This is a genomic window from Streptomyces sp. NPDC098101 (assembly GCF_044760185.1).
Taxonomy (GTDB): Bacteria; Actinomycetota; Actinomycetes; order Streptomycetales; family Streptomycetaceae; genus Streptomyces.
The window spans coordinates 450,500-556,560 of record NZ_JBIWAS010000005.1; the positions used below are offsets into that span (position 1 = coordinate 450,500).

General features: G+C 73.6%; 99 protein-coding genes and 3 pseudogenes (1 of these 102 cut by a window edge). 68 read left to right on the forward strand and 34 right to left on the reverse strand.

Annotated features, from left to right (window positions below; translation table 11 throughout):
• The 9 genes from ACIQVI_RS24945 to ACIQVI_RS24985 form a co-directional block, all read left to right on the forward strand.
• Positions 1 to 47: the final stretch of a 4'-phosphopantetheinyl transferase superfamily protein gene (locus ACIQVI_RS24945; RefSeq protein ID WP_403599579.1), read on the forward strand. The gene continues 700 nt to the left of window position 1, outside the view; the window shows 47 of its 747 coding nt (coding positions 701-747); its start codon lies off the left edge, out of view; its stop codon occupies positions 45 to 47.
• Between the two features lie 21 nt (positions 48 to 68).
• A complete protein-coding gene (locus ACIQVI_RS24950; protein WP_121830530.1) occupies positions 69 to 893 on the forward strand; it encodes an SAM-dependent methyltransferase in 825 nt (274 codons plus the stop codon).
• Positions 893 to 1,870, forward strand: coding sequence for a 3-oxoacyl-[acyl-carrier-protein] synthase III C-terminal domain-containing protein (locus ACIQVI_RS24955; protein ID WP_403599583.1), 978 nt, complete (start codon positions 893 to 895; stop codon positions 1,868 to 1,870). Before ACIQVI_RS24950 ends, ACIQVI_RS24955 begins: the two co-directional genes overlap by 1 nt.
• Positions 1,867 to 2,133, forward strand: coding sequence for an acyl carrier protein (locus ACIQVI_RS24960; RefSeq protein ID WP_403599586.1), 267 nt, complete (start codon positions 1,867 to 1,869; stop codon positions 2,131 to 2,133). The genes ACIQVI_RS24955 and ACIQVI_RS24960 overlap by 4 nt, the downstream gene beginning before the upstream one ends.
• Positions 2,130 to 2,954: a hypothetical protein gene (locus ACIQVI_RS24965; protein ID WP_403599589.1), complete on the forward strand. Its 825-nt coding sequence runs from the start codon at positions 2,130 to 2,132 to the stop codon at positions 2,952 to 2,954. Before ACIQVI_RS24960 ends, ACIQVI_RS24965 begins: the two co-directional genes overlap by 4 nt.
• A gap of 119 nt (positions 2,955 to 3,073) precedes the next feature.
• Positions 3,074 to 4,444, forward strand: coding sequence for a condensation domain-containing protein (locus ACIQVI_RS24970; protein WP_403599592.1), 1,371 nt, complete (start codon positions 3,074 to 3,076; stop codon positions 4,442 to 4,444).
• On the forward strand, positions 4,444 to 5,502 hold the full coding sequence (locus ACIQVI_RS24975) for a polysaccharide deacetylase family protein (RefSeq protein ID WP_403599595.1): 1,059 nt from the start codon (positions 4,444 to 4,446) through the stop codon (positions 5,500 to 5,502). The genes ACIQVI_RS24970 and ACIQVI_RS24975 overlap by 1 nt, the downstream gene beginning before the upstream one ends.
• A 47-nt stretch (positions 5,503 to 5,549) precedes the next feature.
• Positions 5,550 to 6,857, forward strand: a complete 1,308-nt coding sequence (locus ACIQVI_RS24980) for an MFS transporter (RefSeq protein ID WP_351974129.1) — start codon at positions 5,550 to 5,552, stop codon at positions 6,855 to 6,857.
• On the forward strand, positions 6,838 to 7,560 hold the full coding sequence (locus tag ACIQVI_RS24985) for a 4'-phosphopantetheinyl transferase family protein (RefSeq protein WP_403599597.1): 723 nt from the start codon (positions 6,838 to 6,840) through the stop codon (positions 7,558 to 7,560). Before ACIQVI_RS24980 ends, ACIQVI_RS24985 begins: the two co-directional genes overlap by 20 nt.
• A 130-nt stretch (positions 7,561 to 7,690) precedes the next feature.
• Here ACIQVI_RS24985 and ACIQVI_RS24990 read toward each other — a convergent pair whose 3' ends face one another.
• Positions 7,691 to 8,074 (reverse strand): DUF6479 family protein, encoded by a 384-nt coding sequence (locus ACIQVI_RS24990; RefSeq protein WP_351974213.1) that lies wholly within the window; start codon positions 8,072 to 8,074, stop codon positions 7,691 to 7,693.
• Positions 8,075 to 8,254: 180 nt separating this feature from the next.
• Between ACIQVI_RS24990 and ACIQVI_RS24995 the strand changes: the two genes are divergently transcribed.
• Complete coding sequence (locus ACIQVI_RS24995; protein ID WP_351974212.1) at positions 8,255 to 8,764, forward strand: SigE family RNA polymerase sigma factor; 510 nt, start codon at positions 8,255 to 8,257, stop codon at positions 8,762 to 8,764.
• A gap of 64 nt (positions 8,765 to 8,828) precedes the next feature.
• The gene (locus ACIQVI_RS25000; RefSeq protein ID WP_403599600.1) at positions 8,829 to 10,112 is read left to right on the forward strand and encodes a hypothetical protein; all 1,284 of its coding nucleotides are present in this window, start codon (positions 8,829 to 8,831) and stop codon (positions 10,110 to 10,112) included.
• Between the two features lie 46 nt (positions 10,113 to 10,158).
• Here the strand turns inward: ACIQVI_RS25000 and ACIQVI_RS25005 are convergent, their stop codons facing one another.
• Positions 10,159 to 11,853 (reverse strand): bifunctional 3'-5' exonuclease/DNA polymerase, encoded by a 1,695-nt coding sequence (locus tag ACIQVI_RS25005; RefSeq protein WP_403599603.1) that lies wholly within the window; start codon positions 11,851 to 11,853, stop codon positions 10,159 to 10,161.
• 88 nt (positions 11,854 to 11,941) lie between these two features.
• On the opposite strand from ACIQVI_RS25005, the gene ACIQVI_RS25010 reads away from it, so the two are divergent.
• Positions 11,942 to 12,517, forward strand: a complete 576-nt coding sequence (locus tag ACIQVI_RS25010) for a GNAT family N-acetyltransferase (protein WP_403599605.1) — start codon at positions 11,942 to 11,944, stop codon at positions 12,515 to 12,517.
• Positions 12,518 to 12,759: 242 nt separating this feature from the next.
• Here the strand turns inward: ACIQVI_RS25010 and ACIQVI_RS25015 are convergent, their stop codons facing one another.
• Positions 12,760 to 14,889 (reverse strand): ABC transporter permease, encoded by a 2,130-nt coding sequence (locus ACIQVI_RS25015; RefSeq protein ID WP_403599608.1) that lies wholly within the window; start codon positions 14,887 to 14,889, stop codon positions 12,760 to 12,762.
• Positions 14,883 to 15,737 carry an ABC transporter ATP-binding protein gene (locus ACIQVI_RS25020; protein WP_403599611.1) on the reverse strand — a complete coding sequence of 285 codons (855 nt, stop codon included), beginning with the start codon at positions 15,735 to 15,737 and terminating at the stop codon, positions 14,883 to 14,885. Before ACIQVI_RS25020 ends, ACIQVI_RS25015 begins: the two co-directional genes overlap by 7 nt.
• A 151-nt stretch (positions 15,738 to 15,888) precedes the next feature.
• Here ACIQVI_RS25020 and ACIQVI_RS25025 point away from each other — a divergent pair, with 151 nt between their 5' ends.
• The 6 genes and pseudogenes from ACIQVI_RS25025 to ACIQVI_RS25050 all read left to right on the forward strand — a co-directional run bounded on the left by ACIQVI_RS25025 (position 15,889) and on the right by ACIQVI_RS25050 (position 22,128).
• Positions 15,889 to 17,031 carry a DUF2786 domain-containing protein gene (locus ACIQVI_RS25025; RefSeq protein WP_403599614.1) on the forward strand — a complete coding sequence of 381 codons (1,143 nt, stop codon included), beginning with the start codon at positions 15,889 to 15,891 and terminating at the stop codon, positions 17,029 to 17,031.
• Between the two features lie 149 nt (positions 17,032 to 17,180).
• Positions 17,181 to 19,244 (forward strand): FUSC family protein, encoded by a 2,064-nt coding sequence (locus ACIQVI_RS25030; protein ID WP_403599616.1) that lies wholly within the window; start codon positions 17,181 to 17,183, stop codon positions 19,242 to 19,244.
• 93 nt (positions 19,245 to 19,337) lie between these two features.
• A complete protein-coding gene (locus ACIQVI_RS25035; protein ID WP_403599619.1) occupies positions 19,338 to 19,919 on the forward strand; it encodes a hypothetical protein in 582 nt (193 codons plus the stop codon).
• 91 nt (positions 19,920 to 20,010) lie between these two features.
• Positions 20,011 to 20,550: pseudogene (locus ACIQVI_RS25040) on the forward strand (SigE family RNA polymerase sigma factor); the annotation flags it as partial.
• 332 nt (positions 20,551 to 20,882) lie between these two features.
• Entirely contained in the window at positions 20,883 to 21,707 is an 825-nt protein-coding gene (locus tag ACIQVI_RS25045; RefSeq protein WP_403599622.1) for a hypothetical protein, read from the forward strand.
• A 208-nt stretch (positions 21,708 to 21,915) separates the two neighbouring features.
• A complete protein-coding gene (locus ACIQVI_RS25050) occupies positions 21,916 to 22,128 on the forward strand; it encodes a DUF397 domain-containing protein (RefSeq protein WP_351973716.1) in 213 nt (70 codons plus the stop codon).
• 61 nt (positions 22,129 to 22,189) lie between these two features.
• Here the strand turns inward: ACIQVI_RS25050 and ACIQVI_RS25055 are convergent, their stop codons facing one another.
• A complete protein-coding gene (locus ACIQVI_RS25055) occupies positions 22,190 to 22,687 on the reverse strand; it encodes an ATP-binding protein (protein ID WP_403599625.1) in 498 nt (165 codons plus the stop codon).
• 351 nt (positions 22,688 to 23,038) lie between these two features.
• Here ACIQVI_RS25055 and ACIQVI_RS25060 point away from each other — a divergent pair, with 351 nt between their 5' ends.
• The 6 genes from ACIQVI_RS25060 (at position 23,039) to ACIQVI_RS25085 (ending at position 28,641) form a co-directional block, all read left to right on the forward strand.
• Positions 23,039 to 23,911 carry a helix-turn-helix domain-containing protein gene (locus tag ACIQVI_RS25060; RefSeq protein WP_403599628.1) on the forward strand — a complete coding sequence of 291 codons (873 nt, stop codon included), beginning with the start codon at positions 23,039 to 23,041 and terminating at the stop codon, positions 23,909 to 23,911.
• Between the two features lie 86 nt (positions 23,912 to 23,997).
• On the forward strand, positions 23,998 to 25,455 hold the full coding sequence (locus ACIQVI_RS25065) for an aldehyde dehydrogenase family protein (protein WP_351971852.1): 1,458 nt from the start codon (positions 23,998 to 24,000) through the stop codon (positions 25,453 to 25,455).
• A 110-nt stretch (positions 25,456 to 25,565) separates the two neighbouring features.
• A complete protein-coding gene (locus ACIQVI_RS25070) occupies positions 25,566 to 26,114 on the forward strand; it encodes a DinB family protein (RefSeq protein WP_403599631.1) in 549 nt (182 codons plus the stop codon).
• Positions 26,115 to 26,158: 44 nt separating this feature from the next.
• Complete coding sequence (locus ACIQVI_RS25075) at positions 26,159 to 26,773, forward strand: PadR family transcriptional regulator (protein WP_121832933.1); 615 nt, start codon at positions 26,159 to 26,161, stop codon at positions 26,771 to 26,773.
• Between the two features lie 144 nt (positions 26,774 to 26,917).
• A complete protein-coding gene (locus tag ACIQVI_RS25080; RefSeq protein ID WP_383414479.1) occupies positions 26,918 to 27,880 on the forward strand; it encodes an ATP-binding cassette domain-containing protein in 963 nt (320 codons plus the stop codon).
• Positions 27,877 to 28,641 carry an ABC transporter permease gene (locus tag ACIQVI_RS25085; RefSeq protein WP_351971855.1) on the forward strand — a complete coding sequence of 255 codons (765 nt, stop codon included), beginning with the start codon at positions 27,877 to 27,879 and terminating at the stop codon, positions 28,639 to 28,641. The genes ACIQVI_RS25080 and ACIQVI_RS25085 overlap by 4 nt, the downstream gene beginning before the upstream one ends.
• An 11-nt stretch (positions 28,642 to 28,652) precedes the next feature.
• Here ACIQVI_RS25085 and ACIQVI_RS25090 read toward each other — a convergent pair whose 3' ends face one another.
• Positions 28,653 to 29,942 carry an ion channel protein gene (locus ACIQVI_RS25090; RefSeq protein WP_351971856.1) on the reverse strand — a complete coding sequence of 430 codons (1,290 nt, stop codon included), beginning with the start codon at positions 29,940 to 29,942 and terminating at the stop codon, positions 28,653 to 28,655.
• A gap of 696 nt (positions 29,943 to 30,638) precedes the next feature.
• A complete protein-coding gene (locus tag ACIQVI_RS25095; RefSeq protein ID WP_403599636.1) occupies positions 30,639 to 31,007 on the reverse strand; it encodes a YbjQ family protein in 369 nt (122 codons plus the stop codon).
• Between the two features lie 151 nt (positions 31,008 to 31,158).
• Between ACIQVI_RS25095 and ACIQVI_RS25100 the strand changes: the two genes are divergently transcribed.
• Complete coding sequence (locus tag ACIQVI_RS25100) at positions 31,159 to 31,872, forward strand: VTT domain-containing protein (protein ID WP_351971857.1); 714 nt, start codon at positions 31,159 to 31,161, stop codon at positions 31,870 to 31,872.
• A gap of 27 nt (positions 31,873 to 31,899) precedes the next feature.
• Here the strand turns inward: ACIQVI_RS25100 and ACIQVI_RS25105 are convergent, their stop codons facing one another.
• Together ACIQVI_RS25105 and ACIQVI_RS25110 are read right to left on the reverse strand one after the other, a co-directional pair.
• The gene (locus ACIQVI_RS25105; RefSeq protein ID WP_403599639.1) at positions 31,900 to 33,603 is read right to left on the reverse strand and encodes a threonine/serine exporter ThrE family protein; all 1,704 of its coding nucleotides are present in this window, start codon (positions 33,601 to 33,603) and stop codon (positions 31,900 to 31,902) included.
• A 169-nt stretch (positions 33,604 to 33,772) separates the two neighbouring features.
• Positions 33,773 to 34,264, reverse strand: a complete 492-nt coding sequence (locus tag ACIQVI_RS25110) for an inorganic diphosphatase (RefSeq protein ID WP_024758444.1) — start codon at positions 34,262 to 34,264, stop codon at positions 33,773 to 33,775.
• A gap of 102 nt (positions 34,265 to 34,366) precedes the next feature.
• Here ACIQVI_RS25110 and dacB point away from each other — a divergent pair, with 102 nt between their 5' ends.
• The 9 genes and pseudogenes from dacB to ACIQVI_RS25155 all read left to right on the forward strand — a co-directional run.
• Positions 34,367 to 35,794 (forward strand): D-alanyl-D-alanine carboxypeptidase/D-alanyl-D-alanine-endopeptidase, encoded by a 1,428-nt coding sequence (gene dacB / locus ACIQVI_RS25115; RefSeq protein WP_403599642.1) that lies wholly within the window; start codon positions 34,367 to 34,369, stop codon positions 35,792 to 35,794.
• A gap of 54 nt (positions 35,795 to 35,848) precedes the next feature.
• Positions 35,849 to 36,988 carry a zinc-dependent metalloprotease gene (locus ACIQVI_RS25120; RefSeq protein WP_351971859.1) on the forward strand — a complete coding sequence of 380 codons (1,140 nt, stop codon included), beginning with the start codon at positions 35,849 to 35,851 and terminating at the stop codon, positions 36,986 to 36,988.
• A 207-nt stretch (positions 36,989 to 37,195) separates the two neighbouring features.
• On the forward strand, positions 37,196 to 38,239 hold the full coding sequence (gene tilS / locus ACIQVI_RS25125) for a tRNA lysidine(34) synthetase TilS (protein WP_121832387.1): 1,044 nt from the start codon (positions 37,196 to 37,198) through the stop codon (positions 38,237 to 38,239).
• A gap of 41 nt (positions 38,240 to 38,280) precedes the next feature.
• Complete coding sequence (gene hpt, locus ACIQVI_RS25130; protein WP_121832400.1) at positions 38,281 to 38,820, forward strand: hypoxanthine phosphoribosyltransferase; 540 nt, start codon at positions 38,281 to 38,283, stop codon at positions 38,818 to 38,820.
• 183 nt (positions 38,821 to 39,003) lie between these two features.
• Complete coding sequence (gene ftsH / locus ACIQVI_RS25135) at positions 39,004 to 41,025, forward strand: ATP-dependent zinc metalloprotease FtsH (RefSeq protein ID WP_351971861.1); 2,022 nt, start codon at positions 39,004 to 39,006, stop codon at positions 41,023 to 41,025.
• A gap of 98 nt (positions 41,026 to 41,123) precedes the next feature.
• The gene (gene folE / locus ACIQVI_RS25140) at positions 41,124 to 41,732 is read left to right on the forward strand and encodes a GTP cyclohydrolase I FolE (protein WP_121832389.1); all 609 of its coding nucleotides are present in this window, start codon (positions 41,124 to 41,126) and stop codon (positions 41,730 to 41,732) included.
• A gap of 91 nt (positions 41,733 to 41,823) precedes the next feature.
• Entirely contained in the window at positions 41,824 to 42,792 is a 969-nt protein-coding gene (locus ACIQVI_RS25145) for a hypothetical protein (protein ID WP_403599647.1), read from the forward strand.
• A gap of 53 nt (positions 42,793 to 42,845) precedes the next feature.
• Complete coding sequence (locus ACIQVI_RS25150; protein WP_403599650.1) at positions 42,846 to 43,085, forward strand: hypothetical protein; 240 nt, start codon at positions 42,846 to 42,848, stop codon at positions 43,083 to 43,085.
• 37 nt (positions 43,086 to 43,122) lie between these two features.
• Positions 43,123 to 43,679: pseudogene (locus ACIQVI_RS25155) on the forward strand (IS5 family transposase); the annotation flags it as partial.
• Here the strand turns inward: ACIQVI_RS25155 and ACIQVI_RS25160 are convergent.
• The 6 genes from ACIQVI_RS25160 to ACIQVI_RS25185 all read right to left on the reverse strand — a co-directional run bounded on the left by ACIQVI_RS25160 (position 43,679) and on the right by ACIQVI_RS25185 (position 48,563).
• Positions 43,679 to 44,155, reverse strand: coding sequence for a DUF3180 domain-containing protein (locus tag ACIQVI_RS25160; RefSeq protein WP_351971766.1), 477 nt, complete (start codon positions 44,153 to 44,155; stop codon positions 43,679 to 43,681). The pseudogene ACIQVI_RS25155 and the gene ACIQVI_RS25160 overlap by 1 nt on opposite strands.
• A 47-nt stretch (positions 44,156 to 44,202) precedes the next feature.
• On the reverse strand, positions 44,203 to 44,802 hold the full coding sequence (gene folK / locus ACIQVI_RS25165) for a 2-amino-4-hydroxy-6-hydroxymethyldihydropteridine diphosphokinase (protein WP_386367812.1): 600 nt from the start codon (positions 44,800 to 44,802) through the stop codon (positions 44,203 to 44,205).
• Positions 44,799 to 45,158 (reverse strand): dihydroneopterin aldolase, encoded by a 360-nt coding sequence (folB, locus tag ACIQVI_RS25170; RefSeq protein WP_030219416.1) that lies wholly within the window; start codon positions 45,156 to 45,158, stop codon positions 44,799 to 44,801. Before folB ends, folK begins: the two co-directional genes overlap by 4 nt.
• A 134-nt stretch (positions 45,159 to 45,292) precedes the next feature.
• Positions 45,293 to 45,772: a nuclear transport factor 2 family protein gene (locus ACIQVI_RS25175; RefSeq protein WP_121832393.1), complete on the reverse strand. Its 480-nt coding sequence runs from the start codon at positions 45,770 to 45,772 to the stop codon at positions 45,293 to 45,295.
• Positions 45,769 to 46,629 (reverse strand): dihydropteroate synthase, encoded by an 861-nt coding sequence (folP, locus tag ACIQVI_RS25180; protein WP_403599655.1) that lies wholly within the window; start codon positions 46,627 to 46,629, stop codon positions 45,769 to 45,771. Before folP ends, ACIQVI_RS25175 begins: the two co-directional genes overlap by 4 nt.
• An 89-nt stretch (positions 46,630 to 46,718) precedes the next feature.
• A complete protein-coding gene (locus ACIQVI_RS25185) occupies positions 46,719 to 48,563 on the reverse strand; it encodes a phosphatidylglycerol lysyltransferase domain-containing protein (RefSeq protein WP_403599658.1) in 1,845 nt (614 codons plus the stop codon).
• A gap of 165 nt (positions 48,564 to 48,728) precedes the next feature.
• On the opposite strand from ACIQVI_RS25185, the gene ACIQVI_RS25190 reads away from it, so the two are divergent.
• Positions 48,729 to 49,841 (forward strand): alpha/beta hydrolase, encoded by a 1,113-nt coding sequence (locus ACIQVI_RS25190; protein WP_403599661.1) that lies wholly within the window; start codon positions 48,729 to 48,731, stop codon positions 49,839 to 49,841.
• Between the two features lie 18 nt (positions 49,842 to 49,859).
• Here ACIQVI_RS25190 and ACIQVI_RS25195 read toward each other — a convergent pair whose 3' ends face one another.
• On the reverse strand, positions 49,860 to 50,825 hold the full coding sequence (locus tag ACIQVI_RS25195) for an ABC transporter ATP-binding protein (protein WP_121832397.1): 966 nt from the start codon (positions 50,823 to 50,825) through the stop codon (positions 49,860 to 49,862).
• 143 nt (positions 50,826 to 50,968) lie between these two features.
• On the opposite strand from ACIQVI_RS25195, the gene ACIQVI_RS25200 reads away from it, so the two are divergent.
• The 5 genes from ACIQVI_RS25200 (at position 50,969) to ACIQVI_RS25220 (ending at position 55,029) form a co-directional block, all read left to right on the forward strand.
• Positions 50,969 to 51,655 (forward strand): ABC transporter permease, encoded by a 687-nt coding sequence (locus tag ACIQVI_RS25200; protein ID WP_121832398.1) that lies wholly within the window; start codon positions 50,969 to 50,971, stop codon positions 51,653 to 51,655.
• A 1-nt stretch (position 51,656) separates the two neighbouring features.
• Complete coding sequence (locus ACIQVI_RS25205) at positions 51,657 to 52,346, forward strand: ABC transporter permease (RefSeq protein ID WP_403599666.1); 690 nt, start codon at positions 51,657 to 51,659, stop codon at positions 52,344 to 52,346.
• 13 nt (positions 52,347 to 52,359) lie between these two features.
• The gene (locus ACIQVI_RS25210) at positions 52,360 to 53,358 is read left to right on the forward strand and encodes an ABC transporter substrate-binding protein (protein ID WP_403599669.1); all 999 of its coding nucleotides are present in this window, start codon (positions 52,360 to 52,362) and stop codon (positions 53,356 to 53,358) included.
• Positions 53,359 to 53,488: 130 nt separating this feature from the next.
• Positions 53,489 to 54,544 carry a hypothetical protein gene (locus tag ACIQVI_RS25215; protein WP_403599671.1) on the forward strand — a complete coding sequence of 352 codons (1,056 nt, stop codon included), beginning with the start codon at positions 53,489 to 53,491 and terminating at the stop codon, positions 54,542 to 54,544.
• Positions 54,541 to 55,029, forward strand: a complete 489-nt coding sequence (locus ACIQVI_RS25220) for a GNAT family N-acetyltransferase (protein ID WP_403599674.1) — start codon at positions 54,541 to 54,543, stop codon at positions 55,027 to 55,029. The genes ACIQVI_RS25215 and ACIQVI_RS25220 overlap by 4 nt, the downstream gene beginning before the upstream one ends.
• A gap of 49 nt (positions 55,030 to 55,078) precedes the next feature.
• Here the strand turns inward: ACIQVI_RS25220 and ACIQVI_RS25225 are convergent, their stop codons facing one another.
• Both ACIQVI_RS25225 and ACIQVI_RS25230 read right to left on the reverse strand, forming a co-directional pair.
• Positions 55,079 to 56,221 (reverse strand): NADH-quinone oxidoreductase subunit D, encoded by a 1,143-nt coding sequence (locus ACIQVI_RS25225; protein ID WP_403599677.1) that lies wholly within the window; start codon positions 56,219 to 56,221, stop codon positions 55,079 to 55,081.
• A gap of 31 nt (positions 56,222 to 56,252) precedes the next feature.
• Positions 56,253 to 57,314 carry an SAM-dependent methyltransferase gene (locus ACIQVI_RS25230; protein WP_403599680.1) on the reverse strand — a complete coding sequence of 354 codons (1,062 nt, stop codon included), beginning with the start codon at positions 57,312 to 57,314 and terminating at the stop codon, positions 56,253 to 56,255.
• Positions 57,315 to 57,410: 96 nt separating this feature from the next.
• Between ACIQVI_RS25230 and ACIQVI_RS25235 the strand changes: the two genes are divergently transcribed.
• Positions 57,411 to 58,613, forward strand: coding sequence for a sensor histidine kinase (locus ACIQVI_RS25235; RefSeq protein ID WP_351971755.1), 1,203 nt, complete (start codon positions 57,411 to 57,413; stop codon positions 58,611 to 58,613).
• A 22-nt stretch (positions 58,614 to 58,635) separates the two neighbouring features.
• Positions 58,636 to 59,313 carry a response regulator gene (locus tag ACIQVI_RS25240; protein WP_403599684.1) on the forward strand — a complete coding sequence of 226 codons (678 nt, stop codon included), beginning with the start codon at positions 58,636 to 58,638 and terminating at the stop codon, positions 59,311 to 59,313.
• Between the two features lie 125 nt (positions 59,314 to 59,438).
• On the opposite strand, the gene ACIQVI_RS25245 is transcribed toward ACIQVI_RS25240, so the two are convergent.
• Positions 59,439 to 60,521: a DUF5937 family protein gene (locus ACIQVI_RS25245; protein WP_403599822.1), complete on the reverse strand. Its 1,083-nt coding sequence runs from the start codon at positions 60,519 to 60,521 to the stop codon at positions 59,439 to 59,441.
• A gap of 153 nt (positions 60,522 to 60,674) precedes the next feature.
• On the opposite strand from ACIQVI_RS25245, the gene ACIQVI_RS25250 reads away from it, so the two are divergent.
• Positions 60,675 to 60,893 carry a hypothetical protein gene (locus ACIQVI_RS25250; protein WP_403599687.1) on the forward strand — a complete coding sequence of 73 codons (219 nt, stop codon included), beginning with the start codon at positions 60,675 to 60,677 and terminating at the stop codon, positions 60,891 to 60,893.
• Between the two features lie 99 nt (positions 60,894 to 60,992).
• Here the strand turns inward: ACIQVI_RS25250 and ACIQVI_RS25255 are convergent, their stop codons facing one another.
• A complete protein-coding gene (locus ACIQVI_RS25255) occupies positions 60,993 to 62,189 on the reverse strand; it encodes a threonine aldolase family protein (RefSeq protein WP_403599690.1) in 1,197 nt (398 codons plus the stop codon).
• 125 nt (positions 62,190 to 62,314) lie between these two features.
• Here ACIQVI_RS25255 and ACIQVI_RS25260 point away from each other — a divergent pair, with 125 nt between their 5' ends.
• From ACIQVI_RS25260 to ACIQVI_RS25305, 10 genes are all read left to right on the forward strand, one after another.
• Complete coding sequence (locus ACIQVI_RS25260) at positions 62,315 to 63,298, forward strand: Rossmann-like and DUF2520 domain-containing protein (RefSeq protein ID WP_403599693.1); 984 nt, start codon at positions 62,315 to 62,317, stop codon at positions 63,296 to 63,298.
• Positions 63,295 to 64,362 (forward strand): pantoate--beta-alanine ligase, encoded by a 1,068-nt coding sequence (gene panC / locus ACIQVI_RS25265; RefSeq protein ID WP_403599696.1) that lies wholly within the window; start codon positions 63,295 to 63,297, stop codon positions 64,360 to 64,362. The genes ACIQVI_RS25260 and panC overlap by 4 nt, the downstream gene beginning before the upstream one ends.
• On the forward strand, positions 64,359 to 66,041 hold the full coding sequence (locus tag ACIQVI_RS25270) for an L-aspartate oxidase (RefSeq protein WP_403599700.1): 1,683 nt from the start codon (positions 64,359 to 64,361) through the stop codon (positions 66,039 to 66,041). Before panC ends, ACIQVI_RS25270 begins: the two co-directional genes overlap by 4 nt.
• A 41-nt stretch (positions 66,042 to 66,082) precedes the next feature.
• A complete protein-coding gene (gene nadC, locus ACIQVI_RS25275) occupies positions 66,083 to 67,108 on the forward strand; it encodes a carboxylating nicotinate-nucleotide diphosphorylase (RefSeq protein ID WP_351973319.1) in 1,026 nt (341 codons plus the stop codon).
• Positions 67,108 to 67,914, forward strand: coding sequence for a type III pantothenate kinase (locus tag ACIQVI_RS25280; RefSeq protein ID WP_351973318.1), 807 nt, complete (start codon positions 67,108 to 67,110; stop codon positions 67,912 to 67,914). Before nadC ends, ACIQVI_RS25280 begins: the two co-directional genes overlap by 1 nt.
• 164 nt (positions 67,915 to 68,078) lie before the next feature.
• The gene (locus ACIQVI_RS25285) at positions 68,079 to 68,651 is read left to right on the forward strand and encodes a hypothetical protein (RefSeq protein WP_351973325.1); all 573 of its coding nucleotides are present in this window, start codon (positions 68,079 to 68,081) and stop codon (positions 68,649 to 68,651) included.
• A 14-nt stretch (positions 68,652 to 68,665) separates the two neighbouring features.
• Complete coding sequence (locus ACIQVI_RS25290; protein WP_121832322.1) at positions 68,666 to 68,845, forward strand: hypothetical protein; 180 nt, start codon at positions 68,666 to 68,668, stop codon at positions 68,843 to 68,845.
• A 140-nt stretch (positions 68,846 to 68,985) separates the two neighbouring features.
• A complete protein-coding gene (locus ACIQVI_RS25295; RefSeq protein WP_351973317.1) occupies positions 68,986 to 69,420 on the forward strand; it encodes a BlaI/MecI/CopY family transcriptional regulator in 435 nt (144 codons plus the stop codon).
• Positions 69,421 to 69,429: 9 nt separating this feature from the next.
• Positions 69,430 to 69,975, forward strand: coding sequence for an amino-acid N-acetyltransferase (locus ACIQVI_RS25300; protein ID WP_121832324.1), 546 nt, complete (start codon positions 69,430 to 69,432; stop codon positions 69,973 to 69,975).
• 245 nt (positions 69,976 to 70,220) lie between these two features.
• On the forward strand, positions 70,221 to 70,556 hold the full coding sequence (locus tag ACIQVI_RS25305; protein WP_121832325.1) for an Lsr2 family protein: 336 nt from the start codon (positions 70,221 to 70,223) through the stop codon (positions 70,554 to 70,556).
• Here ACIQVI_RS25305 and ACIQVI_RS25310 read toward each other — a convergent pair.
• On the reverse strand, positions 70,535 to 71,125 hold the full coding sequence (locus ACIQVI_RS25310; protein WP_403599706.1) for an SCO3374 family protein: 591 nt from the start codon (positions 71,123 to 71,125) through the stop codon (positions 70,535 to 70,537). The two genes, ACIQVI_RS25305 and ACIQVI_RS25310, sit on opposite strands and share 22 nt — an antisense overlap.
• A gap of 507 nt (positions 71,126 to 71,632) precedes the next feature.
• Between ACIQVI_RS25310 and ACIQVI_RS25315 the strand changes: the two genes are divergently transcribed.
• The gene (locus tag ACIQVI_RS25315; protein WP_053646569.1) at positions 71,633 to 74,155 is read left to right on the forward strand and encodes an ATP-dependent Clp protease ATP-binding subunit; all 2,523 of its coding nucleotides are present in this window, start codon (positions 71,633 to 71,635) and stop codon (positions 74,153 to 74,155) included.
• 76 nt (positions 74,156 to 74,231) lie between these two features.
• On the opposite strand, the gene ACIQVI_RS25320 is transcribed toward ACIQVI_RS25315, so the two are convergent.
• Positions 74,232 to 76,946, reverse strand: a complete 2,715-nt coding sequence (locus tag ACIQVI_RS25320; RefSeq protein WP_403599709.1) for an NACHT domain-containing protein — start codon at positions 76,944 to 76,946, stop codon at positions 74,232 to 74,234.
• 657 nt (positions 76,947 to 77,603) lie between these two features.
• On the opposite strand from ACIQVI_RS25320, the gene ACIQVI_RS25325 reads away from it, so the two are divergent.
• Positions 77,604 to 78,308: a M23 family metallopeptidase gene (locus tag ACIQVI_RS25325; RefSeq protein WP_403599712.1), complete on the forward strand. Its 705-nt coding sequence runs from the start codon at positions 77,604 to 77,606 to the stop codon at positions 78,306 to 78,308.
• Between the two features lie 20 nt (positions 78,309 to 78,328).
• Here the strand turns inward: ACIQVI_RS25325 and ACIQVI_RS25330 are convergent, their stop codons facing one another.
• Positions 78,329 to 78,886 carry a helix-turn-helix domain-containing protein gene (locus tag ACIQVI_RS25330; protein WP_351970445.1) on the reverse strand — a complete coding sequence of 186 codons (558 nt, stop codon included), beginning with the start codon at positions 78,884 to 78,886 and terminating at the stop codon, positions 78,329 to 78,331.
• 102 nt (positions 78,887 to 78,988) lie between these two features.
• On the opposite strand from ACIQVI_RS25330, the gene ACIQVI_RS25335 reads away from it, so the two are divergent.
• Positions 78,989 to 80,566, forward strand: a complete 1,578-nt coding sequence (locus ACIQVI_RS25335; RefSeq protein WP_351970444.1) for an MDR family MFS transporter — start codon at positions 78,989 to 78,991, stop codon at positions 80,564 to 80,566.
• A 69-nt stretch (positions 80,567 to 80,635) separates the two neighbouring features.
• Here ACIQVI_RS25335 and cseC read toward each other — a convergent pair whose 3' ends face one another.
• From cseC to ACIQVI_RS25365, 6 genes and pseudogenes are all read right to left on the reverse strand, one after another.
• The gene (cseC, locus tag ACIQVI_RS25340) at positions 80,636 to 81,955 is read right to left on the reverse strand and encodes a two-component system sensor histidine kinase CseC (RefSeq protein WP_403599715.1); all 1,320 of its coding nucleotides are present in this window, start codon (positions 81,953 to 81,955) and stop codon (positions 80,636 to 80,638) included.
• Complete coding sequence (gene cseB, locus ACIQVI_RS25345) at positions 81,952 to 82,653, reverse strand: two-component system response regulator CseB (RefSeq protein WP_351970442.1); 702 nt, start codon at positions 82,651 to 82,653, stop codon at positions 81,952 to 81,954. The genes cseC and cseB overlap by 4 nt, the downstream gene beginning before the upstream one ends.
• A gap of 67 nt (positions 82,654 to 82,720) precedes the next feature.
• On the reverse strand, positions 82,721 to 83,527 hold the full coding sequence (locus tag ACIQVI_RS25350; RefSeq protein WP_403599718.1) for a hypothetical protein: 807 nt from the start codon (positions 83,525 to 83,527) through the stop codon (positions 82,721 to 82,723).
• The gene (locus tag ACIQVI_RS25355; RefSeq protein ID WP_030219524.1) at positions 83,515 to 84,087 is read right to left on the reverse strand and encodes a SigE family RNA polymerase sigma factor; all 573 of its coding nucleotides are present in this window, start codon (positions 84,085 to 84,087) and stop codon (positions 83,515 to 83,517) included. The genes ACIQVI_RS25350 and ACIQVI_RS25355 overlap by 13 nt, the downstream gene beginning before the upstream one ends.
• Before the next feature lie 159 nt (positions 84,088 to 84,246).
• The gene (locus tag ACIQVI_RS25360; protein WP_403599721.1) at positions 84,247 to 85,173 is read right to left on the reverse strand and encodes an A/G-specific adenine glycosylase; all 927 of its coding nucleotides are present in this window, start codon (positions 85,171 to 85,173) and stop codon (positions 84,247 to 84,249) included.
• 499 nt (positions 85,174 to 85,672) lie between these two features.
• Positions 85,673 to 86,305 (reverse strand): annotated as a pseudogene (locus ACIQVI_RS25365) (phosphatase PAP2 family protein); the annotation flags it as partial.
• Positions 86,306 to 86,528: 223 nt separating this feature from the next.
• Here ACIQVI_RS25365 and ACIQVI_RS25370 point away from each other — a divergent pair.
• Positions 86,529 to 87,404, forward strand: a complete 876-nt coding sequence (locus ACIQVI_RS25370) for a hypothetical protein (RefSeq protein ID WP_403599724.1) — start codon at positions 86,529 to 86,531, stop codon at positions 87,402 to 87,404.
• Positions 87,405 to 87,422: 18 nt separating this feature from the next.
• On the opposite strand, the gene disA is transcribed toward ACIQVI_RS25370, so the two are convergent.
• Positions 87,423 to 88,547 (reverse strand): DNA integrity scanning diadenylate cyclase DisA, encoded by a 1,125-nt coding sequence (gene disA, locus ACIQVI_RS25375; protein WP_351970438.1) that lies wholly within the window; start codon positions 88,545 to 88,547, stop codon positions 87,423 to 87,425.
• 413 nt (positions 88,548 to 88,960) lie between these two features.
• Positions 88,961 to 90,364: a DNA repair protein RadA gene (gene radA / locus ACIQVI_RS25380; RefSeq protein ID WP_351970437.1), complete on the reverse strand. Its 1,404-nt coding sequence runs from the start codon at positions 90,362 to 90,364 to the stop codon at positions 88,961 to 88,963.
• Between the two features lie 185 nt (positions 90,365 to 90,549).
• Here radA and ACIQVI_RS25385 point away from each other — a divergent pair, with 185 nt between their 5' ends.
• The gene (locus ACIQVI_RS25385; protein ID WP_351970436.1) at positions 90,550 to 92,340 is read left to right on the forward strand and encodes a BACON domain-containing protein; all 1,791 of its coding nucleotides are present in this window, start codon (positions 90,550 to 90,552) and stop codon (positions 92,338 to 92,340) included.
• Between the two features lies 1 nt (position 92,341).
• On the opposite strand, the gene ACIQVI_RS25390 is transcribed toward ACIQVI_RS25385, so the two are convergent.
• Positions 92,342 to 93,202, reverse strand: a complete 861-nt coding sequence (locus ACIQVI_RS25390; protein WP_351970435.1) for a hypothetical protein — start codon at positions 93,200 to 93,202, stop codon at positions 92,342 to 92,344.
• 40 nt (positions 93,203 to 93,242) lie between these two features.
• Between ACIQVI_RS25390 and ACIQVI_RS25395 the strand changes: the two genes are divergently transcribed.
• The 4 genes from ACIQVI_RS25395 (at position 93,243) to ilvD (ending at position 97,802) form a co-directional block, all read left to right on the forward strand.
• Positions 93,243 to 94,175, forward strand: coding sequence for a Ppx/GppA phosphatase family protein (locus ACIQVI_RS25395; protein WP_351970434.1), 933 nt, complete (start codon positions 93,243 to 93,245; stop codon positions 94,173 to 94,175).
• Between the two features lie 95 nt (positions 94,176 to 94,270).
• The gene (locus ACIQVI_RS25400) at positions 94,271 to 95,107 is read left to right on the forward strand and encodes a sugar phosphate isomerase/epimerase (RefSeq protein ID WP_351970433.1); all 837 of its coding nucleotides are present in this window, start codon (positions 94,271 to 94,273) and stop codon (positions 95,105 to 95,107) included.
• A gap of 16 nt (positions 95,108 to 95,123) precedes the next feature.
• Complete coding sequence (locus tag ACIQVI_RS25405; RefSeq protein ID WP_403599731.1) at positions 95,124 to 95,855, forward strand: TetR family transcriptional regulator; 732 nt, start codon at positions 95,124 to 95,126, stop codon at positions 95,853 to 95,855.
• 93 nt (positions 95,856 to 95,948) lie between these two features.
• Positions 95,949 to 97,802, forward strand: a complete 1,854-nt coding sequence (ilvD, locus tag ACIQVI_RS25410; protein WP_403599734.1) for a dihydroxy-acid dehydratase — start codon at positions 95,949 to 95,951, stop codon at positions 97,800 to 97,802.
• Positions 97,803 to 97,875: 73 nt separating this feature from the next.
• Here ilvD and ACIQVI_RS25415 read toward each other — a convergent pair whose 3' ends face one another.
• Positions 97,876 to 100,086, reverse strand: coding sequence for a protein kinase (locus ACIQVI_RS25415; protein ID WP_403599736.1), 2,211 nt, complete (start codon positions 100,084 to 100,086; stop codon positions 97,876 to 97,878).
• Positions 100,087 to 100,242: 156 nt separating this feature from the next.
• Between ACIQVI_RS25415 and ACIQVI_RS25420 the strand changes: the two genes are divergently transcribed.
• The 5 genes from ACIQVI_RS25420 to proC all read left to right on the forward strand — a co-directional run bounded on the left by ACIQVI_RS25420 (position 100,243) and on the right by proC (position 103,838).
• Positions 100,243 to 100,623, forward strand: a complete 381-nt coding sequence (locus tag ACIQVI_RS25420; protein WP_403599739.1) for a peptidase — start codon at positions 100,243 to 100,245, stop codon at positions 100,621 to 100,623.
• Positions 100,624 to 100,753: 130 nt separating this feature from the next.
• Positions 100,754 to 101,206 carry a hypothetical protein gene (locus tag ACIQVI_RS25425; protein ID WP_403599825.1) on the forward strand — a complete coding sequence of 151 codons (453 nt, stop codon included), beginning with the start codon at positions 100,754 to 100,756 and terminating at the stop codon, positions 101,204 to 101,206.
• Positions 101,207 to 101,279: 73 nt separating this feature from the next.
• Positions 101,280 to 102,209, forward strand: a complete 930-nt coding sequence (locus tag ACIQVI_RS25430; RefSeq protein WP_403599742.1) for an ABC transporter ATP-binding protein — start codon at positions 101,280 to 101,282, stop codon at positions 102,207 to 102,209.
• On the forward strand, positions 102,206 to 102,943 hold the full coding sequence (locus ACIQVI_RS25435; protein WP_403599745.1) for an ABC transporter permease: 738 nt from the start codon (positions 102,206 to 102,208) through the stop codon (positions 102,941 to 102,943). Before ACIQVI_RS25430 ends, ACIQVI_RS25435 begins: the two co-directional genes overlap by 4 nt.
• An 85-nt stretch (positions 102,944 to 103,028) precedes the next feature.
• On the forward strand, positions 103,029 to 103,838 hold the full coding sequence (gene proC, locus ACIQVI_RS25440; protein WP_033212650.1) for a pyrroline-5-carboxylate reductase: 810 nt from the start codon (positions 103,029 to 103,031) through the stop codon (positions 103,836 to 103,838).
• A gap of 18 nt (positions 103,839 to 103,856) precedes the next feature.
• Here the strand turns inward: proC and ACIQVI_RS25445 are convergent, their stop codons facing one another.
• Positions 103,857 to 104,462, reverse strand: coding sequence for a cysteine hydrolase family protein (locus ACIQVI_RS25445; RefSeq protein ID WP_403599748.1), 606 nt, complete (start codon positions 104,460 to 104,462; stop codon positions 103,857 to 103,859).
• Positions 104,463 to 104,537: 75 nt separating this feature from the next.
• On the opposite strand from ACIQVI_RS25445, the gene ACIQVI_RS25450 reads away from it, so the two are divergent.
• Entirely contained in the window at positions 104,538 to 105,542 is a 1,005-nt protein-coding gene (locus ACIQVI_RS25450) for a GlxA family transcriptional regulator (protein ID WP_403599751.1), read from the forward strand.
• Positions 105,543 to 106,061 lie beyond the last annotated feature (519 nt).

Genomic DNA, 106,061 nt, shown 5'->3' on the forward strand with positions numbered 1-106,061 from the left:
AGGACTTCCAGACCCTCGCCACCATCGAGAAGGCGTTCTTCGCCTGATCCCGAGGAGGGGTCTTCACCATGGACGCTGTCTCGTACACCGCACAGTGGATGGCCGCGGCCCGCGCCGAGGAGTCCGAGCGCGAGGACGCGCTGTTCGTCGACCCGTTCGCCCGCGAACTGGCCGCGCCCCGGGGCTTCGAGCTGATTGAGCGCTACGCCGGCGGCGGTCTGCTGCCCTTCATCTCCATCCGCACCCGGTTCCTGGACGACGCCATCAAGGACGTCCTCGCCGAGAGCGGGATCCAGCAGGTCGTGCTGATCGCGGCCGGCATGGACACCCGCGCGTTCCGGCTCGACTGGCCGGACGGCACCGAGCTCTACGAGGTCGACCACGCCCTCCTGATCGCCGAGAAGCGCCGCCGGCTCCAGGCCCTCGGGGCCGAGCCCCGCGTCGACCGGCGCGAGGTCTCCGCCGACCTCACCCAGGAGTGGCTGCCCGCCCTGGAGGCCGCCGGCTTCGACCGCGACCGGCCCACCCTGTGGGTCGCCGAGGCGCTGACCTTCTTCCTCACCGAGGAGCAGGCCGCCGGACTGCTCCGGCTGCTCGCCTCCGCCTCGGCCCCCGGCAGCCACCTGGCCTTCGACATCCTCGGCCGCGCCCTGCTGCGCAGCCCGTTCTCCAAGCGCTTCCTGGACACCCTCGCCGCCGACGGCACGCCGTGGATCTTCGGCTCCGACGAGCCCGAGGAGTTCCTGACCGCGAACGGCTGGAAGACCACCGACCTGCGCGAGCCGGGCCAGCCCGGCGCCGGCGAGGGACGCTGGCCGTACGACGTCCAGCCGAGGGACCGCCGGGGCGCCAACCGGCTGTGGCTGATCCGCGCCGAGGTCGTGAAGTCCTGATGAGCCAGTCGACCACCGACCGCCGGATCACCCTGGAGCGGATCGAGTCGCACCTGCCCGAGCGCAGCGTGCGGATCGAGGAGCTGGGCGAGCGGCTCGGACTGCACCGGGCGCAGCTCGGCGTGTTCCGCAAGTTCTACGGCCTGGACCGGCTCCGGTACGACCCCGAGTTGCCGCTGCTCGACCTGCTGCGGCCCGCCGCGCGCGGCGCCCTGGCCGCCCTCCCCGAGGGCGGCCGGGTGGACTACCTGGCCTACGCCCACGTCACCCAGGCGGTCGCCCCCGCCGACGTGGACGTGGCCCGGCTGGTCGGCGACGACCTCGGGCTCGCCGACACCGAGGCCTTCGGCCTCAGCCACCAGGCCTGCGTCAGCAGCCTCGGCGCCATCGAAGTGCTCGGCCAGCTCCTCCGCGCGGAGGGCGCCGAGGGCGCGTACGCCCTCATGGTCACCGGCGAGCAGGCGTACTCCCCGGTCGTCCAGCACGTCCCCAACACCTCGATCATGGCCGACGCCGCCGCCTCCTGCCTGATCACCCTGGACGGCGAGGGGGACGTGGTCCGGTCCTTCGCCACCCGGACCCTGGGCGAGTACGCCCAGTGGCTGGAGCTGACCCCCGAGCAGAACACCGAGTTCGGGGAGCAGTACGGCAGCCGGATCGCCGAGGTCATCCACCGGGCGGTGGAGGAGGCCGGGCTGACGCTCGACGACATCGAGCTGGTCATCCCGCACAACGTCAACAAGCTGGCCTGGCGGCAGACCATCAAGGAGCTGGGGGTGGAGCCGGAGAAGGTCTTCCTGGACAACGTCCCCCGCTACAGCCACACCTTCGCCTCGGACGTCTTCGTCAACTACACCACCCTGCGCGACGAGGGCCGCCTGGTGGACGGCGCCCCCTACCTCCTCGTCTCCGTCGGCCTGGGCGCCACCTTCGGCGCCATGGTGATCACCCACCGGGCGGGGGGCGGTCCCCGATGAGCCGTCAGGAACTGATCCTCACCATCGAGAAGGCGCTCGGCGAGGTCCTGGAGCGGCCGGTCACCGGCCTCACGGAGGAGACCGCGCTCTTCGACGAGCTCCAGCTCACCTCCCTCGCGGTCCTGGGGCTCCTCATGACCGTCGAGGAGGCGACCGGGATCTCGGTCGACCCGGAGGCCCTCGACATCGACCACCTGCGGACCGTGGGCTCCTTCGCCGACTACGTCGAGGCCGCCCTCCGCGCAGAGGAGGGGACGTCATGAGCGGACTCGCCGTCCGGGCCGGGGCCTCGGTCCGCGCGCCCGAGGCCCGGGAGCCGGACGACCGGGCGGCCGCGCTCGGCTACTTCCGCGACCTGCTCGCCCCCTTCGGGGAGAAGCCGGACGAGGAGCTGTTCGACGGCGGCCGGCACGTCCGGCACCGGGACCTGGCGGACCTGCTCGTCGCCGACGAGGGCGTCGGCGGCAGCAGGCCCGACCTCCTGATCGTCACCCACGCCCTCCCGGACGTGGTGCCGTTCACCGCCGTCGCGCCCTACCTCACCGACCGCCTCGGCGGCCGGGCGGCCAACTTCGCGATCGCCCAGCAGGGCCTGGCCGCGCCCTTCACCGCGCTGCGGATCGCCTCGGCGTACGAGAAGGCGGGGCGGGCGACGGAGGTGGTGCTCGCGGTGCTCGAACAGACCACCCTGCCGACGCCCTTCCCGCTGGTACGGGACACCCCGCTGACCGACTCGGCCGCCGCGCTCGTCCTCGGGACCGGGGCGGACGACGGGGACGGGAACGGGGACGGCCTCCGGTTCGTCCGGGCGCACTCGGCCGGATCGCCGGCGGACGCGCTCGACCGGGAGCCCGCCGGGGACGACACGCTCCTCGTCCTCGGCCCCTGGGTCGACGGGGACGTCCCCGGGCACACCGGTCCGGTGCACCGGGTGGCCCCGGGCGGCTACTGCACCAGCGTCTGGCTGGACCTCGCCGACCACTGGCGGGAGTGGGCGCGGGACCACCGGCGGATCGTGCTGTGCGACACGGACCCGCGCTCCGGCCGTACGCACACGGCGCTCTTCGCGGGCGGCGGGGCGTAACTCCCTTACTCCGGCGGGCCGTCGCACCCCCGCCCCCACCAGGGGGCGCGACGGCCCGCCGGGCGACCGGCGCACGAGCAGATGACCCACGAGGCACCCGAAGGGAAGGCTGGAACACCATGACCACGGCTGAGGAGCGGACCATCAGGCTGGACTCCGCACGGGCCGGGAGAGGCCCGGCGACCTGGGGCCAGCGGGCCATCTGGGGCGTCGTCACCCGGCTCGGCGACGACGCCCCCCGGTACAACCTGCCGGTCCACCTCCCCGTCTCCCCGCCCCGCCCGGTGGACCGCGTGCTCGCGGACCTGACCGAGCTGCTGCTGCTCCACGACAGCCTGCACACCCGCTTCCTGCCGGACGGCGAGGACGGACTCGAACAGGTCGTGGACGGCAGCGGGGAACTCCCGGTGGAGATCCGCACGGGCCCGGCGGAACGCTCCGGGGAGGACGGCGCCGCCCTCCTCGGCGAGCTGGCCGGACGCCCCTTCGACCACACCCGGGAATGGCCCCTCCGGGTCGGCCTGATCGAGTCCGGCGGCCTGGTCCACCGGCTCGTCCTGGCCGGGGCCCACACCGGCATGGACTACTGGGGCCTCGGCCGGCTCCTGCGCGACCTGGAGTCCGTCCAGGCCGGGGAGACCGCCGCGTCGCTGCGCGCGTCGCGCCCCGCCCTCCAGCCCCTGGAGGCCGCCGACGTCCAGGCCTCGCCGCTCGGCCGCCGCCGCGACGAGGCCGCCCGCCGCTACTGGACCGATCAGCTCACCGCGGGCCCCCGGCGGATCTTCCGGGAGCCCGCGGCGCCGGAGCTCGCGGACGACCCGGACCGCCGGTTCCCCAACGCGCTGCTGCGCTCGCCCGCCCTCGCGGTCGCCGTCGGGCGGGTCGCGGCGGAGCTGGAGGTCAGCGACGCCGCCGTGCTCCTCGGGGCGGCCTCCCACCAGCTCGCCCGGATGTCCGGGAGCGCCGACGTGCTCTTCCAGGTCGTGGTGGGCAACCGCTTCCAGCCGGCCGCCGCCGCCTCGGTCAGCACGGTGGCGCAGGAGGCGCTGTTCCGCCTCACCGACGCGGACCGGGACTTCGAGGACGCGGTGCGCCGGACGCGGTCCGTCGCCTTCAGCGCCTTCCGCCACGCCGCGTACGACAAGTGGGCGCTCGACCGCGAGGTGGCGCTCCTCGTCGAGAAGGGGGAGGCGGCCGACCACTCGTACTGGTGGAACGACACCCGCGACCCCGGCGTCGGGCCCTTCGACGGGGTCGAGCGGCCGAAGGCCGCGCTGAGCGAGCTGATCGGCCGCACCGAACTGCGCTGGCCCACGGAGTTCCCCGCCCGCAGGAACGTCTCGGCGGCGGTGGACGTGCTGACCGCCCCGGGCGCCCTGGACCTGGCCATGACCGCCGACCCGGCCGTGATCGACCGCGCGGGCATGGAGGGGTTCCTGCGCGGGGTCGAGCGGCTGATCGTCGCCGAGGCGATCGCGCTGGGGGACTGATGACACCGCTGACGAAGAGGTACGCGGGGATCGCCTGGACCGACGCGGGCTACCGGGTCGAGGTCCTGGACGGCGCCGGGCGCGCCGTGACGGAGCCGCGCGACTGGGGCGCCGCCCGGGTCGCCGAACTCATCGCCTGGCTGCGGGACCTCGACGGCGGCCCGGCCCCGGCCGTGGTCCTGGACAGCACCAACGGCCTGCTCGACGGCCCGATGACGGCCGCCGGCCTGGAGGTCCACCGCGCGGACCCCTGGCTGCTCCCGCCCCGGCCGCGCTTCGGCTCCGTCACGGCCCGGCAGCTCGCGGAACAAGCCCTGGCCACGCCCGGCGAACTCGCCCGGGTGACCGCCGAGGGCGGCACCCTGACCGGCCGCGCCGAGGAGTACTTCGAGGGCGTACGGCTCGGGGAACCGGCCCAGAAGGCCCTGACGGCGGCCGGGCGCTGCTTCGAGCACGGCCGCCGGGACGTCCCGAAGGTGGCGCTCACCTTCGACGACGGCCCCGACCCGGTCTTCACCCGGCAGGTCCTGGAGATCCTGGACCGCTACGGGGCCCGGGCCACCTTCTTCTGCGTCGGCCACCACGTCGCCGCGCTGCCCGACGAGGTCCGCCGGATCGTCGCGGGCGGCCACGGCCTCGGCAACCACTCCTGGTCGCACCCCTTCCTGTTCGACCTGACGCCGGAGCAGCTGCGCGAGCAGATCGACCGCACGACGGAGGAGCTGGACCGGGTGGCGGGCGAGGCCCCGACCTGGTTCCGGCCGCCGTACGGCGCGCTGAGCCCCGGGGTCCTCGCCGCCCTGGAGGAGCACCCGGCCACCCTGACGATGTGGGACGTCGACGCCCGCGACTGGTCGAGGCCGGGGCCCGAGCAGATCGCCAAGACCGTCCTGGAGGGCGTCGGCCCCGGCTCGGTGGTGCTGATGCACGAGGGCGCCGGGGACCGCAGCCAGACCGTGGCGGCCCTCCCGGCGATCGTCGAGGGCCTGCTCGAACGCGGCCTGCAACCCGTCCCGCTGGCGGAGCTCGCCGCCCCGCCCGGCCCCGCGGGCCACTGAACCCCCGCACCGCGCACCGCGACCAACGACCGGAGGACTGAAGGGTCATGGAAGAACGCTTGGCAGAACCCGCGGAGGCGGCGCCCCCGCCCGTGAAGGACGGGTCCGGCGAAGGGCCGCCGCCGGGAGCGCGGGCGACGGGACCGTCCCCGGACGAGCCGGCGATCTGGTCCCGCAACTTCCGGTACTACTTCGTCGCCCGCAGCTCCGGCCTGCTCAGCTGGGCCATGCTGCCGGTCGCGGTCGCGGCCGGACTGCTCAGCGGCGGCTACGGCCTGGACACCGCCGGGTACTCGATGGCCTTCCTGGTCGCGCCGTTCGCCGGCCTGGTGCTCTTCGGCGGGGTGCTCGCCGACCGGTTCACCGCCCGCCGGATGATGATCATCGCGGACCTGGCCAACCTCACCGCCCACGTCCTGCTCGCCCTCCTCTTCATCCACGGCATCGACCACCTGTGGCAGCTGTACGCGCTGCTCGTGGTCGCCGGCACCGCCAACGCCCTGTTCCAGCCGGGCGCCTCCTCGACCGTCCCCCTGGTCTCCCGCGACGTCCAGGGCGCCAACGGCGTGCTGCGCACCTCCGAGGCGATCACCGGCCTCGGCGGCCCGGCCCTGGCCGGCACCCTGGTCGGCTTCGGGTCCACCGGCTGGGTCATGGTGATCTCCGCCGTCGCCTACGGCACCAGCGCGATCTGCCTGTTCGCCCTCCGGCTCGGCGTGGTGCCCGCCCCGCCGGCCGGCGAGGGCCTGTGGCGCAACCTGGCCGTCGGCTGGCACGAGTTCCGCTCCCGCAGCTGGCTGTGGGGCGTCATCCTGATCTGGATGTTCTACGCGGTGCTCTCCTGGGGGCCGCAGCTGTCGGTGGCCGCCGGCGTCATCGTGCCCGAGCACGGCGCGCGGGCCTTCGGCCTGATCAACGCCGCCCTCGGCGCCGGAACCGTGGCCGGCGGGCTCCTCGCGATCCGCTACAAGCCCCGGCGGCCGCTCGCCGCCGGTGCCGTGGCGATGATGGCGTACCCGCTCTACCCGCTCGGCATCGTGCTCGGCTGGCCGGTGTGGCTGCTCATCGCCGCCCAGATCCTGGTCGGCGCCGGGATCGGCGTCTGGGGCGTCATGTGGGCCACCAGCGTGCAGACCCAGGTGCCGGGCGAGGTCCTCAACCGGGTCCACGCCTACGAGGTCGCGGGCTCCGTCGGCATGTACCCGATCGGCAGCGCGCTCGCCGGGCCCGCCGTCGGCGCGTTCGGCACCGACACGGTCCTCGTGGTGGGCGTCGTGGTCTCCTTCCTCACCGCCTCCGCCCTCCTGGCGGCCCGCCCGATCCGCACGCTGCACCGTGTCCCGGACCGCGTCTGACCGGTCCCGTACGCCCCTGTCCGGCCGGATCCGCACGCCCGTCGACGGCGTGCACCACCTGGCCGCCCGGAACGCGGAGGTGCTCGGCACGCTGCCCGTCGCCGCCGCGGACCGGGCGGCCGCCGCCGGGCTGCCGCCGTGGCGCGCGGCGGAGCACCTGGCCTCGCGGACGCTGCTGCGGTTCCTGCTGCGGGAGACCGGCGCGGACGCCGGGGACGGGCCGGTCGGCGCGCTGCCGGGCGGCCGCCCGCACCTGCCCGGCCGGCCCGGCCTGGGGGTGAGCCTCTCGCACTCCTCGGGCTGGGTCGCGGCGGCCGTCGGCCGGGGCCGGGACGTCGGCGTCGACGTGCAGGTCCCGGCCGCCGTCGGCGACCGGCTGCTGCGGCTCTGCTGCGCGCCCGGGGACGCCGACGTCCTGGCCGCCCTGCCCGAGGCGGCGCGCAGGTCCGGCTTCGCCCGGGTCTTCGCCGTCCAGGAGGCCTGCGTGAAGGCCGTGGGGAAGGGCCTCTCCGGCCGCCCCTGGACCGTCCCCGTGCCCCTCGGCGCGCGGACGGGCACCTGGAACGGCGTCCACTGGTCCGCCCCTCACGACGACGATGACGACCGAGACGGGGACGACCGCGACGCGGTACCGGTGGCCTGCGCCTGGACCGTACCGGCGGCGCCGGTGCCGGAGCGGGTCGGAAGACGGGGAGGGTCCTGACCCGTACGGCGGCCCGGCCCGCGACGGCCGCGCGCCGCACGGGCCGGTCCGCACGCGGGCGGACGGATCCGGCGGCGGGGGCGCGTGCCCCGCCGCCGGATCCCGGTCCCGCGTGCGTCAGCTCGCCGGTTCAGTCGCCGTGGCCGGTGCCTCCGCTGCCGAAGCCGCCGCTGGAGATGCCGCCCCACTTGCGCTTCTCCTCGTCCGGCGGCTGGGGCGAGGTCTCCGTGCCGGAGTGGTTGAGCTGGTACGGCATGAGGCGGTGCTCGGCGTCCGTCCGCGGCATCTCGGCCCCCTGCCGGTACTCGGTCGCCTCGCCCGGCAGGGCACCGTCGTCCGGCCGGTGCGGCTGCTCCTCGGGCTTCGGCGGCGCCGGTTCGCGGTTGCGGACCCGGAAGCCGAACCAGAAGGCGCCGAGGAGGACGGCGACGACGACGAGCCCGCCGAGAACCTGTGCCAGACCGGACTGCCAAACTCCAGCCGCCAGGTTCTCTGCTGCGCTGAGAGTGTTCATATCTACGGATTACCCGATTCCGCTTCTTTGGATGCGCCGGGCGGAGATCTCTTCGGATTTATCTGAAACATCTGCGGGCCCCCACGGCGTCAAGAGGGTGTACGACGACCACACGACGTGACCGATACGGCGTGACCGAAACGGCGTGACCCAGGCGACGTGACCGAGACGAGGAGGGGCATGAGAAAGTCCCGCGCGAACGAGTTCCTGGAGTTCGCCTCCGCCCGCTCGGGACCCCTCTACCGTTCGGCGTGCCTGCTGACCGGCGGGGACACCCACCTCGCCGAGGACCTCACCCAGGAGACGCTGGGCCGGATGTACGCCCTGTGGGGCCGCGTGGCACGGATCGGGAACCCCGCCGCGTACGCCCAGACCGTGCTCGTCCGCACCTTCCTCAGCCACCGGCGGCGCCGCTCGGCCACCGAGCGCCCGCTCGGCGAGCTGCCGGACCGCGTCTCCGACTCCGGCGCGGACCCGGCGCTCCGGATCGCGCTCCTCGACGCCCTCGCCGGGCTCGCGCCCAAGGACCGGGCGGTCGTCGTGCTGCGCTACTGGGAGGACCGCAGCATCGAGGAGACCGCCGCGGCCCTGCACGTCAGCTCCGCCGCGGTCCGCACCCGGTCCGTACGGGCCCTCGCCAAGCTGCGGGAACGGCTCGGCGGCAGCCTCGCCGAGTTCGCCGTCCACTGACCCGGACCTCCCGCACCCCTCTCCCACGTCCCTTCCCGCCCCGAACCCGAGACGGTGATCCCGCATGTCCCGAACCGAAGGCCCCCGGCACGAGAACCCCCCGCACGACGGCTTCGAGGAGGAGCTCGGCGCGGTCCTGCGCCGCACCGGCGACGGCTTCGCCGCCGACGACCGGCGCGGGCTCGTCGAGGGCGGCCTCCGGCGCGGCCGGCGCCGCCTGATGCGCCGGAGGCTCGCGGTCACCGGCAGCGCCCTCGCGCTCGTCGCCATGGGCGTCGGCGGGGTGTACGGCGGCCTGCTCTTCGGCCCCACCGGAGCGGTGGACACCGCGTCCGTGGCGGGGGAGCCGACCTCCGCCGCCGAACCCACCGGCCCGCTGCCGGACATGGCGCGGATCCCGGTCAAGGAGGCAGCGGCCGTCCTCAAGGCCCACACCCCGGCCGGACAGTGGACGTTCGACGGCGAGAACGGGCTGGGCCAGGGCGTCCTCGGCGTGTACGACGACGGGAACGGCAAGGCCGCCGTCACCGTCTTCCTCTCCCGCTCCTTCGGCCCCGGCGAGGCGGGCGAAGGCCTGGTCGCCTGCCCCGACAAGGCCCACGACCCCGACGTCGAGTGCGCCACCGAGACGATCCCCGGCGTCGGCCGGCTCATGCGCCTCCAGGGGTACGAGTACCCCGACCGGCGCGAGGAGACCAAGAACTGGCGGGCGACCCTGCTCACCGAGGACGGCTTCATCGTCGACGTGAACGAGTACAACGCCGCCGCCGAGAAGGGCGCCCCGATCAGCCGGGAGAACCCGCCCTTCACCCTCACCCAGCTCAAGGCCCTCGTCACGGCCGACGCCTGGAAGCCGCTGCTCGCCAAGCTGCCCGATCCGGCGCGGCCGAGCACGCCGCCGAGCGTGCCCGACGAGCCCTCCGGCGAGGCCGTCCGGACCACCCTGCGCTCCCTCCTCCCCGAGGGACTGGAGGTGAAGGACGAGGGCAGGGTGGACGACTACGGCTACTTCCACCTGCTCGTCGACGACGGCAAGGGCATCGGCTTCGTCGAGATCAACGTCCAGACCGGCATGGAGGAGGTCGCCGAGCACCTGCACGCCACCGGGGCCACCACCCTGCCCGACGGCCGTCTGGTCGGGGTCACCGAGGGGGTCGCGGAGAAGGGCGGCGACGGCGTCGTCGTCCGGACCGTCGACACCCTCACGCCCGAGGGCTTCCGGGTCGTGATCACCACCCTCAACTCCGACGGGTACCGGGCTCCCGCCACGCGCGCCGAACCCGCCCTGACCGTCGAGCAGTTGAAGGCGATCGCGCTGAGCCCGAAGTGGCAGAAGCCGATCAAGTAGGCCCGTGGCGAGAGGCGTACGGGGGTGAACCCGGCCCCCGTACGCCCTACTTCGCGTCCGAGTACCGCTCCACCGTCGCCGTCGTGAACGGGAACCGCACCGGGGTGTCCCCGAAGGTGATCCTGCCCGCCTCGTCCCCGGCCGCGCGGATCGCCTCCGTGACGGCCTCCGCCTCCTCGGCCGGGCAGTGCACGATCACCTCGTCGTGCTGGAAGAAGACCAGCTCCGCCCGCATCCCGGCGAGGGAGCGCCGCAGGGCCGCCAGCATCAGGAGCGCCCAGTCGGCGGCGCTGCCCTGGACGACGAAGTTGCGGGTGAAGCGGCCCCGCGCCCGGGTGTTCCCGGAGGCGTACCCCGGGGTGAACTCGCCTTCCTCCACGACCGGTTCCTCCCCGCCCTCCTGGGGCAGGCCCGCCTCGTCGGCGTCGCGCGCGCCGACCGCGGGCGGGCTGGTCCTGCCGAGCCAGGTCCGGACGAGCCGGCCCTCCTCGCCCGCCTTCGCCGCGTCGTCGACGTACCCCACGGCGAGCGGGAAGCGGCGCCGCAGCGCCGCCAGGTTCTTCAGGCCGTCGCCGCTGGTCTGCCCGTAGATCGCGCTGAGGAGCGCGAGCTTGGCGTGCTCGCGGTCGCCGGAGAAGGCGCGGGCCGACAGCCGCGTGTACAGGTCGTCGGGGTGGCCCGCGACCTCCATCAGGCCCGGGTCGCGGGAGATCGCCGCGAGGACGCGCGGCTCCATCTGGTCGGCGTCGGCCACGACGAGCCGCCAGCCCTCGTCGGCGACCACGGCCCGCCGGATCACCTTCGGGATCTGGAGCGCCCCGCCGCCGTTGGTCGTCCAGCGCCCGCTGACCGTGCCCCCGGGCAGGTACTCCGGCCGGAAGCGGCCGTCCCGCACCCAGTCGGCCAGCCAGGACCAGCCGTGCGCCGTCCAGATCCGGTACAGCTTCTTGTACGCGATCAGCGGCTCCACCGCCGGGTGGTCGACCCGCGCCAGCTCCCAGCGGCGCGTGGAGGCCAGCTTGACGCCCGCCTGCCCGAAGGCCTTGACCACGTCGGCGGGCAGGTCGGGCCGGACGCGCCGGCCGAGGGCCGCGGACACCTCGCCCGCGAGCTCGGCCAGGCGGCGCGGCTCGCCCCCGCCCGCGTACCGCTCGCCCAGCAGTTCGTTCAGCAGCTCCCGGTGCACGTCGGCCCGCCACGGCAGCCCGGCCCGCTGCATCTCGGCGGCCACCAGCATCCCCGCCGACTCGGCGGCCACCAGCAGCCGCATCCTGCCCGGGTGCTCGACCCGGTCGTGGCGGCGGAGCTGCTCCGCGTAGACCGCGAGGAGCCCCTCGAAGGACACGGGGGCCACCCGGCGCGGCTCGAACAGCGAGTCCTGCGAGCCCGGTTCGGCGGTGCGGGGCGGCGGGTCGGGCGGCACCGGACCGTTCCGCAGGCGCGCCCAGGCCGCGGCCGCCGAGCGGGGCTCGCCGAGCCGTCCCTCGGCCCCCAGGAGCAACTGCTCGGCGTCCTCCACGTCGTAGCACCGCTCGACCCGCACCCCGGCGGCGAGCAGCCGCGGATACACCTCGGCCGTCGACCGCCACACCCACCGGGCCACCTCCGGCCGGTCCCGCACGGCCGCCACCAGGTCCGGCTCGCGCCGCACCGGCCCGGCGGGCGTCCCGTCCGGGCCGAGGGGCGCGAGCAGCGCTCCGTCCCCCTCCTCCTCGGCGGCCAGCGCCCACCTCTCGCTCATGCGGCCGAGTCTGGCAGCCACCACTGACAAACGCGGGACCCCTACGCTGTGGCGCGGTCACCGGATCGGCACGTGGAGGGGGAGGACGATGTACACGAGGTCCCTGGGGGACGACGGGGCGGAGCTGTGCCCGCTCGAACCGTGGCAGGCGGACGAGTTCCTGGCGCACATGGACCGGGGGCGGGAGTTCATCGGCGCGCGCAACGCGCTCCCGGACGTCGTCACCGACCTGGAGTCCAGCCGGGCCTTCCTGCGCCTGTACGCGGAGAGGACGGCGGCCGACACCGGCCGCATCCACGGCATCCGGCTCGACGGGACCCTGGTCGGCGCCGTCATCCTCCGGACGCTCGACACCGCGAACGGCACGGCCGAGGCGGGCTGCTGGCTGGAACCGGCCGCGACGGGCCGGGGCCTGGTCACCCGGGCGGCGCGGGCGCTCGTCGACTGGGCGATCGAGGCGCGCGGCATCCACCGGGTGGAGTGGGTCGTCTCCTCCGACAACGCCCCGAGCATCGCCGTGGCCCGCCGCCTCGGCATGACCCGGGACGCGGTCCTCCGCGAGAGCCACTCCCACCGGGGCCGCCGCCACGACGAGGAGGTCTGGTCGGTCCTGGCGGGGGAGTGGCGGTCGGCGAAGGCGGTGAGGGCGGCGAGGGCGGCGTAGCCGCCGGGGACGAGCGCCTGGGACTGGGACCGGGGCCGGACCCCGGACCGGCGGGGCGGGTACGGAGCCCGGACCGGGGCGGTGACCCGGCTCCGACCCCGGTCACCGCCCCGTCGTCCCACCATGGCCGGTCGGCGGACCGGGCGCCACGCGGGGGAGCCCTTTCAGGTCCGGCGGGCGCCAGGCAGGGAGCCCTTCAGGTTCTGGCGGAGCCCCGCGTCAGGCCCGACGCCGGGAGCCTTTCAGGTCCTGGGAGCGCCCCGTGTCAGGCGCCACGCCGGGAGGGCCGAGGCGGTGATCGCGACCGTCGCGCACACGCCCGTCGCCGTGCCGACCGCCGTCCAGGGCAGGACCAGGGCGACCGGGGCCGAGAGGGCCGCCAGGCCCGCGCCCAGGGTGCCGAGGACGGCCGCCGTCACCGCGAGGCCCAGGACCGCGCCGATCGCGACGGCGAGCGCCGCCTCGCCCGTCACCACCCGCAGGACCTGGGTCCTGGTGGCCCCGGCGAGCCGCAGCGAGGCCAGTTCCGGGCCCCGCACCGAGGTGGCCATGAGCAGGGTGTTCGCCAGGCCGATCACCGTGTAGACGAGGGCGATGCCCAGGACGAGGACCATGCCGAGCCGGGTCTGCGGGCTGCTCGCGGGCCGCTCGGCCGCCGCCCACGCGTCGGCGGTCGCGACGGTCCCGCCGCTCGCCTCCAGGGCCCGGACCGTCGCCGCCCCGCCGCCGCGCGCCTCGATCCGGTCGAGGGCGGCGCCCGGCGCGTTCGCCCGGGTGACGTACGGCCCGTTGTCGCCGGTCCCGCGCGCGAGGACGGCCGCGACCCGGAGCCGTACCGGACCGCTCCCGTCCGCCCGCCACACCTCCACCGGCTCGCCGACCCGGCGCCGCTCGAACTCCTCGTGGACGACGATCGACCGGTCGTCCAGGTCCCGCAGGTCCCCCGCGACCACCGGGAGCCGGGCGAGCTCCGCGAAGGCGGCCGGGTCGGCGACCGCCCGCGCCCCGTACTTCACGACGGCCTCCGCCCCGTCCCGTACGAAGACGGAGGTCGCCCCGCTGGCGGAGACGACGGCCCCGGCCGGGACCGCCGTCACCGGCCGCAGGTCCGTCCCGCTCGCCACGTGCGCGGCGGCCGTGTGCTCCCGCGTCTCCACCCCCTTCGCGCGCGTGACGCCCGCCGCCGCGCCGAAGAGGGACCCGGCGAGGGCCACGGTCACCAGGACGGGCGCGGCGACGGCGGCGGTGCGGCGGACGGAGGCCGCGGCGTTCTCCCGTACGAGCGTCCCCACGGCCCCCCGGAGCCGTACCGACCGGGCCACGGGCCGGACGAGGAGCGGTGCGAGGGGCGCGGTGCCGCCGATCAGGAGCAGGGGGAGGGTCGTGTACGTCTTCCGCTTGAGCAGCTCGGACGGCTCGGTCGCGCAGGTCCAGACGAGCAGCCCCAGACCGGTCAGGAGCAGCGCCGCGCCGGTCAGGGCCCGGCCGGCGGGCAGGACGTCGGCGTCGACGTCCGCGTCGCGCAGGGCGGCCTCCGGGCCGGTCCGTCCGGCCCGGAGGGAGGCGGCGAGGGCCCCGGCGAGGGCGACGGCCGGGCCGGTCCAGAAGGCGGCGTGGTACGGCCAGGAGGCCCCGCCGATCGTGAACCACGCGGGCGCGAGGCCCCCGTCGACGAGGATTCGGGCGAGCAGGGGAGCGGCCGGGGCGCCCAGGGCGCATCCGGCGGCGGAGGCGAGCGTGCCGAGCACGGCGGCCTCGGCGAGGAGGAGGCGCCGGACCTGCCCGGGGGTGGCCCCGGCGGTCCGCAGGAGCCCGAACTCGCGGCGCCGCAGCGCGACGGCGAACGCGAACGTCGACGCGACGACGAAGACGGAGACGAAGGCGGTGACGCCGCCGGAGGTGCCGAGGAGGGCGTTCAGGGAGGTCAGCGCGCGGGCGTCCCGCTCGGGGTCGGGGTCGGCGCGCACCCGCTCGGCCCCGGTGAGGACTTGGGCCCGGGCGCCGACGAGGGCCCGGACCGGGCCGGCGGGGGCGTCGACGCCGACGGCGTCGGAACCGCCCGCCGCGGTGACGGCCCACCGGGCGCGCAGCTCGCGCAGCAGCCCCGCGTCCACAGGCTGTGGACGGTCGAGCCGCCGCTCCACCGGTACGGTGCCGGGCCCGCGCCGCACGTCGAGCACCAGCCGGTCGTGCCCCATGACGACGACGGGCGAGGAGGCGAACCGTTGAGGAGAACGCTCGGGCGCGTGAGAAGTGGCGGCCAGCCCGAGCCCGGTGACGACGAGCAGCCCGACCCCGAGCGCGAGCGCGACGAACCCTCCGAGGAGGGAGGCCCAGCGGGCCCGGAGCCCGGAGAGGAGGAGGGTCAGCACGGGGCGCCTCCGGCGGAAGCGACGGCGTCCCGACCCTGCGGGGCCCGGGTCTCCGAGGCCCTCCGGGTCTGCCCGGCCCCGCACCCCTCCCGGGTCTCCCCGGCCCCCCATCCCTCCGGCGCCGCCGTCCTCGCCGCGACCGTCTCCACCGCAGGACCGTGCAGTTCGGCCGCCACGCGGCCGTCGACCAGGAAGACCACGCGGTCCGCGCGGGCCGCCGCCACCGGGTCGTGGGTGACCATGACGAGCGTCCGGCCGTCCCGGTCGACCAGGTCCCGCAGTAGGTCGAGGACCTCGCGGCCGGTCGTCGAGTCGAGCGCGCCGGTCGGCTCGTCGCAGAACAGGACGGCCGGCCGGGTGATCAGGGCCCGGGCGAGCGCGACCCGCTGCCGCTGGCCGCCGGACAGCTCGCCCGGCCGGTGCCGTTCGCGTCCGGCGAGGCCGACCCGGGCCAGGGCCTCCCGGACCTCCGCGCGGGACGGCCGGCGGCCGGCGAGCCGGAGCGGCAGGGCCGTGTTCTGCGCGGCGGTCAGGGAGGGCAGCAGGTTGAAGGACTGGAAGACGAAGCCGATCCGGTCCCGCCGCAGCAGCGTCAGGCGCCGCTCGCTCAGCCCCTCCAGGGAGGTCCCGCCGATCTCCACGGTCCCGGAGGTCGGCCGGTCGAGACCGGCGGCGCACCGGAGGAGCGTGGACTTGCCGGAGCCCGAGGGGCCCATGACGGCGGTGAAGGTCCCGGCCCGGAAGTCGAGGTCGACGCCGTCGAGGGCGCGGACGTCCCGGTGGTGGCGGGTGAGTCCCCGGAGCCGTACGGCCACGGCGGCGGGGGCGCGGGTGTCGGTTGCGGTCATGGACCCAGCGAACCGTTTCCGCCGCCCCCGATCACGACCACTGGCGGGCGTCCCGGGGGTAGGGCCAGGCCCACCCCCGGGAGGCGGGGCTGAGACCATCGGAGGGAGACGGGGACGGACGCACGGACGAGGAACGGGACGCGAGGACGGCGTGGGCACCACCATCGACAAGGCCTTCGAGGCGCTGTACGCGAGCGACGACGGGTCGCTCGACACGGCGGCCTCGCTGCTCGCCGCCGACCGGGGCGCGGACGCGGAACTGGTCCGGCGCGGCGAGGAGTTCGTGAGGACGCTGTGGGGGCGCGGCTGGCAGCCCGCCGACCTCGTCCGGGCGGCCCGCCGGGACCTCGCGGACGAGCACGTACGGCTCCTCGCGGGGCTGATCAGGACGGAGACGGCGGGGTACGGGCGGCTGCCGCGCCGCTGGGAGGCGCAGCTGGACGGGCTCCCCGACGGCCCCGGCCGCCCGGCGGACCGCTTCTCGTACGCGACGGCCGTCCTGGAGCTGTACCGGCTCCTCGTCCGGCTGCCCCGCCTGGACGCGGTCGGCCCGGCGCCGGGGGAGGCGCTGCCGCCGCCGGTGGCGGGGGAGCCCCGGATGCTGGGCCGGATCAGGGCGCTGCTCGCGAAGGCCGAGGCGACCGGCTATCCGGAGGAGGCGGAGGCGCTGACGGCCAAGGCGCAGGAGCTGATGGCCCGGCACAGCCTGGACGAGGCGACCCTCGCGGCGGGAGCGCCGTCCCCGGAGACGCCCGGCGCGCTGCGGATCGGGGTGGACCCGCCGTACGAGCAGGCGAAGGCGATCCTGCTGGACGCGGTGGCGACGGCGAACCACTGCCGGGCGGTGTGGAACGAGGCGTACGGCTTCTCGACGGTGGTCGGCTTCGAGACGGACCTGGACCCGGTGGAGCTGCTCTACACCTCGCTGCTGGTGCAGGGGACGGCGGCGATGACGCGGGCGGAGGCGGAGCAGCGGGCGGGCGGCCGCAAGCGCACCAAGGCCTTCCGGCAGTCCTTCCTCCTCGCGTACGCGAACCGGCTGGGCGCCCGGCTCTCGGCCACGTCCCGCCGGGTGGCCGCCGAGGCCCCGACCCTCCTCCCGGCCCTCGCCTCCCGCGAGGCCGCCGTCACCACCCGCACGGACGAGCTCTTCCCCGAGACCCGCACCACCCGCGTCCGCGCCGCCTGGGACGAAGCGGGCTGGACCCACGGCGCGACGGCCGCCGACCGGGCGACCCTCCACCCGGAACGCCGCCGGGTGGAGGACGCCTCCCGAAACCCGTCCGCCGGGTAGCCCCGGGGGCCCGGCTCCCCTGTGAGGTCCCGGTTCCCGGAGGCCTCCGGTCCTGGAGGGCCCGCGCTGCGGGGAGACCAGGTCCCTCCGGAGCCCCGCTCCGGAGCCGGTGACCTATTCATGGTGAATCATGGCGATACGCTTCCCGCATGAGCTGGCTCCGGGCGTTGAAGGGGACCGCCCGCTCCGGCCTCACCGTCGAGCGGCGGCGGCTGGAGCCGTGGGGGGCGGCGCGGGGCGCGCTGGGGCTCGCGCTCGTCGTCGGGTTCTCGCTCGCGCTCTTCGGGCCCACCGTCGCCGTCTCCTCCGCCTTCGGCGCCTTCCAGGCGGCCATCGCCACCTTCCAGCGCTCCTGGCGCCCCCGCCCCACCCTCGCCCTCGCCTCCGGCGCCAGCCTCGCCGTGTCGACCTTCATCGGCTACCTCACCGGCGCCCACGACGGGCTCTTCCTCGCCCTCCTGCTCCTCTGGACGTTCCTCTCCGGCCTCGCCTGGGCCGCGGGCCCGACCGCCGGCCTCATCGCCTCCTCCAACGTGGCGATGATGCTGGTCACGGTCACCCTCCCCACCTCCGTCGCCACCGCCGCCGGCCACGCCGCCGTGATCTTCGCGGGCGGCGTCGTCCAGGCCGCCCTCGTCGCCCTCCTCCCGGTCCGCCGCTGGGGCGCCCAGCGCGACGCCCTCGCGGACGCGCTCACCGCCGAGGCGGACTACGCCCGCCGCCTGCGCCACGACCCGGTCGCCCCCTTCGACCCCGTCCCGCTCATGACCGCCCGCAACGCCGCCGCCGTCACGCCCCGCCAGGCCCGCCGCCGCCCGGCCGAGCTGCACGGCTCCCGGGGCCTCGCCGAACGCATCCGCCCCGTCCTGGCCTCCCTCGCCGACCCGGCCGTCGGCGTCCCGGGGGAGGGGCCGCAGCGCGACCGGGTCCGGGAGCTGCTCGACGCCGCCGCCTCCGTCCTCGACGCCGCCGCGCTCGCCATCCGCCACGGCGACCCGGTCGTCCTGCCCGCCCCGGCCCTCGCCGCCCTCCGCACCCCCGACACCGGCTCCGTCCTCACCGGCCCGCCCCGCCGCGCCGCCGTCCGCCTCGCCGCCCTCCTCGGCGACGTCCTGGAGACCGCCGACCCGCACGCCGAGACCCCGGTCCGCACGGGCGTGGCCCGCTCCCGGCCGACCCTCACCCGCCTCGCCCCCCTCGTCCTCGCCCGGGTCCGCGCCGAGCTGCGCCACGAGTCCCCGGTCCTGCGCCACGCGATCCGCGTCTCGGTGGTCACCGCCGCCGGCTACCTCCTCGGCACGGTCCTCCCCTTCGGCCACGGCTACTGGGCCCCGATGGCCTCGGTCATGGTGATGCGCCCGGACTTCTCGCAGACGTACGCCCGCTCCGTGGCGCGCTTCGGCGGCACCCTGGTCGGCGTGGGCCTCGCGACGGCGGTCGTGCGCTCGGCCCACCCGGACGCGTACCTCTCCGCCGGACTCGCGGTGCTCTGCGCCTTCGGCATGTACCTGCTGATGCGGACGGGGTACGCGGCGAGCCAGGTCTGCGTCTCCGCGTACGTCGTCTTCCTGCTCGGCACGGCCGGCGAGGGCGTCGACCAGACCGTACGGGAGAGGGTGCTGCTCACCCTCCTCGGCGGGCTCCTCGCGATGCTGGCGTACGCCGTCTACCCCGCCTGGGAGACGCCCCGGCTGCGCGGCCTGCTCGCGGACTGGCTGGAGGCGATCGGGCGGTACGCGGCGGTCGTCGCCGCCGGATACGCCGAACCGGCCGGTCCGGCCGACCCCGTCGTCCGCGAGGCGCTCCTGCGGACCCGCGCCGCCCGGATCGCCTGGCAGGAGGCGCTGGACCGCGCGGCCCACGAGCCGGTACGTCACCGGGGGCTCTCGCACGCGGCGGTGGAGCAGGCCGAGCACGCGCTCGGGGAGTTCGGCCGGGTCGCGATGCTCATGGAGGCGCACCTGCCCGACCGCGACGCCGCGCCCCTCCCGTACGCCGCCGCCCTCGCCGGATCCCTGCGCCGGTCGACCGAGCGGGGCGCGAAGGAGCTGCGGGAGCGCGCGGAACCGCGCTGGGACGACCTGCGGGAGACCGTCGACGCCTGGTCCGACGACCCGCCGGACCACTTCCTGCTCCACAAGGGCGCCGTCCTGCTCCTGGAGAGCCTGGACGAGCTCGCGACCGCCCTCGCGGAGACCGCGCCGGGCCGCTGATTCCGGCGGCACGTCATCCGTCGGCGGGGCGGGCGGAGTTGAGAGGGGTGAGGGGCGCGGACGGCTGCGCCCCCGGACCCCGGGAGCACTCGGATGAGGAAGTACCTGTCGGCCGCGGCCGGCGTCACGGCCGTCGCGGCCGCCCTGGCCCTGGCGGCCCCGTCGGCCGTGGGCGCGTCCGCCCGGCCCGCCGCCGCCCCGGCCCCGGCCCCGGTCACCGCGCAGGCGAAGGCCGCCCCCGCCGCCACCCCCGCCCCCACCCCGATCCGCACGGTCCGCCCCGGCGAGCGCGTCGACGCCGGACGGGGCTACACCGTCTGGCTGACGAAGAAGGGCAAGCACTGGTCGGATCCGGACGGCTTCGAGAACTTCCGCAGCGTCGTCGACGGCAACATCGACCGCTCCGAGCCCGGCGTCAGCCACCAGAGCGAGGGGACCGCCGCCGGCGTCTTCCACTCGGGCCTCTACTACGGCACCACCAAGGCCGGACGCGTCGAACTGACCGACTCCCGGGGCCGCAAGACCGTCGCCACGCTCCTCTCCCTGCCCGGCCGTTCCGACTGGGGCGTCTGGTACGCCCACACCCGGCCGGCCGCCGGCGGGGACGGCGTCGGCGTCGCGCTGTACGACCGCCGGGGCGCGCTCCTGGCCGACCTGCCGGCCGGACCCTTCTGATCCGCCCGCCCCTGACGCGCGGCGGGGCCCGGCACGGGGCGGGCCCCGCCGCGTACCCTTCCCGTCTCCACCGATCGCGAGGTCCGTCACCGTGCCGCACGAGTCCGCCACCGCGACCCCAGGGCCGGACGGGTCCGCCGACGACGACGGCTTCGCCGCGTTCGCCGTCGCCGCCTGGCCCCGCCTCGTCCGCACGGCCCAGCTCTTGACCGGCGACTTCCACGAGGCCGAGGACCTGGTGCAGACGACGCTCGCCAAGGTCTACGGCCGGTGGCGGCGGGTCCCCCGGGACGAGGTCGACCTCTACGTCCGCCGCGCCCTGATCAACAACAACCTCAGCCGGATCCGCCGGAAGCGGGTCGTCCACTTACTCACCCCGGTCCTGCCGGACTCCCTCCGCCACACCTCCGGGGGCCACGCCGAGGCGGTCGAGCAGCGCACCGCGCTCTTCGCCGCCCTCGCGGACCTCACGGCCCGTCAGCGCGCCGTGATGGTGCTCCGGTACTGGGAGGACCTGACGGAGTCGGAGACGGCAAGCGTCCTCAACTGCTCGATCGGCACGGTCAAGTCCCACGCCCGGCGCGGCCTGACGGCCCTGCGGTCCCACCCCCGACTCGCCACCACCCCGGAACCCGACGGCGCCCGCGCCTCCGGCTCGGGCCGCGCCTTCGACTCGGTCCGCGACTTCGGTCCCGGCCCCGGATCCGGCCGCGCCTCCGCCTCCGGCCGTGCCGTCGACCCCGCCTCCGCCTCAGGCCGCGACTTCGGCCCCGGCCGCGACTCCGCCCGCGCCTCCGGCCCGGGCCGTGCCTTCGACTCGGGCCGCGACTTCGGCCCCGCCCGCACCCCCGGCCCCGCATCCACCCCCGGTCGCGCCCCCGGCCCCGACTCCGCGCCCGGCCCCGACTCCGCCCGCCAACCCGCTCCCTTCCCGCCCTCCCCCGCTCCCTCCGGAGTCCGCCGATGACCCCCGATCCCGCTCCCGACCCGGCTTCCGACCCCGCACCCGACCCCGTCCCTTCCCCGCCGGGTTTCTCCCCCGACGGCGGTGACGAGGACCGCGTCCGGGGGCTCCTCGCGCGGGCCGCCCTCGGCGTCGCCCCCGGGCCCGTCCCCCTGGCGGCCGTCCGGCGGGCGGGTCTGGCGCGGCGGCGGCGCCGGGCGGCGGGCCTGTCGGCGCTCTCGGTGCTGGGGACCGCCGCGACCGTCGCGGCGGTCGTGGTCCTGACCCCCGTACGCCCGGCGCCGTCCGTCCCCGGCCCGGGGCCCGGCCCCGACCGCATCGCCGCGCCGCCGAGCACGTTCCCGCCCCCGGCCCCCGACCCGGCCCCGTCCTCGTCGTCGCCCCGGCCCCCGGACCCGGACCCGCCCCTGCCCCCGGACCCGACGCCGGTCCGGGTGGTGGCCCCCGGCGAGCGCGTCGACGCCGGACGGGGGTACACCGTCTGGCTGACGGAGGAGGGCAAGCACTGGTCGGATCCGGACGGCTTCGAGAACTTCCGCAGCGTCGTCGACGGCAACATCGACCTCTCCGACGCCGGCGTCAGCCACCAGAGCGAGGGGAGCGCCGCGGGCGCCTTCCACTCGGGGCTCTACCACGGGACCCGTACGGTGGGGCGGGTCGAGCTGACCGACGCCGGGGGCCGTACGATCCTCGCGACCCTCCTCGAACTGCCCGGCCGGCCCGGCTGGGGCGTCTGGTACGCGCACACCGGAGCGGGCGCCGGGGAGGTCTCCGTGGAGCTGTACGACCGGGCGGGAGACCGGCTCGGCGACGGCCCGGTCTGAGACCCGGTCCGGGACCCCGGTCCGAGGGCCCCGGAACGGCATACCGGCAGGTGGCACGCTCTGTCGCGTAGCCGCTACGCCACCCCCCGTGCACGTGCATCTGCTCATGCAGTGGCATATGAACACAGCTATGATCCGAGGAAGTTGACACCTGCACCAAGCAACTCGGGAGCTACCAGTGCATCCTGCGCATCACGCGTACAACGGCATGGCGGCCACGGAGCTGCTGGATGTCGTGTGGCAGAAGAGCAGGCACAGCAACTCCCAGGGCTCGTGCGTGGAGTTCGCGAAACTTCCCGGGGGAAACGTTGCCGTCCGCAATTCCCGTCATCCCGACGGGCCCGCGCTCGTCTACACGCCCGCCGAAATAGAGGCGCTCCTGCTCGGCGTGAAGGACGGGGAGTTCGACCACCTGGTGTGAGCGGTACGCGACGCGCGTGAGGGCCCCGGCGGTGACCGCCGGGGCCCTCACGCACGCTTCCCTACTCCGGGCCGACCCGGAACAGCGCCCAGACGACCTTGCCCCGGAGCGTCCCCGCCAGCGGGTGCCAGCCCCAGCTGTCGCTGAACGAGTCCACCAGGAACAGGCCGCGCCCCGACTCGGCGGCGAAGTCCTCCTCGCCGCCGCGCGCCTCCGGGCTCTCCACGCTGGGGTCGCGCACGGCGCACACCAGGCGCGAGGCCCAGCGCATCAGGTGCAGGCGGACCGGCGGGTTCAGGCCGTCCTCCGGACACGCGTCCGAGGGCACCGCGTGGCGCAGCGCGTTGGTGACGAGTTCCGAGACGACCAGGGCGACGTCGTCGAAGCGCTCCGAGAGGTCCCAGCGGTCGAGCGTCGTGCTGGTGAACTTCCGGGCCCCGCGCACGGCTTCGTACCGCGCGGGAAGGGCGCAGGACGCGGAGGTGGAGACGGCGCCGGGATCGATCGGCGGAAGGCCCTGCCGTAACGGCTCGAGCACGGTCGATCCATTCGTCCCCATGCGAGGCACTCCCGGGAATCGCGACTGTGGTGCGACAACACGACAACACGAACGAGTACGCGGCTGCGCGGGCCCCATGGTTCCGAATGCGCCTCCCGGATGCAAGGGCAGATGCACGTGCACGCGCCGGACCTGTCCTTTCCTGTGCCTAATCTGTGCATAAGTCGTCCGCCCGGAGTCGCTTACCGGAAGGAAACTTCCCCCGATCCGTACGTCCCGTGTCCACGGATGCCCGGAACTCGCCGCCTTTCCGTAATCGAATGTGTACGCGCTGAAGCGTTTGGTGGCAGAATCCGGGGCTCGACGGGGGAATCGACGGGGGGTCGACACCGTAAAGGGGAGGCTGGGGCCGTGACCGCAGGCGAATCGGTCGGAGCGAGCGGGAGCGTGGTGCGGCGCATCCTGCTGGGCTCCCAGTTGAGGCGGCTGCGCGAGTCGCGCGGAATCACCCGCGAAGCGGCCGGCTACTCGATCCGCGCGTCCGAATCCAAGATCAGCCGTATGGAGTTGGGACGGGTGAGCTTCAAGGCCAGGGACGTCGAGGACCTGCTCACGCTCTACGGCGTCGGCGACGAGGCCGAGCGCGGCGCCCTCCTCGGGCTCGCCCGCGAGGCCAACGTCGCGGGCTGGTGGCACAGCTTCGGCGACGTCCTGCCGGGCTGGTTCCAGACGTACATCGGGCTCGAAGGCGCCGCCTCCCACATCCGCGTCTACGAAGTGCAGTTCGTCCACGGCCTGTTGCAGACCGAGGAGTACGCCCAGGCCGTCGTCACCCGGGGGATGCCCGACGCCCCGCGCGCCGAGATCGACCGCCGGGTCGCCCTCCGGCTCGAACGCCAGAAGGTCCTCGTCTCCGAGCGTGCCCCGAAGCTCCACGCCGTCCTCGACGAGGCCGCGCTGCGCCGCCCGTACGGCGACCGGGCCGTCATGCGCGGCCAGTTGAAGCACCTCATCGAGGTCTCCGAGCACCCCGGCGTCACGCTCCAGGTCATGCCCTTCAGCTACGGCGGCCACGCCGGCGAGAGCGGCGCCTTCACCATGCTGAGCTTCCCCGAGTCCGACCTCTCCGACGTCGTCTACCTGGAGCAGCTCACCAGCGCCCTCTACCTCGACAAGCGCGAGGAGGTCGCCCAGTACCGGCGGGTCATGGAGAAGCTCCAGCAGGACGGGCCGGATCCGGCCGAAAGCCGGGACATCCTCCGGGGCCTCCTCCAACTCTCCTGACACATCAGTACGATGACGCCACATCAGGCGTACGGGATTCGTACATCAGTCGCATCGCGCGGGTAGCGGGTAGAGGGGTCTCCACCATGTCGCACTTCACCGACCTGGCCCACCAGTACATCGACGGCGAGTGGAAGCCGGGCAGTGGCTCGTGGGACATCATCGACTTCAACCCGTACACCGGGGAGAAGCTCGCCTCGATCACCGTCGCCACCGTCGACGAGGTCGACCGCGCCTACCGGGCCGCCGAGCGCGCCCAGACCGCGTGGGCCGAGACCAACCCGTACACCCGCCGGCTCGTCTTCGAGCGCGCGCTGCGGATCGTCGAGGACCGCGAGGAGGAGATAGCGGAGACGATCGTCGCCGAGCTGGGCGGCACCCGCCTCAAGGCGGCGTTCGAGCTGCACCTCGCCAAGGAGTTCCTGCGCGAGGCGATCCAGCTGGCGCTGCGCCCCGAGGGCCGCATCCTGCCCTCCCCGGTCGACGGCAAGGAGAACCGGGTCTACCGCGTCCCGGTCGGCGTCGTCGGCGTCATCTCCCCCTTCAACTTCCCCTTCCTCCTCTCGCTCAAGTCGGTCGCGCCCGCCCTCGCGCTCGGCAACGCGGTCGTCCTCAAGCCGCACCAGAACACCCCGATCTGCGGCGGCACCCTCGTCGCCAAGGTCCTGGAGGAGGCCGGCCTCCCGGCCGGGCTGCTGAACGTCGTCGTCACCGACATCGCCGAGATCGGCGACGCCCTCCTGACCCACCCGGTCCCGAAGGTCATCTCCTTCACCGGCTCCGACAAGGTCGGCCGGCACGTCGCCACGGTCTGCGCCCAGCACTTCAAGCACGCCGTCCTCGAACTCGGCGGCAACAGCGCCCTGATCGTCCTGGACGACGCCGACGTGGACTACGCGGTCGACGCGGCCGTCTTCAGCCGCTTCGTGCACCAGGGCCAGGTCTGCATGGCCGCCAACCGCATCCTGGTGGACCGCACCCTGGAGGCGGAGTTCACCGAGAAGTTCGTGGCCAAGGTGAAGACCCTGCGCGTCGGCGACCCGGCCGACCCCGCGACCCACATCGGCCCGCTCATCAACTCCCAGCAGGCCGAGTCCGTCTCGTCCCTGGTCGACCAGACGGTCGCCGCCGGCGCCACCGCCCTGCTGCACGGCACGGTCGACGGCAACCTCGTCTCCCCGTCCGTCCTCACCGGCCTCGCCGCCGACTCCCCGGTCCTGGGCCAGGAGATCTTCGGCCCGGTCGCCCTGATCGTGCCCTTCGACGGCGAGGAGGAGGCCGTGCGGATCGCCAACGACACCCCGTACGGGCTCAGCGGCGCCGTCCACACCGGGGACGTCGAGCGGGGCGTGCGGATCGCCAAGCGCATCCACACCGGCATGATCCACATCAACGACGGCACCGTGCACGACGAGCCGATCGTCCCCTTCGGCGGCGAGAAGCACTCGGGCGTCGGGCGGCTCAACGGCGACTCGATGGTGGACTCCTTCACCACCCAGAAGTGGATCTCGATCCAGCACGGCCGCAGCCGCTTCCCCTTCTGAGGTTCCGCCGCCGCCCGGAATCCATTGAGGACCGTAGCTGTCCGCAAGCCTCCGTAGCGTGGTCTGTGTCGGAAGAACCCGGCACAGGCCACATCCGGAAGGCGGACGTCATGGTTGCTTTTGTTCCCGTAGGGACCCCCGGCGACGAGCGCGGCACGCTCCTCGACTTCGTGGAGGCCCAGCGCGCCGCGCTCCGCCGCACCGTCCTCGGCCTCACCGAGGAGCAGGCGGCGAGCCGCCCCGCCGCCAGCGAGCTGAGCCTGTCCGGGCTGCTCAAGCACGTCGCCGAGGTCGAGCTCGGCTGGCTCCGGCTCGCGCAGCAGCGGCCCAACGAGCGGGAGCGCACCGAGGAGACCTGGAGCGAGGGCTTCCGGCTCGTGGACGGCGAGACGATCCCGGAGGTCGTGGCGTTCTGGGCGGACGTCACGAAGCAGACGGAGGAGTTCGTCCGCTCGGTGCCGAGCCTGGACGACACCTTCCCGCTGCCGGAGGCCCCCTGGTTCCCGAAGGACGGGCGGGTCACGGTCCGCTGGATGCTGCTCCACCTCGTCCAGGAGACGGCGCGGCACGCCGGTCACGCCGACATCCTCCGCGAGAGCGTCGACGGCAAGGGCTCCTACGAGCTGATCGCCGCCGAGGCGGAGGCGATGGCGGGGTGATCGCCGCGCGTACCCTGGTCGGGATCGACCAGGAGGTACGTGGGATGTCGGCCATCCGTCTTCTCGTCCTGGGCGCGGTGCGGCAGCACGGCCGCGCCCACGGCTACCAGGTGCGCAACGACCTGGAGTACTGGGGCGCGCACGAGTGGTCGCACGCCAAGCCCGGCTCGATCTACCACGCGCTGAAGCAGATGGCGAAGCAGGGACTGCTGCGCGCGCACGAGGTCGCGCCGAGCACGGTCGGCGGCCCGCCCCGGGTCGAGTACGAGCTGACGGACGCGGGCACGGAGGAGTACTTCGCGCTGCTCCGCGAGGCGCTGACCACCTACGACCAGAAGGTGGACGTCCTGTCGGCGGGCATCGGCTTCATGGTGGACCTGCCCCGCGCGGAGGCCGTGGAGCTGCTGCGCCGGCGGGTGGGGGCGCTCGACGAGTGGCGGGCGGCGGTCACCGACTACTACACGCCGGAGGGCGGCCCGGGGCAGCTCGGGCACATCGGCGAGATCATGCACATGTGGATCGGCTCGGCCGACGCGGGCAAGGAGTGGACGCTCGGCCTGATCGACCGGATCGAGGGCGGGGCGTACGTGTTCGCGGGCGAGGGCGACCCGTTCGTGGGGGTGCTCGCGGAGGGCGAGGAGAACCCGTACGCGACCTGAGGGTTCGGACGGCACCCCGCCTAATCAAGTTTGACTAAGTGTGCGCGAGGGCATACCGTCCTCCGTCTGCGCCTGCTGGTCAAATTTGACTAAGCGGTTTTCGGGAGGAAGAGGATGACGGGTGGAAGGGCGGCGGGAAGAACGATGACGACGGAAGCGATCCGCGTGGAGGGCGCGCGGAAGCGGTACGGGGACAAGGACGCCCTGGACGGACTCGACCTCACCGTCGGGCGCGGCACCGTCCACGGGCTCCTCGGGCCCAACGGCGCGGGCAAGACCACGACGGTGCGGATCCTGGCGACCCTGCTCCGGCACGACGCGGGCCTGGTCCGCGTCGCCGGGCACGACGTGCGGACCGAGGCCCGCGAGGTGCGGCGCCGGATCGGGCTCCTGGGCCAGCACGCGGCCCTCGACGAGGAGCTGGGCGGCCGGCAGAACCTGGAGATGTTCGGCAGGCTCCACCACCTGGGCGCCCGGCGCGCCGGGACGCGCGCCGACGAGCTCCTGGAGCGCTTCGGCCTCACGGACACCGGACGCAAGCCCGTCCGGCAGTACAGCGGCGGCATGAGGCGGCGGCTCGACCTGGCGGCATCCCTGATCACCGAGCCCGAGGTGCTGTTCCTCGACGAGCCGACCACCGGACTCGACCCGCGCGGCCGCACCGAGGTCTGGGAGTCGGTGCGCTCCCTGGTCGGCGGCGGCACGACGGTCCTGCTCACCACCCAGTACCTGGAGGAGGCCGACCAGCTCGCCGACCGGATCTCGGTCGTGGACCGGGGGCGGGTCGTCGCCGACGGCACCGCCGACGAGCTGAAGGCCCGCGTCGGCGCGGACCGCGTCGACGTGGTCGTACGGGACGCCCGGAGGCTCGACGAGGCGGCGGCCCTCCTCCCGGCGGCGCGCGCCGAGGTGACCGTGGACGCCGACCGGCGGCTGCTCAGCGCCCCCGTGACCGACCGGATGGCCTCGCTCGCCGAGACCGTGCGGGCGCTCGGGGCGGCCGGGATCGAGGCGGAGGACATCGCCCTGCGGCGCCCCACCCTCGACGAGGTCTTCCTGCACCTGACGGCGGACGGCACGGCCCGTGAGAAGGAGGTGGCGGCATGAGCGCCGCGTACGTGGTGGGCGACTGCTGGACGATGACCCGCCGCGAGCTGGCCCACTGGGCCCGGCAGCCGGTGCAGGTCCTGGTCGGGCTCGTCTTCCCGGTGATGATGCTGCTGATGTTCGGCTATCTGGTCGGCGGCGGGCGGGCCGTCGACGGCGCCTACGTCGACTACCTGGTGCCCGGGATGCTCACCCTGACCATGGTCTTCGGCCTCGAAGCCACCATGACGGCGGTCACGCAGGACCTGAACAAGGGCGTGATCGACCGCTTCCGGGCGATGCCGATGACCGACGGCGCGGTCCTGGTCGGACGGGCGTCTGCGGACATGCTCCAGTCGGCGGTGGGCCTGCTCCTGATGACCGGCGTGGGGTACGCGATCGGCTGGCGGGCGGACGGCGGCCCCGGGGCCTTCCTGGGCGCGCTGGGGCTGCTGCTCCTGCTGCGCTTCGCGATGCTGTGGATCGGGATCTTCCTGGCGCTCGTCGCGGGGCGGGCGGAGCTGGTGCAGGCGGTCCAGATCCTGGTCTGGCCCTTCGGCTTCCTCTCCAACGCCTTCGCCTCGCCCGACTCGATGCCGGGCTGGCTCGGGACGGTCGTGGAGTGGAACCCGATGTCGGCGACCGCGACGGCGGTGCGCGAGCTGTTCGGCAACCCGGGCGGCGAGCCGGGGCACGTGACGGCGGCGGTGGTGTGGCCGCTGGTCCTCCTCGCGGTCTTCTTCCCGCTGGCGGTACGGAAGTTCGGCCGGCTCGGCGGGTAGCGCGGCCGGTCCTACGTCAACGACCGCCCGTGCTCGTCGAGTTCGAGCTGCGGGCGGCCGGTGACGATCAGCCAGGCGGGCAGCGAGGCCAGGCAGAGCAGGGCGAGCACGGCGGGGGAGGAGGCGAGGACGGCGCCGGTGAAGAGGCTGATCCAGCCCTGCCGGGTGGTGGCGAGCAGGACGCCGAGGACGGCGGAGGAGACGGCGACGGCCGGGTGGACCTCGGGAACGAGGGCCTGGGCGAGGAGGCCGAAGGCGGCGCCGATGAAGACGGCGGGGAAGATCCGGCCGCCCCGGAAGCCGCAGGAGGCGGCGACGAGGAGGGCCAGGAGCTTGACGACGGCCAGCTTCGCCAGCTCGCCGGAGGTCCAGCCGCCGATGTTCGACGTCAGCTCCTTGACCTCCTCCAGGCCCTTGAAGAGGGTCAGGTGCCCGCCGAGGGCGCCCAGGAGGCCGAGGACGAGCCCACCGAGGGGCAGCATCAGCATGGGGTGCCGCAGACGGCGGGAGGCGGCGTGGACGTGGGGGAAGAGGTAGCAGGCGGCGAGGCCGAAGAGGGCGGCGGCCGAGGCGATCACCAGGGCCGCCAGGAGGTCGCCCCAGCCGGGGTCGCTCAGCGGCGGGAGCCCCAGGGCGAAGGTGGGCTCGGCGAGCAGCTGGGTGGTCATGGCGCCGGTGCCGGCGGCGAGGAGCGGGGCGAAGAGGCGGTCCCAGAGGGAGCCGGGGCCCGGGTGCCCGGCCAGGGCCTCGGAGATGACGAGGGCGGCCGCGACCGGGGTGCCGAAGAGGGCGCCGATCGTGGCGGCCGAGGCGAGCGTCACCCAGGCGATGCCCGGGACGGCGGGCGCCGCCTTGCGGCCCAGCCAGTACGCGAGCGCGATGTTGGACGCGATGATCGGGTTCTCCGGGCCGAGGCTGACCCCGCCGGCCAGCGCGAGGGTGCCGGCGAGCAGCAGCCCCGGCACCACCCCCGGGGCGAGCGGCGCCCCGCCGAGCCCCGTGGTCGCCGGGTCGGGCCCGGCGTGCCCCGGCACCTTCCACACGACCAGGCCCACCGCGACACCGGTCGCCGTGAGCATCACGATCATCCAGAGCGAGGAGTAGCCGCCGACCCCGAGGGCGTCGGGCAGGTCCTCCCACAGCACGTGCTTGAACCCCTCCGAAAGGGCACTGACCCCCAGGAACAGCAGACTCGCCCCCGCCCCGACCACGAGCGCGGGCAGAATCTGCGGCAACAACACCCGCAACGGCGCCTCGTCGGCGGACGGGGAGGGCACGGCCGGCTCACGATCGGTGGACACGGGCCCACCATAGGTGAGCAAAACCCCCGAAACCCCTAGGACGGGCCGGACCCGACGCGAAGCCTTCGCCCTTGACCGCCGCCCCGGAAACCCGCCACCGATCGGCTACCCGTGGCCGGGGACCCGGCTCCTGCCGGCCCCTGCGGGGCGCCGAACCCCACCGGATCCGCCCGCTCCCGTACGCCGGGAACGAACCGCTGACCGGAGGCCCGACGCGAAGCCACCGTCGACCAGGGGCCGACGCCTGGGGGCCGGGCTTACCGGGTTCACCGGGCCCCGGGTGAGGCCCGGCCTGCCGGGCACCCGGCCCACCGGCTCCCGGGATCTTGGGGCCTGAGCAGACCGGCCCTTACCCGGGCCTGCCGGACCCACCCGGCACCCGGCTCCTGGACCGACCCGGCACCTGGTCCTTCGGGCTCCAGGTCGTCCGGGCCCCAGGCGAGGCCCGGCCTGCCCGGCACCCGGGCCACCGGCTCCCGGACCCTGGGGCCCCGAGCAGCCTGACCATCGGGCCTACCGGGCCCACCCGGCACCCGGCTCCTGGACCCGCCCGGCACCCGGGCCCTCGGGCCCCGGGTGGCCGGGCCTCACCCGGACCTACCGGTTTCACCAGGGCCCGGGCTCACCGGACCCACCAGGCCCCGGACCCACCCGGCCCCCGGGCGGAAGCCTCCCGCCCGTGGCCAACGCCCCACCTCACACCCGGGGCGCGATCACCACCGCTGTGCCGTACGCGCAGACCTCCGTGCCGACGTCCGCCGCCTCCGTGACGTCGAAGCGGAACGCGAGGACCGCGTTCGCGCCGCGGGCCCGGGCCTGTTCCACCAGGCGTTCCATCGCCTGGTTGCGGGTCTCCACCAGGGTCTTCGTCAGGCCCTTCAGCTCCCCGCCGATCATCGACTTCAGGCCCGCGCCGATCTGGCTGCCCAGATGCCGCGAGCGCACGGTGAGGCCGAAGACCTCCCCGATCACCTGCCGGACCTCGTATCCCGGAATGTCGTTCGTCGTCACGACCAGCACTTCGGGATGCGGCCCCTGGCCGCCCCCGTACTCCTCGATGCCCATCGGCATACACCTCCTGATTCCCCACCTTCTGCCCCGCGGGACCCTTCCGCATCCCCTGGGGAGCCGGGTGGAACCGGGGGCGCCCGGTCCACGTTGATAGCTTGGGGCAGCCCGTCCCCAAGCCCCCACCGACCGCAGGAGCCCGGAACCCGTGAACACGCTTGCCCTCGGACCGAGCTGGCTTGACCCGGACTATCTGATCCAGACCTTCGGTCTGATCGGCGTCCTGGTGATCGTCTTCGCCGAGTCCGGCCTCCTCATCGGGTTCTTCCTGCCCGGTGACTCGCTCCTCTTCACCACCGGTCTGCTCGTCACCACCGGGAAGCTCGACCAGCCGCTCTGGCTGGTCTGCACCCTGATCGTGGCCGCCGCGATCATCGGCGACCAGGTCGGCTACCTCTTCGGCCGCAAGGTCGGCCCCGCCCTCTTCAAGCGCCCCGACTCCAAGCTGTTCAAGCAGGAGAACGTCGAGAAGGCGCACGAGTTCTTCGAGAAGCACGGCCCGAAGTCCCTCATCCTGGCCCGCTTCGTCCCGATCGTCCGGACCTTCACGCCGATCATCGCGGGCGTCAGCCGGATGAACTACCGCTCGTTCATCACGTTCAACATCATCGGCGGCGTCCTCTGGGGCGCCGGCGTGACCCTCCTCGGCGCCTCCCTCGGCAAGATCGACTTCGTGCACAAGCACATCGAGATGATCCTCGTCGCGATCGTCCTGATCTCCGTGGTCCCGATCGTGATCGAGTACCTCAGGGCCCGCTCCCAGTCCAAGAAGGCCCGCGCCGCCGGAGGCGACGACCACGACGCCCCCGGCACCCCCAACCCCCAGCAGCAGTCCCCCCGGGGCCGCCACGCCAAGCGGTAGCCCGTACGCGACCCGGGAAGACCGACGCTAGAAGCCCCTGGTGCGCTTCGCGGCCCGCCGCGCCGCCGCCGCACCGGGGGCCCGCATGAAGAGGCGGGCCAGCTCGCCGCCCAGGTTCACCCCGATCGCGATCGCCAGCGCCAGCGCCGCCGCCTTCGCCAGCGACGCGAACCCCTGGTCCAGATTGTGCTGGGCGATCGCGAGCACCCCGAAGTACGTCGCCGAACCGGGCAGCAGCGGCCCGATCGCCGCCGTCACGTACGGCAGCGACGACGTGTGGTGGTACCGGGCGATCAACTGCCCGAAGAGACCCACCAGACCCGCCGCCACCGCCGTCGCCATCACCGCCGACCCCTCCGCCGTCACCGCGATCGACGCGTACACCACCCACGCCACCCCGCCGTTCAGCGTCACGAACAGCACCGTCGCCCGCGACTGCTGCAACAGGATCGCGAAGGTCGCGGACAGCGCCATCGACGCCAGGGTCTGCACCACCGGCCGCTCCACCGCCCGCAGCGCCCCCTCCGGATTCAGCTGCGCGTCGAACTGCACCGCCAGGTACAGCACCGACAGCACGCCCACCACGATCGCCACGAAGAAGTACATGACCTCGAGCAGCCGCGCCGAGGCCGTGATGTAGAAACCGGTGAGCCCGTCCTGCACGGCCGCCACGAGCGCCCGCCCCGGGATCAGCGCGAACAGCCCACCCGTGATCACCGCCGACGGCCGCAGATCCGCGTGCAGCAGCGTCAGGAGCACCCCCATCGCCGCCGGAGGCATCGCCGCCACCAGGAACTGGTAGAACTCCGGCAGCCCCCGCCCCGCGCACAGCCATGCCAGCCGGTCCCCGAGCACCGCGCCGAGCGCCGCCACCAGGAACACCGTCAGACCGCCGCCGAGCAGCACCGACGCCGCCCCCGCGAGCACCCCCGCCGCCGTCGTCAGCGCCCACCCCGGATACGGATGCCGGTTCCGCCGGATCTCCGCCAGCCGCCGGTACGCCTCCTCCGGCGTCACCTCGTGCGCCTGCTCGTCGCCCACCGGCGCGCTGATGTCCGCGATCAGCTGGTACACCGCCGCGAGCCGCGTGTAGTCCGTGCCCCGGCGCCGCACCGTCCGGTTCGCCGTCACCGGATCGTCCACCAGCGACGGCTGGTACGTGACCGACAACAGCGTGAACGTCACCGTCGGCTCGCACCGGTCGAGCCCGTACGAGCGGCAGATCGCGAACATCGCCGCCTCGACGTCCTCCGCGCCCTCCCCGCCCGCGAGCAGCAGCTCGCCGATGCGCAGCGTCAGGTCGAGGACGCGCGGCACCGAATGCCCCGACTCGTCCTCCTTGCGCGGCGCCTCCGGCACCGGCCGCTCGCCCACCGGCAGCCGCAGCATGGTCCGCATCCGGTCCTGCCACGGCGCGTCCCGCGACAGGCGCACCAGCGGCACCCCGTACGCCGGGGTGAAGGCGGGCGGCGAGTTCTTCGCCGAGTACGTGGCCGGGGGAGCGAACGCCGAACCCTCCGGCTCGGCACCGGACTCGGGCTCCGCCCGCAGCCCCGACGGCAGGGCGAACTCGGAGGTCGGATGCTCCTCCTCCGGTGGCGCGGGCCGCTCCACCCCGGCCGGCGGCACGAACGCGCTCCGCGCCTCGTCCGACTGCGGTTTCCGGTCCTCCGGAGCCTCCTCGGCCCCTTCGTACCGCACGTCCATCGAGCCGCCCGGCTCCGCCACCACTCTGCCGCCCCGCTCTCCCTGAAGGAATCGTGGCTTCCAGTATGGGCGCGCGCCCTCCGCGCGTGCGACGGGCCCGTGAAGGGGTCGCGACGGACACGCGAAGGGCGGCGCACCCCGAGGGGTGCGCCGCCCTGATCACGCGACCGGGACCGGCGGGGCCGGAACCGGCTCAGTGGCCGCCCTGCTCCTTGGCCCGCGCGTACGACTTCTCGATCTCTTCCTCGGCCTCGGCGCGACCGACCCAGTCCGCGCCCTCGACCGACTTGCCCGGCTCCAGGTCCTTGTAGACCTCGAAGAAGTGCTGGATCTCCAGGCGGTCGAACTCCGCCACGTGGTGGATGTCCCGCAGGTGCTCCATGCGCGGGTCGGTGGCCGGGACGCACAGCAGCTTGTCGTCGCCGCCCGCCTCGTCCGTCATCCGGAACATGCCGATGGCGCGGCACTTGATCAGGCAGCCCGGGAAGGTGGGCTCGTCCAGGATGACGAGCGCGTCCAGCGGGTCGCCGTCCTCGCCGAGGGTGTTCTCCACGTAGCCGTAGTCGGTCGGGTAGGCCGTCGACGTGAAGAGGCGACGGTCCAGACGGATGCGACCGGTCTCGTGGTCGACCTCGTACTTGTTCCGCGATCCCTTGGGGATCTCGATGAGAACGTCGAACTCCACGGGTGGCTCCTCCTGAATCAACACAAGTGAATGCTCGCGACGAAGCGCGGTGGTTAAGTGTCCCTCACGCACGTGTGTGATCGCGAAAGGGGCTGGTCAGCAATGCCCGAGCCGAGGATCTGGCAGCTCACGGCGGGCTCCGCCGCCCTCGGTCTGGCCCTGGCCGCCGTGGCGGTGACCCTGACCGGCCCGTGGGACTCGGGCCAGCGTACGGCCGAGCGGACCCGCGCCGCCGCCCCCGTGACGGGTGGTACGCGTCACGCCCCGCCCCCGGCCCCCGCCCCGCCCCGCCGGCCCGCGCCCGCCCCCAGCGCCCCCGGCGTCCTCACCGCCCTGAGCCCCGCCGCCCCCGCCGACTCCTCCGTCGGGTCCGCCGCCGGACGTCCGGCCGACCTCGCCGCCGTCCTCGTCCCCCTCCTCGCCGACCCCGGCCTCGGCCCCCTCCGCACCGCCTCCGTCGTCGACACCGCCACCGGCAAGCAGCTCTACGGCGAGGGCGCCACCACCCCCATGACCCCCGCCTCCACCGTCAAGATCGCCACCGCCGCGGCCGCCCTCTCCGCCCTCGGCCCCGACCACCGCATCGCCACCACCGTCACCGCCGCCCCCGACGGCAAGACCGTCACCCTCACCGGCGGCGGCGACCCCACCCTCGACGCCAACCGCCTCCGGGCCCTCGCCACCGCCACCGCCCGCGCCCTCAAGACCCGCGGCCACACCCCCGTACGCCTCGCCTACGACACGAGCCTCTACACCGGCCCCGCCGTCCACCCCATCGGCCCCAACGAGAACATCGCCCCCGTCACCGCCCTCATGACCCGCGCCGGACGCCTCGACGACAGCCCCAGCGGCCCCGCCCCCCGCGACGCCGACCCCGCCCGCGCCACCGCCACCGCCTTCGCCGCCCTCCTCACCCGCGCCGGCGTCCCCGTCACCGGCGACCCCGCCCCCGGCCCCACCCCCAAGGCCGCCCCCCTCGCCCGTACGCACTCCGCCCCCCTCGCCGACCTCGTCGAACGCACCCTCACCCACAGCGACAACGACCTCGCCGAAGCCCTCGCCCGCCAGACCGCCCTCGCCCGCAAGCTCCCCGCGAGCTTCGACGGCGCCGGAAAGGCCGTCCGCGCCGAACTCGCCCGACTCGGCCTCCCCGTCGCCGGAACCCGCTTCGCCGACGGCAGCGGCCTCGACCGCGACGACCGCGTCTCCGCCGCCCTCCTCACCGGCCTCCTCACCCGGGCGGCCGACCCCGCCCGCCCCGCCCTGCGCCCCCTCCTCACCGGCCTCCCCGTCGGCGGCTTCACCGGCACCCTCGCCGACCGCTTCGACACCGCCCCCGCCGGAGCCGGACTCGTCCGCGCCAAGACCGGCACCCTCACCGGCGTCAACACCCTCGCCGGCACCGTCGCCACCCCCGACGGACGCCTCCTCGCCTTCGCCTTCCTCGCCGGCCGCACCCCCTCCCCGTACCGGGCCCAGCCCGCCCTCGACCGCCTCTCCGCCGCCCTCGCGGGCCAGGACCTGCCGTAACCCGGTCCGTACCGAACACACACCGAACGGGCCCCGAGACCGTACGGTTGACACATGACGAGCATCGGTGGCGCAGGCACATCCGGGATGGTCGACTGGAACCTCGCGGTCGCGACCGCGACCCGCCTCGTGCGGCCCGGACCCGAAGTCGGCCGCGACGAGGCCCGCGCGGTTGTCGCCGAACTCCGCAGGCACGCCAAGGCCTCGGAAGAACACGTCCGCGCCTACACCCGGATGATCCCCGAAGGCCACGAACCCCCCGACACCCCCGTCCTCGTCGTCGACCGCGCCGGCTGGATCCGGGCCAACGTTGCCGGCTTCCGCGAACTCCTCACCCCCCTCCTCGGCAAGATGCAGGAACGCCGCTCCGCCGTCCCCGGCAGCGCCGTCCTCGGCGCCGTCGGCGGCAAGGTCACCGGCGTCGAACTCGGCATGTTGCTCTCGTTCCTCGCCTCCCGCATCCTCGGCCAGTACGAGACCTTCGCCCCCGCCACCCGCGACCTCCCCGCCGGGGCCAACGGCGGCGGACGCCTCCTCCTCGTCGCCCCCAACATCGTCCACGTCGAACGCGAACTCGACGTCTCCCCGCACGACTTCCGCCTCTGGGTCTGCCTCCACGAGGAGACCCACCGCACCCAGTTCACCGCCGTCCCCTGGCTCCGCGACCACCTCCAGGGCGAAATCCAGTCGTTCCTCGCCGCCACCGACGTCGACCCCGGCACCTTCGTCGAACGCCTCCGCGAAGCCGCCCAGACCCTCGCCGGCGGCCGCCCCGAGGGCGAGGAGGGCGAACCCGCCCCCTCCCTCGTCGAACTCGTCCAGTCCCCCGAACAGCGCGAGATCCTCGGCCGCCTCACCGCCGTCATGTCCCTCCTCGAAGGACACGCCGACTACGTCATGGACGGCGTCGGCCCCCAGGTCGTCCCCTCCGTCGCCGAGATCCGCGAGAAGTTCCAGGCCCGCCGCGCCCGCGGCGCCTCCCGCCTCGACCTCGCCCTCCGCAAGCTCCTCGGCCTCGACGCCAAGCTCCGCCAGTACCGCGACGGCGAACGCTTCGTCCGCGCCGTCGTCGACCAGGTCGGCATGGACGGCTTCAACCGCGTCTGGACCTCCCCCAACACGCTCCCCACCAAGAGCGAGATCGCCGCCCCCGCCGACTGGATCGCGAGGGTGCACCGTAAGGCAGACTCGTGAGACGCATGGGACGGACGGCACCAGAACACCGGCGGACACTCCGCCAATCACCCGTCCGAGGGACCCTGAGCACGGGGTGAGGCGTGCAATGCTCGGGTAACGGCCGGGTTTCTGTCACCATCGACGCACTCTGAGTGACCGAACCCCCCCTTCCGACCGTTAAGACTCCGACCGAGGCACCCCACCCCATCACGAAGGGCACCGGACATGGGTCCCCATCCTGCGGTCGCGGCGATACGCCTGGCGGTCCGCCGCGTACTCCACGACCTCCTCGACGAACACCGCGCCGCACACCCGACGGCCGCTCCCCCCACCGCACCCGACGCGCACACCCCCCTCGCCCCCCTCGTCCTCGTGGCCTGCTCCGGAGGCGCCGACTCCATGGCGCTCGCCTCCGCCCTCGCCTTCGAGGCCCGCAAACTCCCCGTGCGCGCCGGCGGCATCACCGTCGACCACGGCCTCCAGGACGGCTCCGACACCCGGGCCGCCGAGGTCGCCGAACGCATGACCGCGCTCGGCCTCACCCCCTCCGAGGCCGTCGCCGTCACCGTCGGCCGCGAAGGAGGACCCGAAGCCGCCGCCCGCGACGCGCGCTACGCCGCCCTCGACGCCGCCGCCGAACGCCACGGCGCCGCCGCCGTCCTCCTCGGCCACACCCGCGACGACCAGGCCGAAACCGTCCTCCTCGGCCTCGCCCGCGGCTCCGGAATCCGCTCCCTCTCCGGCATGGCCGCCGTCTCCGGCGCCACCCGCCGCTACCGGCGCCCCTTCCTCCAGCTCGACCGCCAGACCGTCCGCAAGGCCTGCGTCGCGCAGGAACTCGCCGTCTGGGACGACCCCCACAACACCGACCCCGCCTACACCCGCTCCCGACTCCGCCACGAAGGCCTCCCCGCCCTGGAGAAGGCCCTCGGCAAAGGCGTCGTCGAAGCCCTCGCCCGAACGGCCCAGCTCTCCCGCGACGACGCCGACGCCCTCGACACCTGGGCCGCCGACGCCGAGACCGCCGTACGCGACGAGGCCGGCGCCCTGGAGTGCGCCAAACTCTTCGGACTGCCCCCCGCCGTGCGCCGCCGCGTCCTGCGCCGCGCCGTCATCGCCGAGGGCGCCCCCGCCGGATCCCTCTTCGCCCGCCACATCGAGGAAGTCGACCGCCTCGTCACCGGCTGGCGCGGCCAGGGGACCATCAACCTGCCCGGCCGCGTCGAAGCCCGCCGCCAGGGTGGCAGACTGGTCATCCGGCAAGGCTGACGCACGCTGCAACGAAAGTGACCCGGGTGAACGAGAAGGACATGGGCACCGACCTCCAGTCGGTGCTCATCACCAAGGAAGAGATCGACGCCAAGCTGGCAGAGCTGGCCGCGAAGATCGACACGGAATACGCGGGCAAGGACCTGCTCATCGTCGGCGTCCTCAAGGGCGCCGTGATGGTGATGGCGGATCTGGCTCGCGCCCTGTCCACCCCCGTCACCATGGACTGGATGGCCGTCTCCTCCTACGGCGCCGGCACCCAGTCCTCCGGCGTCGTCCGCATCCTCAAGGACCTCGACACCGACATCAAGGGCAAGCACGTCCTGATCGTCGAGGACATCATCGACTCCGGCCTGACCCTCTCCTGGCTCCTGTCGAACCTCGGCTCGCGCGAACCCGCCTCCCTGGAGGTGTGCACCCTGCTGCGCAAGCCCGAGGCCGCCAAGGTCGCCATCGACGTCAAGTGGATCGGCTTCGACATCCCCAACGAGTTCGTCGTCGGCTACGGCCTCGACTACGCCGAGAAGTACCGGAACCTCCCCTTCGTCGGCACGCTCGCCCCGCACGTCTACGGCGGCTGATCCCACGGCCGTACGGGGAACCCGCACCGCCTTCCCTCCGTTGAACCACGGGAAGGCGGTCGCGGGCGACGATGCTGAGGTACCGTCCGAAGAACAGCTTTTTCACACCGCAGTACTCACAGCAGCTCTCACAGCAGCATTTTCCTACGGGCAGGAGGGACGGAGCGCTATCGCTCCGTATGGATGGACGTGAAGCGATACTTCCGTGGGCCGGTCATGTGGATCGTGCTGGCCGTCCTCGCCGTGGTCGTGCTGATGCAGGTCGTCGGCTCGTCCGAGGGCTACAAGACGGTGGACACCGGCAAGGTCGTCCAGGCGATCGACAAGAACCAGGTCAAGCAGGCAAAGATCACCACCGGTGACGAGCAGCTCATCAAGATCGAGCTCGTCGACGGCCAGAAGATCGACAAGAGCGACAAGATCCAGGCCAGCTACATCGGCAGCCAGGGCGTCGCCCTCGCCGACAAGCTCCAGGAGAAGTTCGAGGCCGGACAGATCGAGAAGGGCTACACCGTCTCCCCGACGAAGCAGTCGCCCTTCGTCTCGATCCTGCTCTCCCTCCTGCCCTTCGTCCTCATCGTGGTCGTCTTCCTCTTCCTGATGAACCAGATGCAGGGCGGCGGCTCCCGCGTCATGCAGTTCGGCAAGTCCAAGGCGAAGCTCATCACCAAGGACACCCCGAAGACCACCTTCGCCGACGTCGCGGGCTCGGACGAGGCCGTCGAGGAACTCCACGAGATCAAGGAATTCCTCCAGGAGCCCGCCAAGTTCCAGGCCGTCGGCGCCAAGATCCCCAAGGGCGTCCTGCTCTACGGCCCGCCCGGAACCGGCAAGACGCTCCTCGCGCGCGCCGTCGCCGGCGAGGCCGGGGTCCCCTTCTACTCGATCTCCGGCTCCGACTTCGTCGAGATGTTCGTCGGCGTCGGCGCCTCCCGGGTCCGCGACCTCTTCGAGCAGGCCAAGGCCAACGCGCCGGCCATCGTCTTCGTCGACGAGATCGACGCCGTCGGACGCCACCGCGGCGCCGGCCTCGGCGGCGGCCACGACGAGCGCGAGCAGACCCTCAACCAGCTCCTCGTCGAGATGGACGGCTTCGACGTGAAGGGCGGCGTCATCCTGATCGCCGCCACGAACCGCCCCGACATCCTCGACCCGGCGCTCCTCCGCCCCGGCCGCTTCGACCGGCAGATCGCCGTCGACCGCCCGGACATGCTGGGCCGCCTGGAGATCCTCAAGGTCCACCAGAAGGGCAAGCCGGTCGCCCCGGACGTCGACCTCGGCGCCGTCGCCCGACGCACCCCCGGCTTCACCGGCGCGGACCTCTCCAACGTCCTCAACGAGGCGGCGCTCCTCACCGCCCGCAGCGACCAGAAGCTGATCGACAACAAGGCGCTGGACGAGGCGATCGACCGCGTGGTCGCGGGCCCGCAGAAGCGGACCCGCATCATGTCGGACAAGGAGAAGAAGATCACCGCGTACCACGAGGGCGGCCACGCCCTGGTCGCGGCGGCCCTGCCGAACTCCGACCCGGTCCACAAGATCACCATCCTGTCCCGGGGCCGCGCCCTGGGCTACACGATGGTCCTGCCGGAAGAGGACAAGTACTCCACCACCCGCAACGAGATGCTCGACCAGCTGGCGTACATGCTGGGCGGCCGCGCGGCCGAGGAGCTCGTCTTCCACGACCCGACCACGGGCGCGGCGAACGACATCGAGAAGGCCACGACCACCGCCCGCGCGATGGTCACGCAGTACGGCATGACCGAGCGTCTCGGCGCGATCAAGTTCGGCGGCGACAACACCGAGCCCTTCCTCGGGCGCGAGATGGCGCACCAGCGCGACTACTCGGAAGAGGTCGCGGCGCTGGTCGACGAAGAGGTCAAGAAGCTCATCGAGACCGCGCACAACGAGGCCTGGGAGATCCTCGTCGAGAACCGCGACGTCCTCGACAACCTGGTCCTCGCCCTCCTGGAGAAGGAGACCCTCGGCAAGGAGGAGATCGCGGAGATCTTCGCCCCGATCGTGAAGCGCCCGGCCCGCCCGGCGTGGACCGGCTCCTCCCGCCGCACCCCCTCCACGCGCCCGCCGGTCCTCTCCCCCAAGGAGCTGGCCCTGACGAACAGCGCGAACGGCTCGTCCGCCACGGTGGACACCACCAAGGGCCTCGACATCGCCCCGGTGGACCCCCCGTCCCCGGAGGACTGACCGTCCCGGCGGACCCGGAATGGATACCGCGCCCCCACAGGTTTTAGCCTGTGGGGGCGCGGCCATTCGCGCACACAGGCATACGGAACGAGGCAAAGATGACCGACCCGGTGACCCTGGACGGCGAGGGCAGGATCGGCGACTTCGACGAGAAGCGCGCCGAGAACGCCGTACGAGAGCTCCTCATCGCGGTCGGCGAGGACCCGGACCGCGAGGGCCTGAGGGAAACGCCGGCGCGGGTGGCGCGGGCGTACAAGGAGCTTTTCGCGGGGCTGTGGCAGAAGCCCGAGGACGTGCTGACGACGACGTTCGATCTGGGGCATGACGAGATGGTCCTGGTGAAGGACATCGAGTTCGTTAGCAACTGCGAACATCATCTCTTGGCATTCCATGGGGTGGCCCATGTCGGCTACATCCCGGCCGAATCCGGAAAGATTACAGGTCTTTCCAAGCTTGCGCGCCTCGTGGACGTATTCGCGCGTCGGCCTCAGGTTCAGGAACGCCTGACGACGCAGATCGCTGATTCCCTTATGCGAATCCTTGATGCGCGGGGTGCAATCGTCGTCATCGAGGCGGAGCACATGTGCATGTCGATGCGAGGCATCCGCAAGCCGGGTGCCAAGACGACGACCTCGGCGGTACGTGGGCAACTTCGTGACGCTACTACACGTGCCGAGGCCATGTCCTTGATACTGGCCCGCTCGTAGCGGGCCGCCCGTACGGGTCCATACCGTCCCGATCAGTGGGGTTGATCGCTGATCGGGAGGGATCGGTATGAGGTACGGGCCGACCAGCAAGATGCTGGTGAACCTGGTCGACGGCTGCGTCCAGGCCAAGAACGTGACTCCGGGCAGTGCGATGTGGACGCTGGACGGCGACCGGACGGTCCGGACCACGGTCGTGGACGTGACGGCGGTGAAGGCGCGCACCGCCGTCGACGTGGTGACGGACCACATGACCTTCACCACCAGCCCGGACCTGCTGCTGTGCACGCCGGGCGGCTGGGTGCACGCGGCCGACGCGGCAGGGAAGACGGTCGCCTGGACGCCTGCGCGGAAGCTGTGCCGGGAGCGGCTGACGATCAAGCCGGGGTACGAGTTCGGGTACTTCGTCGGAGCCACCTGCGCCGACGGAACGGTCGGCAAGAACTACGTGTCGCTGATCGTGAATGACAAAACTTTCGCAGCCCGGTACGCAACCGCGCTGACGGCTTGCACCGGTCTCCCCGCCCGTCTTGAGGCAGTGACCCGGCCGTCCGGCTACCTGAAGCGGGATCTGCCGGGCTTCCGTGTGCGGGTGGTCTCCTCGTACCTCTCCGATGCATTGCGGCATTACGTGGGCGGGGACGCCCATCACATGCGACAGGGCTTTCCACGAGTAGTCCTCAGGGACGCCGATACCCTCCAGGGCTTTCTGGACGGATACATCGAGGGCGATGGCTGCAACCTCAAGCACGGTTGGGGCCGCATGATCGTCAGCGCCAATGCCCCGTTCCTGGCGGAGCTGGCACAGATCATCGGCGCCCGCTTCTCTCCTTCGAAAGGAAAGACGGCCTCACAGTTGTATGTGTCGAACCGCTGGGCCTACCGCAACACCTTCGCCCCCGAAGAGCACCCCCTCGACCCGCCCGAGTCCTCCTGGATCAAGGTCCACGAGATCCGCCCCCGCCCCGCCCTAGGCACCAAGCCCTTCACCTTCTACGGCTACCGCCTCGCCCCGTACCCCACCTTCCTCCTGAACGGGCACCTCGTGCGGGAGGCCCGGTGAGGGGGCCGGTTGTCGGGACCAGGGCGTTCCGAGGGGCGTGGGAGCATCTCGGTATGCGTCTGATCGCTGACGGCAAGACGCCGGCCCTGAGGTCGGTGCTGGTGGATGTTCTGAGGACGGACGACGGCTATGCCTTCGAGGCGGTGGCCCCGTTCTTTCTGTGGGCGGGTGAGTGCGTCGCGTTCGAGGACGACGGGCTGGTCGTCGTGCGGGTGAGTGGCGAGCGGGTCGGGTGCGCGGGCCACTGGTCGACCTGGTGCCGGCCTGAAGCAGGCCCGTCGGAAACCGCCTAGGGCGTGGCTCTTTGGTCAATTGGTCAGTCGATCGGACATGTCTGTCCGGTTGGTGATCACTGATGCGATGTGGGGCCGGATCGAGCCGCTGATGCCGGCTGATCCGGTCCGTGGGCGGTGGTGGGCCGATCACCGCCGAACCCTTGAAGCCATCGCGTGGAAGTGCCGCACCTGCTCACCCTGGCGTGACCTGCCGGACGAGCTTGGCTCATTCCAGACCGCTCACAGGTGACTCTTCAGATGGGCTGCGGACGGCACCTGGAAACGCATTCTTGCCGCGGTTCTGGCAGCGGTCGACGACGTTGACACCATCGGCTGGATCGTATCGGTGGACTTCACCGTCTGCCGAGCTCACCGGCACGCTGCCGGAGCCAGGAAAAGGAGCTCCAGACCAGGCCGAACCCGAAGACCACGCGCCAGAACGCTCCCGAGGAGGACTGAACGGCGGAGGTCCACCTTGCTGGCGACAATCATGCGCGGCCGTTGGCCGTCCGCGTCACCGCTGGCCAGGTCGGTCACCGCCTTCGTCGCGGCAGGGCCGGCGGTCGACCGCCCGCTTTCGACGCCGAGGCGTACAAGCAGCGCAACGCGGTCTAGGCCGCCGACGGCCCGTCGTCGTCGTCCTCCGGCAGCTTGCAGACGCGTTCCAGGAAGAAGGCGGAGGCGATGACGGCCAGGCCCGCCAGGACCGCGAGGGCGGCGTGGAGGGCCTGGTCGCGGCGGGCCGGGACGTCGAGGGAGCCGAGGAGGAAGACGCCCGTGCCGCCGTACATGCCGGCGACGAGGGCGGCGACCAGGGCGCTGGCCTGGCCGAAGACCACCGCGCGGGCCGCCATCAGGGGTTCGACGCCCTTGGCGCCGGGGCGGCGCTCCCGCTGGGCGCGGAGGCGGGCGCGGAGGGAGAGGGCGGTCGCGGCGAGGACGACGGCGATGACGGCGAGGACGATCGGCGCGGCGACCGGCACGCTCGGGAGGGTGCCGACCGCGTCCCAGAGGCGGGCGCCGCCCCAGGAGAGGATCCCGGCCGCCAGGAACAGTCCGGCGAGCACCTTCAGCCGCAGTTGTTTCACCGGGTGTCCTTCACGTGGTCGCGGGCGGTCTGCCACGAGCCTAACGACTACTCGGGCAGACGGAGTTCCAGGTCGGTACGGAGGGTGACGCCCTCGTCGCCGACGGAGGAGAGGAGCCCGGCGACCGGTCCGTGGCCGGGGAGCTGGGCCTCGGGGTCCACGTCGTGCCAGGGGGCGAGGACGAAGGCGCGCTGGTGGGCGCGGGGGTGGGGCAGGGTGAGGACGGGGTCGTCGGAGACCACGTCCGCGTACGCGACGATGTCGACGTCGATGGTGCGGGGCCCCCAGCGCTCCTCGCGGACGCGGTGGAAGGCCTCCTCGACGGCGTGGGCGCGCTCCAGGAGGGAGGAGGGCGGCAGGGTCGTCTTCACGAGGGCGACGGCGTTGAAGTACGAGGGCTGGCTGCCGGGGTCGACGCCCCAGGGCTCGGTCTCGTACACGGGGGAGACGGCCTTGACCCGGAGGCCGGGGGTGTCGGCGAGGGCGTCGACGGCGCCCTGGAGGGTCTCCAGGCGGTTGCCGAGGTTGGCGCCGAGGGCGAGGACGGCCCAGCGGGGGTTGGAGAGGGTGGTGTCGGCGGCGTCGACGGTCTCGACGACGGAGGCGGGTACGGGCTGGACGGTGGGGTCGCTGTGCGTCGCTTTCATCGTCGGCTCCGGGTGATCGTGACGGTGACGTCGTCGAAGGGCACGGTGATGGGCGCGTCCGGCTTGTGGACGACGACCTCCACCTCCTGTACCCCGGCGTGGCTCAGGCACTGCTGGGCGATGCGTTCGGCGAGGGTTTCGATCAGGTCGACGGGCTCGCCCTGGACGACGTCGACGACCTCCTCGGCGACGATCCCGTAGTGGACGGTCTTGGAGAGGTCGTCCCCGGCGGCGGCGGGGCGGGTGTCCAGGCCGAGGGTCAGGTCCACGATGAAGGTCTGTCCCTCCTCGCGCTCCTTGGGGAAGACGCCGTGATGGCCCCGGGCCTTGAGGCCGCGCAGCGCGACACGATCCACGCGAATCACTCCTGCTGTCGTAGTTCGGGTGGCCACGCAGCCGGGTGCGGACGGCCGGGTGTCCGTCGTCGAATCTACCCGCGAGGACCGACAGGGCGTGTCCGCGGGGGGCCGGGGGAGGGGTTCGCCGCAGGTCAGACGGGTGGTTCGAGGTCGTCGGGGGCGGTTTCCGCGTCGTCGGGGCCGTCGGTGTCGGCGAGGACGGGGGAGGCGTGGTGGGACCAGACGCGCCAGCCGTCGGGTGTGCGGCGGAACACGTTGGTGGCGACGACGAGCTGTCCGACGAGGGGTCCGAGTTCGGCGCCGTCCTCGGCGGGGCCGCCGCTGAGGATGTTCTCGGTGCAGGTGACGAGGGCGGTGTCGCCGGCCAGGGAGATCTTGAGGTCGGTGAGGAAGAACTGGATGTACTCGGTGTTCGCCATGATCAGGGCGTACGAGCGGAGGACCTCGCCGCGGCCGGTGAGGACGGGCCAGCCGGGGTGGACGCAGGTGACGGGGACGGTGTCGTCGTCGAGCCAGAGGCCGGAGACGGTGTCGAAGTCGCCGGTCTCCATGGCCTCGTAGAAGGCGGTGTTGGCGGCTTCGACGGCCGCTTCGTCGGTGGCGGGGGTCACCTGGCTCCTTCGACCGCGCGGGCGACCCGGACGGCGTCGGCGGTGGCGCGGACCTCGTGGACGCGGACGGCCCACGCGCCCGCGTGGGCGGCGAGGGCGGAGACGGCGGCGGTGGCGGCGTCGCGTTCGCGCGCGGGGGGCGGGGCGGCGCCCTCGTGGGCGAGGACGTGGCCGAGGAAGCGTTTGCGGGAGGCGGCGACGAGGAGGGGGCGGCCGAGGGCGCGCAGCTCGGGGAGGTGGGCGACGAGGGCCAGGTCGTGCGGGGCGAGCTTGGCGAAGCCGAGGCCGGGGTCGACGACGATGCGGTCGGGGTCGACGCCGCCGTCGACGACCGCCTCCAGGCGGGTGCGGAGTTCGGTGACGACTTCGGTGACGACGTCGTCGTACACGGCGAGGTCGTTCATGGTGTCGCTGAAGCCGCGCCAGTGCATGACGACGAAGGGGACTTCGGCGGCGGCGACAGCGGGGACCATGCCGGGGTCGGCGAGGCCGCCGCTGACGTCGTTGACGAGGACGGCGCCGGCGGCGACGGCGCGGGCGGCGACGGTGGCGCGCATGGTGTCGACGGAGACGGTGACGCCTTCGGCGGCGAGGCCCCGGACGACGGGGACGACGCGGCGGAGTTCCTCCTCCTCGTCGACGCGGGGGGCGCCGGGGCGGGTGGACTCGCCGCCGACGTCGATCAGGTCGGCGCCTTCGGCGGCCAGGTGGAGGCCGTGTTTGACGGCGGCCGTGGTGTCGAACCAGCGGCCGCCGTCGGAGAAGGAGTCGGGGGTCACGTTGACCACGCCCATGACCGCGCAGCGGTCCCACTCCGGCAGGCCCCGGGCCGTGCCCCGGCCGATCGTCGTACTCATGGGACCAGCGTAGGGCCTGCCCGGGGTTCGGGGCCGGGGCCGGGGGTCCGCCGGAGGGGCCCCGGGGCGGGTGGCCGGGCCGCGCGGGGTCAGGCCGCGCGGGCCTCGTGTTCGGCGGGGCGGGCCGGGGTGAGGTGGGTGCAGGGGCGGGGGGCCGGGGCGGGGCGGCGGCGGGTGAAGGGGCGGGGGAGGGAGAGGTTCACGAAGCCCTCGGCCTGCATGGCGGCGAAGCCGATGCGGGGGAGGTCGCGGCTGGTGCGGTAGACGACGAAGCGGGGTTCCCAGCGCGGCCGGAACTTGGCGTTGAACTTGTAGAGGGACTCGATCTGGAACCAGCGGGAGAGGAAGACGAGGAGTCCGCGCCAGAGGCGGAGGACGGGTCCGGCGCCGATCTTCTCGCCCCGGGCGAGGGCCGCGCGGAACATGGCGAAGTTGAGGGAGACGCGGCTGATGCCGAGGGCGGGGGAGGCCTGGAGGGCGGCGACGATGAGGAGCTCGTTCATGCCGGGGTCGGCGGAGCGGTCGCGGCGCATGAGTTCGAGGGACATGCCGTCGGGGCCCCAGGGGACGAAGTGGATGATCGCCTTGAGGTCGCCGTAGGGGGTCTCCGTGCCGTCCTCGTCCTCTTTGTGGGCGGTCGCTATCACCGCGTCGCCGTCGCCGGGGGCGCCGATGCGGCCGAGGGCCATGGAGAAGCCGCGTTCGGTGTCGGTGCCGCGCCAGTCGGCGGCGGCGCGGCGGACGCGTTCGAGTTCGGCGTCGTCGAGGTCACGGACGCGGCGGACGCGGGTGGTGTAGCCGTTGCGTTCGATGCGCTTGACCATCTGGCGGACGTTGCGCATGGCCCGGCCGGAGAGGGAGAAATCCGCGACGTCGACGACCGCCTCGTCGCCGAGTTCGAGGGCGTCGAGGCCGGTCTCGCGGGTCCAGACCTGGCCGCCGGTCTCGGAGCAGCCCATGACGGCGGGGGTCCAGGAGTGGATCTTGGCTTCGTCCATGAAGCGTTCGATGGCGCCGGGCCAGGCCTCGACGTCGCCGATGGGGTCGCCGCTGGCGAGCATGACGCCGGAGACGACGCGGTAGCAGACGGCGGCCTTGCCGCTGGGGGAGAAGATGACGCCCTTGTCGCGGCGGAGGGCGAAGTGGCCGAGGGAGTCGCGGCCGCCGTGCTGGTCGAGGAGGGCGCGCAGCCGGGTCTCGTCGTCGTCGGTGAGGCGGGCGGCGGGGTGCTCGGGGCGGAAGGCCAGGTAGATGGTGGTGAGGGCGGTGAGCATTCCGAGGGCGCCGAGGGAGTAGCCGACGGTCCAGTCGACGCCGTGGGTGTAGCCGACGGGGCCTTCGACGCCGAGGAGTCCGTACAGGACGTGTTCGAGGCGGTCGGTGAGGCTGGGGCTGCCGATGACGCGGCGCGGGTGGGCGCTGACGATGACGAGGCCGAGGCCGATGGAGCCGGCGCCCATGACGACGAAGTTGGCGAGGGCGCGCCAGCGGCTGCGGGGGTCGGGGAGGGCGGCGAATTCGCCGCGGTGGCGGATCAGGAGGGTGAGGAGGGCGAGGGAGAGGAGGGCGCCGAGGACCGAGTGGCGCCAGACGAACTGGGCGGTGGCGCCGAGGGGGAGGAGGACGACGGCGGCCCGCCAGGCGCGGCGCTTGTGGCGCTTGAGGCCGTGGGCGAGGAGCAGGAGGAGGACTCCGGCGCTCAGGGAGAGGGCGGCGGAGAGGGGTCCGAGGGTGCCGGGGAGGACTTCGGCGACGGCGTGGACGCGGCTGGCGCGGAAGCGGGGGAAGACCCCGGCGGCGATGTCGAGGAGGCCGATGAGGGTGCAGGCCGTGCCGACGAGCGAGGGGACCTTCTCGGGTCGGGGGCCGCGCAGGATCCGGCGTACCCGAACCGGAACCAATCCTCTTTTGTCCCCATCTACCGTGACAGACATGGCTTCCCGTACTTCCCGTGGTCCTGCGCAGGGTCTTTGACTCCGGTCGGGCCCTGCGGCGCGTTCGGCGGGCCGTTCCGGCTGGTGCGCCTTCTAGGACGGCGCCGTACGGGGCCGGGTTCATCGGTTCACAGGAAATTCTCGGAAAGAAGGCTCGGTCGACTCATGGGTCTCACCAGTACCAAGGTCCTCGTGCTGGCGGTCGTGGTGGCCGTGGTGCTGTTCCTGGCCACGGTTTTGCTGTGGCCGCGGCTCGCGCGCGGCGGGTGGCGGTCGGTCGCGGGCCGGGTGGGTCTGCTGTTCGTGACGCAGGTGACGCTGTTCGCGGCGGTGGGCCTGGCGGCGAACCGGTCGTTCCTCTTCTACGGCTCGTGGGCCGATCTGTTCGGCCAGGAGCAGGACATGGGCGTGGTCGTCGACCACACGGCCGGTTCGAAGGACCTGCGGGTGGTGGGGACGCAGGTGATGGACGTGCCGGGCGGCGGGCGTCCGGAGGTCGGCGGGCAGATCCAGAAGGTCGTGGTGGCGGGGGAGCGGTCGGGGATCGTCTCGCCGGCCTACGTGTACCTGCCGCCGGAGTACTTCCAGGAGCGGTACGCGAAGCGGACGTTCCCCGCGTCGGTGGTGCTCACGGGGTATCCGGGGACGGCGGAGAACCTGATCAAGGGTTTGAAGTACCCGAGGACGGCGTACGAGCAGGCGAAGCGGGGCCGGATGCAGCCGATGGTCCTGGTGATGCTGCGCCCGACGGTGGCGCCGCCGCGGGACACCGAGTGCGTGGACGTGCCGGGGGGTCCGCAGACGGAGACCTTCTTCGCGCGGGACCTGCCGAAGGCGGTCTCGGAGACGTACCGGGTGGGGACGGAGCCGCGGAACTGGGGCTTCATGGGGAACTCGACGGGGGCGTACTGCGCGCTGAAGATCGCGCTGCACCATCCGGACCGGTTCGCGGCGGGGGCGGGCTTCTCGGCGTACTACCGGGCGGCGGAGGACGTGACGACCGGTGACCTGTTCCGGGGGGACGACCGGCTGCGCAAGCGGGCGGACCTGCTGTGGAGCCTGGACCACCTGCCGCAGGGGAAGTCGTCGTTCCTGGTGACGTCGTCGCTGAAGGGCGAGGACAACCTGAAGGGGACGCGGGAGTTCGTCCGGAAGGTGAAGAGCCCGGCGGACGTCTCGTCGATCGTCCTGGAGAGCGGCGGCCACAACTTCAACACGTGGAACCGGGAGATCCCGCCGGGGCTCGTGTGGATGGGCGGGAAGCTCAGCGCGGACTGATCCCGGGGGCGCCGGCGGTCACGCGGCCGAGGCCCGGCGCAGGGCGCGGTGGACGCCGGCCGGGGTGAGGACGCCGAGGGGGCTGCCGTCGGCGCCGGTGACGGTGAGGCGTCCGGTGTCGTGCTGGAGGAGCACGGCGAGCGCCTCCTTGAGGGACGTGCCGAGGGGTACGGGGGCGGGGTCGCCGTTTCCGGGCGCTCCGGCGGGCACGGGGTCGAGGTCGGCCTCCGTGACGGGGGTGACGGCGAGCCGCTTGAGGCCGCGGTCGCTGCCGACGAAGTCCGCGACGTACGGGGTGGCGGGGGAGCCGAGGACGGTGGCGGGGGTGTCGAACTGCTCGATGCGTCCCTGTCCGTAGACGGCCATGCGGTCGCCCATGCGGACGGCCTCCTCGATGTCGTGGGTGACGAGGAGGACGGTCTTGCGGACGGTGGCCTGGAGGGCGAGGAACTCGTTCTGGAGGCGTTCGCGGACGACGGGGTCGACGGCGCCGAAGGGCTCGTCCATGAGGAGGACGGGCGGGTCGGCGGCGAGGGCGCGGGCGACGCCGACGCGCTGGCGCTGGCCGCCGGAGAGCTGGGCGGGGTAGCGGGAGCCGTATGTGGCCGGGTCGAGGCCGACGAGGTCGAGGAGTTCGGCGGCCCGCGCGCGTGCCGCCGCTTTCTTCCATCCCAGGAGGGAGGGGACGGTCGCGGTGTTGTCGAGGACGGTGCGGTGGGGGAAGAGGCCGACCTGCTGGATGACGTAGCCGATCTTGCGGCGCAGGGCGACCGGGTCGACGCCCGCGATGTCCTCGCCGTCGACGAGGACGCGGCCGGAGGTCGGTTCGACGAGCCGGTTCACCATCATCATCGTGGTCGTCTTGCCGCAGCCGGACGGGCCGACCAGGGTGACGAGTTCGCCCTCGGCGACCTCGAAGGAGAGGTCGTCCACGGCGGTGGTGCCGTCGTCGTACCGCTTGGTCACGTGCTCGAACCGGATCATGGTTCCCCATTCTGGCCCCTGGGCGGCGGGGGTGTGTGAAGGGCGTGTTGCCGCATTGTGGCGGATCTCGGGGATTGTCGGTGGCGGGGGTTAGGGTCGTCCACACATGCGTTCGGGTAGGTGGAGGCCCGGGGGGAGGGACGATGAGCGCGCCGAACTGTCTGGTCACGAACGACTGGATCTGCGGGGAGTACCTCCGCACCCGCCGCGAGGAGTTGACGGAGGCGCTGCTCCAGCATGTGGGAATCACGGTCGCCTCCGTGCTGATCGCGCTCGTCGTCGCGGTGCCGCTGGCGCTGCTCGTCCGGGCCAGGCCCCGGTTCGCGGGGCCGGTCCTCGGACTGACCACGCTGCTCTACACGGTCCCGTCGCTCGCGATGTTCTCGCTGCTGCTGCCGTTCTTCGGGCTGTCGGCGGCGCTCGTGGTGACCGGCCTCGTGCTGTACGCCCTGACGATCCTCGTGCGGAACGCGCTGGCGGGGCTCGCCGCGGTCCCGGCCGAGACGCGGGAGGCGGCCCGGGGCATGGGGTACGGCTCGCTGCGGCTGCTGTGGGCGGTCGAACTGCCGCTGGCGCTTCCGGTCCTGATGGCCGGCGTGCGGATGGCGACGGTGTCCACGATCGCGCTGACGACGATCGGTTCGGTCGTCGGGCGCGGCGGCCTCGGCAACCTCATCGAGGACGCCCTGCCGACCTTCTTCAAGGCGCAGGTGCTCGCCGCCTCGGTGCTGTGCGTGCTGCTCGCCGTCGTCGCCGACCTGCTCCTCCTGGGCCTCCAGCGGCTCCTGACGCCCTGGGCCCGCATACGGACCGCGCCGGGGGGTGGGTGAGGTGGGGGTCGTGACGGACGCCTGGGGCTGGCTCACCACCGGCGCGCACTGGGCGGGGGACGGCGGCATAGGGCAGCGGCTCGCCGAGCACGTGTACGTGAGCGGGCTCGCGCTCCTGATCGCCGCGGCGCTCGCGCTGCCGCTGGGCCTGTGGCTGGGCCACCTGGGCCGGGGCGGGACGCTCGCGGTGAACGTGTCGAACGTGGGGCGGGCGGTCCCCGTCTTCGCGGTCCTCGCCCTCTTCATGGTGTCGCCCCTGCGGAACGCCGGATACGTGCCGACCGTGGTGGCCCTGGTGCTCTTCGCCGTGCCCCCGCTCCTGACCAACGCGTACGTGGGGGTGCGGGAGGTGGACCGGGCCGCGGTGCGGGCCGCGCGGGGCATGGGGATGACGGGCGGGCAGGTCTTCCTGCGGGTGGAACTGCCGCTGGCCCGGCCGGTGGTGATGACCGGCGTCCGCTCGGCCGCGGTGCAGGTGGTCGCCACGGCCACGGTCGCGGCGATGGTCGGCCAGGGCGGTCTCGGCCGGATCATCACGGCCGGGTTCGCCACGTACGACACGGGGCAGGTGGTGGCGGGCGCGGTGCTCGTGGCCCTGCTCGCCCTCCTGGTGGAGGGCGTGCTCGCCGGTGCCGACCGGCTCCTGTCGGGGCCGGGGCACGCGCGCGTGCCGAAGAACAGAACGATCTGACGAAGCCGAGTGGATGGGTGATCTCGTGAACAGGGTCTCGCGTATCGCGGGCGCGCTGCTGGGTACGGCGGCGCTGACCGCCGCCCTCGCGGCGTGCGGCGGTGACAGCCTGGAGGACGGCAAGAAGAACGGCTCCGGGAGCTCCGGCGGTTCGGGCGGCGGGTCGAAGGGCTCGCTGGTGGTCGGCGCGGCCGCCTTCACCGAGGCCAAGGTCCTCGCCGAGCTGTACGCCCAGTCGCTGCGGGACGCCGGATACTCCGTCTCGATCACCACGGTGAAGAATCGCGAGCTGTACGAGCCTTCCCTGGAGAAGGGCGAGATCGACGTCGTCCCGGAATACGCGGCGACGATCGCGGAATTCCTCAACGCGAAGGTGAACGGGCCGAAGGCGCCCGAGGAGAAGCCGGTCGCCTCGGGCGACGCGGCGGCCACCGTCGAGGCGCTGCGGAAGCTCGCCGAGCCGCGCGGTCTGAAGGTCCTCGCGGTCGGAGAGGCGGTCGACCAGAACGCCTTCGCGGTGTCGAAGGAATTCGCCGAGAAGAACAAGCTGAAGACGCTTTCCGATCTCGGCGCCTCCAAGATCAAGGTGAAGATCGCCGCCGGTGACGAATGCGCTGTGCGCCCCTTCTGCGCCCCCGGTCTGAAGAAGACGTACGGGATCGACGTGGCCGGGATCGACCCCAAGGGCGTCGGCACCCCGCAGGCCAAGCAGGCCGTCAAGGACGGGGTGGACCAGCTGGTCCTGACGACCACCACGGACGCCACGATCGAGAACTACGGGCTCGTCTTCCTCGCCGACGACAAGAAGCTCCAGAACGCCGACAACGTGCTGCCCGTGGTCAACGCCGAGGACGCCGGTTCTCCCGAGATCGCCGCCGCCCTCGACAAGATCACCAAGGTGCTCACCACAGCGGATCTCGCCGAACTCAACCGCAAGGTGGATGCCGAGCGGGCGAAGCCGGAGGACGTCGCCAAGGACTATCTGACGACGAAGGGGCTGCTCAAGAAGTAGGCGCGGGGCGGGGGGAGTCGGCCCGAAACGGAACCGGAACGGTCGATATCCACTTCCGGTGACGAGAAGTGGCCAAGAGATTGCCGGGCCGACCCCCCACATGGCGCCTACGCACGGTAAATTTCAGGCCATGCCACGTGGACGCCACCGCCATTCCCCGCCTCTGCACAAGCTGCTGCCGCCCTCCGCGGTCGCCGGCGCCGCGGTCGTGTGCGCCGCGGCCGCCTGGCTGCCCGGAGACCTGGTGGTCGTACGGCTGCTGACCGCCGCCGCGGCGGCCGCGGCCGTCACCGGCGCCGTCCTCATGCGCAGTTGGGACCGGAGCGCCGGACTGCGCGTCGCCGAGACCGAGCGGGCGCGCGCCGCCGACCAGTGGAAGGCCGAGGAACGCCTCGCCGAACTGGAGTCCGACCTCGACGAGTCCCGCGCGCTGCGCGCCCGGCTCGACGCCAAGCTCCGCGCCAAGCGCGTGGAGCTCGCCGGACTGCGCGGCGAGCACGCCGACCTGCTCCGCCGCTACGCCACCGCCGAGACCGAGCGGGCCAGCGCCCTGGAGGGCCGCCGCGTCCTCGCCCTGGAGAGCGCGGGCCACGGCGACGCCAAGGCCCTCCCGGCCGCCGGCTCCACGCCCACCCCCGAGGCCTTCCGCCGCGCCGCCCGGGCTCTGCGCGACCTCCCGCGCAACGCCGCCGCCCAGCAGGCCCGCCGCACCGCCGAGGCCGCCCGCGCCCGCGACCTGGCCGAGCGCGCCCGGGAGACGGAGGAACCGCAGGGGAAGCACGCGGCGGTCGCCGGGACCGAGCAGCACACCCGGCCGGCCGCCCCCGCCCTCGCGCTCCCGGCCGCCCCCGCCCCCGCCCCCGTGGCGATCGCGGCCGCCATCGTCCCGTACGCCTCCCGCAGGCCCGTCCCGCGTCCCGAGGGCGGCTTCGACTTCTTCGGCACGCAGAAGACGGCCGACGCCATCGAGGCCGTGCAGAACACCGACCTCGCCGACGTCGTGGGCGAGGAGGTCCTGGCCGCCGAGACCGAGCGGACCGGCGCCCCCGCCCTCACCCCCGTCACCGGCCCCGCCCCCGGCACCCCCGTGCCGCCGCGGACGATCGGCCAGGTCATCGACCTGACCGCGCACGACGAGACGGAACAGCTCGACCTGGCGGAGCTGCGCGGGGCCGTGAACTCGTGACGCACCGCCTCGCCGACTTCCCCGCCGGTGAGGTCGCCCGCCGCCGGGACGAACTGCTCGCCCTGTGCGCCCAGGCCTTCTGCGGCGCCCCCTGGCACGAGCCGCCGCTCGGCGCCGTACGGACCGTGGAGCGGCTGCTCGGCTCGGCGGCCGGGCGGCCCGACTTCCGGGCCGTCGCCGCCTTCGGCCCCGACGACGAGCTCCTGGGCTTCGCGGCCGGCTGGACCGACACCGTCCTGACCGGCCGGGAGCCCGCCTTCGAACTCGCCGAACTCGTCGTCGCCCCCGCCCACCAGGGCCTCGGCACCGGCCGCGCCCTCCACGACGCGATCCTCGCGGCCGCCCCGGGCCCGCGGCTCCTGATGACCCTCGACGTACCGGAACTGACGAAGCGGTACGAGCACTGGGGCTGGACCGTCGCCGACCGGCGCACGCCCGGCACGTCGGGACGCGTGTACGCGGTGATGCGCCGCGAGGACGGATAACGCCGGGTCCTACCCGTCGACACGGATAGCGGCGGGTCCTACTTGTCTCCTACTTGTCGATGTCGCCGACGACGAAGAAGAGCGAGCCCAGGATCGCCACCATGTCGGCCACCAGCGTCCCCGGCAGCAACTCGGCGAGCGCCTGGATGTTGTTGAAGGAGGCCGAGCGCAGCTTCAGCCGGTACGGGGTCTTCTCGCCCTTCGACACCAGGTAGTAGCCGTTGACGCCGAGCGGGTTCTCGGTCCACGCGTACGTGTGGCCCTCCGGCGCCTTCAGGACCTTCGGCAGCCGCTGGTTGACCGGCCCCGGCGGCAGCTCCTCCATCCGGTCCAGGCAGGCGTCCGCCAGGTTCAGGGAGTTGTGCGTCTGCTCCAGGAGGCACTCGAACCGGGCCAGGCAGTCGCCCTCCTCCCGCACCGCCACCCGCAGGACGTCCGCCAGCTCCCCGTACGCGAGGTACGGCTCGTCGCGGCGCAGGTCGAAGTCGACGCCCGAGGCGCGGGCGATCGGCCCCGACACCCCGTACGCGTGGACCGCCTCCCGCGACAGGACCCCGATCCCGCGCGTACGGCCCCGGAAGATCTCGTTGCCGAGGACGAGCCGGTCGTACACGTCCATCCGCGACCGCACGTCCACGACGGCCTGCCGCGCCCGACCCGTCCATCCGGCCGGCAGGTCCTCCTTGAGGCCGCCGACCCGGTTGAACATGTAGTGCATCCGGCCGCCGGACGCCTCCTCCATCACCGCCTGGAGCTCCTCGCGCTCCCGGAAGGCGTGGAAGACCGGGGTGATCCCGCCCAGTTCGAGGGGGTACGAGCCGAGGAACATGAGGTGGTTGAGGACCCGGTTCAGCTCGGCGAGGAGCGTACGGGTCCACACCGCGCGCTCCGGGACCTCCATGCCCAGCATCCGCTCGACGGCCATCACCACGCCCAGCTCGCTGGAGAAGGCGGACAGCCAGTCGTGCCGGTTGGCCAGCATGACGATCTGCCGGTAGTCCCGCGCCTCGAAGAGCTTCTCGGCCCCCCGGTGCATGTAGCCGACCACCGGCTCGGCCGACCGGATCACCTCGCCGTCCAGGACGAGCCGGAGCCGGAGCACGCCGTGGGTCGAGGGGTGCTGCGGCCCGATGTTCAGCACCATGTCGGTGCTCTCCGCCGCGCCGCCGATTCCGACCGTCGTCTCCGTCATGCGGCCAGTATCTCCCGTACGGGGCCCGCCCCTAAGGCCCCTCTTCCGGGGGAACCCGCCGGGTCAGCCAGAGGAAGTCCCCGAGGCCGCCCCGGGCGGTCAGCTCGGCGGCCTCGCCGGCCGAGGAGAGGGCCCGGACGTATCCGGCGGGATCGGTCGAGGCGAGCGCGAGCGGCGGCCGGTCCCCGGTCACCCCGAGCCGCCGCAGCGCCTCCCGCTGCGTGACCAGCTCCGGGGCGGCCTCTGCCGGGAACGTGCCTCCGGAAGACGCCTCTCCGGGGAACGCGCCTCCGGAAGACGGCCCTCCGGAGGACCCCCCTCCCACGGCCGCCGCGCACGCGTCGAGCGCCACGTGGGACGTCAGGTCGCGGGAGCCGTCCGGGACCGGCGGGACCTCGCGGCCCGCGCGGAAGCCGGTCAGGGAGCCGAAGGGCGGCCGGGAGCCCCGTACGTGCGCGTAGTCCACGGCCACCGCGCGGCCCGCCGCCAGGGACGCCACCGCCGACGCCCAGGCCTCGTCGCGGGGCCGCCCGATCTCGGCCCGCGCCCCGGGCTCCCGCAGCGGCCACCAGCGCTCCAGCCACTCCGCGTCCGCGCCGGAAACGGGCCCGCCGAGCCGTTCCGCGCCGTCCGCGCGCACCTCCACGTACCGGACCGTGCCCGCCGCGTCCGCCTCGGCCACGTCCACCGGCACGTTGTCCAGCCACTCGTTCGCGAAGAGCAGCCCCCGCGCCCCGCGCGGCGGCCGGTCCGTCCACACCACCCGGGGGTCGAGCCCGTCCGGGCGGGCGGCGCGCTCGACCCCGTACGCCCGGACCGCGAGCCCGCTCCCGGCGGTCGCCGCCAGCACCCCCGCGAGCAGCTCCCCGCGCCCCGCGCCCACGTCCACGAAGTCGACCCCGTCCGTCCCCAGCTCCTCCGCGACCTCGCCGAGGAGCCGGGCCACGGCCCCCGCGAAGAGCGGGGAGGCGTGCACCGAGGTGCGGAAGTGCCCGGCGGGTCCCTCGGGCCGCAGGAAGAAGCCCCCCGGGCCGTACAGCGCCCGCTCCGTGGCCTCCCGCCACCCCCGCCACCGCCGCGTCTCGTCCGTCACGTGCCCCAGTCTCCACCTCGGGGAGTACGGTCTCCGACGCAAGGATCGCCCCCGCGGTTGATCCCTGAACCTTTCCCCTTCCCTACGCTGGGTGACGTGCAGCGCCTCTACGACTTCCTCCGCAGACACCCGACGGGCGTCGACACCTTCTGGGCCGTCGTCCTCTTCGGGTTGTCCCTGCTGTGGGTGGCGAGTTCCGTGACGACGTTCGGCCATCCCGTCGCGTACGCGATCGTCGCCGCGCTCTTCTCGCTGGTCGTGGCCCTTCGCCGGCGGGCCCCCGAGAAGATGCTGCTGCTCTCGGTCGCCCTCGGCGTCGCCCAGCTGGCGCTCGACCTGACGCCGTTCCTGGCCGACTTCGCCATGTTCGTGATCGTCTACACGGTCGCGGTGCACGACGGACCGCGCTGGGCGTCCCGGCTCGCCCTCGTCGGCGGACTGAGCGCCGCCACGCTCTCCCAGCTCAGATGGCCGATGGAGGAGCCCTCCTCCGGTGCCGCCCGGGTCTTCTTCACGATCTTCATGACCGTGCCGTTCGCCCTCGCCTGGGTCCTCGGGGACTCCCTGCGCACCCGCCGCGCCTACTTCGCGCAGCTGGAGGAGCGGGCCTCCCGCCTGGAGCGGGAGCGCGAGGCCCAGGCCAAGGTCGCGGTCGCCGCCGAGCGGGCCAGGATCGCCCGCGAGCTGCACGACGTCGTCGCGCACAACGTGTCGGTGATGGTGGTCCAGGCCGACGGCGCCGCCTACGTCATGGACTCCTCCCCGGAGACCGCGAAGCAGGCCCTGGAGACCATCTCCACCACCGGCCGGCAGGCGCTCGCCGAGATGCGCAGGCTCCTCGGCATCCTGCGCACCGGGGAGCATCAGGAGGCCGGGGAGTACGTGCCGCAGCCCGACGTGGGCCAGATCGAGGACCTCGTCGAGCAGGTCAGGGTCGCCGGCCTCACCGTCGACTTCGCGATCGAGGGGAGCCCCCGCCCGCTGCCCAGCGGCGTCGAGCTCACCGCGTACCGGATCGTGCAGGAGGCCCTCACCAACACCCGCAAGCACGGCGGGCCGGACGCGGGCGCCAGCGTCCGGCTGGTCTACTTCGACGACGGCCTCGGGCTGCTCGTCGAGGACGACGGCCGGGGCGCGCCGCAGGAGATGTACGAGGACGGGGGAGCCGACGGGCGGGGGCACGGCCTGATCGGCATGAGGGAGCGGGTCGGCATGGTCGGCGGCACCCTGGACGCGGGCCCGCGTCCGGGGGGAGGCTTCCGGATCAGCGCCCTGCTCCCGCTCAAACCCGCCCACTGACGACCCGTAAGGAATCCCCCTGATGTCCATCCGCGTGATGCTCGTCGACGACCAGGTGCTGCTGCGCACCGGTTTCCGCATGGTGCTGGCCGCCCAGCCGGACATGGAGGTCGTGGCCGAGGCGGGCGACGGCGCCGAGGCCCTGGAGGTGCTGCGGTCCACGGAGGTCGACGTCGTCCTGATGGACGTGCGGATGCCGCGCCTCGACGGGGTGGAGGCGACCCGGCGGATCTGCGCGCAGCCGAATCCGCCGAAGGTCCTGATCCTGACCACCTTCGACCTCGACGAGTACGCGTTCTCCGGCCTGAAGGCGGGGGCGAGCGGCTTCATGCTGAAGGACGTGCCGCCGGGGGAGCTGCTCGGCGCGATCCGCTCGGTGCACAGCGGGGACGCCGTGGTGGCGCCCTCGACCACCCGCCGTCTCCTCGACCGCTTCTCGCCGCTGCTGCCGTCCACCGGCAAGGAGCCCGAGCGCAAGGAGCTGGGGCGCCTGACGGACCGGGAGCGGGAGGTGATGATGCTGGTCGCGCAGGGCCTGTCGAACGGCGAGATCGCCGCCCGGCTCGTCCTCTCCGAGGCGACGGTCAAGACGCACGTGGGCCGCATCCTGACCAAGCTGGGGCTGCGCGACCGGGTCCAGGTCGTGGTCCTCGCGTACGAGTCGGGTCTGGTGCGGGCCGGGGGCGGCGGGGCGGCGTAGTTAGGGCTGCGGCTTCCCTTACGGGGGCGGGGTGCTGCTTTTTTTGGATAGCGCCGCTCGCTGCCGAGGCACCGCTTTTGGGGAGCGCCGCTCACTGTCGTATCGCCGCTGGATAGCGCCGCTCGCTATCGCAGCACCGACTCCAGGAAGTCGCTTCCGAGGCGGGCGGTGACGGCCACGTCGAGCTGGTGCAGGACGTACCGGCCGCGCCGCTGGGTGGTGACCAGACCGGCCTTCTTCATGACCGCGAGGTGGCGGGAGACCTCGGGCGGGGTGATGCCGTACGCGTCGGCCAGCTCGCTCGTCGTGTACGCGCCCCGGGCCAGGCTGCGGCAGAGCCGCATCCGCATCGGGTGGGCGACCGCCTCCAGGCGCAGCTTGACCGCCTCCACGGGGGCGCCGCCGCCGAGGTCGCGAGTGGGCACGGGGTACTGGACCACCGGCTGCCAGCCGGGCGCGTGCAGTGCGAAGAGGTGCGGCCAGCCGAAGGCGGTCGGCAGGAACGTCACGCCGGTGCCCCCGGCGTCGGTACGGCCCTGGACCAGCTTGTCGACGACGATCCGGGAGCCGTGCTCGTCCTCCTCCAGGACCATCGCGGAGGAGGCGTCGGCGACGGCCTCGGCCAGGCCCCGGTGCCGCATCAGCTCGGTCTTGTGGCGGGCGTCGGCGGCGAGCTGGACCCGGACGCGGCGCCAGGTGTCGGCGAAGAACGCCTCGTCGCAGTCCTCCAGGAGCCGCCGGACCCACGCACGCGTGCCGGGCGGGTCCGCGAGCATCCGCTCCACGAAGGCGGCCTGGCGCGGGCCGCGCGCGGCGGCCAGGTCGAGGGCGCGGCGGCGCATCCGGTCGTCCACGAGCGGCGACGGGGCTCCGTGCGTGTAGTGGCTGGCGCAGGAGATCTCCAGGGCCGCGCCCACGTACTTCTCGTCGTCCATCCGGTCGAGGTCGTCCAGCTCCTCGGCGAGGGTCTCGCGGGGGCGGGCGGGCAGCAGGACGTCGGACCGGGTGGAGCGCCACATGAAATCGGCCTCGTGGAGCCGGTCCGCGAGCTCGGGCTTCAGCGCGGCGGCCGTGGTGGTGGTCCAGGCGTGCAGCCGGGCGTGGTGCGCGGGCTCGGCCAGGGCGTGCAGGGCGGCGCCCAGCTCGGCCAGCGGCGAGGGGCAGAAGGAGATCCGCTCGCGCGGCAGTCCGGTGATGTCGATGGTCACGCTCACCCGACCATGGTGCGGGGTGGGGCGGGGGCGGTGTCGCGCCGATTGACGGGAGCCGTCAACCGACGCCCGCGGACGGGTCCGGCCGCCGTTTGACGGGGCTCGTCAAACGGCGGGCCGGGGCGCCGGGGAGCGGCGCACGGTGGGGGCATGAACGCGCTGCACCAGTACCTCTTCGACACCTACCGCGCCGCCGCGATCGGGGAGCCGCCGCCCCCGGCGCCCGGCACCCACGACGTCGCCGTCCTGCGGGCGGTCCGCGACCGGCGCCGCTTCGAACGGGTCCTCGCGGGGCGCCCGGCCGGGGGCGGCTTCCGGAGGGCCCTGCGCCGCTGGGGACGCTCCGGGGGCCGCCGTCCGGCGTGCTGAGAGACGCCGGTCGGCCCCTGGGACCGGTCCCGGCGTGCCGAGGCTCCGGTCAGTCCCTCGGTCCCGGCCCCGGCGTGCGAGGGCTCCCGTCAGCTCCCGTCAGCCCCCGCCCCCCGGCAGCCGCGACAGGAAGTCCCGTGCCGCCTCCCGTACGTCCTCCGCCGTCCACTCCAGGCCCGGCCCCGCCACCGTCAGCTCGGTCAGGGCGACGCCCGGCGGGCCGCCCGGGCCCGGGGCGGACCAGCGGCGGAAGAGGACGGTGCCGGTGGCCTCCGTCTGGGCGAGGGCCGCGGCCGTCAGGACCTCGGGGGCGTACGGCAGCCAGACCCGGAACTGGTGGGTGTGCGGGATCTCGGGGTGGACCCGGAACCAGCCCGTGCCCGCCTCCGCGAACGCCTCCCGGAGCGCACCGGCCACCACGCGCGCGTGGGCCGTGTACGCGGGCAGCCGGGGCAGCTCGACGTCCAGGCCCCGGAGCGCGGAGAGCGCCGCCGGGTACTGCTGGAAGACCTGCCCTCCGTACCGGTGCCGCCAGACCCGGGCCTCCTCCATGACGTCCTCGGGCCCGGCGAGCGCGGCCCCCGACTGGCCGCCGAGGGACTTGTAGAACGACACGTAGACGCTGTCGGCGAGCCCCGCGATCTCCGCGAGCCCCCGGCCGAGGTGCGTCGGGCACTCCCACAGGCGCGCCCCGTCGAAGTGGACGACGGCGTCCCGCTCCCGGGCCGCCTCCACCACCTCCACCAGCTCCTCCCAGGCGGGCAGCACGAAGCCGGCGTCCCGCAGCGGCAGCTCCAGCATCAGCGTCCCGAACGGCTCCGGGTGGTCCCGCACCTCCTCGGCCGTCGGCAGCCGGGGCGCGTCGGTGGGGTGCGTGGTCCGGAGCCCGGAGACGGCCCCGAGCGCCCCGCCCTCGTGGACCTCCGGGTGGGCGAGCGGGTGGAGGGCGACGACGGGGCTGCCGGTGCGCCCGGCCCAGCAGCGCAGCGCCACCTGCTGGGCCATGGTGCCGGTCGGGAAGAAGACGGCGGCGGGCAGGCCCAGCTCCTCGGCGACCCGCCGCTCCAGGGTCTCCACCGGGCCGTCGCCGTACGCGTCGGGCACCGCCCCGCCGTATCCGGCGGCCTCCGCCCACCCGGCCAGCTCCCGCAGCCGCTCCCCGACCGTGCCGTCCGCGGCGGAGTGCCACAGCTTCCGGCGGGCACCGCCCCAGACCTCCGCCCGGTGGAGCCGGGCCGCCTCCTCGTCGGCGATGTCCCCCGGACGCGTCGTGTCAGCGGTTTCCACAGGTTCCATGGGTCGATCATCACATCACCGCCCACAGCCTGTGGACAGCCACGGAAGGGCGGTCTTCGCTGGCGTAGCATGACCAGAAATCGTCCGGTACCCGCCGAGGACTGGAACGGAAGGCCGTCCCCACCGTGAACGCACCAGCAGCGCCAGAGCCCCGCGCCGAGGACCGACCCGCCCGGCTCACCGTCGGAGTCGTCGGCGCCGGACGGGTGGGCCCCGCCCTCGCCGCCTCCCTCCGGCTCGCGGGACACCGTCCCGTCGCCGTCTCGGCGGTCTCCGACGCCTCGCGCCGCCGCGCCGCCGCGCTCCTGCCGGACGTGCCGGTCGTGGAGCCCGCGCGCGTCCTCGCCCTCGCGGACCTGGTCCTGCTCACCGTCCCGGACGACGCCCTGCCCGGCCTGGTCGAGGGCCTCGCGGACACCGGGGCCGTACGGCCGGGGCAGCTGATCGCGCACACCTCCGGGCGGTACGGGGCGCGGGTCCTCGACCCCGCCCGCCGGGCCGGTGCCCTGCCGCTCGCCCTGCACCCCGCCATGACCTTCACCGGCACCGCCGTCGACGTGCAGCGGCTCGCCGGGTGCTCCTTCGGGGTGACCGCGCCCGAGGAGCTGCGGCTCGCCGCCGAGGCGCTGGTGATCGAGATGGGCGGCGAGCCCGAGTGGATCGCCGAGGAGGCCCGCCCGCTCTACCACGCGGCCCTCGCCCTCGGCGCGAACCACCTGGTCACCCTGGTGGCCCAGTCGATGGAGCTGCTCCACAAGGCCGGGGTCGCCGCCCCCGACCGGATGCTCGGCCCCCTCCTGGGCGCCGCCCTGGACAACGCGCTGCGGTCCGGGGACGCGGCCCTGACCGGCCCGGTCGCGCGCGGGGACGCCGGAACGGTCGCCGCTCACGTGGCCGAGCTGCGCAAGCACGCGCCCGGTACCGTCACCGGTTACCTGGCGATGGCCCGGACGACCGCCGACCGGGCGCTCGCGCACGGCCTGCTCAAGCCCGAGCTGGCCGAGGACCTGCTGGGGGTGCTCGCCGAGGCCCCGTCGGCCGCGCCCGGCACGACCGGCACGACCGGCACCACCGGACCCGCCGACGGGCCGCAAGGAGACGACCGATGAGCCTGCCCGCCCGCGAGCCCGCCGCGCTGGTCCCCACCGCCCGGGACCTCCGGGACGCCGTCGCGCGGCACGGTGCGCCCGGGCGCAACGCGGTGGTCATGACCATGGGCGCGCTCCACGAGGGCCACGCCACCCTGATCCGCGCCGCACGCGCGCGCGTGGGGGCGGACGGCTTCGTCGTCGTCACCGTCTTCGTCAACCCGCTCCAGTTCGGCGCGGGCGAGGACCTCGACCGCTACCCGCGCACCCTGGACGCCGACCTGGAACTCGCCTTCGGCGCGGGTGCGAGCGTCGTCTTCGCGCCCTCCGCGGACGAGGTCTACCCGGGCGGCGAGCCGCAGGTCCGGATCACCGCGGGCCCCATGGGCGAGCGGCTCGAAGGCGCCTCCCGGCCCGGCCACTTCGACGGCATGTTGACCGTCGTCGCCAAGCTGCTCCACCTCACCGCCCCCGACCTGGCCCTCTTCGGCCAGAAGGACGCCCAGCAGCTGGCCCTGATCCGGCGCATGGTCCGGGACCTGAACTTCCCGGTCGAGGTCGTCGGCGTGGAGACCGTCCGCGAGGACGACGGCCTGGCCCTCTCCAGCCGCAACCGCTATCTGTCGGCCGGGGAGCGCCGCACCGCCCTGGCGCTGTCCCGCGCGCTGTTCGCCGGCCGGGAGCGGCTCGCCGCCCAGGAGGCGCTGCGCGCGCGTGCCGACGCCCTGCCGAACGGACGGGACCGGGCCGAGAACCGGGCCGAGGCGCTCTCCCGGCTCGGCGAGGCCCGGGCCGCCGCCGACGCCCACGCGGTCGCGCAGGCCGCCGAGTGCGGCGGCCCCGGAGCCGTACGCGCCGCCGCCCGCGCGATCCTCGACGAGGCGGCCCAGGCGGAGCCGCCGCTCACCCTGGACTACCTGGCCCTCGTGGACCCGGCCGACTTCACCGAGGTCGCCGACGACCACGACGGCGACGCGGTCCTCGCCGTCGCCGCGCGCGTGGGCACCACGCGCCTCATCGACAACATCCCCCTGAGCTTCGGGCCCCCGAGCCCCGAAACCCCGACCCTCGGAGCCACCAAGTGACCGGAATACGGCTGCACGCCCCCGCACCGGGCTGGGCCATCGACGCCGACGTCGTGGTGGTCGGCTCCGGTGTCGCCGGCCTCACCGCCGCCCTGCGCTGCACCGCCGCCGGGCTCCGTACGGTCGTGGTCACCAAGGCCCGGCTCGACGACGGCTCCACCCGCTGGGCCCAGGGCGGCATCGCCGCCGCGCTCGGCGAGGGCGACACCCCCGAGCAGCACCTCGACGACACCCTCGTCGCGGGCGCCGGGCTCTGCGACGAGCGGGCCGTGCGGACCCTCGTCACCGAGGGCCCCGACGCCGTCCGCCGGCTCATCGAGACCGGCGCCGACTTCGACAAGACCTCCGAGGGCGAGATCGCGCTGACCCGCGAGGGCGGCCACCACCGGCGCCGGATCGCCCACGCGGGCGGCGACGCGACCGGCGCCGAGATCTCCCGCGCCCTGGTCGAGGCGATACGCGACCGGGGCGTGCGCACGATCGAGCACGCCCTCGTCCTGGACCTCCTCACGGACACCGAGGGCCGTACGGCGGGCGTGACCCTGCACGTCATGGGCGAGGGCCGGCACGACGGCGTCGGCGCGGTCCACGCGCCCGCGGTCGTCCTCGCCACCGGCGGCATGGGCCAGGTCTTCTCGGCCACCACCAACCCGGCGGTCTCCACCGGCGACGGCGTGGCCCTCGCGCTGCGCGCCGGGGCCGAGGTCTCCGACCTGGAGTTCGTCCAGTTCCACCCGACCGTGCTCTTCCTCGGCGCGGGCGCCGAGGGCCAGCAGCCGCTGGTCTCCGAGGCGGTACGGGGGGAGGGCGCGCACCTGGTCGACGCGGACGGGGTCCGCTTCATGCTCGGGCAGCACGAGCTGGCCGAGCTGGCGCCCCGGGACGTCGTCGCCAAGGCGATCACGCGCCGGATGCAGGAGCACGGCACCGAGCACATGTACCTCGACGCCCGGCACTTCGGGGCGGAGATGTGGGAGCGGCGCTTCCCGACGATCCTGGCCGCCTGCCGCGCCCACGGCATCGACCCGGTGACCGAGCCGATCCCGGTGGCCCCGGCCGCCCACTACGCCTCCGGCGGCGTCCGCACCGACCTGCGGGGCCGGACCACCGTCCCCGGCCTGTACGCGTGCGGAGAGGTGGCCTGCACGGGCGTCCACGGCGCCAACCGGCTCGCCTCGAACTCGCTCCTGGAGGGCCTGGTCTTCGCCGAGCGGATCGTGGAGGACGTCGTGGCGGCCGCCCCGCGCGCGGCGGGCGCCCCGGTGCCGCACCCGGCCCCGGTGACCCTGCCGCTGCCGGGGACGGACGCCCGGACCCGCATCCAGCGGATCATGACGAACGGCGCCGGGGTGCTGCGCTCGGAGGCCAGCCTGCGGGAGGCCGCCGACGCCCTCGACGCGCTGCACGAGGAGGCCGTGGCGGGCGGCACCGACGACAGCAAGGCCGCCGAGCCGGGGGTGGACTCCTGGGAGACCACCAACCTGCTGTGCGTCGCCCGGGTCCTGGTCGCCGCCGCCCGCCGCCGCGAGGAGACCCGCGGCTGCCACTGGCGCGAGGACCGCCCGGAGCGCGACGACGCGCACTGGCGCCGGCACCTCGTCGTACGCCTGACGCCGGAGCGGACGCTCGACGTCCGCACGACCGACACGTACGACTTCCCCGCCACCGTCACCGCCTGACCCTTCCTTCCCCCACCGTCGACGCCCCCAGGGAGCCGTAAGTGAGCACGCCCGAGGAATCCCGTCCCGAGCCCGTGGACGTCCCCCTCATCCAGATCAGCGCCCCCGGTGCGGCCGCCGAGGAGGCCGGCGGCTGCGGCGACGGCTGCGGCTGCGGCGGCGGCGAGGAGTTCGAGTGCGGGCTCGACCCGGCGCTCGCCGGGCTGCTCGCCGACGCCGGCCTCGACCCGGTCCAGGTGGAGGACGTCGCCCACCTGGCGATCGCGGAGGACCTCGACGGCGGGGTCGACGTGACGACCGTGGCGACCGTCCCCGAGGAGGCCGTCGCCACCGCCGACTTCACCGCCCGCGAGGCCGGCGTGGTGGCCGGCCTGCGGGTCGCGGAGGCGGTCCTGTCGATCGTCTGCACCGACGAGTTCGAGGTCGAGCGGCACGTCGAGGACGGCGAGCGCGTCGAGGCCGGGCAGACGCTCCTGAGCGTCACCGCCCGCACCCGCGACCTGCTCACCGGCGAGCGCAGCGCGCTCAACATCCTGTGCCGCCTCTCCGGCATCGCCACCGCCACGCGCGCGTGGGCGGACGCCCTGGAGGGCACGAGGGCGAAGGTCCGCGACACCCGCAAGACGACGCCGGGCCTGCGCGCCCTGGAGAAGTACGCGGTCCGCTGCGGCGGCGGCGTCAACCACCGGATGTCGCTGTCGGACGCGGCCCTGGTGAAGGACAACCACGTGGTGGCGGCCGGCGGCGTGGCCGAGGCCTTCAAGGCCGTGCGCGAGCTGTTCCCCGAGGTGCCGATCGAGGTCGAGGTCGACACGATGCACCAGGTCCGCGAGGTCCTGGACGCGGGCGCCGACCTGATCCTGCTGGACAACTTCACCCCGGCCGAGACCGAGGAGGCCGTGGCGCTCGTCGCGGGCCGCGCCGTCCTGGAGTCCTCGGGCCGCCTCACCCTGGAGAACGCGGCGGCGTACGCGGCGACCGGCGTCGACTACCTGGCGGTCGGCGGCCTCACCCACTCCTCCCCGATCCTCGACATCGGCCTCGACCTGCGCGAGGTGCGGGCCTGATGCTGCTCACCATCGACGTCGGCAACACGCACACGGTCCTCGGCCTCTTCGACGGGGACGAGATCGTCGAGCACTGGCGGATCTCCACGGATCCGCGCAGGACCGCCGACGAGATGGCGGTCCTGCTCCAGGGCCTGATGGGTATGCACCCGCTGCTCGGCGTCGAGCTGAGCGACGGCATCGAGGGGATCGCGATCTGCGCGACGGTCCCCTCGGTCCTGCACGAGCTGCGGGAGGTCACCCGCCGGTACTACGGGGACGTGCCGGCGGTCCTGGTGGAGCCGGGCGTCAAGACGGGCGTCCCGGTCATCACCGACAACCCGAAGGAGGTCGGCGCGGACCGCGTCATCAACGCGGCCGCGGCGGTCGAGCTGTACGGCGGCCCGGCGATCGTCGTCGACTTCGGCACGGCGACGACGTACGACGCGGTCACCGCGCGCGGCGAGTACGCGGGCGGGGCGATCGCGCCGGGCATCGAGATCTCGGTGGAGGCGCTGGGCGTGCGCGGGGCGATGCTCCGCAAGATCGAGCTGGCCCGCCCGCGGAACGTGATCGGCAAGAACACGGTCGAGGCGATGCAGTCGGGCATCATCTACGGCTACGCGGGCCAGGTCGACGGCGTGGTGGCCCGGATGAAGCGCGAGCTGGTCGGCCCCAAGGGCGACCCCTCCGACGTGACCGTGATCGCGACGGGCGGCCTGGCCCCCATGGTCCTCGGCGAGTCCACCGAGATCGACGAGCACGAGCCCTGGCTGACCCTGATCGGCCTGCGCCTGGTGTACGAGCGGAACGTCTCGCGCATGTAGGACCCGTACGGCCGCCCCTCCCGGAGAGGGGCGGCCGACACGGACGGAGGGCCCGGACCGCCGAACGGCTGCCGACCGGCGCGCCGTAATGATCCCTAAGCGAAAATTGTCCGATTAGCGCGTACCGTCGGCCCATGCCCACGCCATACGGATCCCGTGGCGGCATGGCGTTCAGCGCGGACGAGCTGCGTGTGCTCCGCCGCGCCCTTGCCATCGCCCTTCACCCCGCCCCCCTCCAGGACGAGGACGTCCAGGACTGCCTGCGCCTGGCCGAATCCGTGGACGAGGCGGTGTGCGAGGCCGGCCGGCTGCGCGCCTTCCTCCTCGCCGACCTGGCCCGCTACCGCGAGGCCCTGCCGGGCTCCCTCAGCGGCTACCTGGAGCTCCTCCGGGACGCGCTGGCCGCCGGGTACGACCCCGGGGCCGACGACCTCGCCGCCCTGCGCGCGCTGCGCCGCAACCCCGCGGCCGCCGAGCTGCTCGCCCGCTGCCAGGGCCTCGCCGAACGCTCCGTACGCGCGCGCCTGGCCCGGGTCGTCCAGGCCACCGCCCCCGCGGCCGACCGCGCCCCCAGGGCCCGGCTGCTCGCCCTGCCCGGCGGCCGCACGGCGGCCGACGAGCCCAAGCCGAACCCGCCCGCCCCGACGGAGCGCCCGGTGCCCAAGCCCTCCGAGGTGTTCCCGCCGCGCCGGAGGCCCGTTCCGCCGCCCCCGCCCGAGGAGCGGGCCGCCGGATAGCTACCCTGGTCGCCATGGACTACGTATCCGCGCTCCTGCCCCCCGTCGTGATGGCCGCGTTCTTCATCGCCCTCGTCGTCACGATCGTCAAGAGCCAGGGCGGCCCGAACAAGGCCAAGGAGGACGCGGCCGTCGACGCCGCCCTCGCCCGCGCCGAGGCCACCCGCCAGCCGGGCGGTCCCGCCGCCTCCTGACCCCGTCGGGGTCCGCGTCACCGGGGACGTACGGCCTTTACGGGGCCGTGCGTCCTTTTTGTTCGCCCCCGCGCCCGGTTCTGCCCGGTTTCCTGCCGTCAATCGACGCTTCGCTGCGTTTTGCGCACTATGGTGGCGCTGTGCCCCGTCCTTTGGGAGAGCTCGAAGACGCCGTCATGACGCGCGTATGGCAATGGAACCGCCCGGTGACCGTCCGGGAAGTTCTGGAGGACCTCCAGCAGGAACGGTCCATCGCCTACACCACCGTCATGACCGTCATGGACAATCTCCACCAGAAGGGCTGGGTCCGCCGGGAGGTCGAAGGCCGCGCCTATCGGTATACGGCGGTCTCCACCCGCGCCGCCTACGCGGCCGCGCTGATGAACGAGGCGTGGAGCCGGAGCGACAATCCCGCCGCCGCCCTCGTCGCCTTCTTCGGCATGATGTCGCCGGACCAGCGCGACGCCCTCGACGACGCCGTCCGGATCGTCCAGCGCGACACCCCGCTCCCGTCCCCCGCCCCGCCCGCCCCGCGCGAAGAGGCCGGAGGGGAAACCGGGCCCGAGGAGCGATAGCGTCCCCCCATGTCGCCGTCTGTCTCCCCGGCCGCTTCCCCGGCCTCCGCCAAAGCCGTCACCGTACGCAGGGCCCGCACCGGCGATGTCGCCGCGATCCGCCGGCTCGTCGATCCTTTCGTCCGGCGCGGGATCCTCCTCGACAAGGCGACCGTGACGCTTTACGAGTCCATCCAGGAGTTCTGGGTGGCGGAACGCGACGAGGACGCCGTCGTCGTCGGCTGCGGCGCACTCCACGTGATGTGGGAAGACCTCGCCGAAGTGCGCACTCTCGCCGTCGATCCCGAGTTCAGGGGAGCCGGCGTCGGACATCAGGTGCTCGACAAGTTGTTGCACACCGCCCGATGGCTCGGGGTGCGGCGGGTATTCTGCCTGACCTTCGAAGTCGACTTCTTCACGAAGCACGGCTTCGCCGAGATCGGCGAGACCCCGGTCGACGGAGATGTCTACAGCGAGCTCCTGCGTTCCTATGACGAGGGAGTCGCGGAGTTCCTCGGTCTCGAACGAGTGAAGCCGAACACCTTGGGCAACAGCCGGATGCTTCTGCACCTCTGACCCGGAAGCGGACCGAACCGATCCCGAACCGATCCCGAAGCGGGCCCGGAACGACGCCCCGAACCCCTGCGGAACCCGCGGGGAACCCGTACGTAACCCGACCGGGAACCCCGCACGGAACCCTATGTCCGAATCGCGCACGTTTCCCGCGCCGCCGGGGTTCTGAACCTCTCCCAGGGGTTTGTGTTTTTCCGGGAAAAGCGGTTTCCTTTCCGCGTACTGCATTTTCGATGAAAGGAAATCCGGTGGCACAGAAGGTTCAGGTCCTTCTTGTCGACGACCTCGACGGCGTCGAGGCGGACGAGACCGTGACGTTCGCGCTGGACGGCAAGACCTACGAGATCGACCTCACCACCGCGAACGCGGAAAAGCTCCGCGGTCTGCTCGAGCCCTACACCAAGAGCGGCCGGCGCACCGGCGGCCGCGCCGCCGCGCCCCGCGGCAAGGGCCGGGCCGCCACGGGCGGCAGCGCCGACACCGCGAAGATCCGCGCGTGGGCCAAGGAGAACGGCCACGACGTGAACGACCGCGGCCGCGTCCCGGCGAAGGTCAAGGCCGCCTACGAGGACGCGAACCGCTGAGGCGGCAGCTGCTGAGCCGCCGGCCCGCGGGCCCGCGCACTCAGCAGCCGCACCCGATGGCACTCGGCGGCTGCGGCGGCCACGAGCCGCACCAGGCAGGGGGCGCCCCCTCCGCCCCGGGGAGCGGCCCGCAGGGCCGGGAGCGAGGCCTCGACCCCGCGCCCCGGCACGGGGGCCCGCAGCCACACCGGGGCGTCCGGTGCGCCGGAGCGGTCCCGCCCCGGGGGAAGGGGCGCGGCCATCCGGCCGTCGGCGCCGAGGACCGCGAGGTCCAGGGCGATCCCGCCCCACTCCAGCCAGTCGAGCAGCCCCGGCAGCTCCTCCGCGCTCCCCGCGGCCACGAGCAGCCGCATCCGGTGCCCCGCCAGGGCCACCGGCCCGGTCGCCGCACCGACCCGGCGCAGGACACCGCGACCGGCCGCGGCGGGCAGCTCCAGGACGTCGAAGCGCAGCCCCGTGACCAGCGCCACCGGCGGGCCCGCCAGCGTCGCCCAGCCGAGCTCGTCCTCGTACCACCGCTCCGGACCGTCGTCGAGCGGCGCGCGGGGGGACGGAACGGTGAGGGCCATGCCCGGGGAACTCCCGCGGGGGCGTCTTGGTTACGCCCCGAGAGCCGTTCCGGACCCGTTCCGGACCCGTGCCCGAGGCGCTCCGCCGTGACGCACCGTCCCCCGCCGGACGCGCAAGGTGTCCGGGATGGGGCGTACGAGTGCATTCGAGCGCGCAAGGGTGTTCGCTGGTAGCGGAGGGAACCGGGGTGCGCGGCATGGAGTGTCGGTACTTACGGGTAAGACATTCCTAGTGGAGAGGGGTGCCTCGCGGGCTTCGGCGTCTCACGTTCGCCATCGGCGTACTGAAGGCGCGGCTAACTACTTGGCCTGCGGGAACATCGTCTCGCACCATCGGGTTGGAGCATTTGTCGGCTGTTCGGCAGCAGGTCTCCCCACGGACAAGGGGGTGATCCGGACGGATGTCGGCAGTTGGAATGAGCGGTCCCCGCTTGCGGGACTAAGCTGCGGAAGGACAGGGAGGGGATCGACCCCTAACTGACTGACCGCTCTGAGGAGCGATTAACGATGTTCGAGAGGTTCACCGACCGCGCGCGGCGGGTTGTCGTCCTGGCTCAGGAAGAAGCCCGGATGCTCAACCACAACTACATCGGCACCGAGCACATCCTTCTGGGCCTTATCCACGAGGGTGAGGGTGTCGCCGCTAAGGCCCTGGAGAGCCTCGGGATTTCGCTCGAGGCGGTCCGCCAGCAGGTGGAGGAGATCATCGGCCAGGGCCAGCAGGCCCCGTCCGGGCACATCCCCTTCACCCCTCGTGCCAAGAAGGTCCTGGAGCTGTCGCTCCGGGAGGCCCTCCAGCTCGGCCACAACTACATCGGCACCGAGCACATCCTGCTCGGCCTGATCCGCGAGGGCGAGGGCGTCGCCGCCCAGGTCCTCGTGAAGCTGGGCGCCGATCTCAACCGGGTGCGGCAGCAGGTCATCCAGCTGCTCTCCGGCTACCAGGGCAAGGAAGCCGCCACGGCCGGCGGTCCTGCCGAGGGCACCCCCTCGACGTCCCTGGTCCTCGACCAGTTCGGCCGGAACCTCACCCAGGCGGCCCGCGAATCCAAGCTCGACCCGGTCATCGGGCGCGAGAAGGAGATCGAGCGGGTCATGCAGGTGCTGTCCCGCCGCACCAAGAACAACCCGGTCCTCATCGGCGAGCCCGGCGTCGGCAAGACCGCCGTCGTCGAGGGCCTGGCCCAGGCCATCGTCAAGGGCGAGGTGCCCGAGACCCTCAAGGACAAGCACCTCTACACCCTGGACCTCGGCGCCCTGGTCGCCGGCTCCCGCTACCGCGGTGACTTCGAGGAGCGCCTGAAGAAGGTCCTCAAGGAGATCCGCACCCGCGGCGACATCATCCTGTTCATCGACGAGCTCCACACCCTCGTGGGTGCGGGCGCCGCCGAGGGCGCGATCGACGCCGCCAGCATCCTCAAGCCGATGCTGGCCCGCGGTGAGCTCCAGACCATCGGCGCCACCACGCTCGACGAGTACCGGAAGTACCTGGAGAAGGACGCGGCCCTGGAGCGCCGCTTCCAGCCCATCCAGGTCGCCGAGCCGTCGCTGCCGCACACCATCGAGATCCTCAAGGGTCTGCGCGACCGGTACGAGGCCCACCACCGGGTCTCCATCACCGACGAGGCCCTCGTCCAGGCCGCGACCCTGGCCGACCGGTACATCTCGGACCGCTTCCTGCCGGACAAGGCGATCGACCTGATCGACGAGGCCGGCTCCCGGATGCGCATCCGCCGGATGACCGCGCCGCCGGACCTCCGCGAGTTCGACGAGAAGATCGCCGGCGTCCGCCGCGACAAGGAGTCCGCGATCGACTCGCAGGACTTCGAGAAGGCCGCGTCCCTGCGCGACAAGGAGAAGCAGCTCCTCGCCGCGAAGGCCAAGCGCGAGAAGGAGTGGAAGGCCGGCGACATGGACGTCGTCGCCGAGGTCGACGGCGAGCTGATCGCCGAGGTCCTCGCGACCGCCACCGGCATTCCGGTCTTCAAGCTGACCGAGGAGGAGTCCTCGCGTCTGCTGCGCATGGAGGACGAGCTCCACAAGCGCGTCATCGGCCAGAAGGACGCCGTCATCGGTCTTTCCCGGGCGATCCGCCGTACGCGGGCCGGTCTGAAGGACCCGAAGCGTCCCGGTGGCTCGTTCATCTTCGCCGGTCCGTCCGGTGTCGGTAAGACCGAGCTGTCGAAGGCCCTCGCCGAATTCCTCTTCGGCGACGAGGACGCGATGATCTCCCTCGACATGTCGGAGTTCAGCGAGAAGCACACGGTTTCCCGTCTCTTCGGTTCGCCGCCCGGATACGTCGGCTACGAAGAGGGCGGCCAGCTCACCGAGAAGGTGCGCCGCAAGCCGTTCTCCGTCGTCCTCTTCGACGAGGTCGAGAAGGCCCACCCCGATATCTTCAATTCCCTTCTCCAGATCCTGGAGGACGGTCGCCTGACCGACTCCCAGGGCCGGGTCGTGGACTTCAAGAACACGGTCATCATCATGACGACCAACCTCGGGACCAGGGACATCTCGAAGGGCTTCAACCTGGGCTTCGCCGCCCAGGGCGACACGAAGTCCAACTACGAGCGGATGAAGGCGAAGGTCAGCGACGAGCTGAAGCAGCACTTCCGCCCGGAGTTCCTCAACCGTGTGGACGACATCATCGTCTTCCCGCAGCTCACCCAGGACGACATCCTCCAGATCGTCGACCTGATGGTCGGCCGCGTGGACGAGCGCCTGAAGGACCGGGACATGGGCATCGAGCTCTCCCAGTCCGCGAAGGAGCTGCTCGCCAAGAAGGGTTACGACCCGGTGATGGGCGCCCGGCCGCTGCGCCGGACGATCCAGCGCGAGATCGAGGACACGCTCTCGGAGAAGATCCTCTTCGGCGAGCTGCGCCCCGGTCACATCGTGGTCGTGGACACGGAGGGCGAGGGCGAGGAGCGCAAGTTCACCTTCCGCGGCGAGGAGAAGTCGGCCCTGCCGGACGCCCCGCCGGTCGAGGCGGCGGGCGGCCCCGGCCCGAACCTCTCGAAGGACGCGTGACGCTGCGCGGAGCCTGTAGCGCGTAGGAAGGGGCGGCCCCGGAACCCGAACGGTTCCGGGGCCGCCCCTTTTGCGTTCACCGCCCCGGGAGGGCCCAGCTGCTCCGTGCGCGGTAGACGTTGACGGTGTGCAGTTCCCCGAAGCACTCCAGCACGGAGCGGTCGTACGCAGGGGGCAGGTCGTCTCCGAAGAGGTGGAGCGTCTGGAGCCGGGGGAAGGCGCGGGCGAGCGTTTCGAAGGGCGGTCGGTCGGACGCGACCCGTACGCTCACGTCCCTCACGTCAGGCAGGCCGAGGCCGGCGATGTGTTCGAGCACGGTCGCCCCGCTCTGGCAGAGGTCGAGGTACCGGACGTGGGGGAGCAGCGGGCGCAACAGCTCCACGCCGCGCTCCGTGACGTTGTAGCGGACGTCCAGGCGCTCGGGCCGGAGGCCGAGCGCGGCCAGGGCGCCGGCCTGCCTGTCGTTCGTCACGGTGTAGAACAGCTGGTCAGGGATCAGCTGGGAGACGACCTCCTCGGCGTACCGCTCGGTGTCGAAGCGGGACCACGCCCAGATGAGCTGCGAGCGGACGTCGAGCGACCGGTGACGCGCGAAGCGGGCGAGGTAGGGGAGCGCCGCGTCGGTCGTGACGCGGGTCGCGGTGATCACCGAGGTACGCGCCTCCCCGTCGGTCAGGTCCTCCGGCGCGCCCAGCAGTCCGAGGACCAGCGGACCGACCTCCGCCAGCTGCCGGGCCTCCTCGGGCGTGCGCGGCGGGATCACCTCCCCCGTCCTCCGCAGCACCTCCTCCCGGAGGTCCGGGGACAGCTCCGTCGCGTGGTCCAGGGCCGTCGCCGCCAGCAGGGTGAGCCGCAGGCGGATCCGGCGGTCCTCCGTCGCGTCCGCGGCCTTCAGCAGCTCTCCCAGGATCTCCGCGCACTCGCGCGGCCGGGCGTGGCCCACCGCCATGCGGATGACGTCCTCCCACTGGTCGTCGGCGGCGTGGTGGACGAGGACGCCGATGTCCCAGTGGTCCACGAGGGCCTTCGCGGCGAGATGGTCCTGGAAGGTGCGGTGGACGAACTCGACGGTGTCGGCGGTGGGCTCGCGCAGGAGGCCGCTGCGGTGGAGGAGGTGGGTGAAGACCCGGTCCGGGGGATACGCCGAGGCCTCCATGACCGCCGGGACGGCACCGGTGACGATCGACGAGGCCCGATCGCGGTCCATCTGCGTGCGCCCGTTCAGCGTCAGCCAGTACGCCAGGCGCTGGATCAGCTGGATCTGCGGGGCCTCGTCGAGGACGAGCCCGGTCGGGGCGCCCATGTCCCGCTCCCGGTCGCGCCGGGACAGGAGCATGGACAGCGCCGCCTCGTAGAGCGCCTTGCGGCCCCGGGGCAGGAAGCCGCGCCGGTCGCGGTGGAGGGCGCAGATCAGACCGCACATCAGGGGGTTGGTGGCGAGCTGGGCCACGTGCTCGGCGGTCCGCAGGGAGTCCAGGAGCGGCCGCTCGTACACGGCCGCGTCCGGCCCGGCGGCCCGGTGCCAGCGGCGTACGAAGGTGGCGACCTCCGCGCGGGCCATCGGCGCGAGGGTCAGCTCGGCGAAGCCGTCCGGGGCCAGCCAGTCGTCCCGTACGGCGGTGGGGCGCGAGGTGACGAGCCAGCGGTTGCCCTCGTACGCGCCGAGGAGGTCGCGCAGCCAGTCCCGGGCCCGGCCGCGCTCGGCCTCGGGGATCTCGTCGATGCCGTCGACCAGGACCAGCCCCCGCCCGGCCGCGAGGACCCGGTCGGTCCAGCCGTCGGGCGGGGTGAGCGGGCAGCCGGCGGCGGACAGGAAGCGGTCGGGGGAGGGCAGCCGCTCGCCGTGGCGGGTGAGGGCGCGCAGGGGCAGGACGAAGGGGACGCGGCCCCGGAGGTAGGCCATGCCCTCCGGCCGGTCCTCGGTCGCCGCCGCCGAGACCGTCAGCCACTGGACGAGTGTGGTCTTGCCGGAGCCCGCGAGGCCGCGCAGGAGGACCTTCTCGTGGCGGGCGAGGGCGAGGTCGGCGCGGACGGAGGCCTGTTCCCGCTGCCGGCCGGAGGTCTCGTGGGCGCCCTCCCCGCCCGTCGCCTCCAGGGACAGGTACGCCATGTCCAGCGGCCACTCGTCCGGTGAGTGGTGCAGGTCGACGCCGTAGATCGTCAGGCGGCCGTGCTTCTTCGCGAGGTGGGCCAGATAGCGGCGCTCGAAGGCCGCGTCCTCGCTCTCGGGCGCCGGGACGCGGGTGAGGACGGCGTCGACCCGGGCGAGGAGCTCGGCCTGGGCGCGGGTCTGCTCGACCAGGCTGCGGGCGATGAAGGTGGAGCGCCGGGTGAAGAACTCCAGGATGTGGAGGCAGGCCCACTCGGTCATGGTCTCCAGGTAGAGGGCCGAGTCGGTGGAGAGGCCGTCGGGGGCCGGGGCGGCGGCCCGCAGCCGGCGGGCGAGGTCGCGGTGGCCGAGGCGCACGGCCTGGACGTCGTCCATGTCGAGGTCGCCGAGGGCCAGCAGGTTCGCGGCGAGGGCGTCGGTGACGGCCCCGGTCTCGTCGGCGGGGAACGGCGGCTCCCCGGCTCCCTGCCAGGAGCGTTCCACCAGGGTGGCGGCCAGCTTGCGGACGTCCTTCTCGGTGAGGGTGCGCTTCTCGCCCCGGAAGGAGACCAGGCCGGAGAGCCGGACCTCGGCGTCCTTGCGGACGAGGCCCGCCCCGGGGCCCTCGCTCGCCAGGAGCTTCTTCAGGAGCGGGCCGATCGCGGCCGAGGCGAGGCGCGTGCCGATGAGTGCCGGTTCCATTGGTGACCCCCTGTGTCTCCCCGAAGCGGTCAGCGTAGTGGGGAGGGGGCCGGAAGGGGGCCGGAGGGGGATCGGGGAGGGCCCGGAAAGGCCGGGAAGGGGCCGGCGGGGCGTCCGAGGTGTGACCCGGGCCGCTTTCCCGGCCCTTTGGGTGTGACCCGGGCCGCTTTCCCGGCCTTTTCAAAAGGCCCGGAACCCCTTTCCGTGGCCCCCGTCACGTGACCCAGGTCCCATCCGGAAGGGCTTTTCGCGTGACCCAGATCCCATCCGGAACGCCCCCCTGGTGACAAGGCGCACAGGGGTTTCGAGGGGTACTAACCGGAATAGTGGTGAACATTGGTGTTTATTTCGGACGTACGGGTACGAAGTGGTGGGTCGGAGGTCCCCGAGGGTCCCGGCCCGGGCCCGGAGCGGCCTCCTGGCCGGTTCGGGACGCCGAGACGTGCGGTTAAACCGGTTTTCTTGGGTGGTTATGTCCGATTTCGCAGCCCCTGCGCCCGGTGGTCAAGACCCGAACTTCCCCGGTGATCGCTACGACGCTATGTCGTAGATGGGGTGTTTTGGGATGGCTGGGGGTCCGGGTTACCAAGGATGAGCAAGCCCGGCGCCGCACCGAAAGCGCGTCGGGTCCCGTACTCCCCGGAGGTTTTCCCCCGTATGTCGAAGCGCGTTATGAACCCCGCCACCCGTGCCGCCGCCGTCGCTCTCGCCACTGCCGGCCTGGGAGCGTCGCTGGTGGCCGGAGCAGGGTCCGCCTTCGCCGCCGAGGGCAAGGCCGTCGTCCCGACCGCCGCGACCGCGTCCGCCGCCGTCGCCGCCCAGGCCGAGACCCAGGCGCACCTCGCCGCCCAGGTGAAGGCCGCCGCCGCGAAGAACGTCACCGTCAAGGCGACCGCCGTGAAGGCGACCGCCACCAAGAAGGCCGTCACCGCCAAGAAGGCTCCGGCCTGGGTGAAGCCGGTCGCCTCCTACACCCTCAGCGCCAGCTTCAACCAGGGCGGCGCCATGTGGGCCCACAAGCACTCCGGCCAGGACTTCGCCGTCCCGGTCGGCACCCCGGTCAAGGCCGCCGGCGCCGGCACCGTCGTGAAGGCCGGCCCGTACGGCGGCGGCGACGGCCCCGCGTACGGCAACGCCATCGTGGTCAAGCACGCCAACGGCAAGTACTCGCAGTACGCCCACCTGTCGAAGATCCAGGTCAAGATCGGCCAGAAGGTCGGCGCCGGTCAGCGCATCGCCCTCTCGGGCAACACCGGCAACTCCTCCGGCCCCCACCTGCACTTCGAGATCCGCACCACCCCGAACTACGGCTCCGCCGTCAACCCGGCCGCCTTCCTGCGCGCCCACGGCGTCGGCATCTGATCCGCCGGACCGTCGTGAACCTATGAGGCCCGGTGGGCCTCGTCGATGAGATCGAGGGCGACCTCGAGGACCGCTTCGTGCTTGTCCTCGGGGTCGCCCTCGACGTTCTGCATGAAGAACGTGCCCGCGTGGAGCGTGAAGACCGCGCTGATGCAGCGGACCTTCTCCTTGACGGGGAAGTCGTCGTCGTACAGCAGACCGGTCAGCTCGATCATGCGCTCCTTGAAGGTGAGCCCGACGCTCAGCTCGCGCACGGTGGCCTGGTTCTCCTGCATGAAGCGGTAGAGCGGGGCCGCCGCGCGCAGCGCCACCTGGTAGCGGCGCACGACCTCGCGCTTGGTCTCGACCGTGCGGGGCTGCTCCCCGGCCCAGGCGATCAGCTCGTCCATGGGCCTGGTCAGGTCCTCGAAGATCCCGACCAGGATGTCCTCCTTGGTCTTGAAGTGGTAGTAGAGCGCCGCCTTGGTCACGTCGAGGCGTTCCGCGATCTCGCGCAGGGAGGTCTTCTCGTAGCCCTGCTCCGCGAAGAGTTCGAGGGCCACGTCCTGGATGCGCTGACGGGTGTTGCCTCGGGCCATGGGGTGCCCTCCACTTTCCAAAGAACTTACTTGACGACCGGCTAGTTACGGGCCTACCGTCCCCAGTGTAGTAACTAGCCGGGCGGCAAGTAAGGAAAAGGCATGGCGTCGCAACACACCGTTCAAACAGCAGAGGGAGAGGCCGCGCCGGCACGCAGCGTCCGCGTCGTCCTGCTCGCCCTCATGATCGCGATGCTCCTCGCGATGCTGGACAACATGATCATCGGCACCGCGATGCCGACGATCGTCGGCGAGCTCGGCGGCCTGGAGCACCTCTCCTGGGTCGTCACCGCCTACACCCTGGCCACCGCCGCCTCCACCCCGCTCTGGGGCAAGTTCGGCGACATGTTCGGCCGCAAGGGCGTCTTCCTCACCTCGATCGTGATCTTCCTGATCGGCTCGGCGCTCAGCGGCATGGCCCAGGACATGGGCCAGCTCATCGGCTTCCGCGCGGTCCAGGGCCTCGGCGCCGGCGGCCTCATGGTCGGCGTGATGGCGATCATCGGCGACCTCATCCCGCCCCGCGAGCGCGGCCGCTACCAGGGCATGATGGCCGGCGTGATGGCCCTCGCCATGATCGGCGGCCCCCTCGTCGGCGGCACCATCACCGACCACTGGGGCTGGCGCTGGTCCTTCTACATCAACCTGCCGCTCGGCGCCGTCGCCCTCGCCATGGTCACCACCGTCCTGCACCTGCCGAAGAAGCCGCGGAACAAGGACACCCGGATCGACTTCGCCGGCGCCGCGCTCCTGACCGTCGGCATCACCGCCATCGTCCTGGTCACCACCTGGGGCGGCACGGAGTACGCCTGGGGCTCGGCCACCATCGTCGGCCTCGCGGTCGGCGGCGTCGCCGCGCTCCTCGCCTTCCTGTGGGTGGAGACCCGGGCGAGCGACCCGATCGTCCCGCTGCACATCTTCCGCAGCCGCAACTTCACCCTGATGTCCCTGATCGGCTTCGTCGCCGGCTTCGTGATGTTCGGCGCGGTCCTCTACCTGCCGCTCTTCCAGCAGTCCGTCCAGGGCGCCTCCGCGACCAACTCCGGACTCCTCCTCCTGCCGATGCTGCTCTCGATGATGATCGTCTCGCTGGTAGCGGGCCGGATCACCACCAGCACCGGCAGGTACAAGGCCTTCCCCATCGCGGGCGGCGCCCTCATGACGGCCGGCCTCTTCCTGCTCTCCACCATGGACACCGGCACCTCCCGCCTGGTCTCCGGGGTCTGGATGGCCGTCCTCGGCGCCGGCATGGGCTTCCTCATGCAGATCACCATGCTGGTCGCCCAGAACAGCGTGGAGATGAAGGACATGGGCGTCGCCTCCTCCTCCACCACCCTCTTCCGGACGCTCGGCTCCTCCTTCGGCGTCGCGATCATGGGCGCGCTCTTCACCTCCCGCGTCCAGGACGAGATGGCCGCCCGGGGCGGGTCCGACCTGACGGCGCGGACCGCCCAGCTCGACGCGGCGAGCCTCGCCAAGCTCCCGGCCCAGCTCCGCGAGGCCTACCAGCACGCGGTCGCCTCCGGCACCCACGGCGCCTTCCTGCTCGCCGCCGGGGTCGCCGTCCTCGCCTTCGTCCTCGCCTTCTTCGTCAAGGAGGTGACGCTCCGCGGCGCCGGCCCGGCCGCCGCGGAGGAGCCCGCCGACGGCGGTGCGGCGAAGGTGTCCGAGAAGGTCTGACGCGCGGGAGCACGACGACGGGGCCGGCCCTCCACCGAGGGTCCGGCCCCGTCGCCGTACCCGACGGTCCTACTGCTCCGGCAGCCGCAGGACCGGGAAGCTGCCCGTGGTCGTCGGCGCGTGGTCCGGGAGCCACAGGACCGCGATGGCCCCGCCCACCCCGTTCGGCGCCCCCTCGGACGCCACGTTCCGGAAGGTCAGCCGGGCGCCCAGGACCCGGGCCTGGCCGGACGCGATCGTCAGGCCCAGGCCGTGGCCCTGGCCCGCGCGGTCGCTCGACCCCGTACGGAACCGGCTCGGGCCCTCCCTGAGGAGGGTCTCCGGGAAACCCGGACCGTGGTCGCGGACGCGCACCACCCGGCCCTCGACCGTCACCTCCACCGGCGGCTTCCCGTGCTTGGCCGCGTTGGCGAGCAGATTGCCCAGGACCCGTTCGAGCCGGCGCGGATCGGTGTTCACCCAGGAGTCGTGGACGACCCTGACGACCACCTCGGGGTCCAGGGCCCGCACCCGCCGCTCCACGAACTCCCCGAGCGCGATCTCCTGGAGCTCGGCCCGCTCCGACGCGCTGTCCAGCCGGGCCACCTCCAGGACGTCCTCGACCAGCGTCCGCATCGCCTGCGCCCGGTCCCGCACCAGCTCCGTCGGCCGCCCCGGCGGCAGCAGCTCGGCCGCCGTGAGCAGCCCCGTGACGGGGGTCCGCAGCTCGTGCGCGATGTCCGCGGTGACCCGCCGCTCGGCCTCGATCCGCTCGTTCAGGGCGTCGGTCAGGGCGTCCACCGCCCACGCCAGGTCGTCGGTCTCGTCCCGTACGACCCCGCCGACGGCCTCCCGCACCCGCACGTCGGTGTTGCCCTGGGCGACCCGGCCGGCCGCCACGGCCGCCTTCCGCAGCCGCCGCGAGAGCCGGCCGCCGATGAACACGCCGAGCGCGCACCCGCCGAAGACCACCGAGACCGAGCCGATGACGAGCGCCCGGTCCAGATCGCCCATGATCTTCGCGCTGCGGTCGGCGAAGGGGATGTGCAGCGAGAGCACGTCGCCGTTGGCGAGCGGCACGGCCGCCCACACGTCGGGCGGGCCGCCGTCCCGGTGCTCCTGCACGAACGTGCCGCGCCGCCGGTCCCGCATCAGCCGGTCGAGCTGGTGCGGCAGCGCCGGATCGTTGATCTTGGTGCCGAAGCGGGGCTCCTTCGGCTTCGACGTCTCGTACAGCCGCTGCGCGAAGAGCAGCCGCTCCATCTGCACGTCGCGCGCGTTGTCCAGCATCGAGATGCGGGCGGCGTTGTGCACGACCACGCTCAGGGTGACCGCGATGAGGGCGCCGACCGCCGCGATGGCGACGGCGATCTTCCAGCGGACCCCGGTGCGCAGGGGGAAGGGTCTCACCCGCCCTGGCCCCTGAGCTTGTAGCCGAAGCCGCGGACGGTCTCGATCCTGTCCTGGCCGATCTTGGCCCGCAGCCGCTGCACGTGGACGTCCACGACCCGGGTGTCGCCGCCCCAGCCGTAGTCCCAGACCCGCTCCAGGAGCTTGTCCCGGGACAGCACGGTGCCCGGCGCGGACGAGAACTCCAGGAGCAGCCGCATCTCGGTCGGGGTCAGCGCCACCGGCGCCCCGCCCCTCCTGACCTCCATGCCCTCGGTGTCGACCTCCAGGTCGCCGAAGACGAGCAGCCCGCCGTCCCCCCGCTCGTCCCCGCCCTCGCCGCCCCCGGCGTGCCCGAAGCGGCGCAGCACGGCCCGGATGCGGGCCATGAGGACCGAGCCGTCGAAGGGCTTGGTGACGTAGTCGTCCGCCCCGGCCTCCAGGCCGAGGACGACGTCGATGGAGTCGGCGCGCGCCGACAGCATGATCACCGGGACCGTCGACTCGTCGCGGATGCGGCGGCAGAGGCTGACGCCGTCCATGCCCGGCAGCATCACGTCGAGCAGGGCGATGTCCGGCCGCCGCGCCCGGAAGGAGTCCAGGCCGGAGAGGCCGTCGGGCATGGCCGTGACCCGGAAGCCGTCCCGCTCCAGGGCGAGCTGGGTGGCCTCACGGATGACGTCGTCGTCCTCGACGAACAGGACATGGGTTTCGGCCATCGTGGGATTCCTCCGGGGTCGTGCGCTGTCCGGGTCTCTTCGGGTGCGGAGTCTCTTCGGGGGCGGCTCAGCCCGCCGGGGGCTCGCTGGGCGCGGGCTCCAGGCCCTCGCCCTCGCCGACCGACCGGCTGTAGTCGTTGTGGACCCAGTCGTGCTGGGTGAACCGGCTGCCCGTCCAGCGGTAGGTGATCACGTCCTCGCCCGAGGGGTACGCGACCGGGTCGCCCTTCGCGTACACCTGCTTGGTGACGATCAGGTCGCCCCGGTCGATCGTGGCGTACACCGCCGCGTCCTCGGCCGTGAAGACGTTCTCGTAGCCGCCGCTCCGGTCGCGGTACACGTACGTGCCGATGCCGATGCCGTCGCCGCAGGTCATCACGTTGACGACGACGTCGGGGGCGGCCGCGTCGGTGAGGTTGCCGTAGGAGGCGTCCACCGGGTACGAGTCCGCGGCGCACGGCTTCAGGTCGGCCTTGAACCGCTCGCCGAGCTTCGGATCGCCCTTGAGGAGCTCGATCGGGTCCACCCGCTCCGCCGACTGGGGGCCGGTGGAGGCCGAGGGGGAGGGGGTGGGCGCGGCGGCGGCGATCCCGTCGGTACGGGCCGCGCCCTCGTCGCGCGAGCCCGTGCCGCCGGTGGAGCAGGAGGCCAGGGAGAGGCCGACGGCGACGAGCCCGGCCGTCGCCCGGACGGTACGCCGGGGGCGGCGACGCCCGGCCGCGAGCCGGTCGCCACCGCCGGAGGGGGTGCCGAAGCCGCCGGAGGAGCCGTCGAAGGGCCCGCCGGAAGGGGTGCCGTCCGGGCCGCCGCCGGAGCCGCCGCCGAAGGGTCCGTCGTGTCTTCCGCCGTCGGGCCCGTCGTCTATGCCGCGCACCGCTCCCGGCCCCCTTCGTCGCCTCGTACGGTCGTCCGCTCCCCGGTCCGCCCCAGGGCGCGGGCGTCGAGGTCGCGGCTCTCCAGCTCCTGCCGGAGCCGGGCGAGCGCGCGGTGGAGCGTGGACTTCACCGTACCGGTCGACATGCCGAGCGCCGCCGCCGTCTCCTCCGTGCTCATCTGTTCCCAGTGGCGCAGGACGACGACGCTGCGCTGCTTCGGCGCGAGCACCTTCAGGACGTCCATCAGGAGGGCCCGGTCGGCGTGCTGCTCGGTCGCGTCGGCCACGCTCGCGTCGGGCAGCTGCTCGGTCGGCACCTCCTCGAGCTTGCGGGAGCGCCACCACTCGGTCCGGGTGTTGATCATGACCCGGCGCAGATAGGCGTCGGCCAGGGACTTGTCCGCGATGCCGTCCCAGCGGCCGTACGTACGGGCCAGGGCCGTCTGGAGGAGGTCCTGGGCGTCGACGGGGTCGGCCACGAGACGGCGCGCGCTGCGCAGCAGGGCGTCCTGCCGCGTGCGTACGTACTCCTCGAAGTCGAGCACCTCACCGTGCCTCATCCGAACCGCCTCCATCCCCGTGACCTGCTTGTTCCCTCGTGTCGCGGACGACGCTACGGAGCGGTTGTCACGGGGCTGTGCGGGGCAGCCGTCGGTGGACGCACGGCTACCCATCGGTTGTGTAACAGCGGGGGAGGGAGGGGTTTCGGAGGACGGACCTCAGGAGAGCGGCAGCCGGTAGAGGCCGCCGTCCAGCGGTTCGACGAGACCGTCCGCGACCAGGCCGTCGAGCGCCCGGGCCCGCTGCACCGGCTCGTCCCAGACCGCGTCCAGGGCCTCGCGCGCCACCGGGTCCGCCGAGTCCCGCAGCACGGCGAGGAGCCGCCCCCGGACCTGCCGGTCGGTTCCGGCGTACGTCTGGCCGCGCCGCGGCGGGCCGTCGTGCGGGGGCTTCCCCGCGAGCCGCCAGGCGCACCGCCCGGAGATCGGGCAGCGCCCGCAGTCCTCGTTCTTCGCCGTGCACACCAGGGCGCCCAGCTCCATGGAGGCGGCGGCCCAGCGGGCGGCCGTCGTCTCGTCCTCCGGCAGCAGGGCGCGGGCGAGCCGCCGCTCGGCGGCCGTGGTCGCGTTCGGCGGGTACTGGATGCCGGTCGCCGCCCGCGCGAAGACCCGGCGCACGTTGGTGTCCAGGACGGCGTGCCGCTGCCCGTAGGCGAAGGAGGCCACCGCGGCGGCCGTGTACTCCCCGATGCCGGGCAGCGCGAGGAGCTGCCCGTGGTCGCCGGGCACCTCCCCGCCGTGCCGCTCCGTTATGGCCGTGGCCGCCGCGTGCAGCCGCAGCGCCCGGCGCGGGTAGCCGAGCCGGCCCCAGGCGCGGACCGCCTCGCCGGGGGCCTCGGCGGCCAGGTCGGCCGGGCGGGGCCAGCGCGCGAGCCACTGCTCGTACACCGGCAGGACCCGGACGACCGGGGTCTGCTGGAGCATGAACTCGCTCACCATGACCCCCCAGGCGCCGGCTTCGGGGCGGCGCCAGGGCAGGTCGCGGGCGTGCTGGTCGAACCAGGCGAGGACGGGCCGGTGCAGCTCGGCGGGGACGGCGGGGACCCCGGGGATCCCGGCGGCGGAGGGCGTGTCGATGGAAGTCATGGCACCTCCGATCCTGACACGACTCCGGGGCGTTTCAGCGCGCGTCGTACGGAGAGCTCCCCCGCGGCCCGGGGGGCGGGGAGGCCGGGTTCTCGTAGGAGGGGGCCGGGTTCCCGTACGAGGGGTCGGGGTTCCCGTGGGCGGGGTCGGGGGTCCCGTACGAGGGATCCGGGTTCCCGTACGAGGGGTCCGGGGTCCCGTAGGCGGGGGCCGACCCGTACGGGGAAGGGGACCCGTACGGGGAGGCGGACCCGTACGGGTCGGGGGAGCCGTAAGGGGCGGCGGGGTCGTGCGCGGGGGCGGTCCCGTACGGGCCGGAGGGGTCGTACGGGGCGGAGGCGTCGTACGGGGACGGAGGCGTGGTCCCGTACGGGCCGGCGGGGTCGTACGAAGGGGTCGACCCGTACGAGGGGGCGGGGGCCCCGTACGCGGGATCCTGGTTCCCGTGGGCGGGGGAGCCGCCCTGCGGGGAGGCGGGGTCGAACAGGGAGGGAGCGGGGGCGGCTGGAGCGGGCGCGCCGGGCCCCTCGCCCGCGCACCACAGCACCAGCGGGTTCCGGCTGGACCGGGCCGTCTCCACCAGGGACCGCACCGGCCGCTCCGCGAACCGCATCACCAGGAAGGCGACCAGACCGCCGAGGAGCAGGCCGGCGGTCACGTCGTGCGGGTAGTGGACACCCACGAAGACCCGGGAGGCGGCCATGAGCACCGCCATCGGCACCGTGAACCGGCCCATCCCGCGCCAGGACAGGGCGAGCGCGAGCGCGGCGGCGCCCGCGATGGCCGAGTGGTTGCTGGGGAAGGACCAGTCCCCGTACGGCGGGCAGGTGACGAGCGAGACGGGCGCTCCGGCGACCGCGCGGCACGGACGTTCCTCGTCGATCAGCGACTTCAGCGACTCGCTCACCACGTAGCCGAAGGCGGTGGCGAGCGGGGCGAGCAGCGCGAGCGCCATCGCCCGGCTCGAACCGTCGCGGGTGCGCCACCAGCCGGCCAGGAAGAGCACGCCGAAGAGCAGCAGTCCGGCCTCGGTCCAGACCTCGGCGAGCAGCTGGAACCAGTGCGGCGTGGCGTGGGCGAGGTCGGCGACGTCGAGATACAGACGGTCGGAGAGGTCGAGGAGGGTGTCCATGGGGAACGACGCTAACCGGAATCCGGAGCGCCTCGTCCCGGGCCGTCGGCCGGAACGGCCCCCGGCGAAAGCAGCGGGAGCCGATTCGCTCCGGTTGGCCCCGTTTTCACTCGCGGACCCGGAAAAAGTTCCCGGAAAGACGGATGTGATCATCGGCAAAACTTGAGGTCTCGGGCGGCGGGTGGGGCGGGAGTTGGGCCGGATCTCTCGTAAGGTTCGGCTCGTGGGATCTTTGCGCAATCCGGTCGGGCCGCTTCCCTCCACCATCTACTGGCGACGGAGGGCGGTGGCGCTGTGCCTGGTGGCACTCCTCGCCCTGCTCACCGTGTGGGCCGTGACGTCCGGCGGCGGGGGCGGGAAGAAGCCGAACGACTCGGCCAACGGCTCGTCGCCCACCCCGCCCTCGATCACGCCCGGACCCTCCGGGTCGGGCCCCGCGATCAGCCAACAGCCCGGCGGACGCGACGAGTCGGACGAGACGGACGAGACCCCCGGCGCCAACGGCGGCTCGGGCTCCGGAGGTTCGGGATCCGGCGGTACGGACGCGGGAGCGGACGCCGGTGCGGGCTCCGGGGGCGCGGACTCCGCGGGCCCGGCCGGAGCCGGTGACCCCGACAAGAACGGCGACGGTGACGGCGCCGGGGGCGACGGCGGCGCGGGCACCGGTGCGGGCCAGCAGCTCCCGGCCGGCTCACCGCTCCCCAACTGCCCCGCCGGATCCCTCCAGTTGACGCTGAAGTCCGTCAAGGTCACGTACGAGACGGGGGAGAAGCCCCGCTTCCAGCTCGTCGCGAAGAACACCTCGGCCACCGCCTGCAAGGCCGACTTCGGCCCCCGCAACGCGGTCCTGACGATCAGCGACGCCAAGGACGACGAGGTCTGGTCCTCCGCGCACTGCCCGCGCCCCGGCACCCCGATCCTGCTGCGCCTCCCCGCGGGGGCGACCGTCACCCACGCCGTGGAGTGGGACCGCGGGCGCAGCGCCCCGCAGTGCGCCACGGCCCCGGCGGGCAGGGCCGGCCCCGGCACCTACCTGGTGGAGGCCGCGATGCCGGGCGTGAAGATCCTCCCGGCCTCGTTCACGCTCGCCAAGGACTGAACCGGTCTCCGCACGTCCTCAGACGTACCGCTCCAGGATCGAGGACTCCGCGAGCCGGGACAGGCCCTCGCGGACGCTGCGGGCGCGGGCCTCGCCGACCCCGTCGACGGCCTGGAGGTCGTCGACGCTGGCCGCGAGGAGCTTCTGGAGCCCGCCGAAGTGCTCCACGAGCCGCTCGATGATCGCGCCGGGCAGCCGCGGCACCTTCGCGAGGAGCCGGTAGCCGCGCGGCGAGACGGCCGAGTCGAGGGTCTCGGGCGAGCCGCTGTAGCCGAGCGCCCTTGCCACGACGGGGAGTTCGAGCAGCTCGGTGTGGGTGAGCGCGTCCAGCTCGGTGAGCGCCTCCGCGACCGTCCGCGAGCGCTTCGCCGTCGGCTCCGGCACGTAGTCCCGGACGACCAGCTCGCGCTCCGGCTCCACGCCCGCGATCAACTCGTCGAGCTGGAGCGAGAGCAGCCGCCCGTCGGTGCCGAGCTCGACCACGTACTCGGCGATCTCGGTGGCGATCCGGCGGACCATCTCCAGGCGCTGCGCGACGGCGGTGACGTCCCGGACGGTGACCAGGTCCTCGATCTCCAGGGCGGAGAGCGTGCCCGCCACCTCGTCGAGCCGGAGCTTGTACCGCTCCAGGGTCGCGAGCGCCTGGTTGGCGCGGGACAGGATCGCGGCCGACTCCTCCAGGACCCGGCGCTCGCCGTGCACGTACAGCGCGATCAGGCGCATCGACTGCGAGACGGAGACGACCGGGAAGTTGCACTGCTTGGAGACCCGGTCCGCGGTGCGGTGGCGGGTGCCGGTCTCCTCGGTGGGGATGGAGGCGTCCGGGACCAGCTGCACGCCCGCCCGGTGGATCTTGGTGATGTCCTTGTCGAGGACGAGCGCGCCGTCGAGCTTGCACAGCTCGCGCAGGCGGGTGGCGGTGAACTCGACGTCCAGCACGAAGCCGCCGGTGCACATCGAATCGACCGCTTTGTCCAGGCCGAGCACGATGAGCCCGCCGGTGTTTCCCCGGAGGATCCGCTCCAGGCCGTCGCGCAGGGCGGTGCCCGGCGCGACCGCGCTCAGGGCGGCGCGCATCAGCGCGTCACTGCCGGAGCCCGCGCCGGACTTCCCAGGAGCTGCTGCCCCGTCCTTGGCTGCCACTGCACTCCTCCGGCTCGTACGGATGGGCGAGACCAGGGCAAAGTCTAGCGACACCGCCCCGCCGCCCTCCGCCCCCGACCGCACGCGGGCGGTGCGAAAGGCGTCCCCACCCCGGCCCGGACCCAACCCTCCGGCCCCCCGAAACCCCCCTCACCAGGCCTCCGGAACCCACCGCCACCCTCCCGGAAGGCCCTCGTCCGCCGCCCGGAACGCCCACCACCGAGGACCCGTGAAACGCCTCCGGCACCCCACGGACCCCGGGCGCGGCTTCGGCCACCGCCACCGCCACCGGCCCTGGGGGCACGCCCTCCGGCCCAGGGGCCCGGGCGCGAGCCCCCGCGGCCCCGAGGCCCGCCGCCCCACCGGAGCCCCGAGGCCCGGAGGCCCCGCGCCCCAGGGGAGGCCCCCGCCTCCTACTTCTCCGCACCCTCCGGCGCCTTCGCGCGGCGGCTGCGGGGGAGGACCCGCAGCGCGTCGCCCATGTCCGCGACCTCCGTCACCTTCATGCCCGGCGGCACCTTGCCCGGGTCCGTCGGGACCAGGGCGTGGGTGAAGCCGAGCCGGTGGGCCTCCGCGAGGCGCCGCTGCACGCCCGTGACCCGGCGGACCTCGCCCGCGAGCCCGACCTCCCCGATCGCCACCAGGTTCTTCGGCAGCGGGGTGTCGCTCGCGGCCGAGGCGAGGGCGAGCGCGATCGCCAGGTCGGCGGCCGGCTCGGAGAGCTTCACGCCGCCCACGGTCGCGCTGTAGATGTCCCGCTTGCCCAGCGCGCTGATCCGGCCGCGCTGCTCCAGGACCGCCAGCATCATCGACACCCGGGAGGTCTCCAGACCGGAGGTCGTCCGGCGCGGCGACGGGATCTGCGAGTCCACGGTCAGCGCCTGCACCTCCGCGACCAGCGGCCGGCGGCCCTCCAGGGTGACCGTCAGACAGGTGCCCGGCACGGCCACGTCGCGCCGGGTCAGGAAGAGCCCGGACGGGTCGGCGAGACCCGTGATCCCCTCGTCGTGCAGCTCGAAGCAGCCGACCTCGTCGGTCGCCCCGTACCGGTTCTTCACGCCCCGGACCAGCCGCAGCCGCGCGTGCCGGTCGCCCTCGAAGCTCAGGACGACGTCGACCAGGTGCTCCAGGAGCCGGGGACCCGCGATGGCCCCGTCCTTGGTGACGTGGCCGACCAGGAGCGTGGACATCCCGCGCTCCTTGGAGGCCCGGATCAGCGCGCCCGCGACCTCGCGGACCTGCGCCATGCCGCCGGGCGCGCCGTCGATCTCGGGCGAGGCGACCGTCTGCACCGAGTCCAGGACCAGCAGCGACGGCTTCACCGCGTCGAGGTGCCCGAGGACCGCCGACAGATCGGTCTCGGCCGCCAGGTACAGGTGGTCGCTGAGCGCGTGGATCCGGTCGGCCCGCAGCCGGACCTGGCTCGCGGACTCCTCGCCCGTGACGTACAGCGTGCGGTGCTCGTCGCTCGCCGCCTTCGCCGCCACGTCGAGCAGCAGCGTCGACTTGCCGACGCCCGGCTCGCCCGCGAGCAGCACCACGGCGCCCGGCACGAGCCCCCCGCCGAGGACCCGGTCCAGCTCGTCGACCCCGGTCGAACGGGCCGTCGCCTGCCGGCCGTCCACCTGGCCGATGGGCAGGGCCGCGGTGGAGACCCGGCCCGCGGCGGTCGTCCGGACGGCGGGCGCGCCGTACTCCTCCACCGTCCCCCAGGCCTGGCACTCGGGACAGCGGCCGAGCCACTTGGCCGTCTGCCAGCCGCACTCGGTGCAGCGGTAGGACGGTCGCTCCTTGGCGGATTTCGTACGGGCAGCCATGCGCCCCACCGTAGCCGCCGCCACCGACAACGGGCCCCGGCCCGGCCCCCGGCGGCCCCGGACCCCGCACGCCCGTCCACGGAACACCCGGTTCCCGTCCTCTTTCGAGGGATAGCTTCACCCGTAGGGATGAGAAGTGCGCGACCGGTACGAAGAGTGCCTCCGCTCTTGCCTACGGTCGCCCAGTGACGAGCAGCAGGCTGGAAACCCCCGCACGCACCACCGGCGCACACCGGGCGCACCGCACCACGGACCAGGGACCGCGCACGCTCGGCCGCCGGCCCCCCGCCCGCTACGAGGCCGCCCTCGACGGCCTCTTCACGTACTGCCTCTCCGTGCTCTGCGACCACGACACGGCCACCGCCGTCCTCGGCGACGTCCTCGCCGTGGCCGAGCGCCACCACGGGCGCTGCCCCTCCGACGAGGACGGCCGCACCGCCTGGCTGTACGCCCTCGCCCGCTGGGCCTGTCTGCGGAGCCTCGGCGAGCAGCGCCGCAAGCGCCAGGGCGCCCACACCGGCCGCCCCGCCGTCACCCCGCCCGAGCCGCCCCGGGTCTCCGCCGAGACCGCCGAGCGGCACCGCGCCGAACTGGCCCTCCTCGCCTGGCCCGAGGCGGCCGGCACCACGCCCGAGCAGCGCGAGGCCCTGGAGCTCGCCGTCCGGCACGGCCTCAGCCACCGCCAGGTCGCCGCCGTCCTCTCCCTCGACCCGCTCGCCGCCCGCGAGCTCCTGGCCACCGCCGGCTGCGAGGTCGAGCGCACCCGCGCCGCCCTCGCCGTCGTCGAGACCGGCAGCTGCCCCACCGTCGCCCGGCTCACCGGCGACCGGCAGCTGCTCCTCTCGGCGACCCTGCGCGCCGAACTCGTCCGGCACGTGGACGACTGCCCCCGCTGCCGCCGGGCCGCCGAGCGGGTGGGCGCGGGCGGCCCCTGGCCCGGCGCCGGGTCCCTGCCCCCGGACCGGCTGCCGCTGGTCGAGGCGCCCCGGGCCGCCGCGTACATGGCGATGCTGCACGTGCCCCGCGCGCGTGCCGGCGCCCCGCGCTTCGCGCCCACCGGCTTCCCCGTGGACCCGAAGGACCACACGGCCCGCCGCGACCGGATGCGGGCCCGCGCGGTGACCACCACCGTCGTTGCGGCCGTGGTCGCCGCCCCCGTCCTCGCCCTGTGGACCTCCTACCGGGGCACCACCGAGACGACCGCGCACGACGGGGGCCGGGTCAGCGCCCGCGAGACCGACGACAAGACGGGCCCGGACGGCCGCCCGTACGACCGGTACGAGAACGCGGGCAACGCCCGCGCCACCCCCGAGCCCCGCTTCACCCGGGGCAGCCGCTCCCCCGACGTCTCCGTCGAGGTGGTCAGCCCCGGCGGCCCCACCGGCTCCGGGACGCCGTCCGGGCCCGGCGAGCCGGCCCCCGGCTGGGTCACGGTCACCGCGCGCGGCCAGGGCGACCTGACCCTCCTGACGCTCACCGCCGCCGGGGACGCGCCCGTCGCCTGGGAACTGTGGACGGACGCGCCCTGGCTGTACGTGAGCCGCGCCTCCGGCACCCTCCGCCCCGGCGAGCGGGTCACGATCGCGATCCGCGTCGACCACGCGCGCGAGCCCGCGGGCGCGTGGAGCGCCCGGATCGGGGTGAACCCCTCGGGCGCGGTGGTGCGCATCACCGGGGCCGGCCGGACCGGATCCGGGGAGGTCTTCCACCCCGCCCCGAACGTTCCGGGCGAGCCCAAGCCGACGCCGCCGCCCCCGCCGGTCACGACGGAGCCGACCACCCCGCCCACGACCCCGCCGCCGACGACCGAACCGCCGACCACCCCGCCCCCGACGACGGAGGAACCGCCCACGACCCCGCCGCCCACGACGGAGGAGCCGACCACCCCGCCGCCGACCACGGAGGAGCCCCCGCCGACCACGGACCCGGGCACGACCCCGCCGCCGTCGGCGGAGGAACCTCCGCCGTCCTCCTGAGCTACCGGATCGGCGGGTCCGCCGGATGCGGGGCCACCAGCGGCAGCTGCGAGGCGAGCCGCGCCTCGCACAGGCCGACGAGCACCCCGTACGCCTCCTCGCCCATCATCTCGGTGAGCTCGGGCCGGTACGTGACGTAGACCGGCTCGCCCGCGCCGTGCGCCGAGGTGGCCGAGGTGCACCACCAGTGCAGGTCGTGGCCGCCCGGGCCCCAGCCCCTGCGGTCGTACTCCCCGATCGACACCTGGAGCACCCGGGTGTCGTCGGGCCGGTCGATCCAGTCGTACGTCCGGCGCACCGGCAGCTGCCAGCACACGTCCGGCTTGGTCTCCAGCGGCTCCCGGCCCTCCTTCAGGGCCAGGATGTGCAGCGAGCAGCCCATGCCGCCCGCGAACCCGGGACGGTTCTGGAAGATGCAGGAGCCCTCCCAGCGGCGGGTCTGCCGGTCGCCGTCCTCGTCGAGCTGCGTCCAGCCCGTCTCCGTACCGACGTCGTGGAACTGCCACAGCTCCGGCGTGAGCCGGGCCACGTGCTCCGCGACCCGCTTCTCGTCGTCCTCGTCGGAGAAGTGCGCGCCCAGCGTGCAGCAGCCGTCGTCGGCCCGGCCCGCCTGGATGCCCTGGCAGCCGCTGCCGAAGACGCACGTCCAGCGCGAGGTCAGCCAGGTCAGGTCGCAGCGGAAGACCTGCTCCTCGTCGGCCGGATCGGGAAACTCGACCCACGCGCGCGCGAAGTCCAGGCCCTTCTCGTCCGGCTCCACGTCCTTGCCCCGCTTCCCGGCGCCCCTGACCGCCTTCGCGGCGCTCACGTCCGCCGTGCGGGCACTGTCTTTGTCCTGCTTCGCCTTTTTCGTCTTTGGCACGCTGTCAAGCGTATGCGGCGCGCGCAGTAGCGTTCCGCCCATGAGACTCGGAGTCCTCGACGTCGGTTCGAACACGGTGCACCTCCTGGTGGTGGACGCGCACCCCGGCGCCCGCCCGCTGCCCGCCCACTCCCACAAGGCGGAGCTGCGCCTCGCCGAACTCCTCGACGCGCGGGGCGCGATCGCCCCCGACGGCGTCGAGCGGCTGGTCGCGACCGTCCGGGACGCGCTCCACGCCGCCGAGGACAAGGGCTGCGAGGAGGTGCTGCCGTTCGCGACCTCCGCCGTCCGCGAGGCCGTCAACGCCGACGCCGTCCTGGCCCGGGTCAAGGACGAGACCGGCATCGACCTCCAGGTCCTCACCGGCGAGGAGGAGGCCCGGCTGACCTTCCTCGCCGCCCGCCGCTGGTTCGGCTGGTCCGCCGGCAAGCTGCTCCTCCTGGACATCGGCGGCGGTTCCCTCGAAGTGGCGTACGGCATCGACGAGGACCCCGACACGGCCGTCTCCCTGCCGCTCGGCGCGGGCCGGCTGACCGCCGGCTGGCTGCCCGGCGACCCGGCCGACAGCGCCGACGTGAAGGCGCTGCGCCGCCACGTGCGCGCGCAGATCGCCCGTACGGTCGGCGAGTTCAGCCGCTTCGGCCGCCCCGACCACGTCGTCGCCACCTCCAAGACCTTCAAGCAGCTCGCCAGGATCGCGGGGGCGGCCGGCTCGGGCGAGGGCCTGCACGTCCAGCGGATCCTGACCCGCAGGTCCCTGGAGGAGTGGGTCCCGCGCCTCGCCGGGATGACCGTCGTCGAGCGCGCGGCCCTGCCGGGCGTCTCGGAGGGCCGCGCCGCCCAGCTCCTCGCGGGCGCCCTCGTCGCGGAGGGCGCGATGGACCTCCTCGGCGTGGAGGAGCTGGAGATCTGCCCCTGGGCCCTGCGCGAGGGCGTCATCCTGCGCCGCCTGGACCACCTGCCGGAGGAGTGAGCGGAGGGCGTACGGGGGCCGTTCGCGGCTCCGGGGCGGCCCGGCGTGATCCGAACCACCCTCCGGCCCCCCGGCCCGCCCCGTACCCTGTCTGCGTGGCAGAACCAGTGGTGCGCGTCCCGGATGCGAAGGTCGCCCTGTCGACGGCCTCGGTCTATCCGGAGTCGACGGCGACGGCCTTCGAGATCGCCGCGCGCCTCGGCTACGACGGCGTCGAGGTCATGGTGTGGACCGACCCCGTCAGCCAGGACGTCGAGGCGCTGCGCCGGCTCTCGGACTACCACCAAGTGCCGATCCTGGCCGTCCACGCCCCCTGTCTGCTCATCACCCAGCGCGTCTGGTCCACCGACCCGTGGGTCAAGCTCCGGCGGGCCCGGGCGGCGGCCGAGAAGCTCGGCGCGTCCACGGTCGTCGTGCACCCGCCGTTCCGCTGGCAGCGCCAGTACGCCCGCGACTTCGTGAGCGGCATCTGGCGGATGGCGGACGAGACCGACGTCCGGTTCGCCGTCGAGAACATGTACCCGTGGCGGTACAAGGACCGGGAGATGCTCGCGTACGCCCCCGAGTGGGACGTCACCAAGGACGACTACCGGCACTTCACCGTCGACCTGTCGCACACCGCGACCGCCCGCACCGACGCCCTCGCCATGATCGACCGCATGGGCGACCGGCTCGGCCACGTGCACCTCGCCGACGGCCGGGGCTCCGCCAAGGACGAGCACCTGGTCCCGGGGCGCGGCACCCAGCCCTGCGCCGAGCTCCTGGAGCGGCTCGCGGTCACCGGCTTCGACGGGCACGTCGTCATCGAGGTCAACACCCGCCGCGCGATGTCGGCGGCCGAGCGCGAGGCCGACCTCGCGGAGGCCCTCGCCTTCACCCGGCTGCACCTCGCCTCCGCCGCCGGGCGCCCCTCCCGCTCCCCGCGCCCGTGACGGGACCAGAACTCCCGTGACCGCCCAGGAACCGACGGCCGAACCGGACCCCGAGAGCGGCCCCGCGTCCGCCCAGGGCCCCGCCGCAGAACCGGGCCCGACCGCCGAACCGGGCCCCGCGTCCGCCCAAGACCCCGAGAGCGCCCCCGCCCCCCGCCGCCGGGGCCGGCCCTCCCGTGCCGCCGAGGAGAGCGGTCCCGGCGCGCGGGCGCGGATCCTGGAGGCGGCCCGCGACCAGTTCGCCGAGCGCGGCTACGACAAGGCCTCGGTGCGCGGGATCGCCCGCGCGGCCGGGGTGGACCCGGCCCTCGTGCACCACTACTTCGGGTCGAAGGACGAGGTCTTCGCCGCCGCCGTCGAGGTCTCCTTCGAGCCCGCGACCGTCGTCCCGGCGATCGTCTCCGGCCCCCGCGACGGCATCGGCGAGCGCCTCGCCCGCTTCTTCATCGGCGTCTGGGAGAACCCGGCCAGCCGCGCCCCGCTCCTCGCCGTCGTGCGCTCCGCGCTGACCCACGAGGCGGCGGCCGCGGTGCTCCGGACCTTCGTGCTGCGGCGGCTCCTGGAGCGGATCGCCGCCGAGCTCGACGTACCGGACCCCAAGTTCCGCGCGGAGCTGGCCGCCTCCCACATGATCGGGATCGCGATCCTGCGGTACGTGATCCGGGTCGAGCCGCTGGCCTCCGCCGACCCGGAGGAGATCGTCGCCCAAGTGGCCCCGACCCTCCAGCGCTACCTGACCGAAAGCTGAACACCCTGTCCGACATGCGGACACGCTGTCCAGATCTTGGTCCGGCGGCGTACGCTCGAAGGCAAGCACACCCGTCACGAGGAGCGAGCGACGATGCCCGAGCTGAGGTCCCGCACTGTCACCCACGGCCGCAACATGGCGGGCGCACGCGCCCTTATGCGCGCCTCCGGTGTACCCGGCGCGGACATCGGCCGGAAGCCGATCATCGCGGTCGCCAACTCCTTCACGGAGTTCGTCCCCGGCCACACCCACCTCCAGCCGGTCGGCCGGATCGTCTCCGAGGCCATCACGGCCGCCGGGGCCATCCCCCGCGAGTTCAACACCATCGCCGTGGACGACGGCATCGCGATGGGCCACGGCGGGATGCTCTACAGCCTGCCCTCCCGCGACCTGATCGCGGACAGCGTGGAGTACATGGTCGAGGCGCACTGCGCCGACGCCCTGATCTGCATCTCCAACTGCGACAAGATCACCCCCGGGATGCTGATGGCCGCCCTGCGCCTGAACATCCCGACGGTCTTCGTCTCCGGCGGCCCCATGGAGTCCGGGCGCGCCACCCTCGTCGACGGCACGGTCCGCACGCTCGACCTGGTCGACGCGATCTCCGACGCGGTGAACCCCAAGATCTCCGACGAGGACATCCTCCGCATCGAGGAGAACGCCTGCCCGACCTGCGGCTCGTGTTCCGGCATGTTCACCGCCAACTCGATGAACTGCCTGACCGAGGCCATCGGCCTCTCCCTCCCCGGCAACGGCTCGGTGCTCGCCACCCACACCGCCCGCCGCGCGCTGTACGAGAACGCCGCCCGCACGGTCGTGGACATCACCCGCCGGTACTACGACGAGGACGACGACTCCGTCCTGCCCCGCTCGATCGCGACCCGCGCGGCCTTCGAGAACGCCATGGCCCTCGACATCGCCATGGGCGGCTCCACCAACACGATCCTGCACCTGCTCGCCGCCGCCCAGGAGGCCGAGCTCGACTACGGCCTGAGCGACATGGACGAGGTCTCGCGCCGCGTCCCCTGCCTGGCCAAGGTCGCCCCGAACGTCGCCAAGGACCGCACGTACTACATGGAGGACGTGCACCGCGCCGGCGGCATCCCCGCCATCCTCGGCGAGCTCTACCGCGCGGGCCTGCTCAACGAGGACGTCCACTCCGTCCACTCCCGCTCCGTCAAGGAGTGGCTGGACGCCTGGGACGTGCGCGGCGGCTCCCCGTCCGAGGAGGCCATCGAGCTGTGGCACGCGGCCCCCGGCTGCGTCCGCTCCGCGACCGCCTTCTCCCAGTCCGAGCGCTGGGACACCCTCGACACGGACGCGGCGAACGGCTGCATCCGCGACGCGGAGCACGCGTACTCGAAGGACGGCGGCCTCGCGGTCCTGCGCGGCAACCTCGCCGTCGACGGCTGCGTCGTGAAGACGGCCGGCGTGGACGAGTCGATCTGGACCTTCGAGGGCCCGGCGGTCGTCTGCGAGTCGCAGGACGAGGCCGTCGAGAAGATCCTCAACAAGCAGGTCACGGACGGCGACGTGGTCGTCATCCGCTACGAGGGCCCCAAGGGCGGCCCCGGGATGCAGGAGATGCTCTACCCGACCTCCTTCCTCAAGGGCCGGGGCCTGGGCAAGACCTGCGCCCTCGTCACCGACGGGCGCTTCTCCGGCGGCACCTCGGGCCTCTCCATCGGCCACGCGTCCCCGGAGGCGGCCTCGGGCGGCACGATCGCCCTGGTCGAGGACGGCGACCGCGTCCGCATCGACATCCCGAACCGCTCGATCGACCTCCTCGTCGACGAGGACGTCCTCGCCGCCCGCCGCGAGGCCCTCGGCGGGGTGTACGCGCCGAAGGACCGCGAGCGCAAGGTCTCGGCCGCGCTGCGGGCGTACGCGGCGATGGCGACGAGCGCCGACAAGGGCGCGGTCCGCGACGTGACGAAGCTGGGCTGAGCCCGGAGCGGTACAGAGGGGCCCGGAACTCTCCGACGTTCCGGGCCCCTTCGCGTACGTCCCCGCCGGGGGTTCACCAGGACGCCGGGTCGCGCGCGTCCACCGCGAACACGGAGCCGTCCGGCGCCGTCCCGAACACCCGGTCCCCGGCGACGACCGGCGCGGGCACCAGGGACACGTACCCGCTGAGCCGCCCGTTCGCCAGGCGCGGCCGGGTCTGCCCCGCGAGCGCCCCGCGCGCGGTGTCCACGGCGAGCAGCCGCCCGTCCTGGACGGAGAAGTAGAGGCGGTCGCCGGGACCGGCGACCGGCACGGAGACGTTCCCCGCGGCCGTCTCCAGGTCCCACAGCACCCGCCCCTTCCCGGCGGCGGTGTCGAAGGCGGTCACGTGCCCGTCCGCGTCGAGCAGGTACACGACGGCGCCGCGCACGACGGCGCCCCGCAGGTCGAACCGGTGCGGCAGGGCCAGCCGACGCACGGGCCCGGCCGCCTCGTCGCCGGGACCGAGCAGGACGAGCGAGTCCGCCAGGGCGCCCTCGTACCGGGAGGCGAGGACCAGCGAGCCGCCGCCGGTGTACCCGAGCGGTTCGAGATCGCCCTCCAGATTTCGCCGCCGGACCACCTCGCCGGTCCGGGGCTCGACCACGCCCACGCGCGTGTGCGTCCCGTCGGCCGAGATCTCGGACACCACGAGCAGCCCGGAGGGGGCGTCGTACGGTCCGGTGACCGGCGCCCCGAAGCCGGTCAGGCCGTGCCGCCACAGCTCCTTCCCGCTCCGCGCGTCGACCGCCCGGACACCGCCGGTGCCGTCCGTCAGGACGACGGCGGAACCGGCCGGCCGGTGGACCTCGGGCAGGCCCGAGCGGGCGGTCCAGAGCGGGGAGCCGTCCCCGCGCGCGTACGCCCGCAGCGGACCGGTCGGCGCGGCGGCACCGACCGGGGCGTCCGCCCCCTCGTCCCCGGCGAGGAGCACGGGCGCGCGGGGCGCCTGCTCCTCGACGGGCGCGGTCCGCGACCACAGGACCTCTCCCGTCACCGGGTCGAGGCGGGCGAGGCCGACGCCCGGGGCCGCGCAGTACAGCGCGTCCCCGCCGCCGGCGCAGGCGGGAGCCGCCGGCGGCCCCTGCTTCTGGAGTCCGGTGTGCCAGCCCGCGAAGGCGGTGGCCACCTTGTCCGGGGGCGGCGGCGCGGTCGCGGGCCCGCCGTCGTGCGCCGGGCTCAGCGCCGCGTACAGACCGGCCCCGGCGAGCGCGAGCGCGGCGGCGACGGCGAGCGTCGGGCGCGGCCGGACCCGCCCGCCGAAGAGCCTCCCCCGGCGGGCCGGGGCCGGGCCGGGAGCCCGTACCGGCGTGTCCGCGTCCCACGCGGGCGCGTGGCCGGGCTCACCGCCGCCGTCCTCGCCGCCGCCGGGCAGGGCGGGCCGCCGCCGCTGTGCCGGTATGAACGCCTCCGCCGCGTACGAGGGCGGCTGGAGCGCCCGCATGATCTGGGCCGGGGTCGGCCGCTCCGCGGGCTCCTTGGCGAGGCAGCGCGCGACGAGCGGCGCCAGCTCGCCGGGCACGCCCGTCAGATCGGGCTCGTCGTGGACGACCTGGTACGCCACGACGTACGGGCTGTCGGAGTCGAACGGGCCGTGCCCGGTCGCCGCGTGCACCAGGACCGAGCCGAGCGCGAAGACGTCCGCCGCGGGACCGACCTCGCGCGGCCGCTGGAACTGCTCGGGCGCCATGAACGGCGGCGAGCCGATCAGCTTGCCCGTCTCGGTGCGCAGGTCGCTGTCGACGGGCCGGGAGATGCCGAAGTCGATGACCCTGGGGCCGGTGTCGGTCAGCAGGACGTTGCTGGGCTTGAGGTCCCGGTGCACGACCCCGGCGCGGTGGATGTCCCGCAGCGCCTCCGCGAGCCCGGCGGTGAGCCGGCGCAGCTCGGCGGGGGACAGCGGACCGTTCCGTTTGACCTGGTCGGCGAGGGTGGGGCCGGGGACGTAGAGGGTCGCCATCCAGGGGCGCACGGCGTCGGGGTCGGCGTCGACGACCGGCGCGGTGAAGGCCCCGCTGACCTTGCGGGCGGCCGCGACCTCCTGGCGGAAACGCGCCCTGAACTCGGGGTCCTCCGCGTACCGCGCGTGCACGACCTTGACCGCGAGCCGCAGCCCGGAGGCCGAGGAGGCGAGGTGCACGACGCCCATGCCGCCCGCGCCCAGACATGCCTGGAGGCGGTAGTCGCCCGCGTACTCGGGCCCCTCCGCTTCCCGGTCGGCACCGGTACCGCGCAACGGCGGCATCGCCCACCCCCGTGTGATTCCCCGTCACCTCGCGCCCGCGTGCGCGACGCGACGAGCCTAGTGGATGGCACCTCCGATGTCGGTGGGGCTTGCTAGCCTGCGCGTCGCGGAGAGTGAAACTCGGCGGAGCGCTTTTGCGCCAAGGGGGAGGACGCGATGGACACGAACGGCACGACGGCGGACGGACCGGCCGTGGCGGCTGCGACGGCGACCACGGCGGTGACGGCGACCACGGCGGTGACGGCGACCGCGGCTGTGACGGCGACCGCGGCTGTGACGGCGGCGAGCGGCACCCGCTACCCGGTCGCACCCGGCTACCGCCTCAACGTGCGCTCGGGCCCCGGCACCCAGTACCCCCTCGTCCGCGCGCTGCCCCTGGGCGCCACGGTGGCGATCTCCTGCCAGAAGTACGGCGAGTGGGTCACCGGCCCGTACGGCACCACCCGCGTCTGGGACTGCATCGCGCCGGGGGAGTACGTCTCCGACTCCTACGTGCGCACGGGCAGCGACGGCATGGTCGCACCGCGCTGCGCCTGACCCCCGCCACCGCCGCCCGGGGATAATCGACCTCGTGAGCGACGACGAGCAGACCCCCCACCCGGCGGGCGGCACGGAAGACGGAAAGGCCGCCGCGACCGGCGCCACCGGTGGACCCCGGCCCGAGGAGATCCGTTTCTTCGGCACGACCTGGGTCGACCGCACCGGCCACTACGCGCTGCGCCGCGCCGGCCTGGCCGTCGGCGCGCTCGCCGCCGCCGTCGCGGCCTGCTTCGTCCTGCGCTTCGCCTTCCAGGGCCTGCGGATCGCGAACACCGGCGGCATCGTCAACGGCCTGGTGATCGTCATGTTCGCGGTCTGCAGCGCCATCGCCTGCCGCAAGACCTGGGAGGGCTTCCAGCGCCGCCCGGACGACCCGGCCCGCGAGGACTCCCTGCGCAGCCTCAAGGCGATCGGCTTCATCGGCTCGCTCCTCGCGTACAGCGCCCGCTGCCTGGTCGAGGCCCCGGGCGAGAAGCTGCGCCGCGCCGAGTACGAGACGGCCCTCGCCCGGTACGAGAAGCGCCGGGGCTCCCGCACGGGCAACCCGGCCGCCCGCAAGAAGCCCAAGCGCGGCAAGTAGCCCCGCCGGGGCGGACGGCCCGACACCTTCCGGAGGCTTGACCGACGGCACCCCCAGGCGCACTATTCATCACATGATGAATTACTCGGCGGGCGAGAGCGGAAGCCAGGTCGAAACCGGCGACCCGGCGGCGATCACCGCCCGCGACCTCACCGCCGTCCGCGGCGACCGCACCGTCCTGCGCGGCCTCGACCTCACCGTCCCGGCCGGCCGCGTCACCGGCCTCCTCGGCCCCTCCGGCTGCGGCAAGACCACCCTCATGCGCGCGATCGTCGGCACCCAGGCCAAGGTCGGCGGCACCCTCACCGTCCTCGGCCGCCCCGCGGGCGACCCGGCCCTCCGCGCCCGCATCGGCTACGTCACCCAGGCGCCGTCCGTCTACGACGACCTCACCGTCCGCCAGAACCTCGACTACTTCGCCGCCGTCCTCCTCCCCGGCCGCGCCCACCGCCACGAGCGCCGCGCCGCCGTCGACCGGGCCGTCGCCGACGTCGACCTCACCTCCCGCGCCGACGCCCTCGCCGGCCGGCTCTCCGGCGGCCAGCGCAACCGGGTCTCCCTCGCCGTCGCCCTCCTCGGCGCCCCCGAACTCCTCGTCCTCGACGAACCCACCGTCGGCCTCGACCCCGTCCTCCGCCGCGACCTGTGGGACCTCTTCCACCGCCTCGCCGCCGAGCGCGGCACCACGCTCCTCGTCTCCTCCCACGTCATGGACGAGGCCGAGCGCTGCCACCGGCTCCTCCTCATGCGCGAGGGCGAGATCCTTGCCGAGGACACCCCCGAGGCCCTCCGCCGCCGCAACGACACCCCCACCGTCGAAGAGGCCTTCCTCCACCTGGTCGACGCGGCCGCCTCCCGCGAGAACCAGGAGCAGACCCGGAGCCAGAACCGGGATCAGGCCCAGAGCCAGCACCAGGACCAGGCACGGAGCCAGCACCAAGACCAGGATCCGCGCCAGCACCAGGCCCAGGACCAGACCCAGCACCAGGAGCCCCGGCCATGAGCAGCGCCCGCACCCTCGCCACCGCCGCCCGCGTCCTGCGCCAGCTGCGCCACGACCCGCGCTCGATCGCCCTCATGCTCCTCGTGCCGTGCGTGATGCTCTTCCTGCTCCGGTACGTCTTCGACGGGAGCCCCGGCACCTTCGACACCATCGGCGCCTCGCTCCTCGGCGTCTTCCCGCTCATCACGATGTTCCTGGTGACCTCCATCGCCACCCTGCGCGAACGCACCTCCGGCACCCTGGAACGCCTGCTCGCCCTCCCCCTCGGCAAGGGCGACCTCATCGCCGGCTACGCCCTCGCCTTCGGACTCCTCGCCGTCGTCCAGTCCGCCCTCGCCACCGGCCTCGCCCTCTGGTTCCTCGGCCTCGACGTCGTCGGCTCCCCCTGGCTCCTGCTCCTGGTGGCCCTCCTCGACGCCCTCCTCGGCACCGCCCTCGGCCTCTTCGTCTCCGCCTTCGCCGCGTCCGAGTTCCAGGCCGTCCAGTTCATGCCGGCCGTGATCTTCCCCCAGCTCCTCCTCTGCGGCCTGTTCACCCCGCGCGACCGCATGGCCCCCGCCCTCGAAGCCGTCTCGAACGTCCTGCCCATGTCGTACGCCGTCGACGGCATGAACGAGGTCCTCCGCCACCCCGACGTCACCGGCGCCTTCGTCCGCGACGTCCTCGTCGTCGCGGGCTGCGCCCTCCTCGTCCTCGCCCTCGGCGCCGCCACCCTCCGCCGCCGCACGGCCTGACCGCCCCTCGGACACCCGCCGCACCGCCACGACCCCGGTGCGAGGATGGCGACACGTACCCCCCTCCGGCGAGGTGAACAGAGCCATGACCCAGACCGTCGCAGTCCTCGGCACCGGCAAGATCGGTGAAGCGCTCCTCAGCGGCATGATCCGCGCGGGCTGGCGCCCCGCGAACCTCCTGGTCACCGCCCGCCGCGCCGAACGCGCCGAGGAGCTCCGCACCCGCTACGGCGTCGAGACCGTCACCAACGCCGAGGCCGCCAAGCGCGCCGACACCCTCATCCTGGCCGTCAAGCCCCAGGACATGGGCCGCCTCCTGGACGAGCTCGCCCCGCACGTCACCGCCGACCGCCTCGTCATCAGCGCGGCGGCCGGCATCCCCACCTCCTTCATCGAGGAACGCCTCACCGCCGGAACCCCCGTCGTCCGCGTCATGCCGAACACCCCCGTCCTCGTGGACGAGGGCATGTCCGTCATCTCGGCCGGCAGCCACGCCACCCCCGGCCACCTCGCCCACACCGAGGAGATCTTCGGCGGCGTCGGCAAGACCCTCCGCGTCCCCGAGTCCCAGCAGGACGCCGCCACCGCCCTCTCCGGCTCCGGCCCCGCGTACTTCTACTTCCTGGTCGAGGCCATGACCGACGCCGGCATCCTCCTCGGCCTGCCCCGCGCCCAGGCCCACGACCTCATCGTCCAGGCCGCCATCGGCGCCGCCGTGATGCTCCGCGACAGCGGCGAGCACCCGGTCAAGCTCCGCGAGGCCGTCACCTCCCCGGCCGGCACCACCATCAGCGCCATCCGCGAGCTGGAGAACCACGGCGTACGGGCCGCCCTCATCGCCGCCCTGGAAGCGGCCCGCGACCGCAGCCGCGAACTGGCCTCCGGCAACGGCTGACCCGCCCCGCCGCCGGGGTCACCGCACCCCGGCGGCACCCGACGAGGCCCCGCGCACCACGTCCTCCGTGTCCACCACCTTCGCGAACCCGCCCCCGTGCAGGGACACCGCCGTCGCCCGCGTCAGCTCGTCCGCGCTCGCCGTCCAGCCGTACGGCCCCTCCAGACCGAAGGTGTGCATCGCGTCCAGCGGGAACACCACGTCGTACCCGAGGTTCCCGCCCATCCGGGCCGTCGTCTCGTTGCACATGTTGGTCTGGATCCCGACGACCACGATCTGCCCGACCTCCCGTCCGCGCAGCCACGCGTCCAGGGACGGCTCCCCGTAGAACGCCGAGTTCACGGACTTCACCACGAGCAGCTCCGGCCCGGACCCCTTCCCCCGCCGCTCCTCCACGAAGTCCTTGAAGTCGTTCCCCACGTGCCCCGCCCGCAGCGGCGACCGCGACCCCTCCACCGAGTCGTGCCGCACGAAGACGACCGGCCGCCCGGTCTCCTGCCACAGATCGATCAGTACGGCGATGTTCCGCTCCGCCTCCGGATTGTTCCGCTTCCCCCACACCTCCTCCTCGAAGCCCTTCTGCACGTCGACGACCACCAGCGCTGCGTTCTCCGCGATCTCCATACCGACGATCCTTCCGCCGCCCGGCCCCGCGCCCCAGAGGGCGGAATGCCACCGACCGATGGTTTACTGCCACCCATGGCGCCGCCCCGGGAAACCCGCCCCCAGCGCATCGCGCTCCTCGTCTTCCCTGGCGTCCGCGCCTTCGACGTCTCCGTCATCACCGAGGTCTGGGACAGCGACCGCACCCTCCGGGGCGTCCCTCCCTTCGCCCTCCACCGGGCAGCCGCCGACCCGGACACCGCCATTCCCCTCCGAGGCGGCCTCACCCTCACCCCGGACCGCCCCCTGACCTGGCTCGACGACCTCACCCCCACGGACCTCGTCGTCGTCCCGGGCGTCGAGGACCCGGACGCCGACGTCCCGCCCCCGGTCCTCGACGCCCTCCGCCGCGCCCACGCCACCGGCATCCCGGTCGCCTCGCTCTGCGCGGGTGCCTTCGTCCTGGCCCGCGCCGGACTCCTCGACGGCCGCCGCGCGGTCACCCACTGGCACCTGGCCCGGACCCTCGCCACCCGCCACCCGGCGGTACGGGTCGAACCCCACGCCCTCTTCGTCGAGGACTCCGGCATCTGGACCTCGGCCGGCACCGCCGCCGGCATCGACCTCTGCCTCCACCTGGTCCGTACGGCCCACGGCGCCGAAGCGGCGGCGACCGTGGCCCGCTCCATGGTCACGGCCCCCTTCCGTACGGGGACCCAGGCCCAGTTCATCGAGCGCCCGACACCCCGCGCCGACCGCGACGCCGACGCCCTCGCCGCCGTACACGCCCACGCCCTGGCCCACCTCTCCGAACCGCACACGGTCGCGAGCCTGGCCGCCGTCGCCGGCATGTCCCCCCGCTCCTTCGCCCGCCACTTCCAGGCCACCACCGGCACCACCCCCCTGCACTGGCTCATCACCCAGCGCGTGGCCGCCGCCCAGAAGCTCCTGGAGCTCACCGACCACCCCCTCCCCGAGGTGGCCCGCCGCGCCGGCTTCGGCAGCGAGGTCACCATGCGCCAGCACTTCGCCTCCCACCTCTCCACCAGCCCCCGCGCCTACCGGAACGCCTTCCGCCACCGGGCCCCGAGCCGGGGTTGACACGGCATGACCGTCTCCGTAGTGTTCTCCGAGTTGTCCGACGTGAGCACCGACCCCGGTCGGCCCCGGACAGCCATTCCGCAAGAACCTCAGAAGCCGACAGCGCTTTGCCGTGCCGTCGTGCTTTCCGCGCGTTTTTGCGAAATGAGGAATCCGCGTTCGAAGGTTTGGATGCAGGCCCCCGATTAGCGTCGGAGGCGGGGAATCCGCTAAAGTCTCACTCGTCGGAACGGCCCAACAGCCGGAAAGACAACTCCCGCTGACCGGGAATCAGACGCCGAAAGGATCTGATAGAGTCGGAACCGCCGGAAGGCCCCCGGAGTGAAAGCGAAAGGGACCGGAAAGCACCGAGGAAATCGGATCGGAAAGATCTGATAGAGTCGGAAACGCAAGACCGAAGGGAAAAGCCCGGAGGAAAGCCCGAGAGGGTGAGTACGAAGGAAGCGTCCGTTCCTTGAGAACTCAACAGCGTGCCAAAAATCAACGCCAGATTAGTTGATACCCCGTCCGGCCGGATCT

Coding starts and splice junctions, on each gene's coding strand:
- ACIQVI_RS24950 (WP_121830530.1), top strand. CDS start 69: ATGGACGCTGTCTCGTACACCGCACAGTGGATGGCCGCGGCCCGCGCC.
- ACIQVI_RS24955 (WP_403599583.1), top strand. CDS start 893: ATGAGCCAGTCGACCACCGACCGCCGGATCACCCTGGAGCGGATCGAG.
- ACIQVI_RS24960 (WP_403599586.1), top strand. CDS start 1,867: ATGAGCCGTCAGGAACTGATCCTCACCATCGAGAAGGCGCTCGGCGAG.
- ACIQVI_RS24965 (WP_403599589.1), top strand. CDS start 2,130: ATGAGCGGACTCGCCGTCCGGGCCGGGGCCTCGGTCCGCGCGCCCGAG.
- ACIQVI_RS24970 (WP_403599592.1), top strand. CDS start 3,074: ATGACCACGGCTGAGGAGCGGACCATCAGGCTGGACTCCGCACGGGCC.
- ACIQVI_RS24975 (WP_403599595.1), top strand. CDS start 4,444: ATGACACCGCTGACGAAGAGGTACGCGGGGATCGCCTGGACCGACGCG.
- ACIQVI_RS24980 (WP_351974129.1), top strand. CDS start 5,550: ATGGAAGAACGCTTGGCAGAACCCGCGGAGGCGGCGCCCCCGCCCGTG.
- ACIQVI_RS24990 (WP_351974213.1), bottom strand. CDS start 8,074: ATGAACACTCTCAGCGCAGCAGAGAACCTGGCGGCTGGAGTTTGGCAG.
- ACIQVI_RS24995 (WP_351974212.1), top strand. CDS start 8,255: ATGAGAAAGTCCCGCGCGAACGAGTTCCTGGAGTTCGCCTCCGCCCGC.
- ACIQVI_RS25000 (WP_403599600.1), top strand. CDS start 8,829: ATGTCCCGAACCGAAGGCCCCCGGCACGAGAACCCCCCGCACGACGGC.
- ACIQVI_RS25005 (WP_403599603.1), bottom strand. CDS start 11,853: ATGAGCGAGAGGTGGGCGCTGGCCGCCGAGGAGGAGGGGGACGGAGCG.
- ACIQVI_RS25010 (WP_403599605.1), top strand. CDS start 11,942: ATGTACACGAGGTCCCTGGGGGACGACGGGGCGGAGCTGTGCCCGCTC.
- ACIQVI_RS25020 (WP_403599611.1), bottom strand. CDS start 15,737: ATGACCGCAACCGACACCCGCGCCCCCGCCGCCGTGGCCGTACGGCTC.
- ACIQVI_RS25030 (WP_403599616.1), top strand. CDS start 17,181: ATGAGCTGGCTCCGGGCGTTGAAGGGGACCGCCCGCTCCGGCCTCACC.
- ACIQVI_RS25035 (WP_403599619.1), top strand. CDS start 19,338: ATGAGGAAGTACCTGTCGGCCGCGGCCGGCGTCACGGCCGTCGCGGCC.
- ACIQVI_RS25045 (WP_403599622.1), top strand. CDS start 20,883: ATGACCCCCGATCCCGCTCCCGACCCGGCTTCCGACCCCGCACCCGAC.
- ACIQVI_RS25050 (WP_351973716.1), top strand. CDS start 21,916: ATGGCGGCCACGGAGCTGCTGGATGTCGTGTGGCAGAAGAGCAGGCAC.
- ACIQVI_RS25055 (WP_403599625.1), bottom strand. CDS start 22,687: ATGGGGACGAATGGATCGACCGTGCTCGAGCCGTTACGGCAGGGCCTT.
- ACIQVI_RS25065 (WP_351971852.1), top strand. CDS start 23,998: ATGTCGCACTTCACCGACCTGGCCCACCAGTACATCGACGGCGAGTGG.
- ACIQVI_RS25070 (WP_403599631.1), top strand. CDS start 25,566: ATGGTTGCTTTTGTTCCCGTAGGGACCCCCGGCGACGAGCGCGGCACG.
- ACIQVI_RS25075 (WP_121832933.1), top strand. CDS start 26,159: ATGTCGGCCATCCGTCTTCTCGTCCTGGGCGCGGTGCGGCAGCACGGC.
- ACIQVI_RS25080 (WP_383414479.1), top strand. CDS start 26,918: ATGACGACGGAAGCGATCCGCGTGGAGGGCGCGCGGAAGCGGTACGGG.
- ACIQVI_RS25085 (WP_351971855.1), top strand. CDS start 27,877: ATGAGCGCCGCGTACGTGGTGGGCGACTGCTGGACGATGACCCGCCGC.
- ACIQVI_RS25095 (WP_403599636.1), bottom strand. CDS start 31,007: ATGGGCATCGAGGAGTACGGGGGCGGCCAGGGGCCGCATCCCGAAGTG.
- dacB (WP_403599642.1), top strand. CDS start 34,367: ATGCCCGAGCCGAGGATCTGGCAGCTCACGGCGGGCTCCGCCGCCCTC.
- ACIQVI_RS25120 (WP_351971859.1), top strand. CDS start 35,849: ATGACGAGCATCGGTGGCGCAGGCACATCCGGGATGGTCGACTGGAAC.
- tilS (WP_121832387.1), top strand. CDS start 37,196: ATGGGTCCCCATCCTGCGGTCGCGGCGATACGCCTGGCGGTCCGCCGC.
- hpt (WP_121832400.1), top strand. CDS start 38,281: ATGGGCACCGACCTCCAGTCGGTGCTCATCACCAAGGAAGAGATCGAC.
- ftsH (WP_351971861.1), top strand. CDS start 39,004: ATGGACGTGAAGCGATACTTCCGTGGGCCGGTCATGTGGATCGTGCTG.
- folE (WP_121832389.1), top strand. CDS start 41,124: ATGACCGACCCGGTGACCCTGGACGGCGAGGGCAGGATCGGCGACTTC.
- ACIQVI_RS25145 (WP_403599647.1), top strand. CDS start 41,824: ATGCTGGTGAACCTGGTCGACGGCTGCGTCCAGGCCAAGAACGTGACT.
- ACIQVI_RS25150 (WP_403599650.1), top strand. CDS start 42,846: ATGCGTCTGATCGCTGACGGCAAGACGCCGGCCCTGAGGTCGGTGCTG.
- folK (WP_386367812.1), bottom strand. CDS start 44,802: ATGAAAGCGACGCACAGCGACCCCACCGTCCAGCCCGTACCCGCCTCC.
- folP (WP_403599655.1), bottom strand. CDS start 46,629: ATGAGTACGACGATCGGCCGGGGCACGGCCCGGGGCCTGCCGGAGTGG.
- ACIQVI_RS25185 (WP_403599658.1), bottom strand. CDS start 48,563: ATGTCTGTCACGGTAGATGGGGACAAAAGAGGATTGGTTCCGGTTCGG.
- ACIQVI_RS25190 (WP_403599661.1), top strand. CDS start 48,729: ATGGGTCTCACCAGTACCAAGGTCCTCGTGCTGGCGGTCGTGGTGGCC.
- ACIQVI_RS25195 (WP_121832397.1), bottom strand. CDS start 50,825: ATGATCCGGTTCGAGCACGTGACCAAGCGGTACGACGACGGCACCACC.
- ACIQVI_RS25200 (WP_121832398.1), top strand. CDS start 50,969: ATGAGCGCGCCGAACTGTCTGGTCACGAACGACTGGATCTGCGGGGAG.
- ACIQVI_RS25210 (WP_403599669.1), top strand. CDS start 52,360: ATGGGTGATCTCGTGAACAGGGTCTCGCGTATCGCGGGCGCGCTGCTG.
- ACIQVI_RS25215 (WP_403599671.1), top strand. CDS start 53,489: ATGCCACGTGGACGCCACCGCCATTCCCCGCCTCTGCACAAGCTGCTG.
- ACIQVI_RS25225 (WP_403599677.1), bottom strand. CDS start 56,221: ATGACGGAGACGACGGTCGGAATCGGCGGCGCGGCGGAGAGCACCGAC.
- ACIQVI_RS25240 (WP_403599684.1), top strand. CDS start 58,636: ATGTCCATCCGCGTGATGCTCGTCGACGACCAGGTGCTGCTGCGCACC.
- ACIQVI_RS25250 (WP_403599687.1), top strand. CDS start 60,675: ATGAACGCGCTGCACCAGTACCTCTTCGACACCTACCGCGCCGCCGCG.
- ACIQVI_RS25255 (WP_403599690.1), bottom strand. CDS start 62,189: ATGGAACCTGTGGAAACCGCTGACACGACGCGTCCGGGGGACATCGCC.
- panC (WP_403599696.1), top strand. CDS start 63,295: ATGAGCCTGCCCGCCCGCGAGCCCGCCGCGCTGGTCCCCACCGCCCGG.
- ACIQVI_RS25280 (WP_351973318.1), top strand. CDS start 67,108: ATGCTGCTCACCATCGACGTCGGCAACACGCACACGGTCCTCGGCCTC.
- ACIQVI_RS25285 (WP_351973325.1), top strand. CDS start 68,079: ATGGCGTTCAGCGCGGACGAGCTGCGTGTGCTCCGCCGCGCCCTTGCC.
- ACIQVI_RS25290 (WP_121832322.1), top strand. CDS start 68,666: ATGGACTACGTATCCGCGCTCCTGCCCCCCGTCGTGATGGCCGCGTTC.
- ACIQVI_RS25300 (WP_121832324.1), top strand. CDS start 69,430: ATGTCGCCGTCTGTCTCCCCGGCCGCTTCCCCGGCCTCCGCCAAAGCC.
- ACIQVI_RS25310 (WP_403599706.1), bottom strand. CDS start 71,125: ATGGCCCTCACCGTTCCGTCCCCCCGCGCGCCGCTCGACGACGGTCCG.
- ACIQVI_RS25315 (WP_053646569.1), top strand. CDS start 71,633: ATGTTCGAGAGGTTCACCGACCGCGCGCGGCGGGTTGTCGTCCTGGCT.
- ACIQVI_RS25320 (WP_403599709.1), bottom strand. CDS start 76,946: ATGGAACCGGCACTCATCGGCACGCGCCTCGCCTCGGCCGCGATCGGC.
- ACIQVI_RS25325 (WP_403599712.1), top strand. CDS start 77,604: ATGTCGAAGCGCGTTATGAACCCCGCCACCCGTGCCGCCGCCGTCGCT.
- ACIQVI_RS25330 (WP_351970445.1), bottom strand. CDS start 78,886: ATGGCCCGAGGCAACACCCGTCAGCGCATCCAGGACGTGGCCCTCGAA.
- ACIQVI_RS25335 (WP_351970444.1), top strand. CDS start 78,989: ATGGCGTCGCAACACACCGTTCAAACAGCAGAGGGAGAGGCCGCGCCG.
- cseB (WP_351970442.1), bottom strand. CDS start 82,653: ATGGCCGAAACCCATGTCCTGTTCGTCGAGGACGACGACGTCATCCGT.
- ACIQVI_RS25355 (WP_030219524.1), bottom strand. CDS start 84,087: ATGAGGCACGGTGAGGTGCTCGACTTCGAGGAGTACGTACGCACGCGG.
- ACIQVI_RS25360 (WP_403599721.1), bottom strand. CDS start 85,173: ATGACTTCCATCGACACGCCCTCCGCCGCCGGGATCCCCGGGGTCCCC.
- radA (WP_351970437.1), bottom strand. CDS start 90,364: ATGGCTGCCCGTACGAAATCCGCCAAGGAGCGACCGTCCTACCGCTGC.
- ACIQVI_RS25395 (WP_351970434.1), top strand. CDS start 93,243: ATGAGACTCGGAGTCCTCGACGTCGGTTCGAACACGGTGCACCTCCTG.
- ilvD (WP_403599734.1), top strand. CDS start 95,949: ATGCCCGAGCTGAGGTCCCGCACTGTCACCCACGGCCGCAACATGGCG.
- ACIQVI_RS25415 (WP_403599736.1), bottom strand. CDS start 100,086: ATGCCGCCGTTGCGCGGTACCGGTGCCGACCGGGAAGCGGAGGGGCCC.
- ACIQVI_RS25420 (WP_403599739.1), top strand. CDS start 100,243: ATGGACACGAACGGCACGACGGCGGACGGACCGGCCGTGGCGGCTGCG.
- ACIQVI_RS25430 (WP_403599742.1), top strand. CDS start 101,280: ATGATGAATTACTCGGCGGGCGAGAGCGGAAGCCAGGTCGAAACCGGC.
- ACIQVI_RS25435 (WP_403599745.1), top strand. CDS start 102,206: ATGAGCAGCGCCCGCACCCTCGCCACCGCCGCCCGCGTCCTGCGCCAG.
- proC (WP_033212650.1), top strand. CDS start 103,029: ATGACCCAGACCGTCGCAGTCCTCGGCACCGGCAAGATCGGTGAAGCG.
- ACIQVI_RS25445 (WP_403599748.1), bottom strand. CDS start 104,462: ATGGAGATCGCGGAGAACGCAGCGCTGGTGGTCGTCGACGTGCAGAAG.
- ACIQVI_RS25450 (WP_403599751.1), top strand. CDS start 104,538: ATGGCGCCGCCCCGGGAAACCCGCCCCCAGCGCATCGCGCTCCTCGTC.